Below are 81529 nucleotides of genomic sequence, written 5' to 3' on the forward strand. Positions count from 1 at the left end.
CCAGCTTCTACAGCGGCAGTCCCAATAACGATCCCACCAACAATACCAATCGTTTGCCCAACCTTTGTCGGTAACCTTGCCCCCGCTTCTCGTAAAAGCTCGATCGTAATTTCCATTAAGAGTGCTTCAATTAAGGGTGGAAATGGAACTTTTGCTCGTGATTCTGCCAGCGTTATTAATAAATCCTCTGGCAAGACCTCATAGTGAAATGAAATAACCGCTACATAAACAGCCGTAAACATTACCGTAACAAAGATAGCAATTACTCTAAGGAGGCGTAGGCTCGATCCAATTAACCAACGCTGATTATAATCATCTGGTGACTGGATAAATTCAAAGAAGTTACTTGGCGCACATATCGCAACTGGACTACCATCTAAAAGAACGGCCATTTTCCCTGCAACTAATTTGGAACGCACAACATCTGGTAGTTCTGTATTGTAATATTGTGGAAATAATGAATCAGGCACTTCATCAATGATTTGCGATAACATGTTCGTATCAAAGACCGAGTCGATTTCTACATCGATAATTCGCTGTTTCATTTCCGCGACCATTTCCATATCGACTAGACCCTCAATATAGAGTAAGTAGACATCAGTTTTTGATACTTCACCTACACGAAGCTTTATTACTTTTAGTTTAGAGCTTTTTATTCTTCTTCTAATGAGTGAAAGGTTTGTTTTTATATCCTCAACAAAGGCATCATGTGCACCGACAATAACTGTTTCTGTATCACTTTTTTCAACGCCTCGTTGTTCCGCTCCAAATACATTATAAAAATAAGCTTTACCATCGAAAAATATTGCTGCACATCCGGAGGTGATTTCATCTTTAATTTCTTTAATGGTAGAAGCTTCAGAGATGTCCTTCTTCTTTAACCATGCTGCGACATCTGTTTTTGCTAACAATGAAATCGGATTAAGTATATCCTTTTCTAGTTTTGTTCCATCGATGATTGTGCTTAAATAGAGGATTTTCACATGATCTTCACAGTAATTTTTTTCAATTAAATCTGCGCAGTCTTCATATATTTTTACAATGACATCCACCGAAGGCTTTTCATTTTCTGCGATCGAGGACATTTCTTGCTCTTCGTCTTGCTCGCTAGCAGATGTAGGCTCGTTTAGCGAAGCTAACTTATTTTTCTTCTGCCACTTTTTTTCATCCATCATGAAAATGTCCCCCATTTTGAGTAACTTATTGTTAAAGTTTGCAAGATCGAGGTAATTTATTCTGTTTTTACCATCCGAAGACCGATTTAACTTTATTGACATTCTTTTTTGAATTTAAAATCATATAAATGTTTTAATTATGAAAGAATTCGGAAGGGAGTCATTCATTGTGGTAGAAGCAAATATAATTAGCCCGTGGGAAGAGCATTCATTTTGGTTAGAAATATTAGAGGATCATGCTTATTTTGTCCGTGATCATTTATCACCAAGTGAACAAGATTATGTGGCAACAGCAAACCATTACATTCAAGCGTTTTGTTCATTACGAGAACAGTTAGCAATGCTAAGCAGAAACTTGTCGCCTGCTTCAAGAGAACTTGTTGAATTTTCTCAAGCAGCATGGCCGATTGTAACCGGTTATTTTCAATTTGAAGGTCTGATGCAAAATTTACGCGTGCAAAATAAGGTAAACTTAAATCTTTCACCAACTTATCTAAATGGTACATTAGGAGAAAATCAGGAGTATATTAGAATTTTAAACTATTATGTAAATGGTCAGGATTTTCCAGCGCTTCCACTCGTTGACCTTCTCGATTTATGGCTAGAAGATCAATTAGGTCACGCCGTCCTGCTAAGAAATGTTCTTGATCCGATCGAGCTTGCATTGACAAATCAAACTGAAATGTATATTAGTAGGTTTCAGGGTTTCATTATCCAAAATAAGCAAATGCGCTCATTACTAAGATTTTCGCCGCCTGGCATCCCTCGTCAACAGCGGCTGTCTCGGCAAATTGGGCAAACGACTATTGATATGTATAACTTTGTGCAAGAGGTAATTATGCTCTATATCGGTACTGAAATGTTTTCGAGGACGACACTTCGTTTCCTTGAACATCATCTTCCAGAAACCTGTTATTTCATCAAAAAATTAAGCTTTTACGCACCTGAATTAAAGAGTCAAGCGGCGCAATGTCCATTGACGAAGCCCTCGTTTTGTTAATCGAAAAATTGCCAGATACGTTCGCTTACCTAAGGAAATATCCTTAGGTAAGCTTTTTATTTATATCACCTTTTATGCCACTTTCACATACAAAATTCTTATGGCGGCAAAAACCATGTCTCCCCCATCTTCAATGAAAAGTCGCTTTCTTCCCCTTCTCTTCACGGTAAAACTCGAACGAATTTTAGAGGCTCGTTCAAGTGAATTCAGCAACAATGTTGGTAGAATAGAAACGTCGCAAAATTAAGAAAAAACTTTCAATTTCTGTAGCAAGTTTATTCTATTGACCTAGTGTTTTTAATACTTTAATCTATTAAAATACTAAACTTCTTCTAAGGTGATGACATGCTAGTAATTAAAAAAATAGCTTTTGTACTTTTAGGTTTATTTTTAACCGCTTTTGGTGTGACAATCTTGTCGCAAAGTATGTTAACGTTTGGTGGCACTGCTGGAATTGCGACAATGTTAAGTTATATAACGCCCCTTTCATGGGGAGGTTTGTTTTTCTTAGTGAACTTACCTTTTTTTATCATTTCGCTTCAGCAATTAGGGAAGTGGTTTACCTTATCTAGCTTTATGTCTATTATTGGGATTTCTATTATAAGAGACTCGTTAGATCTACTAGTTCCGAGTTTTCAAGTAAGTCCCTTTTCAGCTACCATTATCGCAGGTATTCTCATTGGCGTTGGTGTAACCTATGTACTTAATAACGATTCATCATTAGGTGGCATTCACATTCTTGCATTATATTTGGACAAGACATTCTCGATTAATCGAGGCTATGTTATTTTTCTATGTGACTCGATCATCATCTTACTTGCAGTCTTTATGGTTGGCTGGCAAAGTGCGCTATATTCAATTTTAAGTATTGTGATTGCTTCTTCGATCATTGGACGTTATAAAACATCACCACTTAAAAACACTGAACCTGTTGAGGAAACGGTAATGTTGAAAGATGCTGCAAATTCCTAATTTTTCGGATAAAGTATCAGCTCACCTCGAAGTACTATAAATAAATGAGGAAGTTTGGATACGATCTATTTTATAGTCGACGAGGTGACTGCTACTTTGTCCTTTGATAGTCTCTTTTTACCTTCGGGAGTGAACTTTGATATTACTCGATAATCCGTTTGGCAAATAAATAGTTTTTACCCCAATAACTGTTGTTTAGGACATTATAAGTAATATGAACACCTTTTGAAGATGAGGCATGAATCATGTGGCCCCCTTCGATATAAATACCTAAATGTCCGACCCTTCCGTCAGAATAAAGTGATGGCGATTGAAAAAACAGTAAATCCCCTTGCTTTAAAGATGATGTTGGAATTGACCTTCCTAAACCGGCTTGTTCCCTTGACGTTCTTGGAAGTTGAATCCCTTTTTGTCTGAATACAAATTGGGTGTACGATGAACAATCGAATAATCTCGGTGCTTCAGCCAAAGTTGCCCCAAATTTATATCCTGCTCCAATATACTGTTTAGCTATAGTAATGAGCTCTGCATTGGTGTTTCCTTGTTGAGGAACTCGTTCAACTGGCTTCTTTTCCTTGATCGGTTCCATTTCTTTCGTTTGTCCTCTAGGTGGAAGCTTTAAGACTTGACCAGGGAAAATAACTGTTGACGTTAACCCATTAGCTGCCATTAACTGCTGAACAGTTGTATGATGAGCTTCGGAAATTAACCAAAGGGTATCCCCGGATTGAACACGATATCTACTTGCCGGTTTTTCAACTTGAATTGAACCATTTTCTGGCTTGAAATAAACAAAAGAATTAAATAAGCTACTTGCTGCATCTAAAGACACAAAAGCTGTTTCGTTGACCCATCTCGGTGCGTCAATATTCATAAATTCATCTCCACGACGAGCTCTTGTTCCCCCCATTGTTAACCGTACGATTGTCGAACCATCAGTTACCTGATACGTTTTCGTATTCGTTTCAAAACGAATATCATTGTACCCTAATATTCTTGATAAATTAGTAAAAGGTATGTAATATTTTCCATTCATTTTTATTGGTTTAATACCATCTACCATTTTACCGTTTATCGCAATCCCGGCTTCTGGAACTGCTTCATAAAAGGCCGACACAGGTGCAGTTAGTAATAATACTAAGCAAATAGTTGCGATAAAAACGCGATATTTTTTTACCATTGATAACACTCTCCTTTTTAATTTCGGTTTACTCACCAGTCTGTGAGTTTGGTGGTAAATTTCTTTGATGAACTTGTTCCATCGTCTCTAGAAGCGTAACATTTGCCTGTTCAAGGAGCTGTTCTTCATTAGCACTTGCCTTTTGCTTTGCATCGGTTATTAAGCTTTGTGCATACAGTAGCTGTTGCTCGACTTGCAGGTAATGCTTCTCGTCAGCATGGATCAACCCTTGTTGCATTGCTAGTTTTGCTTGTTGTATTGCAATCATTGCTTGCTTTATTGGGATATTTGCCATCCAGTTCCCTCCTTCGGCCATTTGTTAGTTTTCGTTAATAAATGGAATACATACATAAAACATTCACGATTTACCGCTCAGAACGAAGAAAAAGGCTGTCCCTAAGCAAAGTATCAGTCGCCTCGTTGACTATAAATAGCAACTTACACAGCTATTTATAGTATCATGTTGAGGCGAGCTGACACTTATTAGGCAGCCTCTAAGCGTCTTTTTTATTGGTAATCATTTCTTAAGTTCTGAAAAGTAATGTATAATACTTATGAATAATTAACGGCTTCCAAGGAGGATTATTGTGGTTTATTTTCTTTATATCATCATTGTTATAGCATTTTTAGATACTTTTTCTCAACTACCGATTATTGCTCCGTTCGCCCAAAGTTTAGGGGCGTCTAGCTTGTTAATTGGCGTAATAGTTGGTATTTATTCTTTAACAAACATGGGCGGAAACATTCTTGCCGGGCAGTGGATCGACAAATTTGGCAGAAAGAAGATCCTTGTCATCGGGTTGCTATTTGTAAGTGTTTGTCTCCTTGGTTATACATTTGTGACTACCCCACTGCAATTACTTCTAATTCGCTTTATTCACGGAATTGGCGGTGGATTGCTCGTGCCTGCAGCCTTTGCTTTATTGGGAGACAAGTCACGCTCGACAAACCGTGGCAAAACTATGGCCTTTTCAGGGGCTTGTGTTGGTATTTCTGCAATTATTGGACCTGCATTCGGGGCATTGATGACTAATTTTTTTGGAATTGATTGGGTATTTTACTCGATTAGTGGTTTGTTTGCCTTAACAGCACTTATTATCACTTTTGTTTTAACAGAAAATTATACGATGAAACTAGAAGAAAACAAGTTCGATTTTTCCCAAATCGTTAAACTCCTGCGCTTACCTGCACTTATTAATGCTTATATTGGTGCATTTTCACTAATGTTAACATTAGGAATATTAGCATATATGCTTCCTTTAAAAATTGCGGCTGCAGGTCAAGGTGTTGCTTTTTCAGGGATGCTTTTAAGTACTTTTGGAATTGTTGCCATCATTTTCTTCTTATTACCGACGAACCAAATTTTTGATCAAGTTAAACGAGAAAAGACTGTAATTGCAGGTATGATTTTTGTGACAATAGCGCTAACCATTCTTAGTTTATTTGAGCTCATCGTTGTCCTATTTATTGCGATGTTTTTTTACGGGATTGGTTTTGCTTGCATTTTCCCTTCAGTCACTGCCTTAGTTATTGACCATTCCAATAAAAATGAACGAGGAAGGGCTTTCGGTTTATTTTACGCATTTTTTTCTTTAGGTGTTGTCGTAGGGTCATTCATAGTAGGCGCTTTAAATCTGGCGCCAAACCAAGGACTTCTACTTGGCGCCATCATCATGATCTCCCTAGCGATGCTTATTAAATCGCGAATTAAGATAATCGATACTTATCAATAAGAGCAAATACTTGCTTCATTATAACTGGACTATCATTTATAATTTGATGTCCCCCATCGGTGATAAGGGCTATTTGTGCAAACGGAAATTTTTTTCTTAAATAGGTTACATTGTATTTCCAGTCCACTGTTTCATCTAATGAACCTTGGATTATATATATATCTTGGGTAGAAGGTGGATACTCCTCTAGTTTTTTGTTCCATCTAATCATCGCTAAAACCCAAGAAATTGAAATGAAACGACACTGTAATGGATCATTTTTGACAAATGCCAAATAGTCAACGTCACCAGAGTTTTTCGCAAACTTCCGCGTAAGTTTCTGTTTAAAAATCGGCACTATTTTTGATGCCGTCAAAACATATCGCCAATTTGCAGGTCTTACTAAAGGCGCAAAATAAATGACTTTTTCAAAATGCTTTCGATATTGCAACAAATAATCAGTAAATATCGCTGCACCAGTACTATGAGCAATGACTGTACTTGGATAAAATTCACTCTTTTTACAGAATGCCAACACCTCTTTTAACGACCCGACATAGTCAGCAAAGTCTTGTATTTCTCCTCTATTGCCACTAGATAGCCCATGTCCTTCCAAGTCATAACTCACGATTCGATAATTTAATGATAGAAAGTGGTTAATGACATTTTTTAGCGAGCCAGAATGATCGAAATAACCATGAATAAGAAGCACAGTATTTTTGGCGTTCGCAGGTTCAAAGATTTGCACCATCGTTTTGCCATCTAACTTTAGTTGCTTGTGGACTGAAAGCTTGCATTGATCAATTCCATAGAATGAAAGATAGTCATTTGGGCAATTGAAATGATGTTCTTTTTGATTTTGGTCCATAGTAACCTCCTCTTAAACTTTTTCTCTAGTTCTATTTTAACTCAATATGCATAAAATGTTTAAAGCTACCGTTATTTTTTTTGCCTCTAAAAATCAATTAAATCATAACTACTATGTAAGGAGGTAATAGTTTAAATGAAAGTAGAAACCCTTAGTAAAAATGTCATCTTGTCTTCGATAGCAGCTAGCGTTGCCTTAACAGTCCCGATTTCAGTTGAAGCAACCGCTACTAAAATTGTTAATGATGATATCAGCTTAGATCCTAGTGAACGTTATAGTTTTGGAAACACAGGCTTTAAAGTTTTTACAATTCAACATAAGCTCTTAGACTACAATTTAGAAGTCACCGAAGAAGAAGCAGGAGTCTATGGTGTAAAAACACACGCAGCTATTCGTCAATTTCAAAAAATGAAGAAACTTAACGTTGATGGTGTAGCAGGCCCCGAGACTTTAGCAGCTCTATTTATTAATAAAAATATTGAAGAAGTTGAAGTTGAAGATTATATATTGTTAGAAATTCAAGAAGGTCAGCTATTTCAATTTGGCGACAAAGGAGATGCGGTAAAAGAAATTCAAAAAAAGTTAACGGATGTGGGCTACTATCATTTTGATAAGGATGGAGTTTACGGTTCGAAAACAAAAGAAGCTGTTTTAGCTTATCAAAAGGATAATGGTTTGATCATTGATGGAATTATCGGCGAGCAAACATATGAGCACTTAGCGGGCGTCTCACTTACGGTAAAGCATGAAGTGGAAGCTGATAATAATCTCAACAGTGCGGTTTTTGCCGCGAATGAAGATATATTAGAAGTGCCTTCACCTACCATTATGTCAGTTGTTAAAAAGGTCGAAAAAAATGATATTAACAATGTAGACTTATTACAAAATGGAGATCGCGGTCAAGCTGTAAAAGACCTCCAAAGTTTATTAAAAAATAAAGGCTATTTTAATCACTCTATCGATGGTGATTTTGGTCCAATTACTGAAGCTGCGGTCAGAAATTACCAAATTCAAAATCGTTTAACTGTCGACGGAATTGCAGGTCAAAAAACAATTGTACATTTAAGGACAGCAACAGCAGCTCCTGCGGTTTCTAGATCTGCTCCGCCTCCTACGACAACAACAAAAAAAGAAAATACTAAAGTAGTAACTGAAAAAAATAATGAAACGGTTCCTTCAAGCGACCTTATTACCTACGCGAAATCTTTCATTGGTACTCCGTACGTCTGGGGAGGAACAACCCCTAGCGGCTTTGATTGTAGTGGGTTCCTAATGTACGTCTATAAAAATCAAGGGATTAATATACCACGAACCGTTTCAGATATTTGGAGTGTTGGGAAATCAGTTGATAGTTTGCAAGTTGGAGATCTAGTGTTTTTTGAAACATATAAAAAAGGACCCTCACATGCTGGGATTTACTTAGGAAATCAACAATTTCTTCATGCTGGTTCATCGTCAGGAGTGACAATCAGCGACATGACCATTAATTATTGGAGTACACGATATTTAGGGGCAAAGCGAATAAATTAAGATATAGAAAATAAAGAATTTCACCATACATTATTTTGCGATTAAGTTCTAAATGTAGTTGCGTAGATATAGCTCGATTAAAGTAATGATGAAATTTAATTAATTATGAGAAATTTATCCATATTATCCATATTATCCATAGTAATAAATGAGGTTGTTCCATACGATAGCTTACAATTGTTTGGGTACGATATCTAGTATTGTTCTTACATACCTGAGATGATTGTTACTGAGCTTTGGAACGACCTCTTTTTGCTTTGCTACTTTAGAAGATCGAAACATCAATAAGCTTTTAATTGAAACACTACTCGTCCCATTCCTTTAGAAATGTTTGTAAGAATTGCTCTAAATACCGGTGCCTTTGGATTGCTAACTCTTTACCATACTCTGTGTTCATTAAATCTTTTAATTTTAGTAGTTTTTCATAGAAATGATTAATCGCTGTACTTTTCCCTTTGCGATATTCTTCTTTCGTCATATCTTCCCTAACTGGTATCGTAGGATCGTACATTAATTGCCCTTTAGCACCTGCATAAGCAAACGTGCGCCCAATTCCAATTGCTCCTATTGCATCCAATCTGTCTGCGTCTTGAACAACTCTCGCTTCTAATGTTTCTACAAGGAGATTATTTCCACCTTTAAATGACATCGATTTAATTATTGAAACGATATGTTGTCGATCTTCTTTGCCAACACCATTTTTTTCTAACCATTCGTTTATATCAGCTAACCCTTTCTCCTCATCGCCAAACAGTTTCTCATCTGCTAAATCATGAAGAAGCGCCGTTAACTCGCAAACGAAAATATTGGCACCTTCATTGGCTGCTATTTTCCTCGCTAACCCTCTTACCCTGTGGATATGCCACCAATCATGACCACTACTATCTTTTTCTAATAACGATCGAACATACTGTTCTGCCTCAATCAAAATCTTCAACTCTTGCATAAAAACACCTCATTTTTGAATTTTTATACTCGATTATCCATTTAATATGTTCTACAAAATGAAAACCCCTAACTGTTATAAGACAAAACAAAATCTGTACTACATTAACTCTTACCTAAACCCCTTTAATTATAAGTGTTCTTTAAAAAAATTTCAGGTGTATTAGTGAAAAAAATAAAATTAATGAATAAACTGTGACTTTCATCACACCATGATTATACCCTTTTATTCTATAATGACTAAAGGTGGGAGTATAGTCAATTTTTGAGGGGGATTATTAATCATGTCTATTTTACCAAAAAAGAATGGCCTAGGTTTCTTTGAAATACGCCTAGAATCTATTGGAGGTCTAGGGGCCAATTTAGCAGGGAAAATGTTAGCGGAAGCTGGAGTTTTAGGATTAGGCTTAAATGGCTCTAACTTTTCCTCTTATGGTTCTGAAAAAAAAGGATCTCCAGTAAAGGCCTTCGTTAGATTTTGTGATGCAGATGTTGAAATTCGTGATCACAGCCCAATTGAGCAACCTCATGTTATTGCGGTATTTCATGAAGCTCTTTATAAAACAGTAAATGTTGTAAGCGGATTACCTGCTGACGGCATCGTTTTAGTTAACAGTACAAGAGAGTTTGATAATGTAAGAGAAGATCTAAAACTTGATTATGGTACATTAGCGATTGTCGATGCGATGAAAATTGCTGTAGAAGAGAAAACAAAAGTAAATACAGCGATGCTAGGGGCAATGTACCGTATTTTAGAGTTTTTAGACCCAGAAGAAATGCGAAATGTCATCCGAAAAACATTTGAAAAGAAATACCCTCATTTAGTAGAACCAAACATTCGAACGTTCGATCGTGGCTACAACGAAGTGACGTTCAAAACATATGATTTACCTGAGAACGCCGAAGGGAAAGCATTTTCTAGACCAGAACCTCTATTAGGCTATTTAACACAGGAGCTTGGTGGGATTATTACTGTTCAAGCAAATAGTATTCTTAAGGATTTAAGCGGTTCTCGTCAAGGCTTCTTACCAGCATTTGAACAAGAAAAATGTATTAACTGTGCTGCCTGTGATACAGTTTGTCCTGATTATTGTTTCGTTTGGGAAGAAGGCGCTGATAAACGTGGTCGCATGCAAATGTTTCTAACAGGGATAGACTACCAATATTGCAAAGGCTGTCTTAAGTGTGTAGATGCTTGTCCTACAGATGCGTTAGCAGATATGTCAGAAAAAGTCGGTTATGCTGAAGCAAATCGCGTAGCGCAAAAATTTCCATACGTTGCAGGGGGGAGTTTCTAAATGTCTAAACTAGAAGATAAATTACAAGAACCAAATCATTTAAATTACGAACAAGCCACTACGTTTGAAAGCGGAAATGAAATGGCTGCGATGGCCGCTGCCCAAATTAATTATCATGTCATGGGTTACTTTCCGATTACTCCTTCAACAGAAGTAGCACAATACTTAGACTTAATGAAATCACAAGGTTTGCACGATATCGAATTAATCGCGGCAGATGGTGAGCATGGTTCAGCCGGAATATGCTTTGGTGCTTCTGCTACCGGTGCTCGCGTCTTTAACGCAACAAGTGCAAACGGCTTTCTATATATGATTGAACAAATGCCAGCTCAATCTGGTTTACGCTTCCCGATGGTTATGAATCTAGTAACCCGCGCAGTCAGTGGGCCACTTGATATTCGTGGCGACCATTCAGACCTTTATTATGCCTTAAACACAGGCTGGGTTATTTTAACTGCCCGTACTCCTCAAGCAGTCTATGATATGAACATTATTGCTTTAAAACTTGCAGAACATAAAGATGTTCGTCTCCCGGTTATCGTTGCTTATGACGGCTTCTTTACTTCACACCAAAAACGGAAAGTGAACTACTTTAAGGATCGTAAGGTTGTTCAGGATTTTGTTGGTGAAATGCCAAAAGACTACCCGGTTGCTTGTGTAAAAGATAAACCGGTAACTATTGGTGCTCATATGAATGGCGACGATCTTATTAACAACAATTTCCAACAATCAGAAGCAATTTACCGCGCTGGGCAAGTTTTTGAAGAGTTACAAAAGGAATATGCCGAAATTTCAGGACGTACGTATGAAACATTAGATTTATACTGTATGGAAGATGCTGAAGTTGCCCTATTCTTACTTAATTCTGCAGCTGAATCGGCAAAGGATGTTGTTGATAAGCTTCGCAAACAAGGAATTAAAGCTGGTGTCATTAGCCCGAATATTATTCGCCCATTCCCAGCAAAAGAAATCCGTGAGGCACTTAAAAATGTTAAATCTTTATTGGTAGGTGAACGTGCTGATTCTTACGGCGGAAATGGACCAAACTTAACGCACGAAGTAAAATCTGCACTTCAAGAAGATAAAGATAATCAGACGATCGTTCTTAGCCGTTGTTTTGGTGTTGGTGGGAAAGACTTTTATGCTGACGATGCTGAAAAGTTTTTTGAAATGGCCATTGCAGCAAAAGAACGTGGCTTTGCTGAAAGACCGTTTGACTATTATGGCCATGTGCCAGGAAACCCTGAAAATAAATTAAAGCCTGTGATTGAACCAATGTATGGCGATGCTTTTAACAGTGGTTTAATAACAGTTACTCAAGATGAAGAAACAAACAAACTAAAAGTGAAAATTCCGCCACTGCGCAACCTAACTGGCAAACCAAAGCGTTTTGCCTCTGGTCATGGCGCATGCCCTGGCTGTGGAATTTTCCCTGGCTTAGAATTATTCTTTAAAGGAATTGAAGGCGACGCAGTTATATTATTACAAACAGGCTGTGCCTATGTTGTTACAACTGGCTATCCACACAGTTCTCACAAGCAAACATTTATTCATAACCTTTTCCAAAGTGGTGCTGCTACACTTTCGGGTACACTAGAAGCGTTTTTTGAAATGAAACGCCGTGGTGAAGTGGATATTTCCGACGATTTCACCTTTGTAATGATTACCGGAGATGGCGGGATGGATATTGGAATGGGTTCTGCGATTGGGACTGCCTTACGTAACCACAAAATGATCGTCCTTGAGTATGATAATGAAGGATACATGAATACCGGCTCACAAATGTCCTACTCTACTCCATTAGGACATATGACAAGCACAACAACAATCGGGAAAACAAAACAAGGAAAAGCGTTTCACCATAAGGACACTGCGCAAATTATGGCTGCTACGAACATCCCTTACGTTTTCACTGGAACTGAAGCCTACCCACAAGACCTTATTAAAAAGGCTGCCAAAGCTCAATGGTATGCAAACAATGTCGGTATGGTTTACGGAAAGATTTTAATTGCTTGCCCACTTAACTGGAAATCTGAAGATCGCCAAGGTGAAAGTATCATCAAAGCTGCGGTTGATTCTTGTTTCTTCCCGCTTTATGAAATTGAACAAGGCGAAACAACGATTACGTACGATCCAGAAGCGAAAAACAAACGTGTAGAATTATCAGAATGGTTAAAGATGATGGGTAAAACAAAGCATATATTAAAAGAAGCAAATGCTCCGATGTTAAAAGAATTCGAAACAGAAGTTGAACGTCGTTGGAGAAAATTAAAGATTAAACACGAAACACCGTTTCTTTAGGATTACAAACGAATTAAAGCAGCCTTATTCCAATTGGAGTAAGGCTGTTCTTTTAGTTTTGGCACCCGCTCATAGTAACCGTTTACTACTTCCCCTTCACTAATTTAACGATCCGCTGTTGCATAGCCTTTGTATCATATTCTTCCTGAAGATGACAAATACGTTTTTTTGGAATTGCCTTATAATTTAACGTGACTGTTATCTCTTCTTTAAATGGAAAATCGGACAGTGAAACGGTATCCTTATTAAGCCATTTTGCCATTAATCTCTTTTGACTATTGTAAGAGAACGTCTGGGAAAACCCTTCTCTAAACCAGAAAAATTCATTTTCTTTGTCTACTCCAGGTTCATTCAGGCATAAATACAGCGAGAGATTATCGCAAAACTGTAACAAATTATAATGAAATAACAAACTTTCTTTGTTTATCTTCAACCTCCGCCTTAACTTCTCCTGACGAAGTCTTTCTTGAGTTATAAATTCTGCACCTCTTCCATTTGCATAACCTTCAAAAAAAGACGTGTAATGAAGACTACAAATTAACGCTGCATAATCATCTTCTTTCTCTACTCGGTTAATACAGTTCGTATACGCGGCCAGCTTTGGCTTTAATGGATAGTCTATAAATGAATATGGTAATAACGTTTCTTTATTTAATAATGGTTGTTGATCTAATTCAATCCAACCATTATCATGCTCAAATATCGCATAAGTGACGGACTTGCGGTTATCATGCCCGCTAAAATAATCGTCTCTCCATTGCTTTGCAAACTCCCCACAAACCCTAGCGTGCTCGTGTTGCTCAAATAACAGAATCTCGTTCTCTCTTTCAGTTACAACCAAAGCGTCCCCTCCTTCACCAGATCTCTTATCCTTATTATAGTATATATATTAATTTTCGGAATTATTTTACGATTCTTCCAGATAAAATGTTTCCCTTCCTACCTAATGATCTTTGCAACGACTTTACTTACCTCTATATTCACAGCACTAATATTTTTTTAAATATTGCGAACATTATTTCTCGTGATATATATCACTGCTGTAAAAAGTGTTTGAAAGTATGATGAAAACAGGTTTTGAAAACGGTTGACTATTAATTAGTTGCTACTGTTACACTAGACAAAAAATCAGACAGAAGTTTTTAGGAGGAATAATCATGTTTTGTTATCAATGTGAACAAACGCCAACTGGCGGCTGTAAAGTAATCGGGGTCTGTGGAAAGAATGAAGATATCGCTAGTTTGCAAGACACAATTATCTTTGGACTTAAAGGAGTAGCAGCTTACGCAACACATGCGAAGCAATTAGGCTATGTTGACCCTGAAGTTGACGCAATTACTCAAGAGGCCCTTTACTTAACACTTACAAACTCAAACTTTAATTTACAAGAGCATATCAATATGGCAATGAAAGTTGGAACAGCAACGGTAAAAGTGATGGATCTTTTAGACCGTGCTCACACAGAAAGATTAGGAATTCCTCAACCTGTGCGTGTTTCACAAAATAAAATCGAAGGCAAATGTATCGTTATTACAGGACATAACTTATTTGCATTAGAAGAACTGCTTAAGCAAACTGAAGGGAAAGGCATTAATATTTACACCCACTCAGAAATGCTACCAGCTCATGGTTACCCACATTTAAAAAAATATCCGCACTTAAAAGGCAACATCGGTAAAGCTTGGTTTGACCAAAGACGTTTATTTGAAAAATTCCCTGGAGCGATCCTTGCTACAACAAACTGTGTAATGCCAATTAAAGGTTCCTACGCTGATCGCTTTTTCTCTTATGAGCTAGCTGGATTAGAAGGTGTCACAAAAATTCAAGGTGAAGACTTCTCGCCACTTATTGAAAGAGCGCTAGAATTACCTGAAGCTAATATTCACTCCGATGAAACACTAGTTACTGGTTTCCACCATGAGACAGTGTTAGGGATTGCTCCTGAAATTATTGATGCAGTAAAAGCTGGGAAAATTAAGCACTTCTTCGTTATCGCTGGCTGTGATGCGCCTGGAAAAGGTGGCGAATACTACCGTGAATTAGCTACCTCACTACCACAAGATACTGTAATTCTGACAACATCATGTGGAAAATTTAGATTTAACGATGTCGACTATGGCACCGTTCCAGGAACAGATATTCCACGCTACATTGACTTAGGACAATGTAACAACTCAGGTTCTACTGTTAAAATCGCCGTAGCTTTGGCTGATGCATTTGGCTGTGAAGTAAATGATCTTCCAGTTAGTATCGTATTATCTTGGTTCGAGCAAAAAGCGGTTGCAATTTTACTTGGGCTATTTTCATTAGGGATTAAGGATATTCGTATCGGTCCAAAACCGCCAGAATTTATTAGTGAAGGTGTATTAAACGTTCTTCAAGACGCTTTCAACCTACAATTAATTGGGAATGCTCAAGAAGATATGGCTGATATGCTTCAATTAACTACTTCAAAATAATTTTACTATTAAAAGGTTTCCCTTTTGAATAAAAAAAGAAGAGGCTCTTCCAATAGCAAGTATCAGTCACCTCGTCTACTGTTAATAGTTTGTGTAAAAACCTACACTTCTAGATAGTAGCACATCGAGGTGCGCTGACACTTATGGGACAGCCTCTTCGTTTTTCTTTAGTTCCGCCGCTGGCTAATAAAGCTTAAGAAGCCGACAACAAACCCTAAAATTGCTCCACCAACAACTTCTTCCGGTTGGTGGCCAATACTTTCTTTCAATTGCTTAGTCTTATTATCATGAGAGCGATCATTGTTGTGCCCACTTAATTGGTCAATTCGTTTTTCCAATTCATTCACCCTAATAGCCGTGTCTCCAGCATGCTTACGAACCCCTTGAGCATCGTACATAACAATTAATCCAAATATGATCGATAAGGCGAAGTCTAAAGTACGAGAGCCTAACTTTAATCCGATATATGTAGCTAAAGAAGTAACACCTGCTGCGTGAGAACTAGGCATTCCTCCGGAGCCTATGACTTGTTTCCAGTCCCACACTCCTGTTTGCAGTCCTCTAATTGGAACTTTTAAAAATTGTGCTAAACCGATTGAAAGAAGCGCAGCTATAATACCTTTCATAAATCATCACCCACCTTTAACAACGTCATAGGTAGCTTTTGTCGATCCGACAAGTCTTATGCAAAAAGTCTTACTGATTTTCTGTCAAAAATAAACTCCCTACAAATTTGTAGAGAGTTACATTAATTAAATTATTTGAGACCTTCAGTTTCACATGTTTCACATTGATGGGTATAGCAATCATGCATTTCACTTACTTCTTGCCCACAACACGAACACTGTTTCGGTGGTAAATTACGAAAAAAATCAACTACTGATCCTAATGACATTGTTATTACCCCCTGTTATATTATCTTTTGTTGTATAACATAATTGTACTACAACAAAGATTGTATTACAACAGGAAGTTTAATCATTTTTCTGAAAAATAAAATAACAAAACCCAGGGTGCCCATATTGCATCATAAAATAAAAGAAAAGAGCTGTTTTCACAGCTCTCTCCTACTACGCTAACAACCGATCAATTGTTTCAACTAAGTTCACGATTTCTGGTTTACTTACTTGCGCATTGGCACCTACGCGCTCACCTTTATGAAATAAATCACCAGTAATTAATGAACTGAAAATGACCACCGGGATATCATTAAGAACCTTATGACCTTTTATCCGTTTCGTTAAATGGTGACCATCCATCTGCGGCATTTCAATGTCTGAAATAACCAAATGTGGTAATTGCGTAAATAACTCTTTATTATTTCCTAATTCCTCTAAGTAGTCCCATGCTTGACGTCCATCTTCAAAGAAATGCAAATTATTATATCCTGATGCTGATAACGTATCTTCTAACAATTTACGCAAAATTGGCGAGTCTTCAGCAATCACGATTTTTTTATCTGATCGTTGACGTGGTCCCATAGCCTTTATTTGTCCAACGTTCATCCCTGAATCAGGGCTGATATCAACAACGATTTTCTCGTAATCTAATAATAAAATCATATCATCTTCCATTTTAATAACGCCAATTGTTGTAGTCTCTAAGCCTTGCGAAAGCTTTGTAGGCTTTTCGATTTGCTCCCACGAAATCCGATGGATTCGAGAAACGCTATGAACATGGAAGGCAACTTTCATTTTATTTAATTCAGCAACGATTAATTTATCCTGCTCTGGATGTGCAGACGGTGGAAAACCAATAACTTGTCCCAAATTAACGACAGGTAAAACTTCATCACGAAGCCGAATAATTCCTTCCACACTCGGATGACTATTTGGCATCTTCGTCACAGGAAGTGGATTAATTATTTCTCGCACTTTCATAACGTTTATTCCAAAAACGCCTTCTCCAATCGAAAAAACGATAACTTCTATTTCATTCGTTCCACTTTCTAACAAGATCCCCTTGTGATCGTTAATCAACTTTGTTTTCCTCCTCCATTTAATAAACGATTGTTTATTAAAAAGGTTTAATATTTACTTTGAAATGCAGTCTATATCTATAGAATACCATTACTCAAGACAATATTCGACAAATATTTCTTATTTATATGAGTAAATTAAATAAATTCTCATCTTTATTTACTTCAATAAACTCTATCTCATGTTCAGACATTCGCAGGATAAGAGCATCGTAATCCTCTTTGCGTTTTAACTCAATCCCAACTAAGGCTGGACCATTATCTTTATTATTCTTTTTTGTATATTCGAAGCGAATAATATCATCATCAGGACCTAATACTTCATCTAAAAATTCTCTTAGCGCTCCAGCTCGCTGTGGAAAATTAATAATAAAGTGATGCTGGATTCCTTCATATATTAACGATCTTTCTTTAATTTCTTGCATCCGTCCAATATCATTATTACCACCGCTTATGACACAAACAATATTTTTACCCTTTATCTCATTTTGATAAAATTGCAAAGCTGATATTGGTAATGCTCCAGCCGGTTCCGCGACAATCGCATTTTCATTATAAAGTTCAAGGATCGTCGTACAGACTTTACCTTCAGGGACAATGACAATGTCATCAAGCAACTCACGACAAAGGATAAATGGTAGTTCACCTACTTTTTTGACAGCAGCGCCATCGACAAACTTATCGATCTTCTTTAAAGAAACAACTTCACCTTTTTCTAGTGATGCTTTCATCGCTGGGGCGCCTTGGGGCTCGACACCAATTAGTTTCGTTAATGGACTAACCGCTTTTATATACGTACCTACCCCTGATGTAAGCCCACCTCCGCCAATCGACATGAAGATAAAATCAATTGGCTCTTCTATATCTTCCATAATCTCTAAGCCAACCGTTCCTTGCCCTGCAATGATTCGCGGATCATCAAAAGGATGGATAAAGACGTTGTTATTTGCATGACAAAAATCCATTGCTTCAATAAAAGCATCATCAAACGTATCGCCACATAAAACGACTTCTACAAACTCACCACCAAAACGTTTTACTTGCGTTACTTTCTGTCTTGGTGTCGTTTTTGGCATAAAAATTTTCCCTAGTATTTTTAAGTGCTTACACGCGTAGGCAACACCTTGTGCATGATTGCCGGCACTTGCACAAACGACTCCAGCATCTCTTTCCTGCTTTGTTAAGCTCTGAATTAAAAAATACGCGCCACGAATTTTAAAGGAGCGCACCACTTGTAAATCTTCTCTTTTCACATAAACATTACAACTATAACGTTCAGATAAAACGGCGTTAAGTTGAAGTGGTGTGTGAATAACTATATCCTTTAAGCTATGATGTGCAATAACGATATCTTCAATCTTTATTTTCTTATCCATAATAACCCTTCCTATTTGAGAATAACATTGCCCCAATTTTCATATATTTGATTAAACCATTATAGCATGTTTTTTCTCGGAAATTAGATCAATTAAAAACAATTTTGAATAATCGTAAACTAAGAAACTAACAGATTTTTTTCTATTTTAGTTCATATGTTGCTATTGGGCAAAGTTAATTCTATAATATTAGTAATAATACTATTTACTTAGTTTCATTTTTAGGAGGAGACTTTTTATGAAAAAAACATTTGCACTTTTAACTACGTTCATTGCGTTTTTAACATTCTTTGCGTCAACGACTTTTGCCGCTAGTAGTGGTGGCGAAAAAGAGGCAGTAGCAGCTTCACCATATGAAGGTCCACTAATCTTATTAGCACTTATAACTCTTGCAATTATGATCTACTTACCGCTTACTGATAACAATTAAACATGCTAAAAAACCATTATTATTCGATAATAATGGTTTTTTAGTAGGATTGCACCTTTACAACTTTAACAAGTCAACCGAGCAAAAACAAAACTAAAATATGCTGCTTCTCTATTGGTTTTAGGCTTCAACCTTATGATCTAGTAACCATGCACTAATATATAAAACAACTACAACAAGGATGAGATCAACGATTGAAGTGCCAACGTACAAAATCACATCGTTAGCTATTTCCATGTCCAATGATGGTTCGCTGCCAAGGGAATCAAAATGAAAATAAAATGACTCCATCAATTCCGCTTCATGTAACACAACTCCCCATTCAGTTAAGCTCTTATAAATAAATGTTTGTTGAAATTTAAACCAAAGCCAACCACTTGCAAAACTGATTACTATCCCTAACAGCCAACCGAGTTTCCGTACTGATTTTGCCATCATATAAATAAATGTCGCAACAACTCCTGATTGCAGCGAAGCTATAAAAATTCCAATAAAAAATATCCACCAAAATTGTTCATATTGTTCAATTAACAAATACGGAATTGTAGGGTCCGAAAAAATCGTTGCACTATGCTTTAGTAAATAATAAATGATCAGAAACGTCGCTAGTAGCGATGCCAGTAATTGCGTCATTGCTGCAGCAAATTTTGCCGACAAAAGTTGCCAACCACTCGTAGGGATGTTTAACCAAAACACCGATGTTTTATGTTTCCACTCCTGCCTCAACGAGTCAAGCATGGCAAAAAACATGTAGAATAGATGAACAAGAATTAATGGGACTGTTAACGTTATAAAAAACGCACTGTAGCGATCAATTAGAAAGAAAAACAAAACAGCTACCATCATTAAAAAGACAATATTAAACAAGAATTTTGTTCTTGTTAATCGTAGTTCTTTGCAATATAACGCCAACCAACTCATTTTAACACCTCTCTCATCGCATCTAGTACACTCTGACCCTTCGTTTCTCTTAGCTCCTCTACTTTTTCTGATAAGAGAATCTCACCGTTTTGAACTAATAAAACGTGATCTAATAACGGCTCAATTTCAGCAACTTCATGCGTAGAAATAATTAACGTTTGTTCTTCCATCTCCACATACTTTGCAATCATCTTGATAATATCCTCTCTTACTAACGGGTCTAATCCTGAAAGAGGTTCATCCATTATTAAAAGTGGGACTTTTCTTGATAATGCAATTGCAATCTTTACTCTTGCACGATTGCCCTTGGACAATGTTCCTATTTTCTTTGTTAAATCTACATCCAATGTCGCTAAAATATCATATGCCTTTTCTTCATCAAAGTCTGGAAATACACTTGCCGAAAAGCGGATCGTTTCTTTTACCGTATAAAAATCATACAAAGAATCAACTTCTGCAAGAAATGCTACTTTCCGACCTATTAACCTTGTAACATTCTCACCACAAACAACAATTTCCCCACCTGTTTTCTTAACTAATCCAGCAATTAATTTTAGCAACGTTGACTTGCCACTACCGTTAGAACCAACTAATCCAATAATCCCTCCAGTAGCAATTTGAAAACTGACAGCTTTAAGTGCCGTTGTTAAACCATACCTCTTTGTTACATTGTGAAATGTGATTATTTGCTCCATTTTTTCACCTCTACCCGTTAGACTTGTTTAGTGCGGCTTTCACTTGCTCGATGATTTGCGCCTCAGTAAAGCCATTGTTTAGCATGTACTCAATAAATGTCGTTACATATTGTTCAGAGATTTCAGCACGCAACTCCTTAATTAACGCTTCATTCTCGGTAACAAAGGAGCCTTGACCACGCCTTGCCTCGACAATTCCCTTTCGTTCCATCTCAGCATACGTCCTTTGGACAGTATTTGGGTTAACGCCAACTTCAACCGCTGTTTCTCTAACAGACGGTAACTTTTGCCCTGGGCGAATTGACCCGTTAGAAATTTTTTGAAAAAAGTGATCCATCAGTTGCAAATAAATTGGCTTTGAATTATCAAAGGATACACTCATAAACTACCTCCTTTTCATAAAAGCTCTAGAGCCCTGATTAGCCCCGACAAGCAAATGTTCTGGCTGTAAAAAATGCGGTTTTTCATTTTTTTACAGACAGGTTATTTGACCTCGAGGGGCTGGGCTCTAGAGCTAGATAAATAAAAGCTCTAGAGCCCTGGTTAGCCCCGACTAGCAAATGTTCTGGCTGTAAAAAATTAAGCAGCTACATCACGTTTTTGGAAAATAACCCACGACAGAACATTAAAGATAATAAAATAAATTGCCAACATCATGATTGAAAATGGCATTGTCATACCTTCGACGAGCGGCGTCCCTTCTACATATTGAGTTAGATATGTGTTTGCAAACAAAATATATTTTACCCATTCATACTGACTTAGAATAAAAACAAGCTGACTTCCAGTGAACATCAAAAATAGTGCCAACCCAATCGCTAATGAACTACTTCTGAAAATGGTTGAGATCATAAACGCAAATGTCACCATCATTAACAGTTCAACACTACTCAAACTATAAAGCATGAATAAATGACTAAACATATTTCGTTCGACAACTTGCCCTGCTTCAAAAATTAAGTGTGGTTGTGTAAACGTCGAAACACCAAATAATAAAGCACCAATCCCCATTGCAAAAATAACTAATCCAACTAACATTGAGATCGCAAAGATAAATGTTGCTAAATACTTTGAGAGTAAAATTTTCGATCTAGAGGCCGGTCGAATGAGCAGTAGCTTGATCGTTCCCCATGTGAATTCTCCAGCAACAATACCAGCAGCAACAATAATCGTAAACATTGTAACGACGCTAATTAAATTGACTGTCGAGAGCATATAACCCCAAAAGCTTTTTGTTTCTACCGGGGGGATATCATGCTCTATACGATATTCATTCAAGACAATCTCCCGTTGATAATGGTCCAAAGCAGCAGAAGGCATGCCCCCCTCATCGATGATCATTTGATTTTGAACATTTTGAGCAATGACTGCTTCCTGCCAATTTTCATTTGTTGCATCCCCTAATAAAAATTTTGTAACAAGTCCTACAATTAATAATAAAGTTATCAATATTCCAAACATCACCCATGTTGCTGGTCGAAGGTAGATTTTCATGTTTTCATTTTGAATAAGTCTTAGTAAATTAAACAATTTGTTCCCCTCCAGTTACTTCTAAAAATTTATCTTCTAATGTTTTTGCGTTTTGATATATACCATATACGTTAATATTATTGGTAACTAAAGCCTTATTAACTAATGGAATCTCGTCTTTTTCTAAAGAAACCTCAATAAAATCAGCATTCACGCCAAATGTACGATTTTGAAATTGATCCTTTAACAGCTGTAATGCTCGCCCAATGTCATTAACTTGAAACCTAATCACTAGCTCCTGTTGTCCATTAATAAAATCATTAACTGTCTGAACGCCAATCAACTTCCCTTTTTGAATTATGCCGATGCGGTCGCACATCAATTCCATTTCAGCTAGTAAATGACTAGAAACAATTACTGCTAATCCTTCTTCTCTTGCTAACTTTCTTACATAATCACGAATTTCACGAATTCCAGCAGGATCTAGCCCATTCGTCGGCTCATCTAAAATTAATATCGATGGTGAATGAAGGAGAGCTTGCGCTAATCCTAATCGTTGTCTCATTCCTAAAGAATAAGTTTTGACTTTTTCATGAATGCGATCAGTCAAACCTACTAATTCGATGACCTCATTAATTCTTTCCTTAGATACTCCATTTACCATTCGGGCATAGTGAACTAGGTTTTGATAGCCTGTTAAAAATTTGTACATTTCAGGATTTTCAACGATGGCACCTATATCTGAAATTGCCTCTTCAAAATTTCTCGCTACATTTTTACCTTTAATTAATATTTCTCCTTCAGTTATCGAAATTAAGCCGACAATCATTCTAATTGTCGTCGTTTTCCCTGCACCATTTGGGCCAAGGAAACCAAATACTTCACCAGGATAAATTTCAAAGCTAAGATTGTCGATGATCTTCTTACCTTTTATCACTTTAGAGACATTTTTTATTGATACAACTGATGTTGCCATTTACAATCCCCTCCTAAAATACTAATTTAAATATTATTAACTTACTGTACTAATAAGATAATACAATAATACAGTTTGAGGTGTCAACTCAATATCAAACTTTTCTAAAATTAATTTCACTATCCCTTGTGATGGTAAAATTCACTCAACAAAATTCATTAATTTGCGCAAACGTTTTCCTAAATCTGTTTACTATATACTATTTCTTTGATAAAATTTATCTTGTTATAAAGTAAACGTTTGCACTATTTGGAGGTCATTTACATGAAGCTATTTAAATCTACAAGGTACTTTTTATTATGTTGTATTGTCTCGTTTACTTTGTTAAGCGGATGTACAACACCAGAACCCGAGCAACCTAAAGAAACGGTTGCTATTGAGTCACTCAATCATACTGACCTGATTTCGAGCTATCCTAATTCCGTTTTCTATGAAATTTTCGTTCGTGCTTTTTACGATTCGACAGGTGATGGAATTGGTGATATTAATGGTATGACTAGTAAACTTGATTACTTACAAGAGCTCGGCATTGAGGGAATTTGGCTTATGCCTATTCACCCTTCTCCGTCGTATCATGGCTACGATGTCACTGATTATTACGGTGTCCATCCTGAATATGGAACGATGGACGATTTTAAAACTTTCTTAGCCGCAGCACATGAACGCGATATTAAAGTCATTATTGATTTAGTTGTTAACCACTCAAGTATTGAGCATCCATTCTTTAAAGAGGCGATATCTTCTGAAGATAGTCAGTACCGCGACTGGTACATTTGGGCGGAGGAAGATACTAATTTAAGAGACCGCGGCGAATGGGGACAGCCATTTTGGCATGGGGAAGCACCTAACAATTATTTCAGCGTATTTTGGGGTGGCATGCCAGACTTTAATTTTTACAATCAAGAAGTTCGTCAAGAAATGATCAACATTGGTAAGTATTGGTTAGAAGAAGTTGGCGTCGATGGTTTTCGTTTAGATGCTGCAAAGCATATTTTCCCAAAAGACAAAGATCAAAATTTAGTATGGTGGAGAGAGTTCCGCCAAGCGATGGAAGAAGTGAAGCCAGATGTGTTTCTCGTTGGTGAAGTTTGGGATCTTCCGCAAGTTGCTGGCCCTTATCTAGAAGATGGTCTACACTCAACGTTTAACTTTGATTTGGCTGAAGATATTCTGAAAGCTGCCATGTCAGAGCGGGGCGGATCACTAGTGACAAAACTAGTTCGTACATTAGCAACCTTTGAAACATTCTCAGCCGATTTTGTTGATTCGACCTTTATTACAAACCATGACATTAACCGTGTGATGAGTGAATTGCGTCGTAACGAATCACAAGCTCGAATGGCCGCCTCGCTTTTACTAACTTTACCAGGTAGTCCATTCATCTACTATGGTGAAGAAATTGGGATGCAAGGTATGAAACCTGATGAGCATATTCGCGAACCGATGCTTTGGTATGAAGATGGTAACGGTGGACAAACAACATGGATTAAGCCGAAATATGATACTGGAAGCGATGCCCCTTCTGTTGAGAAACAACTTGAGGATCCAACTTCTTTATTAAATCACTATAAAACAATGATTTATTTACGTCGATCTCAACCTGCTCTATTATTTGGTAATATCACTGAATCACCAATTCAACAACAAGGTGTTCTTGCGTTCAAACGTATCTACAATGAAGAAGACCTTCATGTCGTTCATAACCTTTCAAAAAATGAAATTGAAATCACTCTCGACGATGAAGTTGGTGAAATCGTATTTGCTACAACAGAGGACTATACGAATAGTAATGGTGTCGTAACGTTACCACCATATACGACGATCATTTTTGGAAAAACGCTTAATTAAGTAGGCATTTATCATTAAAGCCTATCTACTCTTATTAAATCGAAAGAGAGCTTGACGTTGTGTCAGCTCTCTTTTATTTATGAAGATCCTTTTTGTTAGTTTAAAATTTCTATTCTTTCAATAATGACATCCTCTATTGGACGATTATTAGACTTTACTTCGACTTGTGCAATTGCATCAACAACATCCATTCCTTCAAAGACATGTCCAAAAACTGTGTGACCATAGTCTAAATAAGGAGTTCCACCATGTTGTTCATATAGTTCAACTGTTTCTTGCGGGAATTTAATTCCTAATTGTTGCTCCCTTTGTTCAATCATTCTTATATCAAAATCATCCGCTTGTACAATGAAAAATTGACTTCCATTAGTATTCGGACGTGCAGGGTTTGCCATCGATAAAGCACCACGGAAATGTCCGAGTGATGGTGTAAACTCGTCATCAAAAGGCTCTCCGTAAATACTTTCACCACCCATACCCGTTCCTTCTGGGTCCCCGGATTGAATCATAAAATTATTGATAACTCGATGAAAAAGTACACCGTCATAGTAACCATTTTCACTGTGAGTAATAAAATTCTCCACTGCTAATGGTGCATACTGAGGGAAAAGACGAATTGTAATGTCTCCCTTACTCGTCACCATTTTCACCAGCCGTTCCTCAGGTTGAACAGCTGTATGAAATTGCGGGTATTCAACTGGAGTAATTTCTTCTGTTGTTGGTACCGGCTCCTCAACTAAATCGGCTTCTTCAGTTGCTGGTGGTTCTTCATATCCAGTTCCTGTTTTCTCCTCTGTTGTGCCTTGTCCACATCCAGCGCTAAATAAAATAAGTAATAGAGTGACTAAACCGTAAATCCAAAAACGCATTATGTAATTCCTCCTTTTTATTTTCCTATTATAGACAGTTGTTGCAAAAATAACAATCATCATTTAAAATAAAAATACGAACATAGGTTCTTTTAAGGAAGGAGCTTTTATTGATGAATTGTTTATCCCAGCAAGAAGAACGTCTTTTCGAAGCATTCATTATTTTAACATTAGCTCGGAAAGTATTGCAAAACGACTTGATCGTTGTTGAAAAATCATTTTTCAAACTAAAAGAGCCATATTTACAATTAATCCATTCTGCGATTGGCACAATTAGCAAGGAATTGTTTGAAATAAAAAAACAGCTAAATAAACAACGAATGAAGATCGAATTTGGCCCAAACGATGGTACTTTCACAGAATTTTACTGCTATTACCGCGGCTATGTGAAAACTAGCCGGTTTTTAAATGCAAATTTAAAAAATAAAGTTCAACAAAGGCTGAGCCAGTTTTTTGTCGCAAATAGCAAGCTTTCTTAAGTCGGTTAATGTAGCACATTAGGTTCAGGTCTCGAAGTGCAAAGTTTACTAACTCGCTATTAAACAAATAGGCTCTCTCATAAGCGATAGTTAATCTCCGCCTCTCACTAGCTAGAACGGTTTATTCATCCGCTGATAGTGATGAGACGGTAATTACTATGCATTGAGACAGCCTCAATGTAATTATAAAAACTGTTTAATTTTCGGGAAGACGTTTATGGCATTATTGTAAAAAACATCTTCGACATACCGATCTGGAATAAATGTTTTAATAAATTCAATATATGGTTGAACTTGAACAAGTGGCCAATCTGTTCCAAATAATAATTTCTCATAGTGGTCGCAAAACGTGATTGCATGTCGTAAATGATCATAGAAGTGAGGTGTATTTGAAATCCGGTATACTTCTTTTCTATCACCAACAATAAGCCCCGATAAATCAGCAAACATATTTGAATTTTTATAAACAACCTCCGCTCCGTCTAAGACCCACGGATCGCCGAAATGAGCCATCATAAAGGTCACGTTACGATTTTGAACCGCTACTTCATCTAACGTTAGCGGGTGGGAGTATTTTAAAAGCCCGCGTTCTGAATAGGTATCACCACAATGAAACACAACAGGAACTTGATAGGCTGCTGCAAGCTCATAGACAGGTCCATAGATTTTATCATAGGCATAATAAGGATAATACCCTAAATAAATTTTTATGCCGACTACTCGCTCTTTCTTTAATCCACGCTCTAATGCTTGTAATTGCTCGGTATCTAACGAATGTGGGTTTATTCCGAGACAACAAACAATGTTCGTATGCTCATCCAAAAGCATATCTAAACCCATCGGTGTTGGTGACGCTGCATCAGGAAAGCCACCTACTTGCTGTTCGGTGACCCCCATCCCAATCCCTAAAACAACATTTGCATCACGGTACTCTTTTAAGAGCCCTTTATAAGAATAGTCAATTTGAGAACGCTCTTTCGCTGTATCTCGGAAACTTCCAATGTTGGAAAAGTGCATATGTGCATCAATGATTTTCAACAGTAACTTCCTTCCTTAAAAAATTAATGTTTTTAAACTATTAAGTGCTTTATCATCAATGATTGAGTGATGGAACACTAGAAACGACGGTTTTGAACGCCATGTCTTATCCGTTCTAAGATGAATTTTCTTCATCACTGATATGTCAGTGATCGTTTGATTCGTATAAAGCTCAATATCATCAAAATCTAACTGCGGAACAACTTGTAAATAGGAATGAACATCTTTTGCTTTAAACGCTATTTGGTTAACCCCCAGTAAATGAACTTCTTCATTTGAAGGTGAGAACAGTTGCTTTTCTCCATCTTTCGTTACCGTCAGGACTTTGCCATCTTTTACATTTAACGATAGCGAGTGGAACATTTGACGGTAGTGGAAGTATTGATTTGTATTTTGCTCAATATCAACAAAGTAACAAACGACAGGAGATTCCGGTAGTACCAAGAAATATTGATGATAGGCAAACCCTTTATACTCTTCATGTTTTTCAACATCAACAGAAACTTTAATTCCTTCCCAGCAATTGCCGTGTTGATCACTCAAGCTCACAAACTCAGCACTACGCTCTTCTTTTAACAATGAATCTGGTCGGAATTTTTCAAATGAAGTTCGAATACCGCCACTCCAAGGATTCCACCATGCTTTAGGAGCTAGTGTCGGATATGAGCTATCTAACCATTCATATTTGTCGTGTTTTAACGAAAATAATCCTGGGTAAAAATCGGGATCACAACATAGTTCAATAACTCCATTATTAACTATATATTGCAGATTTCCTTCAACTTCAGATACAGTTTTAGAAATCTCCTCATTACCCTTTGCAATTATTACTGTTTGTAAATTTAAATATAATCCATTAAGCTCACCAGTTGCCTCGACAACTTCAATGTTATGTTTCTCAACTGCGATATTTTCAAACGTACTCGACGAAATTTCTTCTTCATAGTTGATTGACTTCTCGAACGTGATTTCTGACTGTTTCATTGCGATCTTTACTGTCCCTGCTAGGAATGACTGCTTTTGATTAGCAACCTCGATATCTACAGCATCATTACTTGTGAACGGATTTCCTTGATTGCCAACTAGTTCAAGGTGATCATATGTTAGTTCGCTTTCCTCGTAACTAGTTTGCAGGGCAAACGCTCGCTGTTCCTCCCAAGTGGAAAAAGCTCCGAGATTAATATATTTCGACCTTGTTGAAACAGTTTTTCCTCGTTCAATACCATCGATACTATGCTCGAAATACAAACACCAATTAGCGAAGTATAGCTTCATATCCTCGTGCCAGCTTAAGCCGTAAGCATGATCACCTTTCGAAAAAAACCAATTTTCAGTTACTTCTCTACTATTCCAAAGACTAAATCTAGCAGCGTACTTTCCATCAAGTTCAATCACTCTTCCTTGATAAGAAAATACCGAATTATTAAACTCATAAATGACCTGATCATATATGGCCATATTCGTAAAGTCACAATCAGTAGCTCTGTTTTCGATTTCAAAATACTGCTCAACTAATCCATCCATATATAGCTTTACGATCGAATGAAGGTGTAAACCAGTAAAGTCACGAGATTGATAGCTTGCTTTCAACATCGTATAGCCGTGTTCTTTTTGAATGCTAACGTTTGGCTTTAGCTTTGAAAACTCTTCTGAAAAAGGCTTTCCTAACTTTGGATAAACTAACGTCACTTCCCCTTTGTTTTTCAGTCCCTTTTCACATAGTAGTGCGTTATCAAACTTACGTAACGCAACGTGATAACGCCCGCTATATAAATGCCAATAATCTTCACACTCACCTGTGACTGTAGAACCAATACCAGGAAAAGCAATGGCTATCTTTTTTTGAAAGGTTACCATTTCTCCATTTGCTAGTTTACAAGTAACCGTAATTTCTTCACCGTAAAACCCGAAGGAATGCAACACATATGGTATTTCAATTGTGCTTCTAGCTTTTGTGGCAATCGTAGCCGCGACCGTTTCAGTTTCCAAAGAAATAAACGGGGCTTTAGGTAGCTGAAATGAAAATCGGACCGCTTCTTCAAAGTTATTCTCTAACTCTATAAAAAAGCTCGCTCGCTTATTTAAGAAACATTGGTTTGCTGGTAACTTTGTGTTTATTTTCGCTGGAAATTTCGGCATAATTCCAAGCTTAAGTTCTGCAGTTTTACCGTTGATTGATACTTGGGCTTTAACAGTAGGATGTGTACGAAAATTGTTTTGTTCTTCTTCAATTTCATCGACATAAAACTCAGCAGTAATCTTTTGCTCTTTTGTAACTGTCAGTTGCTCAGATAGAGCGAAGGTAATATTTTTATCTGTCACACCAGTTAGTTCTATCGTTAGCGGTTTGTCTGTTTTATTTTTGAAATGATATGTAATCGGGTACGATCTACCAACAACGAAAGTAGCTTTTGGAAGTGTTGCATAAATGCAATATTCTTCAGTCTCAATCCATCTCATCCCACGACCAGTTTTTTCAAACTGAACGTTAACAAATTTCTCTTTGTGCTGCCAACTATACTCAAAGAAGTCAAAGCCATTTTCCTTTAATCCATCAGGTTTTACTTCGATTGTTCTTGATGAGGCTTCATACCAATCAACGCACTCAAAAAACTCGTTAAATACCTCAGTGTTTAATACCGTTGGCATGAAATTCATTAAATGAACAGTGTCATCACGCTCTTCCCAAAAGAAGCCACATTTTTTATAGAGCGGTACAGCCTTTGTATTACCAGCCCAAGTGTATAAATCTAGACGTGGCCATTGTAATTCAACTGCTCTTTGTAACGCTTTAAGAAGAAGGGCTTTCCCTACCTTTTTGCCATGATAATCATCTCGCACATTCAGTAATGGGATATACAATGCCCCTTCATCTTCGCGATACTCTGAAAGGCCGCAATAGCCGACAGCTTTTTCATCATCAAGGGCAATATACAAATGTTTGTTTGTAGAATTTTCTTCTTGAGTACGGACCTGTTCTTCTGTCATCACCGTCCGTTCTCCGCCCCAGCCTTCTTGGCTGTTATTCCACATTTCGGCAACCTTTCCCGCTAAACTCGGATCGTATTCAACTATTTTCATTTTCATTGCTGTTTTTTCTACCATAAAATTGTACTCCTTATTAGTTAGTCAAAAAATTTCCCCTTTACTTGGACAAACGCATTGTTTAATGCTCCCTGAATTGCTCTGCCGCGATCCTTCTTTCTTCTTTTAAATTCTTTAAAAATTTCCTCTCCTTCAAATCCCTCCTCCAAAATACTTCGTAAGATCATATCTGAAAAGTCATCTTCTTTTACAACGAGTAAACCGTCAAGAAGGACACTTAGGTTGTTATTAATCTTATTGATGCTTTTTACTGTACAGACAAAAGTTGCTGGTGCATTAGATTTCTTTGTAATTGTTGCTTCAACCATAAACTTCTCCTGTGTTTCAAGTAACTTGCGAAAATACGTCTCCTGCTTCTCTGTAACAACCGCTTCAATAAGCCAGTTTTTTTGAACTTCCTCTTTATTAATAATTAATCCAGCAACTAAGGGAATTTCATTTGGTTCAATATCATTATCTAATAACAGAACTAACGAACATAACTTAAACGTTTTCAAATTCAAACACCTCATCAAATAGTTTATTGTCTTTATCATACCATAAATGCCATTTTTTTCTTGAATTTTATGTAAAAAAAGAGCTAACTACTGTTAGTTAGCCCTCTCCATTACTGTCCTGCAATTGGTCCTGTATTATCGTCAAAAAATTCTCTGTTATTGTCTGTTTGTCCTCTCTGGATGCCATTATCCAACAAACGTATGCGATCAATCGCGTGACGATCAGTAATAACGAAAACATCTTTATCAGGGAATTTATTTTTCATAAATGTCATTATCTCATTTTGTAAAGTATCAGGATCTGTCGTATCACTATCTACAGCAACCAACAATTGATTTTGATAAGTAATAATTCGAAAATCACGAACCATATCCATTTGCAAAAGTTCTTGAGTCACTTGCTCTGTATAATTATCATCATCAACAGAAGATAACGGTCTTGTATCATCTGCTGTTTCAAGGCTTGAAATTCTCCGATTCATCTCAGGCGGTCGGCGATCAAGAATACCATTCATGCCTCTACCAGGCCGTTCATCTCTTGCTACAATGTTTGCAATCGGATTTTTGCGGTCGCGCTGCTGATTAAACAGACCAAATCCTTCTCCTCGCTGGTGATCATGGGCATGAAACCTACCCCCAGGATCATTCTCTAAGCCTGGATCAACTGCGCGATCATTGATAGCACATCCGTTTATATACAAAATAATCATTAATAGGCCAATACTTACAAAGATCCCTCTTTTCATATCGCCACTCCTCACTTTCTAAGCTAAACTAGAAAATAGCTGTTATGATTAGAGTGAGTCATTTCTGTTCTTTTTAAACATTCATTTTTAGAAAGAGTTGGTGAAGTCATTGGAAATAAACATGCTTAGTGCATTTGCGAAAAAACTAAAGAATAATTACAAAGTCACATCAAAAAAATGCAGCCTAATCGCTGTAAGTAATCGCTTAAAGAGGTATTGTTCGATTCAACAAATAAACAGTGAAATTCCACCTCTTGATTTGGCCAAGATGTATTTTTATTGGCTGACAACCGCATCGAAAAAAATAATAAAGGTTAACGAGACAAAAGACAGCTATGAGCTATCTTTTCGTTTCCTAAAGAAGAAACCACTCCTAATCCTAAAACTTGAGGATCAAGATGATAAGAAGGCGCAATATTTAGTTACAGGTGGCCTATTAGCTATACAGCAACAACATGGAACATTTACATTTTATCGTTATAAAGGGACTTCGGTCATTGCCCTAGAACACTTTCAACCAAAGTTACCTTGGTGGGTCTATCTAGTAACGCAAGCACCAATTCATGAGTTCGTTATGATAAGATTTTTAAAGAAATATCATCACTAAAAAAACAAGACATCGCTCATTTAAAGTAGCGATGTCTTATTTTGATCAATTATAGCTTAAACTTTGTAATTTCTTCTTGTAACGCTTGTGCTAACTGACTTAAGTTGTTCGCAGACGCTTGGATTTCTTCCATTGACGATAACTGCTGATCAGCACCTGCAGCAACTGATTGGAAGTGCTCCGCGGTTTCTGCAGAGACGATAGCCATTTCATCGACTGAGGCACTAACTTGCTCAGAACTTGCTGACATCTCTTGGGCAGTAGCTGACACTTCTTGAATTTGTGAAGAAACGTTTTGGATAGCGGTTAAAATCCTTTCAAAGGCATGTCCAGTTTCTTCAACGACTGAAATTCCTTCTGCTACTTCTTTTGTACCATTATCCATTGTTTTTTCAGCGACTAATGTATCAGCTTGAATTTCGTGAATAACTAAAGAGATCTTATCGGCAGATTGTCTAGATTCTTCTGCAAGCTTGCGAACTTCATCGGCAACAACAGCAAAGCCTTTACCATGTTCACCAGCTCGGGCAGCTTCGATCGCTGCATTTAACGCTAATAAATTAGTTTGATCCGCAATTGCTGTAATAACACCTAAAATACTTCCAATCTCGTTAGAACGTTCTCCTAACCTGCCGATAATTTGGCTCGCATCTTTTACAGCAATACTAATTGAATTCATTTGCTCGATGACTCGTTGCAATGCGATATTCCCTTCTTGTGCTTCTTGGGTCGCATCTAATGAGCTTTCGGAAACAAGTGATGACGACTCAGCAATTCGCTGAATTCCAACAGTCATCTCTTCCATTGCTCTAGCACTTTCTTGTGCTCCGTTTACAGTAACTGCGGCACCTTTTGCAACATCTTGAATGGTAGAAGCAATTTGATTTGTGGCAATTGTCGTTTGATCAGAGCTAGCTGTTAGCTCTTCAGACGCAGCCGCTACTTGATTAGATGTTTCTGTCGTTCTAGTCAAAAGATTTCGCAAGTTATTAGCCATTTCATTTGTCGATTTAATGAGGCGACCAAGCTCGTCATTTGATTTAACGACGATCTCTTTCCCTGTTAAATCACCTTTAGCTACCTGTTCCACTAATTGTACTACTGCTGTAATCGGCGCAACGATTCTCTTAGCCGTGATTAAGGCTACAACTAGGGCAATCACTATCCCAATAACAGTAGCCACAATGTTGAATAACACGATTGTATCACCGTGGTTGACCATTGCTCTACCTTGGTTAATCATATCTGCTTGCCCAGCTAAAGCTAACTCATGGTAACGTTCTGCTACTTCATTGGCTAGTGGATCGACTTGATGTTGAATACTAATAACCGCAGTTTCTCGACCATTAGCTTCAAACATCGGGAAAATTCTTCCCGTAATCAACCGATCCCAAAGTTGACTTTTTTCTACTAAATCTAGGGTATTGGCATCTTCATGGATGGCTAATAATTGTTCCTCTAACAGGACACTTTCTTCAGTCAACTGTAAGTAACTCTCTTTATATTCCTTTTTCCCGACTAATATGTAACCTCTAACCAATGCTAATCTTTCTGCCATATTAAAGGCTAAATCATTACTTAATGAAAATCTTTGCAGATCCTCTTGAACGATTCGTTCCACATTGTTGTTAATTCGATGAATGTTATAAAGACTATAGGCAGACATAATGATCAACAATAGAAGAATGACCATAAACCCGCTAATAATTTTCCCCCGTAAGCTATTCATTTCTCGACACCCTTTTCTTTTTTATGTTTTCACCTAGCAGTACTTTTTATATTTATATAATATACCATAAAAATTTTCGTTTGTTCACAAGTTTGTGAAAACTTTTAACATTAAAACAAAAAAGTAGTTACTAAAACTAGAGGTAACTACTTCCAAAATGATATTTATTTTGTTAGATTTGCAGCTGTTTCTTTACTGCCTTTGCGTAAATTAACTGGTAAACCAAAAGCGAGATCGCTCCAATTAATGCCACACACGCTAAAATTACATAAAGAAAGGCAACACTCTCCTGTTCGATAATTAATCCACCAATACTTGAACCAATCATTCCTGAGATTCCAAAGAAAAAGGAATAAAATAGAAGGTGACCTGTTGATTGCAACTGTTCAGGAATTAACTTTGTCACATAATCAAATGCACATAAATAAAAAATTCCAAACGATAAACCATGCATCACTTGTAGTGGTAAAACAAGTAACGGTTCTTGAATAACCCCCATAATAAACCACCGTACAGCAAATAAAATCCCGGAAAAAACAATAAATGTTAAAGCATGGAATTTACGAAACCAAATCGTTGCTGTCGCAAAAACAATTGCTTCTGAAACGACACCGATAAACCAAGCCCACCCTATAAACGATTCAGTCCCACCTTTTTCAAAAATATAAATCCCTAAAAAACTGTCATTTGTTCGGTGCGTGATCGTGATGAACATCATGATGAATAAAAAAAGCATAAATTTTTTATGCCGTAATAACTTTAAAGCCTCTTTTAAATTTATTGGCACTTTTGAAGCTTCTACATCTTTGACACCTATAGAAATTAGTAAGGTTATCGTCACAAAGAAAAGAAAGGGTATGTAAATGTATGTAACACCAATACTGTTTAATAGAAAGCCACTTAGAAGCGACATAACTGCAAACCCAAGAGAACCATACATACGAATCGAGCCGAAAGAAACAGATAGTCGATTCGCGGTTTTTTGAGTAAGACTATCTCCTAAGCCACCCACAGGCGACATGAAGGCAAAAAAGATAAAGACAGTGACGATCAGAATTGAATAATTAACGGTTTGAAACATCAGTATTGAACCAATGATCGCTCCGATTAAACAAGTCATAATCATTTTTTTTGATGTCTTATATTTATCACTCATGAAACCCCAAAAGGGTTGTGAAATCATAGCTGCTAGAGGTCCAACAGCTAATAAAAAGCCAATTTGGCCACTACTTATACCACTTTCCTGAAAATATACAGGTAAATAACTAATGATAATTGTCATGGCAGAATAATAAAAAAATAGTAATGCTTTTAAGTTTAAAGTAGAAGTCATGAGGTTTTACTCCGATCGGTTCGGTTTTATAGTTTGCTGGAAATAGAGACAGCAAAAGAAGACCCAGTAAAGCTGAGTCCATCTTTTTTAGAATAGTAATCCTTTTCTTTCAAAAAGGAACGCATATGGAATATCTAGAAATAAGTAAAGTTCTTCATTTATTGGATAAGAGAAAGTTCGAATAAACTCATTCGTTTCTATATCGCTGTATAAGTCAGATAAGACGCCTCGTTTTTCGTATTGCATTCGAACAATCGTCTCGAGGAAATACGGGCGCCAACTCCAATTCTTACCTAAGTACTCTTCTTGTTTCTGCCAATGACTACTATTGTTGTTTTTGACGTAGTTTGATGAACGTTGGAATCCAAACTGGTCACATATGTAGAGGCGGAAGCAGACATCTGTAAGATTAGTTGCCAAACCTTTAATTAACTCATCCAATGACGTTGTCTTATCTTTTTTGATTATTTGTTCAAGTCGATTGTGTAATTGTTCTGTAAAGTTATATTGATTACTTAAATGATTTCGTTCATGAGTAATGAACTGTTGAAACTCACTTTTAAGCTTTTCTTTGCAATGGCTTTTTGTAATAAACTGAGGAGCAGGTTTTGCTAAATAGAATCCTTGGTAATAACGACCGCCGTTACGCCACGCCGCATTTAATTTCGTTAGGTCACCAATGCCTTCAAACAATAACGTCGCACCCATTTTTCTCGCAAAGGTTGATAGCGAGTATAATACATCACGATGTGCTTGAGAAATTGAAGCACCTTTAATAAAGTTCAAATCAACTTTTAAAATATCTGGTTCAAGTTGCGCAATCCGATCTAAGTTGCTTCCACCCTTCCCAACATCATCAATGGCTACTCTAATACCAAAGCTTTTTATATACATAAGTAAATGTCCAAGCTGTGATAAATCACCAAGATAATCATGCTCCCTAATCTCTAAAACAGTTTTCTCTAATAAAAGTCCACGCGTTTCATATGACTTTATTCGATTCAGTAGCCGTTCTATATAGTCTTGGTTATTCATCAATATAGTAGAATTGCAATTAATAAATAAATTTACATTTTGCTTTGCTTGACAGTAATAATTAAAAGCCATGTCTTGAATATGCTCATCTATTTCTATCACATACTCATCAGGAATACTTTCATTGTTAAAGAAATCCCCTAAACTGATCACCTCGCCATCATCATTATGAATTCTACCAAGTACTTCATAACCGCTGACACTTTGCTCAGTTGCACTTAAAATCGGTTGAAAATATGGGACAACTTTATCTTTGTTCATTAAAATCTCTAATGCATCCATATCCTTCAACACCTATCTTTTCTTATAATAAAAAGCTATATCGAAAACATGTATTATTATACCATTTAAGGATATCGAATGAAAATTATTTAGTATTTTTCTTTCTATATAAAAAAGAAGAAGCTTAACGGTTGCTCCTTCTCTTGGATTTAGCTAAAAACCAATCTTCAGCTTTTGTTTTTTTCGGTCGGTCTGGTGAGGTTGGATCATAAAACCAGTTATTTTTTACGGTAAGATATACAAGGACAACTATGATGACAATGAAGAACCAATTCATTTAACTCCCTCCATATTTGTATTCTTTCCAAAACGACAATATTAAAGGGAGTTAAATAATTGCTAATTACCTTAGTTTTTACAAAAGCTTTTAAGGGAGAAACAGCACTTATTCGTTTGTTAGCTCAAATAGTATTTGATTCGTTTTTTCTCTTAGAATTGTTTGATTCGTTGCTTCTTCAAAAATCAATTCCAGTGAGTCGTTTACCTTTTTTGCCTCTTGTAAAAACTTTGTCCCTTGCTTCATCTCTTGTTTATAAGCAAGATGGAGTTCGTGAAACTCTTGATCGTACTTTTTATCTACAGACTGATCCATGCAAAGCTCAAACATGTCGATCACCTCATCATTAGGTCTTGACGGATCAATGACATGAGGAGCTGTTCCATCTAATATCGCTACACTTAAAGTCGGAATAATAATCATATCTAGACTGTTCGGGTCTAAGCCACAAGGAAAGTATTGGACAGCCAAACCAACATTTTCAGCATATTTTCCGATTTTTCTCATGACGGTGCTTTTTCCGCTGCCAGATCGCCCTTTAATAATGTACCTTTTTGAAAGATCACTCGTAATATTGTCAATAAAATTTATCGGACCATTTGGTGTTGCTGCTCCGAAGAATAACTGCTCAACAATCCTACTTTCAGGGGCTACAGAAACATTATGAAAAAGCTTTGCAGCTAATTGTGCAGTAACTTTATTTGCTTTATCAAAATCCATAGCAGCAATATATAATTCTTCTTTCTTTTCATGAATTTCTTTTCCTTTAGCAAACCTAGCATAAGCTTCTTCATGGTATTGCTCAATTTCAGTCTGCATCTTGATGATTGCATTTTTATTTATGACTAATTGTAAATGATCCAAAGCCTCATCAAGGTCGAAAACTTTTGCTACAAAGTTGCTGAATTTAGCTTCAATCCCATTTCTTTCAGAGCCAGCTATGATCGCGATGCCCTTTTTTGGAATAACAATCCCATCTAACTTTTTCTCGTCGGAAGGGTTGTGTAGCCAATAAATTTCTATACCTTGTTTCTCGAAATGATCACTTAACTGTTTAAAAATCCTCGTTTTTTCACTCTTCAAACTACCTTTAATTATATATACGTTGTTGATCGCATTGACAATATGATTAACTAGGGAGACATAGCCTTTACTCGTATTTCCATCTAAAAAATAATGTTTTACACTCATTTATAAACCTCCTGAACTGATTCCTTTGTACATTCTAATAGACAGTTACCTATTTTTTAATGTATGCGGAAAATTTCAAAGAGGTACCTTTTCCATCTAGAAAGCACAAAAAGTGTCAGCTATCAGCACTTACACACGCTGTGAACTGACACTCTCGTCTATTCTTGTTTTGTTAAATCATAAGGTGTTTCTTGGTACACATAATAATTTAGCCAATTAGAAAAAATTAAATTAGCATGCGCTCTCCAACGAAGCCTTGGTTCAGAACTTGGATCATTATTATAAAAATAGTTTAAGGGACAACAAATTTCTAATCCTTTATCAATGTCTCTTTGATACTCACTTTTTAAAGTTGTGGCATCATATTCAAAATGGCCGGTAATAAAGATTTGTTTGCCGTTTTTTGATGCGACAATATTTACGCCACTTTCAGGTGACTCTGACAAAATTTCAAGATCGCAAACGGTTTCAATATCCTCCCTGCGTACCTCTGTATATCGCGATTGCGGTACGACATATTCATCATCAAAACCTCTTAATAAGTTTACATTACGGTTAAAAATAATATGTGGGAAAACACCAAAGACTTTCTCTTTTAACATATATTTTGGAACACCATAGTGATGATAAAGACCTGCTTGAGCTCCCCAGCATATATGTAATGTAGATGTTACATTTTGAACAGACCAATCCATAATTTGTTGTAATTCTTCCCAATAAGTAACATCTTCAAAAGGGAGATGTTCAATAGGAGCTCCGGTGATGATCATTCCATCAAATTTTTTATCTTTTATATCTGCAAACGTTTGATAAAATGCCGTCAAATGTTGCTCTGATGTATTTTTTGATTGATGGGTATCCGGATGTATAAACGCAACTTCTACTTGTAAAGGTGTATTTCCTAAAAGACGAAGTAATTGAGTTTCTGTAACTTCTTTTACTGGCATAAGATTAAGAATAATAATTTTTAACGGGCGTATATCTTGACTAAACGCACGGCTTTCATCCATAACAAAAATATTTTCTTTCAACAAGATTTCTTTTGCGGGAAGGGCGTCAGGAATTTTAATTGGCATTTTTGTCACTCCTCGATCTACAATCCATTCTCAATGGATATTACTCATTTTTAAGGGCAATTAATAAAAGAAACCAAAAGAATGATTAGACCCTTTTAAGTATTTAAGTTATCATGTTTTTATAAAATTCGCAATTATTTCTTTAGTTAATTGAAGGAGTAAAGGAGAGAAACGATGAAGATACGTTTGGAAATTTTCTATAAACCGAAAAATGGAACAAATCAATATGAATTGACGACTGATTTTTTCCCTGTTCAAGAAGCGCTTTTTTTAAGTGAGGATCTTGAAAAAACGGGTCGTATCGCCAAAATTAATTTCATTGATCAAACAGATGCTAGTTGGCTTAAAAAACACTTACACAAGTATCTCGAAAGTCTTAAAGAAGAACCCCACAATATCCTGATTTATTTTGATGGCGGTTTTAACGAAGAAGAGCGACTATCTGGAGTCGGGGTTGCTATTTACTATGAGCAAAATGAAAAATACTTCCGTTTAAGAAAAAATGAACGACTTGAACAACTCTCATCTAACAACGAAGCTGAATTTGCGGCTTTATGGACTGCCATGAATGAATTAGAACGCCTTGGAGTTCACCATCTACCCGTCACAGTGAAAGGCGATTCTTTAGTCGTTATTAACCAAGCAAAAGGTGAATGGCCTTGTTATGAACCAGAACATATACGGTGGCTTGATAAAATTGAAGAGAAAATCAAAGCACTTGGCCTTGAAGTAAGCTTTGAAGCGATTAATCGTGCCGAAAACAAAGAAGCTGATCAACTCGCCTCCCAAGCACTTTTGGAAACATACATTGACGCAACAAGTGAGGTTAAAAAGTATTAGCTTTAAAGAGATTCCCCTCTAACCAATTTTTCGGGGTGTCTTAGAAACAAGTTCACCTGATTTTTACAGTTTATAGGAGTTCGTGTCTTCAAAACCTTAGTTACTGGACTGAGTTTTACAGTTATTAGGAATTCGTATCCTCGTTACTACCTTTTATGGACTAAATTTTACAGTTATTGGGAATTCGTGTCCTTGTTACTTCATTTTACGGACTGTGTTTTCCAGTTATTAGGAATTTTCGTCCTCATTACTACCTTTTACGGACTGCGTTTTCCAGTTATTAGGAATTTTCGTCCTCATTACTACCTTTTACGGACTGAATTTTACAGTTATTGGGAGTCCTGTCCTTGTTACTACCTTATATGGACTGAATTTAACAGTTATTAGGAGTTCGCGTCCTCGTTACTACCTTTTACGGACTGCATTTTACAGTTTCTAGGAGTTCGTGTCCTCGTTACTACCTTTTATGGACTGGATTTTCCACTTATTAGGAGTTCACGTCCTCGTTACTACCTTTTACGGACTGGATTTTCCACTTATTAGGAGTTCGCGTCCTCGTTACTACCTTTTACGGACTGGATTTTACAGTTATTAGGAATTCATGTCCTCGTTACTTCATTTTATGGACTGTGTTTTCCAGTTATTAGGAATTTTCGTCCTCGTTACTACCTTTTACGGACTGAATTTTACATTTTTTGGAGTTTCATGTCCTTTAATCGTTTTTGAGACGTACGAAATTAAACTCATTCTATCTTTATTGAACAAACTAGCCCAAAACGCACGAAATGAAGCGTTTTGGGCTGTATATTGTATAAAAATAAAAGCAACTAAAGCTAGCTCCTTGACTGAATTTTCGCCAGTAACTCAATCGCAAATTCGTTATCAATCCGCGTTTCTCCTAACGGTTGACGAACTCTTCCGTAATCTTCATGATGAAAGTCAGAGCCACCTGTTCTAAGAAGACTGATATCAAATTTTTGCTCAATTCGCTTGACTAGTTGCTCATAATGTTTTTGAACTGCATCTTCGTGATCACGATGGTACACTTCCACCCCATGAAGTAAACCAGTTGCTACCCATTCTTCGATTTTGTCATCTAAATCGTAATAGACTGGATGAGCAACAATTGCTACTCCTTTGGCAGCTTCAATCCACTTGAGTGCTTCTAATGGGGTCATTTCTCGCTCTTTTTTCACATAGCAAGGTTTTCCTTCGGCCAAATAAAGATGGAATGCTTCTGCAACATCTTTTACGATACCCATTTTTACGAGCACCTTCGCAACATGAGGTCTGCCAATACTTCCACCATCAGCCTCTTTTAGAATTTCTACTTCATCGATGTGAATATTTTGTTCGGCAAATTTTGTGACCATTTCTTCCATTCTTTTTTTTCTCATCTGTTGTTGTTCTTGGAGCATTTTTAAAAGGGCTGCATCAGTGACATCAATACCGTACCCTAAAATATGAACACTGACACCGGCTTCTTTTGTAGAAAATTCAATGCCAGAAATAACAGTTATCCCATGCTTTTCTCCTTCTTTGATCGCTTCTGCTACACCACCAACTGTATCATGATCAGTGATTGCAATGTATTCTAAGCCGACTTCCTTACATTTAGTCACCAATTCTAACGGGGAATAGCCTCCATCAGAGGCGGTTGTATGCATATGTAAATCCGCATTCTGCAATTAAATCACCCCTTTTTTAATAAGAGTAAAACTCTCAAATTATTTCCACCACTCATCATAAACTGTTACCGCACCTTGGCGTTTATGTTCTGTAGCAATGTATTTCTTTTCAATTTTCTCACTAATATCATTAGTAACTTGTTTTCCTTCTAGATAATCATCAATGTTTTCGTATGTAAATCCTAATGCGGCTTCATCGGGTAAGCCTGGTTTGTCGTCTTCTAAATCAGCAGTTGGAACTTTCAAATAAAGGTGTTCGGGACAACCTAAATGCTGCAGCAATTGCTTGCCTTGTCGTTTATTTAAGCCAAAAAGTGGAACGATATCACAAGCACCATCACCATGCTTCGTAAAAAATCCAGTAATCGCTTCTGCAGAATGATCAGTTCCAACAACAAGACAATGATAATATGCTCCGATGTCATACTGAACCTTCATTCGCTCCCTTGCTTTTGTATTACCTTTCATAAAATCGCTAAGCTCATTCCCAGTGGCGTTTGAAAATGCTTTTACGGAAGCATCAACAGCATCTTTAATATTAACTGTTAGCGTTTCTGTAGGCGAAATAAAAGCTAACGCATCTTGAGCATCTTGTTCATCTTGTTGTTCTCCATATGGAAGACGAACAGCAATAAACATATAAGGGTCACCTTCATTTGTCTCGTTTAATTCATTTATTGCTATTTGGCAAAGCCTGCCTGCTAAAGTAGAATCTTGTCCACCTGAAATTCCTAAAACATAGCCCTTTGTTTTCGTTTTCATTACGTATTGTTTTAGTAGTTGAACCCGTTGTTCAATCTCTGCTTTTACATCAATTGTAGGTTTTACCTTCAATGCTTCAATGATTTTGTTTTGCATGTCACCCATCATTTACCTCCAAAATTTTCACTTCTCAACCCTTAGTTTACCATTTATGAGTAACGAGCACATACATTTTGTTAGATTTCCTGCAGTAGAAAAGCTTCGACAAGATCGACGATAAAAAAATGGAAAACCATCAATGGTATAAAATCCACGCACCGTCGATCCCCTTCCTCTCTCGCTATATAACTCTAACGAATTTTAGAGGCTCGTACAAGGAAACCCACCGACATCTTCTAGAAAGTTGTTTTGATGTCATTATGAATTGGCGATAAAATTATATTTAGTTCTTAATCAAAAACAATCTCCACAGAAAAAGGCTAGGCATATAACCTAACCTTCTCATCACTAAATTTCTCCGTTTTCGCGTGCTATAATTTCATCTTCCATCTCAGCTTTAAAGCTCTCTATGCTTTGTTCACGCCTTACATTTTTTGCTTCAATCGCTTCTTTGTCAACTTCATTTAAATCTTCATTCTGCAGCGTCTTATGTGCTTCTTCTAAATTCTCAATGGTGTTATTTATCATTTGCTCCAAACGCTCCGCATTATTATAACGATTATCTGGTTTTGCCATGTATAAAGTCCCCTTGTCCTTAGTATTCGTAAGTGAGTGAATTTCATAATTACCCTAATCAAGCGATAAGCGAATGATTTTTACGCAATTACATAATGAATTATGAAATTCATTAAAGTACAGAGTTATTTTTTACTATAGCAAAAGTTTTATGCATATATCCTATTGTTTCTTTACTTTTTCATACGCTTCATGCAAACTTGGATACTTTCGCTTAATCGAAATAGGACGAAACGATTCTTTCGTTACACAGACATGTTCACTCGTTCCTGTTACACAAACTTTTCCTGCTTCGTTAACAATTTCATAACCATATGTAACCTTCACACTATTATAGTCTTCGACCCATGTTCGAACTTCAACAGTTTCACCATATTTCGCTGGATACTTATAAGAAAATTGAACATTAACAACTGGCGATAAAATACCTTCTTTTTCCAATTGAGCGTATTTAAAACCGATATCCTCAATAAATTTTGTCCGACCAATTTCACACCAGACCAGATAGTTAGCGTGATAAACGACACCCATTTGATCTGTTTCTGCGTAACGAACTTCAATTTTTGCATTGGAAATATGCATGTTAGTCCTCCTTATATTTTCTAAAGTCTTCTACAATTAATTGTGTAAGTTCAATCGTTGTAAGTTCATCGGACTCACTCATAATCCGATGAGAATGATGCTGGATTGCTAAATCTACAAGATCCTTCGCATAGCGCCCGTTTCCAGCGGGCTTTCGCTCTGCTAGTTTTGCTTGTAGATAATTATTGACGTCACTCGCCAGTGTATACCCATATTGCTTCGCATAAAGTTCTACGATTTCAACCAATTCACCTGTTTTATAATCCTCAAAATGGTACTGTTTCTTCATCCGTGAGGAAAGACCAGGGTTACTTTCAATTAATTTTGTGATCTCATTTGGATAACCTGCTAAAATGACAACAACATTATCATCGTGCTTCGTCATTTCATCTACTAATGTATCAATCGCCTCTTTGCCAAAATCGCCTTGGTTTCCTACTAACGAATAAGCTTCGTCAATAAAGAGTACACCACCTAAAGCCTCTCTAATCTTCTTCTTCGTCTTTAGTGCTGTTTGACCAGTATACCCGGCAACAAGATCACCTCTACCGGCAACAACAAGATGACCTCTTTTTAGAAGCCCAATCTCTTTTAAAATTTTGGCATATATTTTGGCAACCGTTGTTTTTCCAGTTCCAGGGTTACCAGTAAAAATGGAATGGAGTTGCAGTGGCACTGTTGGCAGTTTCTTTTCACGGCGAAGTTGTTGAACCTTTACAAACGAGATTAATGACTTCACCTCTTGTTTTATATCTTGTAAGCCAACAAGTGCATCTAATTGATCGATTCCACGAATTTCTTCCTCATGTTTTTGCTTAACTCGAACATCCTCTTTTTCTAAAATTGTAAAATCCGCATTGTTAAACGGTTCATTTAGGGCTACAAGCGACCCTTTTTGAAAAATCGCATCAAGAACGATGTTTTTAACAGTTCTAGCATTACCAAAAGTTATATCTACTTGTTCTCCTTCAATCCGCTTCTTCAGTTCGATAATCGCTTCTTCGGAGAAGGTAAAATCATTATCAATTGCAACTAATTCAGCAATTTCTACTAACTCATCAACTAGATAATCACGTAAATGAATATGATTAGGTTCTGGAAAACGACTGCGCAGTCCTGGGTTTGCCCACAAAAACTGTCGCATCTCTTCAGGATACCCGGCTAAAATAATAGCAAACTTGCCTGCATATTCACTGCTTGTCATTGCTGAAACAAGCGTATCAATCACTGTTTGACCATAATCATTGCCGCTACTGTCTTCTCTTTTCAAGCTATACGCCTCATCGATAAACAACACGCCACCGACCGCTTGTTTAATGATATTCATCGTATTCTCTTCGGTTTGCCCAACATAGCCACCTACTAAATGTGAGCGGTCGACCTCAATCACTTCTTCTCTAGGTAACATACCGAGCTCAAAATATATTTTCGCAAGCAATCTCGCTAACGTTGTTTTTCCTGTTCCGGGATTACCAGTTAAGATCATATTTAAGCTCAATTCGTCTTTTAAAAGGTAACCCTTTTCTTTTCGAACTTTCTGATACAACAAGTAATGGTAAAGCTTTTCAACTCTTTCCTTTACCTCCGTTAGGCCAACCATTTTTTGCAACTCTGTTAAAGCAGAGTTTTCCATAGACGCATCGACTATCTCACTATGTCCGGTAGTTTCCTGCCATTTTCTATGTAGTGTTTCGATTTCAGCGATTGATTTTTTCACTTCAGCAAGTTGCGCTTGCGAGTAATAAATGCCTTTCACTGAATCAGAGTAAGACTCGGTAGACTTTACGATTGTCCGTAATTCTTTCTTTAATTGCTGCAATAGTTCTGCGAGAATCTCAAATTTAATAATTTTCTCATCGTCATATAACCTTCTAGCTGCCTGAATAAGTGAATTAATAATTCCCTCAAAATAAGAAGCACGTTCAAAAAATTCATTGGCCAATTTCAAATAGTCATTGGCTAATTTTTTTTTCGCATTACCATGATCAGTTTCACGAATTTGTGGAAAATGACTAGGGAGTAACGGCGCATCTAGTAGCATAAAATAAATTTTAATATAGGTTTCATTAATTAGTGGATCTTTCGCATCTACTTCCATCGCTTTGTCTAACCAGCTGAGTGTGATTTGGTCAAGCCGAGCGACTCGCTTAAACCTAGCATAGGCAATCATCGAATACAACTTTGCTTTTAAAGTACTTGTTTTATTTGTTTGTTCCTGGATTTTATCGACGGCTTGTAACAATCGAAGCAATTGGCCTTCGTTAACTCTGTCAATATTTTCACTCCACTTTTCCACGGACTTTTCAATATCAAAAAAGCTGTATGTACTAATACTCATCTTAATCACCACCCTAGAAAAACTATCTTTCTTATAGTATCATTTTCACGATAAAATTTCTCAGCAAATGAAAAAAGGACAAGAATATTTATTTCTCGTCCTACTAGTGGCGAATACTCTTTAGATATGTTTCAATCTCTACTAAATATTGATCTAATTCTGACCCACTCATTTCAGTACTTTTTCCTTTTAAAGTCTTTGAAATTAGGTTCAATTCGTCCTTTAATCCTTCCACACGAAACCCTTGATCAATGTAATCTTTTACTCTTTTATAATACTCAATAATTTCACATGTTGTCATTTCTTCATAATTTAAATCCATAAAAAACACTCCTTCGAAATATCTCATTGCAACAAAAAAAGATTATAGTACTACTTATTCTATACGGTTAAAAAATGTGCTTCAAACCTTTTCGTTTTGCAAATTAATTCGTTTTTCGACGGAAATTAAATTATATTATTATAATGGAATTTTTTTAATTACAGAAAGAGACTGAGCTTGTCTTATTTTTGTATATAAACCCTACCCTTTTAACCAAATACCTCCTTAAACAAAAAAAGGAGAGCACTGTCGCTCTCAGTCAAAAGTTTGTCGAATTATTTAGGCTAATTTTCTAATTTCGTTCAGTTTCGCTTTTTTAACCGGACGTTTATACGTGCTCAACGTAACTCCACCTAATACAAAAACAGCTCCAATTAAATGCGGAATTGTAAGGGACTCCCCTAAAAATAAGCTTGCCATTATCACTGCCGAGATGGGCATAAAGTTGATAAATATTGATGCTTTCGCTGCTCCAATTTGTTGTATTCCGTAATAATACATAATAAAGGAGACAACCGTCACAAATACGCTCATATGACCAATCGAGAGCCATGCCGCGAATGTACTTGAGGCTAAATCAGTAACTGTTGTTTCCAACACGGCAAAGGGAAATAAAAACAGTGTTCCAAATGCGACCGCATACGTTGTTGAAACAATTGAACTGAACTTCCTCAATACAACCCTACCAATGACACTGTATAAAGCCCAACAAATGACAGCTCCAAGTAGGACGAGATCAATTGCCTCAAAATCCATCGTCAAGAATACTTCAAGATGTCCGTTCGTAATGATGAAAGAAACACCTAACAGCGCTAAAATGAGACCAAATATTTGGTTTCGTGAGATTTTTTCTTTTAAAAACAAACCTGATAACACTATAATCAAGATAGGATTAGAGGCAATAAACAGAGAGCTTTTAATAACTGGAGCATGTTTACTAGCAACAAAAAAGAAAATATTATAAAGCGCAATCCCCGTCAATCCAAGCATCGCAAATAAGAACCAATCTTTTTTTGAAGGCTTAGGAATATCTTTTTCTAAATACCACATCAATGGTAAAAGTAAAATCGCCGCACCAAAAAAACGAAGAAAAGCAACCGTTGCTGGTTCAAAGCTTTGGATCGCAATTTTCCCTGCAATAAAGGCACTTCCCCATGTACTAGTTGCTAAAGCTAACATTAAATAAATAAGCCAAATTTTTTTAGTTTTCACTCATAATCCCTCACTATTATTTTTCGTTACCCGAAATATAACTCATTTCGAACAAAAATTCCATCGTTTTTAAAAATAAAAAAGAGACGGATCACTCCGTCTAATGACAATAAGCACCTGAAACTACTAAATCCGTTAAATAACCTCCAATCTCCTCTCTATTCTGATCATAAAAAATAATTGGATGCAGTGTGTCCCACTGGTGCGTTGAGCTAGCTATGTTAAAGAACGATTGATTTTCAACAGCTACTTTCTTATATAGCTCTTCATACCTAATTTCTACATTATCTACTTGCTCGGGTGTTTGAATATAGCCGATGGTGACATAGGTAAAAGGCGTACCATTTGTTAACCAAGGTCCATCCGTAATTAAAAATGTCCGAATTTTATATTCGGCGTCTTGTAAAGACGTTCCCCCTATGATCAAACGGCTATCTATAATTCGCTCATACCCTGCTTCGCTTTTATAAAAAAGTTCGCTCATTAACTGCTCCTGATTAATCGCGTACAGAACGTAATGGATATTTACATTTTTTTCTCCTGTTTGCAGTAGCGTGAGTCTATCATTCTTTCCATATCCAGCTAATACAGCTTCTTCGAGCCTTTCAAAAACAATCCCATCGGTGACGATTGTTTCCTTAATAGCATTGTTCATTAAAATTAAATTGTAAAAACCTATCATAAAAACAATTAAGAAAAACGGATATATCAATCGCTTTGCCATGCTTGTCACCTTCTTAATTCCGAGTTAACCACTTAGTTTTATTGTATTAATATCATAACAAACATGTTATCATATGAAAAGAATAATTTACTGAAATTAAAAGCATTTTTAATTGGTTTTAAAACGTTCTATGGTAAAATCTATAGATGTAAAACAAGCCTTTTACTGTTGTTTGCAAAGAGTTGCGATAATTTCTATGAGCGCCAGTGTGACTATTAAAATCGATGGATTTGCCAAGTGCGGATTCTTGTTTATTTGTTAGGAGAGACATCATGAATAAACTGTTCTTATTTGTTTTTTACTTATTTATTGCCATTGTTATTTTTGTATTTCAAGATGAGTTATTGTTTTGGTTCCAACAAACAAAAGATAGCTCAGTCTTTTTTACGATGTTCATTGCAACTCTTTTCGCGCTATTTCCGATCATCCCATTTCCAATTATCGGCGGTATTATTGGAGCGATGTATGGGACATTTTTAGGCGGATTTGTAACGTGGGTTGCTTCAACAGCAGCATCAATCATTATGTTCCTTTTTATCCGTTTTGTGTTTCAAAACTGGGGATTAAGAATTATTCGTCGTTATAAACGATTAGAGATGATTACGGTTATGTTTGAACGTAATGCCTTTATTACGATACTGGTATCACGGTTAATTCCGTTCATTCCGTCGATTGTTGTAAACGCATATAGCGCTGTCAGTCGTGTATCTTTTGTTAGCTACACAATAGCCTCAAGCTTAGGGAAAATTCCCGCGATGCTTTTATTCGCTGTGTTGGGCCACTCCCTTGTATCGACTAACCGAGAAGTGTTTTTTGTTATTGCCTTGTATGCACTAATCATCTTATTAACGATTTATTTTTATACCCGTTGGAAAAAGTCATTACCTATAAATTAAACATGAAAAGGATGAACCACTCCGATATAGCAAATCGCTATTACCTTTGGTTCATCCTTTTATGTTTTAAAATACCAAATTTTTGATTTAATGAAAAAGCAGATCCTAATCATAACCGCCCCAATAAAAGCCCCTAACGTATTTAAAATGACATCATCAATATTTGAGACCCGGTACGTAAATAAATATTGACTACTTTCAATTAAAATAGAAAATAACATTCCCAAAAATGTTGTTCCCATTACTTTCGTTCTTAAACTTTTGAAAGCTATCGGAACTAAAAACCCAAATGGAATAAACAGTATAATATTGCCAACCAATATTTTAATTGGTGCAACAATTGTTGGACTATATACAGCAATTCGGTAGATACTTCGAAATGGGATAAAATTATAATTTCTCCCTCCAGGCCCGACAGGTCCTAATGAAGCACCGTAATTCCACATAAACAAAGTTACATAAATGACTGCTAACAAATAAACAAACAGACAAAGGATTAGTCCATCTTTAAGAATCATTCTTTTCTTTGGTTTACTAGGACGTTTAACAAAATGAAACTCAGGTTGGGGTTGAATTTGAAACACTCCTTTGATAAAAAATCTAGCGCCAAGTTACGTATAACTTAGGAATGAAACGTAAAAGCATTTTCGTACTCCCTTTCCATTATGAAACGGTGTCACCACTTTTGACAAGCATTATTTTCTCTCTTTATATAGACAAATTTCCCATTTAGGTAAAAGCTTACAGACTCCCTTTACTTGAGACGTACATACTAATAAAAGTAAAACTATTTTTTAGAGGAGTGACAAATGATGCATACAATGTGGAAAGGCTCGATAAGCTTTGGTTTAGTCCATATTCCAATAAAACTATATTCAGCAACCGAAAATAAAGACATAAAACTTAGAATGATTCATAAAGAATGCAATAGTCCAATTAAATATGAGCGCACCTGCCCTGTCTGTGAAAAGGAAGTTGAAAATGATGAAATCGTAAAGGGCTATGAGTATGAACCAGGCAAGTTTGTCCTATTAGATGCAGAAGATTTAGAAAAGATCGAGCAAGAACAGAACAAAAGTGTCGAAATAATCGACTTTGTAAAATTAGAAGAAATCGACCCAATTTATTTTAACCGCTCTTATTTCATTGGTCCAAACGATAATGGTCAAAAAGCGTACATGCTACTAAAACAAGCGATGGATCAATCTGGTAAAATCGGGATTGCCAAAATAACGATCCGTTCAAAACAAAATTTAGCCGTTGTCCGCGTTTATAAAAATACCCTTGTTCTTGAAACGATTTATTTCCCTGATGAAGTACGGAACATTGATCAAGTTCCTGGAGTACCCGATAATATCGAATTAAGTGAAAAAGAAATGGAAACCGCAATCCAACTAATTGAACAATTAACGACGACATTTGAACCTGAGAAATATACAGATGATTATCGTACCGCTTTGATGGACTTAATTCAAGCAAAAATTACCGGAAATGAAGTAAAAACATCAAAACAAACACCGCAAACAAATGTTGTTGATTTAATGGAAGCATTACAAGCAAGCATCGACCAAACAAAGCCGAAAAAACGAAAAACAACTAGGACAAAGAAAGCAACTGGTTAATGGTTAAGCTTTTAAAACCGATGCTTCCATCATTAGTTACCGAAATTCCAAGCGGCACCGATTGGGTTTATGAAGTTAAATACGATGGTTTTCGAGCGATCGTCTATCTTGAGGAAGAAAAAATAACGATTGTTAGTCGTAATCAAAATATTTTAAATGAACAATTCCCAGAAATTATTGAAGCCTTTAAGATGAGGGTACAAGACCTACCTCTCCCGATCATTCTTGACGGTGAGTTATGTGTCCTTGACTCTCCTATAAGGGCGAATTTTGAAAAAATCCAAAAGCGAGGTCGCTTGAAAAGTCTAGAAAAAATTGAACAAGCTAAAAAAGTAAGTCCCGTTACTTTTTTAGCTTTTGATTTACTTATGGAAAATGGGGACTACAAAACAAAAATGGCTCTTATCGAGCGAAAAAAACAGTTAAAAGCACTACTTGAACAATTCGGGAAACAATCCTTTGTAGATTATGTTGAACATCATGAACAACCGCACCGATTGTGGGGAGATGTTTTAAGTGAGAAAGGCGAGGGCTTAATTGCTAAGCAAAAACTAAGCTTATGGCAGGAAGGCCGCTCAAAACAATGGCAAAAAATTAAAAATATGGCGATCGCCTCTTTTTTTGTGTTAGCTTATGACGAAACAAATGCATTTTTTCATATCGGTTGCATATATCAAAATGAAATTAAATTAATTGGCAAAGTAGGCCAAGGCTTTACAAAAGAGGAAAAAGAAGCACTAATAGCGATTATCAAAAAAAATAGAGTTAAAACCGAGCAAGGACTAACGTATGTCAAGCCTAGTATTTGTATTGAGGTTGAGTTTCTAGAGCTAAGTAAAAATGAACTCCGGCATCCTAAATTTCGACGTTTTCGACTTGATAAGAAATGGGAGGATTGTACATGGGAAGCTATACCAAAGACAGAGCTGAGATAAGTGTAGAAGGGCAGAAAGTGACACTGACAAATATTGAAAAGCTAATTTGGCCAGAAAAAGAGCTTAGTAAATTTGATTATTTAAAGTTTTTAACCGTGGTAGCTCCCCATATGCTCCCGTTTTTAGAACATCGATTATTAACAGTCATACGCTTTCCAAACGGAGTTAATAAAGAATCATTTTACCAAAAAAATTGTCCAGATTATGCTCCCGACTATGTCGAAACAAAAGAAGCTGACGGAATCGACTATATCGTATGTTCAAAGCTACCCACCCTGTACTGGTTGGGAAATCAAGCTGCAATTGAATTTCATATTCCTTTTCAAACGGTTCATAGTAAAAACCCAAGTGAGATTGTTTTTGACTTAGACCCACCATCACAAAAGGAATTTCATCTAGCTATTGATGCTGCACTCATCTTAAAGGAAGTTTTTGATAATTTAAAACTGCATTCATTTATTAAAACTTCGGGTAATAAAGGATTGCAAATTTATTTACCATTAGATGAAACATACTCATATGCAGATACTCGAATTTTTACAAGCTTTATTGCAAGCTTTCTCGAAACAAAATATCCTAAATCATTTACAACTGAACGCTTAAAGAAAAATCGTAACAATCGGCTTTACATTGACTTTATACAGCACGCAGAAGGAAAGACAATTATCGCACCTTACTCGTTACGAGGAAACAAAGATGCGCTTATGGCGACACCGCTTCATTGGTCTGAAGTAACTGAAAATCTTCATCCGACTCAATTTCCAATGGAGGAAGGCATTAAGAGAATCAGAAATGGTATTCTTCCCTTTGCTGATTTCTTTGAAGCTAAAAAGAAACAACCATTTAATCAGGTTTTAGAAAACGTGAAAAAGGCTTACTCTAATTAAATAGAGTTAAGCCTTTTCTTTGTTCCTTTTTAAGGATCTTAAGTATATTAACCTTTTGGTGGAACATAATCAGGCTCCTCGTTCCCTTTTGTCCCCATCTTTTTTGCATTGTTTTTATCAGTTGCTCTTTGTTGCGTTCCATAATGATTTGGTCGAAATTTATCAAATGCATGTTTTGATTTAGCCATCATTCACTCCCCCTTCCATAACCTTAATATTTACAATATTAGTCTTGTGTATGTTATGAAGTTGTTGCGCTGATATGAAACATCTGGATACAAGAAAGGCGAAGAGCGGCTGCTGTGCTTCGACAAGCACTCTGTCAAAAAAAAGTTGGTAAAGCCCTTCGCTTTACCAACTTTCCTTTAATCGCTCAAAATGTTTCTTATCGAGACGTTCTTCTATTTTTTCCATAGCTTCTTCATCGCTTAAAAGTTCTTTTTTATTTTGATTTACTAAATCATCAAATGATAATTTTTTCATTTTTCGCATTTTACTGATCAGCCCCTCACAAGATGTTTTTACTACCAGTATGAACTAATGGGCTTTTATTTAAACATAATTATTTGAAAATTTCCTTTTTTATGTTCTCTTCGCGATGATTCATTTCACTAACATAGATTTGACCAGCTTCATCCATTGTCATAAGGAAACAGTCGGAATGATGACGAATGCCGTTTTTTTGTAGCTGTTCCTCTAACCATCCTTTTGTGCCAACTTTTTTCAAATTAGGTTCAACAATTTTTCCATCTTGAATGAGGACAGTCGGATAACCCTTAGGTGGCATTTGTTTTAACATGTCATTTGGAGTTAGTGATTGATATTGACTTTTCTTAATCACACTAATTTGACCGTTAGATTCCAAGACAGCATAGTCTACTTCATTTAAATCCGAAGCATCTTGTAAACGCATATCCATCAATAACGATTCTACCGTTATTTTGGCTTTCGTCAGTTCCTTATGTAAAATTTTCCCCTTTTCAATAATGATAATTGGCTCATCCTCAATCACACGCCGAAAGCGCGGTGTCTTTAACGCAATATAAGATAAAGCTAAATGTAATCCTGCAATGACAGCTGCAGCTGCTAGCGGACCACTGAGATCAATACTTCCATCGGCTAATGGTTCACCAACTACGTCACCAATAATGACAGCAAATAGAAAATCGATCGGATTAATAGCAACCATTGACCGTTGCCCTAATACTTTTATAATAATAAATACATATGTATAAACAATAAATGCTCTAATAACAAAGTTATAAATTTGTAAGTTATCGGCACCTGTCCAAAACTCAAACATTTTATATCAGTCCTTACTATAGAAAACTATGACTCATTGAGTCATAGTTCTTATTTTCATTACGGATTTTGATTAAATTGTGGTTCTTCCTGAAGGATCTGTTGATAACGACCTTCTAATTGCGTAACAATTCCTCGTTGTTGTTCAGCAAGTTGGCTATACAATTGTTTCATTTGTGGGTTTTCCGTTTCTAAGGAAAATTGCATTAAGCTTGCTTCCACACTTTGTGCTGAAGCAATCGATTGTTGCATTTGGGTTTGAATCGTCAAAAGTTCCACTCCTAGTCATTCTTCATTTTTTCTGCTTCTACTTCAGAAAAAGTAGCTAGCTCTGAGGCGTGATTACTTTTTCCCATCTTCTTTTTATTGTTATTACGCTGTGCGTTTGCATTGCCTTTTTTTTGTCTGCCCATGTCTTCCCCCCCTTTTGCAAGACTCCCCTTTAGTATTTCAATTCATTAATAAATTATTTACATGCATTTAAAGGCTATCAAGGGTAAATCATATGAACGAGAAACGTTAAGGAGGATAACGATGAGTGAAATGACTAATAAATCAATCGAATTTTTATTAAATGAACTAAATGACTGGGTAGGTTCCGAAATTACCATAGAAAAAAAAGAAAGGGATGATTTCGATATAAATAAACTCGATCTAAACGGGGTTGAAATTGTTCGACAAGTAGAAGATGAAGATGATTATGTCGATCCCTTTACCATTCAGTTACAAGGTAATGGTACCGTTTATCAAAAAGATGGGAAGTCAGCAAAACTACCATTGGATAGCTATGAGCTACCAATACACGAACTTCAATCTATTGAAGCCTCAAGCGAATTTCTAACAATAAAAACGGACCGGGCAACGTACGTTTTAAAAAAATAAAAAAGAGGCTGGACATATCAAAGTATCAGACCCGCAAGGCACCGAATATAGACGTATGAAAAATCTGTACGTCTATATTTAGTACGATCCGCGTGTTGTCAGACACTTTTGTCCAGCCTCTTTTGTTAGTAGAGTAAGGCTCTTATGCTTTTTCTTCAGCTAATTTTGCACGAAGTACCATTTGTAAAATACCACCATGACGATAGTAATCGATTTCTACTTCACTATCAAAACGAGCAACGACTTCGAATTTCTTTTCTTCGCCTGTTTCTTTGTTTAAAGCAACAACTGTTACTAAATCTCTTGGTTTAATTTCATTTGTAATTTGAACATTAAATACTTCTTTACCAGTTAAACCTAATGTCTCTGGGCTCTCTCCATCTTTAAATTGAAGTGGTAATACTCCCATTAACACTAAGTTGCTGCGGTGAATTCTTTCGAAGCTCTCAGCGATAACTGTTTTAATACCAAGAAGGTTTGTTCCTTTGGCTGCCCAGTCACGTGAACTACCCATTCCGTAGTCTTTTCCAGCAAGAACGATTAAACCGGTACCTTCTTCTTTATATTTCATACAAGCATCGTAAATCGCCATTACTTCGCCTGTTGGCCAGTAAGTCGTATATCCGCCTTCTGTACCAAGAGCAATTTGGTTTTTAATTCGAATGTTTGCAAATGTTCCTCTCATCATCACTTCATGGTTTCCACGTCGTGAACCATATGAGTTAAAGTCTGATGGGGCAATTCCTTTAGAAATTAAATATTTTCCAGCCGGTGTATCTTTGCCAATTGAACCAGCAGGAGATATGTGGTCAGTTGTGATTGAGTCACCGAACTTAGCAATAACATTTAATCCTGAAAGCTCCTTAACTTCTTCAGGCTCAGGAGACAAGTTTTCAAAGAATGGCGGGTTTTGAATATATGTTGAATCCGGATCAAAGCTATAAAGATTCTCTTCAGTGGTCTTAAGGTCGTTCCAACGTTGGTTTTCTTCAAAGACACGCTCGTATTCTTTCTTAAATAGCTCAGGCTTAACCGCTTGTGCCATTGCTGCTTTTACTTCTTCTGTTGTTGGCCAAATGTCCTTAAAGAAGACATCATTACCATCTTTGTCTTTACCAAACGAATCGTTTTGAAGGTCAAAGTTTACATTACCTGCTAATGCATAAGCAACTACTAGAGGTGGTGATGCTAGGTAGTTCGCTTTTACTAATGCATGAATTCTCCCTTCAAAGTTACGGTTTCCACTCAGGACTGAAGTAACTGTTAAGTCATTTTCAGCAATTGCTTTCTCAATTTCTTGAGGAAGCGGACCAGAGTTTCCGATACATGTTGTACAGCCATAACCAACTGTATTGAAGCCTAACTGATCAAGATAAGTAGTTAAGCCTGCTTCATTTAAGTAACCTGTAACAACTTTTGATCCAGGTGCTAAGCTTGTTTTTACATAAGCAGGAACTTTTAGTCCTTTTTCTACAGCTTTTTTCGCAAGTAAACCTGCACCAAGCATTACAAAAGGATTTGATGTATTCGTACAGCTAGTAATCGCTGCAATCATCACTGAACCTGTACCAAATGTTGATGTCTCTCCATTTGGATGCTTTACAGTGACTTCTTTTGCGATCTCTTCATCAGAAAGACCAAAACCACTGCTACCAACAGGAGCTTTTAACGCCTTATTCCACTCTGTCTTCATGGCTGACAATGGAATTAAGTCTTGAGGACGTTTTGGTCCTGAAAGATTAGGTTCGATATCTGATAAATTAATTTCGACTACATCAGTAAAAATTGGATCTTCACTATCAGGAGTATAGAATAAGCTGTTTGCTTTGCAATATGCTTCTACAATTGCAATTTGCTCTTCTGATCTACCTGAAAGACGTAGGTAATTAAGGGCTTCATCGTCAACTGGGAAGAAACCACATGTTGCACCATACTCAGGTGCCATATTAGAAACTGTTGCACGATCTGCTAAAGGCATTTCTGAAAGTCCTGGTCCGAAGAATTCAACGAATTTCCCAACAACCTTTTTCTCACGTAATACTTGAGTTACCTTTAATGCTAAATCAGTAGCAGTTGTGCCATTAGGAAGTGAACCTAATAATTTGACACCGATCACTTCTGGTACCGGGAAATATGAAGGTTGCTGAAGCATTCCTGCTTCCGCCTCAATTCCACCAACACCCCAGCCAAGAATACCAAGACCGTTAATCATTGTTGTATGAGAGTCTGTTCCGACTAAAGAATCTGGGAATGCTTCTAAGACACCATTTTTTTCAACAGTTTGAACAACACTCGCTAAATATTCTAAGTTAACTTGGTGAACAATTCCAGTTGCAGGAGGTACGGCACGATAATTATCGAATGATGTTTGCGCCCAGCTTAAGAACTTATAGCGCTCTTCATTTCTAGCAAATTCTAGATCCATGTTTTTGTCTAATGAATCACTTGACCCAAACTCATCTACCTGTACAGAGTGGTCGACAACAAGATCAACTGGAATAGCCGGGTTAATCTTATTTGGGTCTCCACCTAAGTCAGCCATCGCTTTACGAAGAGATGCTAAATCTACGACAGCTGGTACACCTGTAAAGTCTTGTAAAATTACACGAGAAGGCTTAAAAGGCACATCAATATCTTTAACTTCGTTTGTTCCCCATTTTGCTAAATTCTCCACATGCTCTTCTTTAATTACTGAACCATCAAATTGACGTAAAACAGATTCGAGTAGAATTTTGATAGAGTATGGTAGTTTGGTAACGTTACCAACACCAGCCTCTTCAATAGCTTGTAACTTGTAATAGTTATACTCTTTTCCATTTACTTGGAACGATGAACGTGCATTATAAAGATTTTTTTCCTTTGTCATATGTAAAACCCTCCTTCTACTTTATCTTATACCACATTTTCGCAATTCTCTAAATAGTTTATTCGAAAAAAGTTCAAAAAATCTTCTTTTTAAGTATAGCAAATTTTTATCAATTGTGGTTCGAATTAGACTTCACACATATTGGAATCTTACATCGAGACTTTATAAACATAATAAAACATTATTTTAGAAAAGATATATGATAGCGAAATGGAGGTGAAACTTATGGCCAAACGAAAAGCAAATCACGTACGCCCTGGTATGAATGATGCTAGCGCTCAAGGGATTGGAGCAGGTTTTAATTCCGAATTCTCAAACGAACCTCTAACTGAAGCCCAAAAACAAAACAACAAAAAAACAAAAAAACGTCAATAGAAACAATTAAAAAAAGCTGCCTCAAAGAAAAAGTATCAGTCACCTCGTCTACTAAATATAGATTGAACAATTTATATTTAGTAGCACAGCGAGGTGCACTGACACTTATGGGGACAACCAATCACTCTCTTTTAGTACTGACTTAAATTACCCTTCATTTCCTCTAGTTCAGACTCAAACTTTTGCAACTCAGTTCTTTGATGCTCTGAAGCATTACGAAGCGCCTTTTGAATAACTTGTTCTGCTTCCCTTATTTCGCGCTCGGCTTGTTTTAAATGATGACCAAAGTCTTCATCAGCTGGTTGTAAACTGCTTGTAGCTTCTTCTGCTTGAACAAATGCCTGCTGGGCTGCCTGAAATGCTTGCTGTTTGTTTTTAATATATGGCAAAACAAACTCCCCCTTTGTTTACTGTAGTGCATTGTTAGTTTTTATAAGTAGACCAAAATCTATTCACAGTAACGATGAATAGATTTTGGCAGCGGTTAAAATACTAAGAACGCTTGCATTACTTATGAGGAGGAATTACTATGACTGAAAAAAACACTTATAAAGATCAACGTAAAAATTCGCCAAAAGGTCATAATCCAGGGCAACCAGAACCTTTAAGTGGTTCAAAAAAGGTAAAAAAACATAATCATGTAGGTCAAACTGACGGTGAAAGCTAAAAATTAACGTCAATATTAGAGGCTCCTCCAATCGAAAAGTATTAGTTACCTTGTAACTACAAATAGATTTTTCACTTACATTTCTATTTGTAATATCACATAAAGGTAAGCTGGTACTTATGCGGAAGCCTCTTCTTATTTATTTTTAACTGTGACCAGAAATTGTGATGAAGGTTAAAACTCGTTGTCTGCTGTTTTTAATGTTCATCATTTCACTTCAATTTTTTCTAATGCAGCAACAATAATATCTATTTCTTCAGCAGTTATCGTCCGAAAATCTAAGATTACTTGGTCAGCTTTCATTCTTGAAATAATTGCAGGTTTGTTTAACCTCAACTTGTCAGCTAAGACAGTTGCAGATAGGTGAGCTGAAACAATTGCGACTGCTTTTGTGGCAATCTCCTCTGTCGGCATTGTCCCACCACCAATTTGTGATACCTCGTCAAGTAATTGGCATGAATAACTTGAACAATGCTCATTTAGCATGTTTATAAACTTTTCAGCTTTTTGCTCAACTTCTTGTTTCGAAGCTAAAATGTCTCTAACTGTAGGAATATCCTTCGTCGCTGTTTCGTTTTCGTACGCTTTTAATGTTCCTTCAAGAGCCGCTAATGTCATCTTGTCGACTCGCAGAACACGCGCCAATTGATGCTTTTTCAGTTTTTGAATGAGTTCCTTTTTCCCTGCAATAATTCCTACTTGGGGGCCACCTAACAGCTTGTCTCCACTAAAAGAAACAAGATCAACGCCCACTTCTAATACTTTTGAAACAACAGGCTCATTACCAATCCCGTGCTGTCTAAAATCATATAGAGCTCCACTTCCTAAATCCTCATAAAAAATGACGTCACCATGTTGTTTCGCCAACGCGACTAACTGCTCTGAATCAACCGAAGCCGTAAAACCGACAGTTTTAAAATTACTCGTATGGACTTTTAATACCATCGCAGTCTCTTCGTTAATTGCGTTTTCATAATCATACAAGTGTGTTTTGTTCGTCGTTCCTATTTCAACGAGTTTAGCCCCGCTCTCCTCCATGATTGATGACACTCGAAACGAGCCGCCAATTTCAACTAATTGGCCACGGGAGACAATAACCTCCTTATCCTTGGCTAATGCCCGTAAAATCAAATAAACTGCTGCGGCATTATTGTTTACAACCATCGCCGCTTCGGCACCTGTGATCCGTTGAATGACTTCATCGATAATGTCATGTCTCGAGCCGCGGTTTCCTTCCTCAATCCGATATTCCAAGTTTGAATAATTTTGGGCTGTTTGCACGACTAGTTCCATAGCGAGATTACTTAACTTCGCTCTGCCAAGGTTCGTATGGAGGATGGTTCCTGTTCCATTAATTACTCTTCTTAAATAGAACGGTTCATACGTTTCCAATTTATCATTTAATCGTTGAAAAACTAATACCGTAAATAGCTCTTTATTCGGAACTGTTGCTACTTTAAACTCCCCATTTAACAGCTCTTCTCGAAGTTGGTCGATCTCAAGCTGAACGAGATCCGTCATCTCATTTTCATTGATGTTATAGTTTTTACAGAAATCTACAAAACGTTGATCAGCTTTCAAGATATGTATCGCTGGTATCTCCCGTAGAAATTGCTTCATTGGACACTCCCCATTTATATAATCTTATAGTGAATAATTATACCTAAAATCGAATCAAAACACTAACTTCTCTAAAAAAACAAAAACAGAAATTTCCAGAAATATTTTTTTCACTTTTACACAAAATATCATTGAGGAACAGCGCAACTGTTTCTCCCATCTAAAATTGATTTATTGGGTAATAAAGATTTGCTTTTCTAACCTCAAGGGGTGATACGCTTTGCACAGCATAGCCTTTTACGCATTGTTCTAACCTAGAACATCGAAATGAGGTGTCTCCGAAAAAAACAGATCGATAAGACCCCAGAAGCGTTAATCAAGTAGATGGAAAAAGGTGATCGGTTAGCCCGATCACCTTTTTAATTTAATTGCTGATTAGAAGCGGTCCATTCGACACACTTTTAATGGTTAAGATTATTGCCTTTGCCAAACGATTCTCTTTCTTTTAGCTGCACTGCTCTCTCCCTATATTCTAAATAAAGACCAGATAAATAAAGAGTCAATCCAATTCCTAATCCGATTCCAAAACCTTTTGTAAGCTTATTCTTCATTTGTTTTCCTCCCCTAAATTAATTGCTTGTCTACTAATATTATACAAGAAAGAACGAGGGATAGGATACATTATTTTACAAATTTAACCTGTATTAAAAAAGCACTCATAATGAGTGCTTATAGCGCTTCCATCTTTTCAATAATTTCCTCAGTATCCGGAAATGATCCCGTTTCAAGCTTAGAGTAGACCTTCGTACCATTTATTATTACTTCAAAAGCTCCACCTGAACTAGCGACAAGCTCTAATTTTGTGATTTCAGATCGAAAATGATTGAACATTTCTTCTGCGAAACTCGCAGCTTTAGGGGCAAAGTTTCACTGCATACAAAATTGAACTTCAATTTGATAACTCATACATATAACCTCACTTTATTCGTTTTTCTCATTCTATGATAATATTTGTCAACAATCAAAGAAAATGCTTATAATACTCTATAGGAGGTGCAAACGAGAATGGAAAATTTAATTAAATTAACGACATTAACAAATAAAGGCGGTTGAGGTTGTAAAATTGGTCCAGAGGACCTTGCACAAGTTTTGTGCCAATTACCAAAGCGAAGCTATGATCCAAATGTTCTAGTTGGACATGAAACATCAGATGATGCGGGTGTTTATCAATTAACTGATGATATCGCGATTATTCAAACAGTCGATTTCTTCACGCCAATTGTTGATGACCCATATATGTTTGGACAAATTGCTGCGGCAAATTCTTTAAGTGATGTATATGCAATGGGGGGAACTCCAAAAACCGTTTTAAATATTGTCGGCTATCCGATCAAAAAATTGGGCCCAGATATTTTAGCGCAAATTCTATGTGGTGCTTCAGATAAAGTTCAAGAAGCAGGAGCCGTCGTTATTGGTGGACACTCCATTGATGACCAAGAACCAAAATTCGGGTTATCCGTTACTGGGATCATTCACCCTAACCGTGTCTTTAAAAATGTTGGTGCCAAAGCTGGAGACGTACTTATTCTAACAAAACCAATTGGAGTAGGAATTCAGACAACAGCAATTAAGCGAGACAAACTCCCTTTGGAACAACTACGTAAAGTCATGGAAACAATGGCCGCTTTAAATGATAAAGCAAGCTTCGCCCTCGAAAACCTTCATCCAAATTCAGTAACTGATATCACTGGGTTCGGTTTATTAGGACATGCATTTGAAATGGCCAAAGGTAGCGATGTTACGTTTAACCTACAGTACAACAAAGTTCCTATATTAGCTGGCACAATAGCCTTAGCAGAGGAAGGAATTGTTCCTGGTGGCTCAAAAGCAAATCATCGTTGGTTAGCTAATGATGTCGAGTATGATGAGGATTTAAAGGAATTTGAGCAATGGATACTATGCGACGCAATTACATCCGGCGGTCTTCTCGTTTCATTACCTGAAGATGAGGCACTTCGTTATGTAGATGACTTACATAACTTAGGCATTGCCGACGCTAGAGTTATTGGAAATGTAGTAGCTAAGCAGGAAAAGTCATTGTACATTAGTCGCTAAAAAGCTCGAGGAACAAGCTCACTTGTTCCTCATTTCTAATTGAAGGTGGATCCTATGAACTTAAAAAGAATTAAAACATTTATGATGGTACTTGATTACAAAAGCTTTTCAACAGTCGCTAACCTTTTGAACCTAAGTCAACCTGCTGTTAGTAAACAAATTAAAACTCTTGAATTGGAGTTAGGGATCAATTTGTTACATAGAGAAACAGTGGAACCCACCGAAGCCGGAAAAGTCGTGTATCAAAAAGGGAAGAAATTCCTTTACGACTGGGATGTTCTCGTCGAAGAATGCCGACGTCTTCAAGGCGAACTCACTGGTGTCCTGCGGATCGGTGCAAGCTCAGTTCCCGGAACGTATATTGTACCTGGGTTATTACGTAAATTTTTAAATGTACATCCAGGGGTTGATATTCAACTAACGATTCATGAGTCAGGAGAAATTCCTGTTCTATTAAAAGAAGGTTCGATTGATGTTGGCTTTGTTGGTAGTGATCCGATAGGTGCTGAGATGATAAGTCATATCGTTAAAAAAGACCATTTTATATTAATCGGCCCTAAAAATAGTGACGAGATCACCGATTTATCGACGATCAAAGATTTACCCTTTATTTTTCGTAGTGAAAAATCCGGGACTTGGCAAGGGGTTGAAAAGAGCCTTAAGCCATTTGGAATTTCAACACATGAGTTACGCTGTATTGCGAAAGTTAAATCAACCGAAGCTGTGATTAGTATGGTTGAGGCAGATCTTGGATATTCTGTAGTCTCAAGCATCGCAGCCACTCAAGCGATGAAGCAAAATCGCATAAAAGTAATAAAAAATCTACCTAATGAGCGGAACTTTTACTTAACCTATTTATCATCCAAAAGCATCCACCCGGCCATGGTCTCCTTAGTTGCTTTAACTAATGCCGACAATCCAGACTAAGGTCAAACAGCTAATAATTTGGACAGTGAAACCTAGTATTTGGTAACCACTGTCCTCTTTACTAGCTTTTGAAGACAGCGAATTCTAATATATGGTAAAATCTGTCCTCTTTACTAGCTTTTGCGGACAGCGAATCCTAATTTCTGGTAATTTCAGTCCTCTTTACTAGCTTTCGTGGACAGTAAATCCTAATTTCTGGTAAATCCAGTCCTCTTTACTAGCTTTCGTGGACAGTAAATCCTAATTTCTGGTAAATCCAGTCCTCTTTACTAGCTTTTGAGGACAGCAAACCCTAATTTCTGGTAAATCCAGTCCCCTTTACTAGCTTTTGAGGACAGCAAATCCTAATTTCTGGTAAATTTAGTCCTCTTTACTAGCTTTCGTGGACAGTAAATCCTAATTTCTGGTAAATCCAGTCCTTTTTACTAGCTTTTACGGACAGGAAATCCTAATTTCTGGTAAATCCAGTCCTCTTTACTAGCTTTTGTGGACAGTAAATTCTAATTTATGGTAATATCTGTCCTCTTTTCTAGCTTTCGAAGATAACTTATTCTAATATCTGGAAAACCTTGCCACTTCACTTTCATTTGAAAACACGAATCCTAATATCTGGTCCCCCCAAGTGAATAACAACCTATAAATCATCAATACGAAGTTTACTGGCTTCCTCTAGACTCTTACATTATGCTCCTCCATCGTTCTCGTACAGGCTGTTACATATTTTTGCTCTAGTTGGAGAAATTAAGCACGGCAAGAAAAAAGCTAATAAAAATAGAGGTGCTACTATGCAAAATGAAAATAATTCAGAGATTATGAACGAAGACTTTAAAATGGTTCAACAAAACGTAAATGAATTTCAAGATGGATTTAAGTTATCAAAATCGGGATTTGATGCAACTATGCCTGGGCATACGACAAACCATCCACAACACATGATTTTACGACAGGAGCCTAGAACCGTTCGATCTGAGGGATCAGGGATCAGCTTACCAGCTGATGTCCGTTTAGAGATGGGGCTGATGCTAGACGAACATTTATGTGCTTTAAATGTTGCGTTACATCAGTATACAAAGCATCATTGGTTAACAGAAGGCGCAGAATCGTTCATTAGTTTACATCATTTATTAGATGAACATATTGATGTTACACAAGATCACATCGATAAAGTTGGTGAGCGAGTAGCAAGATTAGGCGTAGTTCCAACGGCGCATCCTGTGACACAACATGAAATTTCTTATATCAAGCACGAAGTTGAAGGTCGCTATACAATGAGGGACTTTTTACGCAATGACCTAGAGCATGAATTAAAAATACAGCTAATGATGCGAAAAACAATTGAACGTGCCCACCAACTGAAGGATTTCGGGACTGTTCAAGTTTTAGAAGATGTGCTACTAAAGCGTGAAGATTTAGGCTACCACCTCTGGAGTGTGTTAGAGGATGACTCTTTAGTTAGAGGCATGAGCCACTTCTTTGACGGGAAAGATGATATCTCAAAAACGCGCCCAATTAATCCGAAAATCCAATAACAGTAAAAGAGGCTGCCCATTAGCAAAGTCTCAGTCACCTCGTTTACAATAGATCGCGCATGTACATACATACACTCTAACTATTGTATCATTCGAGATGCGCTGAAACTTAAGGGACAGCCTCTATTATTTAACTAATTGCTTGTACAAACTAAGATATCGAGCCATTTCATCCTTTAATGAATGTTTGTCAAAAACATATTTTTGACCGTTTATAGACATCTTTTTTCTTAAATGATCATTGCTAAATAAGCTTACGACCTGCTCATAAAACTCGTTTGGATGATCAAACAATAGCCCATTTTCACCATGGGTAATAACACTGCGATTTCCACCATTATTTCGCGCTATCACCGGTTTCTCTAAGAACATCGCCTCTAGTAATGCGGATGACTGCCCTTCTGATATTGAAGTGTTAATGACTAAATCACTTTGCCGATAAATATCCTTCATAACCCGAAGCGGGACTTCTTCTAGATAATTAATCCATGGGTAACTCTTTTCGACTTCGCGGACAGCTTCTACTACCGAACCCTCTAGAGGTGCACCTAATATCGTAAACGTTAAACCGCTCAATTGTCTTTTAAGTTCCACTAATGCCGGCAAGACAAACAAAACATCCTTTACCGCTCGTAAACCTGCCGGTAACAATATGTTTGGACCTACATCGTCAACGGTAAGGGGTAATGTTGAGTTCTCATCTGAAGCTTCATCAGGAAACCAGACGCTTTGTTCGATGATATGAACCTTATCAGTCATACTATATTCATCTGCTAGTTTTTGCTTTGCATCCTCACTAAACACGGTAATGGCAGCTGCCTTGTTTAATACGTAACCAATTTTCTCTTTGTATTCACTTTTAAAAATATCGATGTTTACATCTGTTCCCCCAGAAGTTATGATGTACGGTTTTTGAATATGATAATTATTTGCTTCTAACCACTCAGCAAACCTCCGAAAATGAAGGACATGAAGAAAATCACTTTGTTCGATTTTGTTTATTAGTTGCGAAAATGTCTGTTCATCATAAGCAACTACATTTGCCTTAATGTTCATCTGACCAAGCCCATCAACAATTCGCCTTGCTGTTGTCGCATTACCACGCCCTTGATGGTAATACGGTGTTAAAAATGCGAGAGAAATACCTGTTAGGTCTTCGGTTATTCTTGAAGCCATTTGTCATACTCCGGCTTTTTCCACTGGCGTTTCGTCTCAGCTCGAACAGTTAGTTTCAAACGGTCTAGTAGTTCCATAAATGGAACCAAATATTTTCTTGATAACTGCAACACTTCTTTTGCATCTTGAAGTTCAAATTCATCACTCGTTTTTTCTCTTAACTTTTTAATCGCTTCTTTTAAATGACCTGTCGAAACAAAATGTTTTTCATCAAGGGCGATCACTTTATTTGTACGGACTAAATAATGCTTTAAATCCTCTTGGAACTGTGGTGGTAATTGGGCTCGACCGACGACATACTCCCATGCCTCAACTTGCATTCCTTGTGTTTCTATTTCATTAACAACCTGTTCCATTCGTTTTGCCCATTTTTTTGGATAATGAGGAACAAATTTTGCTAAAGCGATAAATTGCCCACGTTTACTGATTTGTTCATCTTGTTCGCCTTTTTCGAGGGTAAACTCTAAAAGTTTAACAGGATAATTTTGTTTTAAAGAGTGCAGCACTTCCGCCTTACTCTTTCCTTCTCTTAACGAATTTTCTTCATGAAATTCTGCAAGGTCACGACTAATCAGCTCGACAATCTCTTCGTATACAGCCGTTAAAACAAACCCTTGGTCAGCTTGAATGACATCGTTTTTCTCTAGCAATTCTTTCATCGTAGTAGATACGACCTCTTCTGATAAATCGACTTGCTTTTGTATTTGACTAATCGTTAAAAACTTTTCGTCTTTTAATGTATCAATGATACGTTCTAATGGTGATCCCTCTTTTTTTCGTTCTAGTAAATCAATCGTCTGTTCACCAAACTTATATTTTTCACCGTTTGGATCAATTACAAAGCCACCACCAATGGTTTCTACCGGTGTCGGTCTTCGTAAAATAAACCGGTCTCCCCGTCTTGTAACAATTGGTTCATCTAAGCGTAATTGACATAAAATTATTTCTGGTTCATCGCCTACTACTTCATTCCGATCGAAGTATACAATTTTCCCATAAACTTCTGCAGTACCAAGATGAAGTTTGATATGACCACGTTGCTTGAGCGGATGGTCTAATCCTTTTAATGTGTGTAGCGAGACATCAATCGTTGAGGTTGTCAAGTATTGCTGTGTGGAAACGAGAACATCGCCCCGTTTCACGTCATCTTTAGAGACACCGCCAAGATTAATCGCCGTTCGCTGTCCAGCGTAGCCCTTTTCTTTCTTTTCATGATGAACTTGCAGCTGTCTTGCCCGAACTTTTATGCCTTGGGGTAAAATTTCAAGGATATCGCCTTCTTGAATCGCTCCTTCATAAATCGTCCCACGAACAACCGTTCCTTGCCCGTGAACGGTAAACACTTGGTCAATCGGGAGGCGAAAAGCACCTTTTGCATCACGACTTGGTACATCATTCAGCTTTTCTTCAATAAGATCTTTTAAATGATCAATGCCGGTTCCTGTAATGCTGTCGACAAATGCAAAAGAGGCACTCTCCAAGAACGTTCCTTCAACTTCCAGGGCAATATCTTCTTTAACAAGCTCTAGAAGCTCTTCATCAACCCGATCGATTTTCGTGACAACAATAATCCCTTTTTTAATTCCTAATAATGATAAAATATCTAAATGCTCTTTCGTTTGCGGCATCACACCTTCGTCAGCGCTAACAATTAGCATGACTAAGTCTATACCAGCAACACCAGCAATCATTTGCCTAATAAAACGCTCGTGCCCAGGTACATCTATAACAGATACTTGAATATCGCTTTTAAGCTTTAGTGGTGCAAACCCTAGCTCAATAGAAATATTCCGTTCTTTTTCTTCTTTTAGCCGATCAGTATCAATATTCGTTAACGCTTTTGTTAGCGTTGTTTTCCCATGATCTATATGCCCTGCCATTCCAATTGTATAAAAGCGGTCTCCCATATTGGCATACCAACCTTTCTATCACTTTTTCTATGTATGTATTTGAACGTATTCCTCCTCTACTTTACTCTTAATCGTTGATGTGTTGCAAGGAATACATTGATTTTTTAGATTTATCAATAAAAAAATTGAAAGAATTAAAAAAAGCACAGCACCCTATAAGCCTCGACCAAGTAAACGTTCTTTCAGAAAAAAATGCATTCGTTCTTAGCGATATGAAAGAAATTTTAACTGGGAGAGTTGTGAGTGCGTGCGCTAGATACCTAACAAAATTATCGTGACTATCTTGGAAATGATCAATCAATTATCGGGCTACCTTTTTTTACAATAAACTGGCGGATCCTTCTTCCGTCCATTTTATGAACAATAATTAGTAAGTGATGATATTCAATCTCTTCACCGACCGTTGGGATTTTTTCGATTTTTTCAACAATCCAGCCGCCTAATGAATGATATGAGCTTTCAGGAAGCGGAACATTCATTAACTCGCAAAAATCGTCTAAGGCAAAATCCGCGGAAAACTGAAACGTGTTTTCATCAAATTGATTCATAATACTAATTTTTTCATCATGCTCATCCCAAATCTCACCAACAATTTCCTCTAAAATATCTTCCATCGTAATCAACCCTTCGGTCCCACCAAATTCATCTATAACAATGGCCATATGGGTTTTGTTTTTCTGCAGTTCTGGGAGCAATGAAGAAATTTTTAAAGATTCAACAACAAACATTGGCTTTCTTAGTAAATCTTTAACTGAAAACGTTTTGTTCTGAACTAAATGAGACAAAAATTCTCTTTCTGATAAAATGCCAATAATATTATCGATATGCTCCTGGTATACAGGGACTCTTGAATAACGCTCCTGTAAAAACATTTCTAATATTTTTTCGTGCGCTTCATCTACTTCGACAGCTGCCATATCAATCCTTGGTGTTAAAATTTCACCAACAACAATATCGTCAAAATTAAGAGCACTATGAACAAGCTCACGCTCTTTTTTATCAATAATTCCTTCTTCTTCACTAATATTAATCATTACTTTTAGTTCCTCTTCCGTAACAGAAGGAATATGTTCTTTCGTCGTTATCATTTTTGAGATGGCTTTTTTTAAAGAAATAAAAATAATTGTCACAGGAGACAACAAGTTCATTAAGAAAACTAATATACCTGATATTTTTAAGGCGAAGGTCTCCGCATTTTCTTTCGCGTATGACTTCGGTAAAATTTCTCCAAAAATTAACACAAGCGTCGTCATGACCACTGTATTAATAACCATCCCAGTACCGGCACCATAAAGATCTGTTGCAAGCTTAGCCGAAATCGTAGCCGCACCAATATTAACGACATTATTTCCAACTAAGATTGTCGATAGGCCCTTATCAAAATGCTCTGTAATCATTAACGCATTTTTACTACCTTTACGGTTTTCATCAGCATAATTTTTCAAGCGAATTCGATTCACACTAGAAAAGGCAGTCTCCGCAGAAGAGAAAAACGCTGATAAAAATAAAAGGATAATTAGTAAAATGATTATAAAAACAGGGAAATTCTCCATACTCCATCACCACCCATGCTTATACCACTATTTTTCTATAGCTTTAACTTTCCCAATCAGAGGCTATTCATTTATGTTTTAAAAAACACTATTTTAGAAAAAGTTGGACTAATGTATGGATAAGCAAACAGCCGTTGGGAAAATTCGAGATGTGTGTTGCTGAAATTGTTCTTCTGAAATGCCTTGAAACTAAAGACTTCAATAAACAAATAAAGCCACTCAGTTACGAGTGACTTATCAAACATTTTGAGTGAGTATGGTAGGATTCGAACCTACGAAATAACCGTAATGGTTTGCTCTAACCACTGAGCTACATACTCAAAAATTTCAGTTAACCTACAAAATAGCTTCTACCATTCTTTATAGATTATACGTTTATATAATTTCCACAAAACTTTTGCTTGTAACTAGTCTCCCCAGCGTTTTGCTGAATTAAACTTGATTTTATACTAAAATAATTGTAATATAGACAAGTAGTAAATTTATAACTTTATTCAAATACGGGACTGGTTGTGTAACTGGTGTTTGCCGAGGTCTTCAAAACCTTAGGGAGGCGCGTGCCGTCTTCGGTGGGTTCGATTCCCACACAGTCCCGCCAATGCTTACATATCAGGGGTCAGCGAGTTTGTTTACTTGAAAACATAAACTACATAAAATCATTAATTAGTGAAATGGGTGCCCAAGAGGTGCCCATTTTTTTAATTATAATACCTTAGTAGTGCCGTCTTGAAGTGAATATATAGATCGGGGGTAGTGTGTACTTTCTGGTGCCCTAATCTCTCACTTCCCTCTTTCATAAATCCAGGTACAGGGATTTATGATGGATGATTGTCTATAAATATAGTTCAGAAGAATTATTAATAAATAATCATGCGTTTTTTTTGAAATTTTAAAAAACATTTTCACAGTTGGTAAATTATGCTAAAATTTTGATAAGCAAAAATCGAAGGATAAGCTAGTAAGATATCCATTGGAGGGAAAAAGTTGAACTGGTATAAACAATTTAAACACCCAAAAGTTTACATCTCACTATATAGTTCTATCATCATTTTACTCTTTTTTGTCTTATTTACTGGTTCAGCCATAATATTTAGCCTTTGTTTACTTATTGGTTTTTTTATCCTTTTAAATAATAAATACCTAGACTATCTTTCTCAAAAAGTTCGAGTACCTACTGAAAAACATATAATCAGGTTGTACCCTGAAGATAAAGGGGAACTCTTAATACCTGTTGAAAATAATGGGAAGTTACCTATTTTCTCGGGAGATTTTAGATTTGAACTCCATGATTCAGAAAAAGCGGTAAAAGTAGTCGACATGGCAGATAGTTATGATTCCTTCTATCATTATCGTATGTCTTTGTTACCTCAAAAAAGGAAGAAGCATAAGGTTCGATTAAAGGCACTAAAGCGTGGAATTGTCCAAGTTAGGTCAATAGAATTTACTATTTATGATCTTCTAAGTTTTGGTAGTGCTAAACTAAGTTATCTTGGCAATTATCGAGGGGAAGTTATTGTCTACCCTACAATAAAACCAGTGCTTGGCATTGAGAGAGTCATTCAGTCTGAAAATGGTGATCAACAAAAAAATTCGCTCCATGAAGACATTATGCAATCGATTGGAACTCGCGACTACATTTCAAGTGATCCCTTTAATAAAATCAATTGGAAGGCGACAGCAAAAAGTCAGCAATTACAAACAAAAGTTTTTGAAAAGACGACAGTTTCTAAGTGGACTATGGTTATCAATATGAAAGATGATCAAAGACTACGGATTGACAACTTAGAGCAAGTTCTTAGTAACGTCGCTTATTGCTGCCAATATGCTACTATAAACAACATTCAATATGAAATTTTTGTTAACATTAAAACTCCTGGTGCCGTTTGCCTACATTTACCTTTAGGAAGTGGGAAGGTACACTTAATGAAGGCACTCGAATTCTTGGCTAGAATTAGAAAAGATAGTTCTACTATTAAAAGTACTTATATGCTCAACACAGTTAGAAAAAGCGTTTCACCAGTGGTTTTACATTTTGGGGCTTTTAATATGGAAACGTACCGGCTTTATACAGATTGGAAAAGGAGAAAGAATATAGTCATCTATCAACTTCATATTGAAGGAGAAAATGGACATTTCGTGAGGATAGGTGGTGTGAAAAATGAAGTCATGGCAAATTGAGCTTTCCCGTCTTCTTCATATTAGCCTTGATTTACTTCTACTTTACATAGTAGTTCTACCTTACTTTCTTCTGTATAGTCAGGCACCACCGATTCTAACCTATTCAACTATGTTCATACTAGGAATGGTCATATATGAACCTGGAATAAGAAAATATAAAAACTCAAAATTAGGTCTTCTGTTAGTTCCAATCACTACTGCAATAGGTGTTGTTTTGTTCAACCTTGATTTAGTTATTTCACTACTCATTTCTATTGTTCTTTTTTGGCGATTAGTTTATCATCATAAGGAAATTAATATAGTGTATGAGAATATAAAAAAGTGGGGGAAAGAGTACAGATCCGACCAGAATACCATCGAACTAAACTTATTCTTTATAACATTTTTAGTAGGGATGATATTTTACCTTGTATTTTATTCATTAGAGGAAAGAGAAATCTTTTTGTATTTAGTTTTTCTTCAATTTTTTTTAGTTATGCTTTTAAAGATTTTGAATACCTCTTTAAATCAGGGGGGGAGTTCCCCTTATAAAATACAGCAATTAAAATGGAGATTTGGGAAAGTCGCTTTACTTTGGTTGGTAGCAACTTCTAGTTTCCTCCTTTTTAAGTATTTCTACTTCTTAGTATTTTTTATAATTAAGCTTATTATCTCCCTTATCTCATTATTAGGATACAGCTTGCTCTATTTACTTTCTCTCGTCAATTTAGCTCCTCCTCCTAAAGAAAGTACAGAAATTATACTAGCAGAAATTGGTAGGGGTCCTTTTGAAAAAATCGTCCTAGTAGCTCCTACCCAAAGCTCAACAACAACTTTGTTAATTATAGCGGCTACGGTCCTTATTGCTGTCGTGCTGTTTTTGATTTTTTGGATTACTGGTAAGTTTCAGCCTCGTCAAGAAGATAATGAAATGGAGGAATACGAATCGTTAGAAGCTGACCTTTTTGTAAAACAAAGGTGGTCATGGCAAGTAAATAAGCCAAAGCAGGAAGTAAGAAAATTATTCTATGGACTTGAACTAGCATTGGCAAAGAGGGGAAAAGGAAGAAAAAAACATGAGACTGTCGAAGACTGGTTACACGCCCTAAAAGCAGATAGTTATCTTAAAGAAATTATAGAAAATACGTATCATAAAGTACGATACGGTGAAGTTGAAGTCTCAAAAGCAGAAATAAGCCATTATCGTAAAGCTATAAAAGAGCTTAAGAAAATTAATACTAATTCAAAAAAGTTATAGTGAGTTAAACTTGGAGATGTTCCCTAAATAGTATCCTCACGCTCAATATATTTACTAGTTACGATAGCATCTCCTAATAGACTCCATCTAAAATTAATAGTATGAGCTATATGTTGTATTAATTGTTTCGCGACATCAAAATGATCTTCTCGAATCAAAGGTCTCACCATACTGCTATTCTAAACACTCCAGCATTTTCATTTCTTCGTTTTTTTCATTCTTACACATACATCCTCTACTCCACCAGATAAGTAAAACTATGAGTTAGGTATAACTCGTTGTTTGAGATAATCGATAATCTCCTCACTTGCTTCTTTACAGAATTTAAATTTATTAATCTAAAAATTCATAATAATATTATTTTTTAATAGTATATTGCACATTAGGATTTATCTGATAAGATAAATAACTAGGGTTACTTTATCAGATTAACGCGTTTTAGCGTTTTTGTGTGTCAGTTTAGTGGGTAGAGTGAACTCGTAAAGTTGAGAGGAGAACAATTATGGTAAAAAACACAATGACCCCTACTGAACCCCGGGAACAATGGGGTACTAAACTAGGGTTTATGTTAGCTGCTGCTGGTTCTGCAGTAGGTTTAGGAAATATTTGGAGGTTTCCATTTGTTGTAGGTGAAGGTGGTGGAGCCGCTTTCGTATTATTGTATTTACTATTCGTCCTTGGAATCGGGCTGCCGTTAATGATTGGTGAGATTAGTATTGGGCGTAAAGGTCGTGCCAACGCTATGGATAGCTACAAAATCATCTCTCCTAAATCAAAATGGTATGTAAATGGTTTACTTGGTGTAATCATTAACTTTATGATTTTAGCTTTTTATTCTGTTATTGCAGGCTGGGCATTTTATTATTTCCTTTTAGCTCTGACTGGGCAAATTATCTCTTATAACAAAGATTACGAAGCAGCATTTAGTCAATTTATTTCTCACCCTGTTTATCCAATTATCACACAAATTTTATTAATGACCGTTGTTGCACTTATTGTAGTTGGTGGAGTTAAAAGAGGAATTGAAAAATGGAATAACATTTTAATGCCTACCCTTTTCTTTTTACTAATTGTACTAGTTTTCCGAAGTTTAACCCTAGAAGGAGCACAGGAAGGCCTACAGTTTTTCTTATATCCTGACTTTTCTGTAATTAATTCAACCATTGTTCTTGCGGCTCTCGGACAAGCATTCTTTAGCTTAAGTTTAGCAACGGGATTATATGTTACCTATGGAAGCTATAATCATAGTCAAAGTAGCATCCCAAAAAATGCGGCTGGAGTTGTTTTCCTAGATGTATTCGTGGCAATAATGGCTGGTTTAATTATTTTCCCTGCTGTATTCCATTATGGAATTGACCCTGGTAGAGGTCCTGATTTAGCATTTATTACGTTCCCGATTATTTTTACAGATATGCCTTTTGGTTCTATCTTTGCAGTTTTCTTCTTTTTCTTTGTGTTCGTGGCTGCGTTAACTTCAGCAATTTCGTTACTAGAGGTGCCAGTTGCTTTTGTTAAAGAGAAGTTTGGAATTTCACGTAAAATAGCAACACCGATCACTGCTATGATCATCACTGTGTTAGGGATCTTCTGTAGTTTATCTTTTGGCCCATTATCCCATATTCAAATCTTTGATCGTACGATCTTTGTTATCTTTGATTATGTTGCAGCACAAGTCTTGCTACCAATCTCAGGTTTATTGTTAAGTATTTTCTTAGGTTGGATTTGGAAACCATTAGAAGTAAAAAAAGAAATTGAAAGAGAAAATAACTCTTTTCCGTTCTTCAAGATTTGGAGTTTCTTAATTAAGTACGTCATCCCAATTTTCATCTTTATTATTTTCTTAGACAAAATTGGAGTAATTTAATTAGCTTCAAAGCCCCCTTGTTGTTTACAAGAGGGCTTTTTTTCATTAACTGAACAATGATTACAGACAACAATTGTCATACTAAAGAGAATAAACTAAAAACTAAACAAAAATTGAATGTCGTCTAACGCTTGGGTATTATGGATATTAGAAAGTCGGAAATTATATGGAGGAGAAAGCATTAGCATCAAATTTTCAACAATAAAATATCGATCGATAGTTGCTAATAACCAACTTTAAAATCGTTAAAGAGGAAGGAAATGATTTTCAGATGTATCTAATTGGAGATAAGATTATTACGGATTTACAAGGCGAAAAAACGGATGCTGAAATAGTTGAAATCGAAAAGATCTATCGTGAAACTGATCGAGAAGGTAACTTTGTAGAAAATGGACTAATCATACTCGAAGGAGCAATCCCTTCAATTAAACTTCCTTTTGAATGTCATGAGGATGTATTAATCATCCACTATCCTGAAAGTAAAATCGAAGAAAATCAAGATGATAACAAAGTCATCTATCGCTGTAAAGACAAAGCGTATACGTTACAGATCAACGATTACCGCATTGTCGTCGGTGAAGAACAGTTGAACAAGTAAACTAATTACATATATAGAGAGGCTGGGACAGATGGTTTCAGATACCTTAGTTTTGTCCCAGCTTCTTTTTATTTTTAGTACAGTGAAAGGGTTTTCTCCTCTCATATATAACCTTACTCGCTCTATATTTATATCCTTCGACTCTATATAAATGGAACTCATTTCGACAAGCGCCAGCCACCTAATATTTTTTTCAGCATTCCTTTTGAAGGATAATCATTTTCAAATGATTGAATGAAAATATAGTTAGGATTATCACTGTAGACGTCAATACCAATAAAGTCTGTACACTCATCATCAGCAAACAGGAATTTGACATCGATAATCCGTTCATAACTAATCGACTGTTGTACTGGTTTATCTTCAATTTTAAAAGAATAATAGTCGTACCCTTGTTGATTTATTTTTTTGACAAAACGTCTCTGTTCATTCATCAATTTAGCGACTTTCTTTGCTGACTCACCATCAAGCTCTACCCCAACGATCGGAACTTCTTTGCCTAAGTCGATAATAATTTGCTCGTTTTCAGGCAGTATTTCTGAGTAAAACGCGAATTTATTTGGTTCAGTAAAATAAATATAAGCCGTTTCTGTCTCATCGTCATATGTAATTTGTTCAATGTTTATATTATTCATGATTTCACACCTTTTCTATAGGAATAGAACCGACTGGATACGGTCGGTCATTTCAATTTAGAAATTCTATAAACCTTCCATTTCATCATACAGCTGTTCTTTCAACTTTTCATCCAAAAAGTCCTCTAAATACGCAAGCTTTAAAAAAAATAAAAATAAACGCTAGATTTTAGATCCTAGCGTCATTAAAATATTATTGATTATCAACCTTAATTTTAAGTTAATTAAAACATCTCACTATTTTTACTGCATTATCCCTGTTAGAAAAGTAATGTAGAGTTCATAGCATTAAAGATGGATGATAGGAAGAAAATTGTCGGTGTAGTAACTGCATCGATGGATGTAAGTAAGTTAATGACAATGAATGAAGGGAGGTATTACCTATAACATGGTAATTACTTATCGCTACTAAATGGAATTGTTATGCTATGTTGTATTACAATCGAGTAGTATCACATGAAGATATTATCGATGGCGTGATCGCGAATTACCATCAAGGAAGGATGAAACGAAGATTTCCTTATTCAGAGCCTTTTTAATTGGCCTTTGTATCTTTGCTTTTACGGGAGCCACATCAATAAACTTAACAAGAATTTCTTTTGCCGTTTTCAGAGATAGACTGCTTTTCGGATTACGAAGGGGCTCTTGGACACCAACGATTTGTTTATGTTTTAAAGATATAAAATCCTCTTTCTCTGGGAGCATATGAAAATAATGAGGCTTGCTTTTTGTTTTTATTCCTACTTTTACCAAAACGACTGTATTTTGTTTTGCATTTCTAGATTGAGTGCTATACTCAAGCCAGATTTTTTGAGCATGTCCAATTTTAATCAGTTTTGTGAGCGCTTTGCTCTTTAGGTCATATAACTCCCGCTTGTCAGTAGCCGTTTTGACATGGCGGTTTACAGAGTAAATTGCCTGTGCTATTAACCCTATATCGTAGTTAGTTGTTTTTTCCACACGATCATCCTTTCCTTATGTGCTATATGATTAAATAATTATTCCTTTTAACTAAAGTTTAGAGTTACCCCATCATTAATTAATGGATTGATAACCTCTCTTTTCTATTATACCTATAATGTTAAATGATTGTAAGGGTGTCAATCTTCATTCTATACCCCTACAATCATTTAGAGTTGCCTAGTCCATGAACGAAAATTATGATCCTGCTTTCTCCATCTCTTCTATGTACGAGTTAAACTTTGCTTCGACTTGCTTCCACTCGTCCTCACTTTCAACTTCATCATAGAAGAGTGTTCCTTCTTCATCTTCTGTGTAGCTTAACGCAATGATTTCAGGTTCACATTCCTCATCGTCCAATTGTTCACAGATCGCTGCAAGTAGGTAGTGTTTCTCATTTAATTCACAACTGTATATGACCTCATACAATTGTTCGTTACCTTCTTCACCTAATAATAATTCTTCACCAATTTCAACTGCCACTTTCATTCCTCCTTTTCCAATTGTAGTATGTCCCAATAAGTATAACTAATATAGATCTTCTTACTATTATTTCAATGATCAGTAAATAAACCCTGTTCTCATTATACATTAGTAAACCGATAAGGTTAGAAATTAATTACATTGGTTTAAGTTAACAGAACTAATACATAATTTTTGAAGCATCTTCCACCAAAAAAGGAAAGTTTTGTCATAAGTAAAAGTTCACCTCGTTTAGGCACGATAATTAGTAATGCTTTTAAGTAAACACAATATCGCGCCTGAGGTGACTGTTACTTAACTTTTCAATTGAGTTAAATTTCTCATACATACTGATCAAATGAGGATTATAGCTAATCGATACCTAAGATCGTTATCTTTTAAATCTAAATCCTGATAAATAATAAGCATATTCATATAAGAGATTTATCGAATGCTGATTGTCTGCTTTTAAACTTGGATGTTTAAAAATACTTCGTCCAGGCTTAGAATTCGCTTCAAACATCCATACCTTCCCTTCTTTATCGACGCCGATATCAATTCCTAACTCACCCAGATTGCCATTTAGACTATCCTCAATAGCTGAAGCAATATTTATGACAGCTTTTTCGATTGCCTCTTTAATAATAGGAGCCTTTTCATCAAAAGTTGCTGCTAGGATTTCATCACAAGAGTATATTTTACCACCTAAACGTACATGGGTAGTTACACTCTTCTTACCGGCCACTTTTCCAGCTATTCCGGTGATCACCCATTGATTTTCAATATTTTTATTAATATTTATGCGAAAATCTAGCTTTCTACCTTTATATTCAATTAATCTTATTCCTTGTTGGGCTAAATAGCGTTTGCTTTTTTGAGGATATTTAATCTCTTCTAATACTTCTACTAAACTTTTGTGCATACTTACACTATTCTCGTTGTTTAAGATATACTGATCTCCATGTTTCGTAATACTATAAATACCACGACCTGCTAAGCCATTTTTCGGCTTTAAATAAGCGGTTTGATATTGTTGGATGAGGTAGGCAATATTAGAATACGTCGGTGTAAAGAAAGTTTTAGGTAAATATTGAGCAGCTCGATTGTTTTCGATTAATATCTGATGAATTGTCATTTTATCAAAGAAACATGGATTAAAAATTTTCGCTTTATGAGTTTCAAAATTAATATAGGCTTTTTGTATTTTTTTACTTGCCTCGTTTTTCCTACCTAAAACACGATTATAAATAACATCGGGGATAGGGATTTTTTGTTTATAATAATGATTTTTCCCCCTAAATGTTGCTACTATTTCATTTGAATTCCAATTAACATCATTTATAGTAAATAAACATGTGTAATTCGAAGTATTCTCTGGGGATGAAACCAACTTATTAAACATCTTCATAGCTGTTTTGTTTTTTGCTTGAGTGAACAGCGCAATTAGAGGACCAACTTTAATTTCTTTTCCGCAAATTTTCGCTTGTACTTGCTTAGGAAACGGAATAAGCAGATCTATTACGCTTTTTGTAGAAAGTAACATTTCAGTTTTATTTCCTTCTATAGGTTGGAGTAAAGTCTCAAATCGTCTATTTCCAAAAGCAATACGGTATAGCGTGTTCGGCTGCAAGTCCCATCTTTCCCAGAGAGTTTTCGTTACAAATACTTTGTTTTCATTACTCAGAGAAAAGTTAAGGTCGAGGGTTACAATATCAAGCATCTCTAACACTTCCTTATTTGTCATTTTCATTTGTTTCAAAACGTTCGTTACTTGTATGACAACCTAAAGCAATAAAGTAATACCTATCAATACATATTAGTAGAAAGCTTATCTTGCATAGTATTCAAATCATATTGAAGGGGCAGAGGCAAACCGGAAAAAAGATACTTTCGAAAATGGTTTTATACACCTGAATAATTAGTGTTTTTTTATTTAGTTACACTATATACCTATACCTCATCTTCCTAGCTGAATATGTTAGATATAAAGCAGTAAGGAGGCCCCTATGATATTAGAAAAAAAGAGCAAATATAGTAAATATAGTAAATATAATCTATTATTGCGTGATGATGAATTAGCTGATGCCATGCCTGAAACGAAAAGGTTTAATAAAACTACTTTCATGGAGATGCTCTCTAAGTATAAAACAATCATTGTCAAGCCAAGAGTTGGATCTAACGGTTATAAGGTTCTTAAAATAACGGAAAATAAAGCACAGTACGTTCTACACAATTCTAAAAAAGAGGAAATATTTAAGGATGTATCAATGCTTTATGGTCGCGTTAAGAAAATCACTAAATCTCGTAAATTTCTCGTGCAACAATATATTCCGCTAGCAAAAATCAACGATAGACCATTTGATATACGGGCAATTGTCCAACGAAAGATAGGCTTTGATTGGGCTGTTACTGGAATGTATGCGAAGGTAGCAAACAAAGGATTCTTCATCACAAATTTACGGACAAAATCAAAAGTAATAGAGGTTAACAAAGCGATACTCGATTCAAACATCGATTTCGAAGATGAAATCGATGTGGAAGATATTCATACAAAACTACACTCAATTGTGTTAAAAACAGCAGGTATTTTTGGTGAAGCATTTAATAACCAAACTATTTGGGGATTAGATCTAGGAATTGATCAAACTGGAAAAGTATGGATCATCGAAGCGAACTCAAGGCCTGGTTACAAGGGCTTTCGAATGTTAAAAAATAAAGCTAACTATCGAATGATTAAATCCATTAAAAAGCATAATAAGATGCATCGAGAAAAGATCTCTTCTCAAGAAGAGATCGAGTCTAAAAGTCAAAACGAAGAAACTTAAACTTTCCTAATGTACTGAACTTCAATCTGGTTGCTATTGAAAATATAGCAATTTTTCTCATGTGTATTGAGATGTCACTATGAGTTTTTTTGTTTTTTCCTCTTGCAAATTTGCGCCGAAGAAGTACTTTGAATCACTACGAGTAGACGGAGGCAAGCTGATGACCTTACTCACTTCATGAGTTACTTCATTGATTTCCTTCGTGCTTCTTTGCGTCGAGGAAATTTTCTACGGAGCTGCGCTAGTAGACGCAGAAATACCTTTAAAACACAAAAAACACATTCGCAATGAATGTGTTTTTTGTGCCTAGCAACGTCCTACTCTCACAGGGAAGCTACTGACCTCACTCACTTCATGAAATACTTCATTGGTTTCCTTCGTGCTGCTTTGCGCCGAGGAAGCCTACTTCGAAGCTTCACTATCAGACGCAGGCGCACACAACCTAATGCAACAACCCAATTTAATTTTATTACAAAACAAAAAACACATTCGCAATGAATGTGTTTTGGTATGCCTAGCAACGTCCTACTCTCACAGGGGGAAACCCCCAACTACCATCGGCGCAAAAGAGCTTAACGATCGTGTTCGGCATGGGAACGAGTGTGACCTCTTCGCTATCGCCACTAGACAAGCTACTGACCTCAATTACATCTTGAAATGCTTCATGATTTGCTTCATGCAGCTTTGCGACGAGGATACGACGCAAGGAGTACCGCAGGAGCACAACCACTAAATTGAGCAGTAAATATTAAATTCAAGGATCATTCCCTGAAAACTAGATAACACACATTTAAGACTTGAGTAAGAATTCGCTTCTTATTTATAGGATAAGTCCTCGACCGATTAGTATCTCTCAGCTCCACACGTCGCCGTGCTTCCACCCGAGACCTATCAACCTCATCATCTTTAAGGGGTCTTACTGGATTAACTCCAAGGGAAATCTCATCTTGAGGGGGGCTTCATGCTTAGATGCTTTCAGCACTTATCCCTTCCACACGTAGCTACCCAGCTATGCTCCTGGCGGAAC

Annotated in this window: 79 protein-coding genes, 1 tRNA gene and 2 rRNA genes; 28 read left to right on the top strand and 54 right to left on the bottom strand. The window is 36.4% G+C overall.

Annotated elements, in window-relative coordinates; translation table 11 throughout:
• On the bottom strand, nucleotides 1-1175 hold a 1175-nt coding region (locus tag ACK4M9_RS18535), incomplete at its 3' end, for a spore germination protein (RefSeq protein WP_409853853.1).
• A 169-nt stretch (nucleotides 1176-1344) separates the two neighbouring features.
• On the opposite strand from ACK4M9_RS18535, the gene ACK4M9_RS18540 reads away from it, so the two are divergent.
• Nucleotides 1345-2175, top strand: a complete 831-nt coding sequence (locus tag ACK4M9_RS18540) for a DUF2935 domain-containing protein (RefSeq protein ID WP_409853855.1) — start codon at nucleotides 1345-1347, stop codon at nucleotides 2173-2175.
• A 345-nt stretch (nucleotides 2176-2520) separates the two neighbouring features.
• Nucleotides 2521-3147, top strand: a complete 627-nt coding sequence (locus ACK4M9_RS18545) for a YitT family protein (RefSeq protein ID WP_409853858.1) — start codon at nucleotides 2521-2523, stop codon at nucleotides 3145-3147.
• A 142-nt stretch (nucleotides 3148-3289) separates the two neighbouring features.
• On the opposite strand, the gene ACK4M9_RS18550 is transcribed toward ACK4M9_RS18545, so the two are convergent.
• Nucleotides 3290-4327, bottom strand: a complete 1038-nt coding sequence (locus tag ACK4M9_RS18550; protein ID WP_409853861.1) for a C40 family peptidase — start codon at nucleotides 4325-4327, stop codon at nucleotides 3290-3292.
• A gap of 28 nt (nucleotides 4328-4355) precedes the next feature.
• Nucleotides 4356-4622 carry a hypothetical protein gene (locus ACK4M9_RS18555; RefSeq protein ID WP_409853864.1) on the bottom strand — a complete coding sequence of 89 codons (267 nt, stop codon included), beginning with the start codon at nucleotides 4620-4622 and terminating at the stop codon, nucleotides 4356-4358.
• A gap of 292 nt (nucleotides 4623-4914) precedes the next feature.
• Here ACK4M9_RS18555 and ACK4M9_RS18560 point away from each other — a divergent pair, with 292 nt between their 5' ends.
• The gene (locus ACK4M9_RS18560) at nucleotides 4915-6060 is read left to right on the top strand and encodes an MFS transporter (RefSeq protein WP_409853867.1); all 1146 of its coding nucleotides are present in this window, start codon (nucleotides 4915-4917) and stop codon (nucleotides 6058-6060) included.
• Here the strand turns inward: ACK4M9_RS18560 and ACK4M9_RS18565 are convergent.
• A complete protein-coding gene (locus tag ACK4M9_RS18565; RefSeq protein ID WP_409853869.1) occupies nucleotides 6035-6907 on the bottom strand; it encodes an alpha/beta hydrolase in 873 nt (290 codons plus the stop codon). The genes ACK4M9_RS18560 and ACK4M9_RS18565 overlap by 26 nt on opposite strands.
• A gap of 135 nt (nucleotides 6908-7042) precedes the next feature.
• On the opposite strand from ACK4M9_RS18565, the gene ACK4M9_RS18570 reads away from it, so the two are divergent.
• Entirely contained in the window at nucleotides 7043-8437 is a 1395-nt protein-coding gene (locus ACK4M9_RS18570) for a C40 family peptidase (RefSeq protein WP_409853872.1), read from the top strand.
• Between the two features lie 304 nt (nucleotides 8438-8741).
• On the opposite strand, the gene ACK4M9_RS18575 is transcribed toward ACK4M9_RS18570, so the two are convergent.
• On the bottom strand, nucleotides 8742-9383 hold the full coding sequence (locus ACK4M9_RS18575; RefSeq protein WP_409853874.1) for an HD domain-containing protein: 642 nt from the start codon (nucleotides 9381-9383) through the stop codon (nucleotides 8742-8744).
• A 283-nt stretch (nucleotides 9384-9666) separates the two neighbouring features.
• Here ACK4M9_RS18575 and ACK4M9_RS18580 point away from each other — a divergent pair, with 283 nt between their 5' ends.
• Nucleotides 9667-10680, top strand: coding sequence for a 2-oxoacid:ferredoxin oxidoreductase subunit gamma family protein (locus ACK4M9_RS18580; protein ID WP_409853877.1), 1014 nt, complete (start codon nucleotides 9667-9669; stop codon nucleotides 10678-10680).
• The gene (locus ACK4M9_RS18585; RefSeq protein WP_409853879.1) at nucleotides 10681-12981 is read left to right on the top strand and encodes a thiamine pyrophosphate-dependent enzyme; all 2301 of its coding nucleotides are present in this window, start codon (nucleotides 10681-10683) and stop codon (nucleotides 12979-12981) included.
• 85 nt (nucleotides 12982-13066) lie between these two features.
• On the opposite strand, the gene ACK4M9_RS18590 is transcribed toward ACK4M9_RS18585, so the two are convergent.
• Nucleotides 13067-13822, bottom strand: coding sequence for a DUF3891 family protein (locus tag ACK4M9_RS18590; RefSeq protein ID WP_409853881.1), 756 nt, complete (start codon nucleotides 13820-13822; stop codon nucleotides 13067-13069).
• A gap of 316 nt (nucleotides 13823-14138) precedes the next feature.
• On the opposite strand from ACK4M9_RS18590, the gene hcp reads away from it, so the two are divergent.
• Nucleotides 14139-15440, top strand: a complete 1302-nt coding sequence (gene hcp, locus ACK4M9_RS18595) for a hydroxylamine reductase (protein WP_409853884.1) — start codon at nucleotides 14139-14141, stop codon at nucleotides 15438-15440.
• Between the two features lie 167 nt (nucleotides 15441-15607).
• Here the strand turns inward: hcp and ACK4M9_RS18600 are convergent, their stop codons facing one another.
• From ACK4M9_RS18600 to ilvA, 4 genes are all read right to left on the bottom strand, one after another.
• Nucleotides 15608-16066 (bottom strand): divergent PAP2 family protein, encoded by a 459-nt coding sequence (locus ACK4M9_RS18600; RefSeq protein WP_409853887.1) that lies wholly within the window; start codon nucleotides 16064-16066, stop codon nucleotides 15608-15610.
• A 131-nt stretch (nucleotides 16067-16197) separates the two neighbouring features.
• The gene (gene yhfH / locus ACK4M9_RS18605; protein WP_409853889.1) at nucleotides 16198-16335 is read right to left on the bottom strand and encodes a protein YhfH; all 138 of its coding nucleotides are present in this window, start codon (nucleotides 16333-16335) and stop codon (nucleotides 16198-16200) included.
• Between the two features lie 175 nt (nucleotides 16336-16510).
• Nucleotides 16511-17416, bottom strand: coding sequence for a chemotaxis protein (locus ACK4M9_RS18610; RefSeq protein ID WP_409854052.1), 906 nt, complete (start codon nucleotides 17414-17416; stop codon nucleotides 16511-16513).
• Between the two features lie 127 nt (nucleotides 17417-17543).
• Nucleotides 17544-18794 (bottom strand): threonine ammonia-lyase IlvA, encoded by a 1251-nt coding sequence (gene ilvA, locus ACK4M9_RS18615; RefSeq protein WP_409853892.1) that lies wholly within the window; start codon nucleotides 18792-18794, stop codon nucleotides 17544-17546.
• Between the two features lie 238 nt (nucleotides 18795-19032).
• Here ilvA and ACK4M9_RS18620 point away from each other — a divergent pair, with 238 nt between their 5' ends.
• On the top strand, nucleotides 19033-19224 hold the full coding sequence (locus ACK4M9_RS18620) for a hypothetical protein (RefSeq protein WP_409853894.1): 192 nt from the start codon (nucleotides 19033-19035) through the stop codon (nucleotides 19222-19224).
• A 120-nt stretch (nucleotides 19225-19344) separates the two neighbouring features.
• Here ACK4M9_RS18620 and ACK4M9_RS18625 read toward each other — a convergent pair whose 3' ends face one another.
• From ACK4M9_RS18625 to ACK4M9_RS18645, 5 genes are all read right to left on the bottom strand, one after another.
• Entirely contained in the window at nucleotides 19345-20145 is an 801-nt protein-coding gene (locus ACK4M9_RS18625) for a hypothetical protein (protein ID WP_409853896.1), read from the bottom strand.
• Nucleotides 20142-20840 carry an ABC transporter ATP-binding protein gene (locus ACK4M9_RS18630; RefSeq protein ID WP_409853899.1) on the bottom strand — a complete coding sequence of 233 codons (699 nt, stop codon included), beginning with the start codon at nucleotides 20838-20840 and terminating at the stop codon, nucleotides 20142-20144. The genes ACK4M9_RS18625 and ACK4M9_RS18630 overlap by 4 nt, the downstream gene beginning before the upstream one ends.
• Before the next feature lie 10 nt (nucleotides 20841-20850).
• Nucleotides 20851-21222 (bottom strand): GntR family transcriptional regulator, encoded by a 372-nt coding sequence (locus ACK4M9_RS18635; protein ID WP_409853902.1) that lies wholly within the window; start codon nucleotides 21220-21222, stop codon nucleotides 20851-20853.
• Between the two features lie 197 nt (nucleotides 21223-21419).
• Nucleotides 21420-22370 carry an ABC transporter permease gene (locus tag ACK4M9_RS18640; RefSeq protein WP_409853904.1) on the bottom strand — a complete coding sequence of 317 codons (951 nt, stop codon included), beginning with the start codon at nucleotides 22368-22370 and terminating at the stop codon, nucleotides 21420-21422.
• Nucleotides 22363-23286: an ABC transporter ATP-binding protein gene (locus tag ACK4M9_RS18645; protein WP_409853905.1), complete on the bottom strand. Its 924-nt coding sequence runs from the start codon at nucleotides 23284-23286 to the stop codon at nucleotides 22363-22365. The genes ACK4M9_RS18640 and ACK4M9_RS18645 overlap by 8 nt, the downstream gene beginning before the upstream one ends.
• Before the next feature lie 264 nt (nucleotides 23287-23550).
• On the opposite strand from ACK4M9_RS18645, the gene ACK4M9_RS18650 reads away from it, so the two are divergent.
• Nucleotides 23551-25134 carry an alpha-amylase family glycosyl hydrolase gene (locus tag ACK4M9_RS18650; protein WP_409853908.1) on the top strand — a complete coding sequence of 528 codons (1584 nt, stop codon included), beginning with the start codon at nucleotides 23551-23553 and terminating at the stop codon, nucleotides 25132-25134.
• Between the two features lie 95 nt (nucleotides 25135-25229).
• On the opposite strand, the gene ACK4M9_RS18655 is transcribed toward ACK4M9_RS18650, so the two are convergent.
• Entirely contained in the window at nucleotides 25230-26003 is a 774-nt protein-coding gene (locus ACK4M9_RS18655; RefSeq protein ID WP_409853910.1) for a peptidylprolyl isomerase, read from the bottom strand.
• A 113-nt stretch (nucleotides 26004-26116) separates the two neighbouring features.
• On the opposite strand from ACK4M9_RS18655, the gene ACK4M9_RS18660 reads away from it, so the two are divergent.
• The gene (locus ACK4M9_RS18660) at nucleotides 26117-26482 is read left to right on the top strand and encodes a YhjD family protein (RefSeq protein WP_409853912.1); all 366 of its coding nucleotides are present in this window, start codon (nucleotides 26117-26119) and stop codon (nucleotides 26480-26482) included.
• A gap of 183 nt (nucleotides 26483-26665) precedes the next feature.
• On the opposite strand, the gene ACK4M9_RS18665 is transcribed toward ACK4M9_RS18660, so the two are convergent.
• The 4 genes from ACK4M9_RS18665 to ACK4M9_RS18680 form a co-directional block, all read right to left on the bottom strand.
• On the bottom strand, nucleotides 26666-27520 hold the full coding sequence (locus tag ACK4M9_RS18665) for an amidohydrolase family protein (RefSeq protein ID WP_409853914.1): 855 nt from the start codon (nucleotides 27518-27520) through the stop codon (nucleotides 26666-26668).
• A gap of 15 nt (nucleotides 27521-27535) precedes the next feature.
• Nucleotides 27536-30625, bottom strand: a complete 3090-nt coding sequence (locus ACK4M9_RS18670) for a GNAT family N-acetyltransferase (RefSeq protein WP_409853917.1) — start codon at nucleotides 30623-30625, stop codon at nucleotides 27536-27538.
• Nucleotides 30626-30645: 20 nt separating this feature from the next.
• Nucleotides 30646-31122: a YwpF family protein gene (locus tag ACK4M9_RS18675; protein ID WP_409853920.1), complete on the bottom strand. Its 477-nt coding sequence runs from the start codon at nucleotides 31120-31122 to the stop codon at nucleotides 30646-30648.
• Between the two features lie 110 nt (nucleotides 31123-31232).
• Nucleotides 31233-31868 (bottom strand): YhcN/YlaJ family sporulation lipoprotein, encoded by a 636-nt coding sequence (locus ACK4M9_RS18680; protein WP_409853922.1) that lies wholly within the window; start codon nucleotides 31866-31868, stop codon nucleotides 31233-31235.
• Between the two features lie 109 nt (nucleotides 31869-31977).
• Here ACK4M9_RS18680 and ACK4M9_RS18685 point away from each other — a divergent pair, with 109 nt between their 5' ends.
• The gene (locus ACK4M9_RS18685; RefSeq protein WP_409853925.1) at nucleotides 31978-32475 is read left to right on the top strand and encodes a hypothetical protein; all 498 of its coding nucleotides are present in this window, start codon (nucleotides 31978-31980) and stop codon (nucleotides 32473-32475) included.
• A gap of 49 nt (nucleotides 32476-32524) precedes the next feature.
• Here ACK4M9_RS18685 and ACK4M9_RS18690 read toward each other — a convergent pair whose 3' ends face one another.
• From ACK4M9_RS18690 to metA, 6 genes are all read right to left on the bottom strand, one after another.
• Nucleotides 32525-34204 carry a methyl-accepting chemotaxis protein gene (locus tag ACK4M9_RS18690; RefSeq protein ID WP_409853928.1) on the bottom strand — a complete coding sequence of 560 codons (1680 nt, stop codon included), beginning with the start codon at nucleotides 34202-34204 and terminating at the stop codon, nucleotides 32525-32527.
• Between the two features lie 172 nt (nucleotides 34205-34376).
• A complete protein-coding gene (locus ACK4M9_RS18695) occupies nucleotides 34377-35537 on the bottom strand; it encodes an MFS transporter (protein WP_409853931.1) in 1161 nt (386 codons plus the stop codon).
• An 87-nt stretch (nucleotides 35538-35624) separates the two neighbouring features.
• Entirely contained in the window at nucleotides 35625-36854 is a 1230-nt protein-coding gene (locus tag ACK4M9_RS18700; protein ID WP_409853934.1) for an EAL domain-containing protein, read from the bottom strand.
• A gap of 124 nt (nucleotides 36855-36978) precedes the next feature.
• The gene (locus ACK4M9_RS18705; protein ID WP_409853936.1) at nucleotides 36979-37131 is read right to left on the bottom strand and encodes a hypothetical protein; all 153 of its coding nucleotides are present in this window, start codon (nucleotides 37129-37131) and stop codon (nucleotides 36979-36981) included.
• Between the two features lie 108 nt (nucleotides 37132-37239).
• Nucleotides 37240-38322 carry a hypothetical protein gene (locus tag ACK4M9_RS18710; RefSeq protein ID WP_409853939.1) on the bottom strand — a complete coding sequence of 361 codons (1083 nt, stop codon included), beginning with the start codon at nucleotides 38320-38322 and terminating at the stop codon, nucleotides 37240-37242.
• A 158-nt stretch (nucleotides 38323-38480) separates the two neighbouring features.
• Nucleotides 38481-39398 carry a homoserine O-acetyltransferase MetA gene (metA, locus tag ACK4M9_RS18715; protein ID WP_409853942.1) on the bottom strand — a complete coding sequence of 306 codons (918 nt, stop codon included), beginning with the start codon at nucleotides 39396-39398 and terminating at the stop codon, nucleotides 38481-38483.
• A gap of 174 nt (nucleotides 39399-39572) precedes the next feature.
• Here metA and ACK4M9_RS18720 point away from each other — a divergent pair, with 174 nt between their 5' ends.
• Entirely contained in the window at nucleotides 39573-40238 is a 666-nt protein-coding gene (locus ACK4M9_RS18720; protein WP_409853945.1) for a reverse transcriptase-like protein, read from the top strand.
• An 833-nt stretch (nucleotides 40239-41071) separates the two neighbouring features.
• Here the strand turns inward: ACK4M9_RS18720 and ACK4M9_RS18725 are convergent.
• From ACK4M9_RS18725 to ACK4M9_RS18760, 8 genes are all read right to left on the bottom strand, one after another.
• A complete protein-coding gene (locus tag ACK4M9_RS18725) occupies nucleotides 41072-41926 on the bottom strand; it encodes a PHP domain-containing protein (protein ID WP_409853948.1) in 855 nt (284 codons plus the stop codon).
• Nucleotides 41927-41965: 39 nt separating this feature from the next.
• Nucleotides 41966-42793 (bottom strand): ammonia-dependent NAD(+) synthetase, encoded by an 828-nt coding sequence (gene nadE, locus ACK4M9_RS18730; RefSeq protein ID WP_409853951.1) that lies wholly within the window; start codon nucleotides 42791-42793, stop codon nucleotides 41966-41968.
• Between the two features lie 342 nt (nucleotides 42794-43135).
• Nucleotides 43136-43363 (bottom strand): small acid-soluble spore protein Tlp, encoded by a 228-nt coding sequence (gene tlp / locus ACK4M9_RS18735; RefSeq protein ID WP_409853954.1) that lies wholly within the window; start codon nucleotides 43361-43363, stop codon nucleotides 43136-43138.
• Between the two features lie 162 nt (nucleotides 43364-43525).
• Nucleotides 43526-43945 (bottom strand): acyl-CoA thioesterase, encoded by a 420-nt coding sequence (locus tag ACK4M9_RS18740; RefSeq protein WP_409853956.1) that lies wholly within the window; start codon nucleotides 43943-43945, stop codon nucleotides 43526-43528.
• Nucleotide 43946: 1 nt separating this feature from the next.
• Complete coding sequence (locus ACK4M9_RS18745) at nucleotides 43947-46283, bottom strand: AAA family ATPase (protein WP_409853959.1); 2337 nt, start codon at nucleotides 46281-46283, stop codon at nucleotides 43947-43949.
• A 103-nt stretch (nucleotides 46284-46386) separates the two neighbouring features.
• Nucleotides 46387-46605 carry a hypothetical protein gene (locus tag ACK4M9_RS18750; RefSeq protein WP_409853961.1) on the bottom strand — a complete coding sequence of 73 codons (219 nt, stop codon included), beginning with the start codon at nucleotides 46603-46605 and terminating at the stop codon, nucleotides 46387-46389.
• Nucleotides 46606-46884: 279 nt separating this feature from the next.
• Nucleotides 46885-47817: a DMT family transporter gene (locus ACK4M9_RS18755; protein WP_409853964.1), complete on the bottom strand. Its 933-nt coding sequence runs from the start codon at nucleotides 47815-47817 to the stop codon at nucleotides 46885-46887.
• Nucleotides 47818-47917: 100 nt separating this feature from the next.
• Entirely contained in the window at nucleotides 47918-48541 is a 624-nt protein-coding gene (locus ACK4M9_RS18760; protein ID WP_409853967.1) for a hypothetical protein, read from the bottom strand.
• A 272-nt stretch (nucleotides 48542-48813) separates the two neighbouring features.
• Between ACK4M9_RS18760 and ACK4M9_RS18765 the strand changes: the two genes are divergently transcribed.
• A complete protein-coding gene (locus ACK4M9_RS18765; RefSeq protein ID WP_409853969.1) occupies nucleotides 48814-49437 on the top strand; it encodes a TVP38/TMEM64 family protein in 624 nt (207 codons plus the stop codon).
• Between the two features lie 59 nt (nucleotides 49438-49496).
• Here the strand turns inward: ACK4M9_RS18765 and ACK4M9_RS18770 are convergent, their stop codons facing one another.
• On the bottom strand, nucleotides 49497-49955 hold the full coding sequence (locus tag ACK4M9_RS18770) for a VanZ family protein (RefSeq protein ID WP_409853972.1): 459 nt from the start codon (nucleotides 49953-49955) through the stop codon (nucleotides 49497-49499).
• A 294-nt stretch (nucleotides 49956-50249) separates the two neighbouring features.
• Between ACK4M9_RS18770 and ku the strand changes: the two genes are divergently transcribed.
• The 3 genes from ku to ligD (ACK4M9_RS18785) are packed head-to-tail and all read left to right on the top strand — an operon-like array spanning nucleotide 50250 to nucleotide 52881.
• Nucleotides 50250-51059 carry a non-homologous end joining protein Ku gene (gene ku, locus ACK4M9_RS18775; RefSeq protein WP_409854054.1) on the top strand — a complete coding sequence of 270 codons (810 nt, stop codon included), beginning with the start codon at nucleotides 50250-50252 and terminating at the stop codon, nucleotides 51057-51059.
• Nucleotides 51059-51994, top strand: coding sequence for a non-homologous end-joining DNA ligase (ligD, locus tag ACK4M9_RS18780; protein WP_409853975.1), 936 nt, complete (start codon nucleotides 51059-51061; stop codon nucleotides 51992-51994). Before ku ends, ligD (ACK4M9_RS18780) begins: the two co-directional genes overlap by 1 nt.
• Complete coding sequence (ligD, locus tag ACK4M9_RS18785; RefSeq protein ID WP_409853978.1) at nucleotides 51961-52881, top strand: non-homologous end-joining DNA ligase; 921 nt, start codon at nucleotides 51961-51963, stop codon at nucleotides 52879-52881. Before ligD (ACK4M9_RS18780) ends, ligD (ACK4M9_RS18785) begins: the two co-directional genes overlap by 34 nt.
• A gap of 47 nt (nucleotides 52882-52928) precedes the next feature.
• On the opposite strand, the gene sspN is transcribed toward ligD (ACK4M9_RS18785), so the two are convergent.
• The 5 genes from sspN to ACK4M9_RS18810 all read right to left on the bottom strand — a co-directional run bounded on the left by sspN (nucleotide 52929) and on the right by ACK4M9_RS18810 (nucleotide 54596).
• A complete protein-coding gene (sspN, locus tag ACK4M9_RS18790; protein WP_409853980.1) occupies nucleotides 52929-53072 on the bottom strand; it encodes a small acid-soluble spore protein N in 144 nt (47 codons plus the stop codon).
• A gap of 160 nt (nucleotides 53073-53232) precedes the next feature.
• Nucleotides 53233-53373, bottom strand: coding sequence for an FbpB family small basic protein (locus ACK4M9_RS18795; RefSeq protein ID WP_409853983.1), 141 nt, complete (start codon nucleotides 53371-53373; stop codon nucleotides 53233-53235).
• Between the two features lie 70 nt (nucleotides 53374-53443).
• On the bottom strand, nucleotides 53444-54184 hold the full coding sequence (locus tag ACK4M9_RS18800; protein WP_409853986.1) for a DUF421 domain-containing protein: 741 nt from the start codon (nucleotides 54182-54184) through the stop codon (nucleotides 53444-53446).
• A gap of 59 nt (nucleotides 54185-54243) precedes the next feature.
• Nucleotides 54244-54453, bottom strand: a complete 210-nt coding sequence (locus ACK4M9_RS18805; protein ID WP_409853989.1) for a DUF1657 domain-containing protein — start codon at nucleotides 54451-54453, stop codon at nucleotides 54244-54246.
• An 11-nt stretch (nucleotides 54454-54464) separates the two neighbouring features.
• On the bottom strand, nucleotides 54465-54596 hold the full coding sequence (locus ACK4M9_RS18810; RefSeq protein ID WP_409853991.1) for a hypothetical protein: 132 nt from the start codon (nucleotides 54594-54596) through the stop codon (nucleotides 54465-54467).
• A gap of 121 nt (nucleotides 54597-54717) precedes the next feature.
• Between ACK4M9_RS18810 and ymzB the strand changes: the two genes are divergently transcribed.
• The gene (ymzB, locus tag ACK4M9_RS18815) at nucleotides 54718-55065 is read left to right on the top strand and encodes a protein YmzB (RefSeq protein ID WP_409853993.1); all 348 of its coding nucleotides are present in this window, start codon (nucleotides 54718-54720) and stop codon (nucleotides 55063-55065) included.
• A gap of 142 nt (nucleotides 55066-55207) precedes the next feature.
• Here the strand turns inward: ymzB and acnA are convergent, their stop codons facing one another.
• Entirely contained in the window at nucleotides 55208-57931 is a 2724-nt protein-coding gene (gene acnA / locus ACK4M9_RS18820; RefSeq protein WP_409853996.1) for an aconitate hydratase AcnA, read from the bottom strand.
• A gap of 225 nt (nucleotides 57932-58156) precedes the next feature.
• Between acnA and sspO the strand changes: the two genes are divergently transcribed.
• Entirely contained in the window at nucleotides 58157-58306 is a 150-nt protein-coding gene (sspO, locus tag ACK4M9_RS18825) for a small acid-soluble spore protein SspO (protein WP_409853998.1), read from the top strand.
• Nucleotides 58307-58437: 131 nt separating this feature from the next.
• On the opposite strand, the gene ACK4M9_RS18830 is transcribed toward sspO, so the two are convergent.
• Complete coding sequence (locus ACK4M9_RS18830) at nucleotides 58438-58695, bottom strand: hypothetical protein (RefSeq protein WP_409854001.1); 258 nt, start codon at nucleotides 58693-58695, stop codon at nucleotides 58438-58440.
• A 140-nt stretch (nucleotides 58696-58835) separates the two neighbouring features.
• Here ACK4M9_RS18830 and ACK4M9_RS18835 point away from each other — a divergent pair, with 140 nt between their 5' ends.
• Entirely contained in the window at nucleotides 58836-58973 is a 138-nt protein-coding gene (locus ACK4M9_RS18835; RefSeq protein WP_409854004.1) for a small acid-soluble spore protein P, read from the top strand.
• 207 nt (nucleotides 58974-59180) lie between these two features.
• Here the strand turns inward: ACK4M9_RS18835 and selA are convergent, their stop codons facing one another.
• The 3 genes from selA to ACK4M9_RS18850 form a co-directional block, all read right to left on the bottom strand.
• On the bottom strand, nucleotides 59181-60593 hold the full coding sequence (gene selA / locus ACK4M9_RS18840; protein WP_409854007.1) for an L-seryl-tRNA(Sec) selenium transferase: 1413 nt from the start codon (nucleotides 60591-60593) through the stop codon (nucleotides 59181-59183).
• 401 nt (nucleotides 60594-60994) lie between these two features.
• The gene (locus ACK4M9_RS18845; protein WP_409854009.1) at nucleotides 60995-61144 is read right to left on the bottom strand and encodes a hypothetical protein; all 150 of its coding nucleotides are present in this window, start codon (nucleotides 61142-61144) and stop codon (nucleotides 60995-60997) included.
• A 118-nt stretch (nucleotides 61145-61262) separates the two neighbouring features.
• A complete protein-coding gene (locus ACK4M9_RS18850; protein WP_409854012.1) occupies nucleotides 61263-61499 on the bottom strand; it encodes an Rdx family protein in 237 nt (78 codons plus the stop codon).
• A 99-nt stretch (nucleotides 61500-61598) separates the two neighbouring features.
• Between ACK4M9_RS18850 and selD the strand changes: the two genes are divergently transcribed.
• From selD to ACK4M9_RS18865, 3 genes are all read left to right on the top strand, one after another.
• Nucleotides 61599-62648, top strand: a complete 1050-nt coding sequence (gene selD, locus ACK4M9_RS18855; protein ID WP_409854015.1) for a selenide, water dikinase SelD — start codon at nucleotides 61599-61601, stop codon at nucleotides 62646-62648.
• A gap of 54 nt (nucleotides 62649-62702) precedes the next feature.
• The gene (locus ACK4M9_RS18860; protein WP_409854018.1) at nucleotides 62703-63575 is read left to right on the top strand and encodes a selenium metabolism-associated LysR family transcriptional regulator; all 873 of its coding nucleotides are present in this window, start codon (nucleotides 62703-62705) and stop codon (nucleotides 63573-63575) included.
• 785 nt (nucleotides 63576-64360) lie between these two features.
• On the top strand, nucleotides 64361-65104 hold the full coding sequence (locus ACK4M9_RS18865; protein WP_409854020.1) for a Dps family protein: 744 nt from the start codon (nucleotides 64361-64363) through the stop codon (nucleotides 65102-65104).
• A gap of 126 nt (nucleotides 65105-65230) precedes the next feature.
• Here ACK4M9_RS18865 and ACK4M9_RS18870 read toward each other — a convergent pair whose 3' ends face one another.
• The 3 genes from ACK4M9_RS18870 to ACK4M9_RS18880 all read right to left on the bottom strand — a co-directional run bounded on the left by ACK4M9_RS18870 (nucleotide 65231) and on the right by ACK4M9_RS18880 (nucleotide 69743).
• Complete coding sequence (locus tag ACK4M9_RS18870) at nucleotides 65231-66280, bottom strand: glycosyltransferase (RefSeq protein WP_409854022.1); 1050 nt, start codon at nucleotides 66278-66280, stop codon at nucleotides 65231-65233.
• Nucleotides 66265-68187, bottom strand: a complete 1923-nt coding sequence (selB, locus tag ACK4M9_RS18875; RefSeq protein WP_409854024.1) for a selenocysteine-specific translation elongation factor — start codon at nucleotides 68185-68187, stop codon at nucleotides 66265-66267. The genes ACK4M9_RS18870 and selB overlap by 16 nt, the downstream gene beginning before the upstream one ends.
• Nucleotides 68188-68483: 296 nt before the next feature.
• Entirely contained in the window at nucleotides 68484-69743 is a 1260-nt protein-coding gene (locus ACK4M9_RS18880) for a hemolysin family protein (RefSeq protein WP_409854026.1), read from the bottom strand.
• 502 nt (nucleotides 69744-70245) lie between these two features.
• Between ACK4M9_RS18880 and ACK4M9_RS18885 the strand changes: the two genes are divergently transcribed.
• The 5 genes from ACK4M9_RS18885 (at nucleotide 70246) to ACK4M9_RS18905 (ending at nucleotide 75620) form a co-directional block, all read left to right on the top strand.
• Nucleotides 70246-70341, top strand: a tRNA-Sec gene (locus tag ACK4M9_RS18885).
• A 386-nt stretch (nucleotides 70342-70727) separates the two neighbouring features.
• Nucleotides 70728-71921: a DUF58 domain-containing protein gene (locus ACK4M9_RS18890; RefSeq protein WP_409854028.1), complete on the top strand. Its 1194-nt coding sequence runs from the start codon at nucleotides 70728-70730 to the stop codon at nucleotides 71919-71921.
• The gene (locus ACK4M9_RS18895; RefSeq protein ID WP_409854031.1) at nucleotides 71902-73158 is read left to right on the top strand and encodes a hypothetical protein; all 1257 of its coding nucleotides are present in this window, start codon (nucleotides 71902-71904) and stop codon (nucleotides 73156-73158) included. The genes ACK4M9_RS18890 and ACK4M9_RS18895 overlap by 20 nt, the downstream gene beginning before the upstream one ends.
• Nucleotides 73159-73660: 502 nt before the next feature.
• A complete protein-coding gene (locus tag ACK4M9_RS18900) occupies nucleotides 73661-75022 on the top strand; it encodes a sodium-dependent transporter (protein WP_409854034.1) in 1362 nt (453 codons plus the stop codon).
• A 271-nt stretch (nucleotides 75023-75293) separates the two neighbouring features.
• Nucleotides 75294-75620 (top strand): hypothetical protein, encoded by a 327-nt coding sequence (locus ACK4M9_RS18905; protein WP_409854037.1) that lies wholly within the window; start codon nucleotides 75294-75296, stop codon nucleotides 75618-75620.
• 158 nt (nucleotides 75621-75778) lie between these two features.
• Here the strand turns inward: ACK4M9_RS18905 and ACK4M9_RS18910 are convergent, their stop codons facing one another.
• The 4 genes from ACK4M9_RS18910 to ACK4M9_RS18925 all read right to left on the bottom strand — a co-directional run bounded on the left by ACK4M9_RS18910 (nucleotide 75779) and on the right by ACK4M9_RS18925 (nucleotide 79397).
• Nucleotides 75779-76255, bottom strand: coding sequence for a DUF2283 domain-containing protein (locus tag ACK4M9_RS18910; protein WP_409854039.1), 477 nt, complete (start codon nucleotides 76253-76255; stop codon nucleotides 75779-75781).
• 465 nt (nucleotides 76256-76720) lie between these two features.
• Entirely contained in the window at nucleotides 76721-77215 is a 495-nt protein-coding gene (locus tag ACK4M9_RS18915) for a YkyB family protein (protein WP_409854041.1), read from the bottom strand.
• Between the two features lie 198 nt (nucleotides 77216-77413).
• Entirely contained in the window at nucleotides 77414-77698 is a 285-nt protein-coding gene (locus tag ACK4M9_RS18920) for a DUF1292 domain-containing protein (protein ID WP_409854043.1), read from the bottom strand.
• A gap of 370 nt (nucleotides 77699-78068) precedes the next feature.
• The gene (locus ACK4M9_RS18925) at nucleotides 78069-79397 is read right to left on the bottom strand and encodes a YheC/YheD family endospore coat-associated protein (RefSeq protein ID WP_409854046.1); all 1329 of its coding nucleotides are present in this window, start codon (nucleotides 79395-79397) and stop codon (nucleotides 78069-78071) included.
• 286 nt (nucleotides 79398-79683) lie between these two features.
• Between ACK4M9_RS18925 and ACK4M9_RS18930 the strand changes: the two genes are divergently transcribed.
• Nucleotides 79684-80502 (top strand): YheC/YheD family protein, encoded by an 819-nt coding sequence (locus tag ACK4M9_RS18930; protein ID WP_409854049.1) that lies wholly within the window; start codon nucleotides 79684-79686, stop codon nucleotides 80500-80502.
• A gap of 512 nt (nucleotides 80503-81014) precedes the next feature.
• Here the strand turns inward: ACK4M9_RS18930 and rrf are convergent.
• Both rrf and ACK4M9_RS18940 read right to left on the bottom strand, forming a co-directional pair.
• Nucleotides 81015-81130, bottom strand: a 5S ribosomal RNA gene (rrf, locus tag ACK4M9_RS18935).
• A gap of 195 nt (nucleotides 81131-81325) precedes the next feature.
• Nucleotides 81326-81529: ribosomal RNA gene (locus ACK4M9_RS18940) — 23S ribosomal RNA — on the bottom strand; the annotation flags it as partial.

It is taken from the genome of Anaerobacillus sp., assembly GCF_046314235.1.
Lineage (GTDB): Bacteria > Bacillota > Bacilli > Bacillales > Anaerobacillaceae > Anaerobacillus.

Coding starts and splice junctions, on each gene's coding strand:
- ACK4M9_RS18930 (WP_409854049.1), top strand. CDS start 79,684: ATGATATTAGAAAAAAAGAGCAAATATAGTAAATATAGTAAATATAAT.
- ACK4M9_RS18655 (WP_409853910.1), bottom strand. CDS start 26,003: ATGCGTTTTTGGATTTACGGTTTAGTCACTCTATTACTTATTTTATTT.
- ilvA (WP_409853892.1), bottom strand. CDS start 18,794: ATGGATAAGAAAATAAAGATTGAAGATATCGTTATTGCACATCATAGC.
- tlp (WP_409853954.1), bottom strand. CDS start 43,363: ATGGCAAAACCAGATAATCGTTATAATAATGCGGAGCGTTTGGAGCAA.
- ACK4M9_RS18745 (WP_409853959.1), bottom strand. CDS start 46,283: ATGAGTATTAGTACATACAGCTTTTTTGATATTGAAAAGTCCGTGGAA.
- ACK4M9_RS18740 (WP_409853956.1), bottom strand. CDS start 43,945: ATGCATATTTCCAATGCAAAAATTGAAGTTCGTTACGCAGAAACAGAT.
- ACK4M9_RS18760 (WP_409853967.1), bottom strand. CDS start 48,541: ATGGCAAAGCGATTGATATATCCGTTTTTCTTAATTGTTTTTATGATA.
- ACK4M9_RS18765 (WP_409853969.1), top strand. CDS start 48,814: ATGAATAAACTGTTCTTATTTGTTTTTTACTTATTTATTGCCATTGTT.
- ACK4M9_RS18625 (WP_409853896.1), bottom strand. CDS start 20,145: ATGAGTTGGTTGGCGTTATATTGCAAAGAACTACGATTAACAAGAACA.
- ACK4M9_RS18865 (WP_409854020.1), top strand. CDS start 64,361: ATGCAAAATGAAAATAATTCAGAGATTATGAACGAAGACTTTAAAATG.
- ACK4M9_RS18630 (WP_409853899.1), bottom strand. CDS start 20,840: ATGGAGCAAATAATCACATTTCACAATGTAACAAAGAGGTATGGTTTA.
- ACK4M9_RS18800 (WP_409853986.1), bottom strand. CDS start 54,184: ATGTTTGAGTTTTGGACAGGTGCCGATAACTTACAAATTTATAACTTT.
- ACK4M9_RS18910 (WP_409854039.1), bottom strand. CDS start 76,255: ATGAATAATATAAACATTGAACAAATTACATATGACGATGAGACAGAA.
- ACK4M9_RS18710 (WP_409853939.1), bottom strand. CDS start 38,322: ATGAGTGTAAAACATTATTTTTTAGATGGAAATACGAGTAAAGGCTAT.
- ACK4M9_RS18720 (WP_409853945.1), top strand. CDS start 39,573: ATGAAGATACGTTTGGAAATTTTCTATAAACCGAAAAATGGAACAAAT.
- ACK4M9_RS18700 (WP_409853934.1), bottom strand. CDS start 36,854: ATGGATGCATTAGAGATTTTAATGAACAAAGATAAAGTTGTCCCATAT.
- metA (WP_409853942.1), bottom strand. CDS start 39,398: ATGCCAATTAAAATTCCTGACGCCCTTCCCGCAAAAGAAATCTTGTTG.
- ACK4M9_RS18620 (WP_409853894.1), top strand. CDS start 19,033: ATGAAAAAAACATTTGCACTTTTAACTACGTTCATTGCGTTTTTAACA.
- ACK4M9_RS18580 (WP_409853877.1), top strand. CDS start 9,667: ATGTCTATTTTACCAAAAAAGAATGGCCTAGGTTTCTTTGAAATACGC.
- ACK4M9_RS18635 (WP_409853902.1), bottom strand. CDS start 21,222: ATGAGTGTATCCTTTGATAATTCAAAGCCAATTTATTTGCAACTGATG.
- selB (WP_409854024.1), bottom strand. CDS start 68,187: ATGGGAGACCGCTTTTATACAATTGGAATGGCAGGGCATATAGATCAT.
- ACK4M9_RS18600 (WP_409853887.1), bottom strand. CDS start 16,066: ATGAAAGGTATTATAGCTGCGCTTCTTTCAATCGGTTTAGCACAATTT.
- ACK4M9_RS18690 (WP_409853928.1), bottom strand. CDS start 34,204: ATGAATAGCTTACGGGGGAAAATTATTAGCGGGTTTATGGTCATTCTT.
- ACK4M9_RS18795 (WP_409853983.1), bottom strand. CDS start 53,373: ATGCGAAAAATGAAAAAATTATCATTTGATGATTTAGTAAATCAAAAT.
- ACK4M9_RS18845 (WP_409854009.1), bottom strand. CDS start 61,144: ATGAAGAATAAGCTTACAAAAGGTTTTGGAATCGGATTAGGAATTGGA.
- ACK4M9_RS18550 (WP_409853861.1), bottom strand. CDS start 4,327: ATGGTAAAAAAATATCGCGTTTTTATCGCAACTATTTGCTTAGTATTA.
- ACK4M9_RS18880 (WP_409854026.1), bottom strand. CDS start 69,743: ATGGAGAATTTCCCTGTTTTTATAATCATTTTACTAATTATCCTTTTA.
- ACK4M9_RS18695 (WP_409853931.1), bottom strand. CDS start 35,537: ATGACTTCTACTTTAAACTTAAAAGCATTACTATTTTTTTATTATTCT.
- ACK4M9_RS18705 (WP_409853936.1), bottom strand. CDS start 37,131: ATGAATTGGTTCTTCATTGTCATCATAGTTGTCCTTGTATATCTTACC.
- ACK4M9_RS18555 (WP_409853864.1), bottom strand. CDS start 4,622: ATGGCAAATATCCCAATAAAGCAAGCAATGATTGCAATACAACAAGCA.
- ACK4M9_RS18565 (WP_409853869.1), bottom strand. CDS start 6,907: ATGGACCAAAATCAAAAAGAACATCATTTCAATTGCCCAAATGACTAT.
- sspN (WP_409853980.1), bottom strand. CDS start 53,072: ATGATGGCTAAATCAAAACATGCATTTGATAAATTTCGACCAAATCAT.
- ACK4M9_RS18585 (WP_409853879.1), top strand. CDS start 10,681: ATGTCTAAACTAGAAGATAAATTACAAGAACCAAATCATTTAAATTAC.
- ymzB (WP_409853993.1), top strand. CDS start 54,718: ATGAGTGAAATGACTAATAAATCAATCGAATTTTTATTAAATGAACTA.
- ACK4M9_RS18860 (WP_409854018.1), top strand. CDS start 62,703: ATGAACTTAAAAAGAATTAAAACATTTATGATGGTACTTGATTACAAA.
- ACK4M9_RS18750 (WP_409853961.1), bottom strand. CDS start 46,605: ATGGATTTAAATTATGAAGAAATGACAACATGTGAAATTATTGAGTAT.
- ACK4M9_RS18575 (WP_409853874.1), bottom strand. CDS start 9,383: ATGCAAGAGTTGAAGATTTTGATTGAGGCAGAACAGTATGTTCGATCG.
- sspO (WP_409853998.1), top strand. CDS start 58,157: ATGGCCAAACGAAAAGCAAATCACGTACGCCCTGGTATGAATGATGCT.
- ligD (WP_409853978.1), top strand. CDS start 51,961: ATGGGAAGCTATACCAAAGACAGAGCTGAGATAAGTGTAGAAGGGCAG.
- selA (WP_409854007.1), bottom strand. CDS start 60,593: ATGAAGCAATTTCTACGGGAGATACCAGCGATACATATCTTGAAAGCT.
- ACK4M9_RS18570 (WP_409853872.1), top strand. CDS start 7,043: ATGAAAGTAGAAACCCTTAGTAAAAATGTCATCTTGTCTTCGATAGCA.
- ACK4M9_RS18645 (WP_409853905.1), bottom strand. CDS start 23,286: ATGGCAACATCAGTTGTATCAATAAAAAATGTCTCTAAAGTGATAAAA.
- acnA (WP_409853996.1), bottom strand. CDS start 57,931: ATGACAAAGGAAAAAAATCTTTATAATGCACGTTCATCGTTCCAAGTA.
- ACK4M9_RS18835 (WP_409854004.1), top strand. CDS start 58,836: ATGACTGAAAAAAACACTTATAAAGATCAACGTAAAAATTCGCCAAAA.
- ACK4M9_RS18895 (WP_409854031.1), top strand. CDS start 71,902: ATGAAGTCATGGCAAATTGAGCTTTCCCGTCTTCTTCATATTAGCCTT.
- ku (WP_409854054.1), top strand. CDS start 50,250: ATGCATACAATGTGGAAAGGCTCGATAAGCTTTGGTTTAGTCCATATT.
- ligD (WP_409853975.1), top strand. CDS start 51,059: ATGGTTAAGCTTTTAAAACCGATGCTTCCATCATTAGTTACCGAAATT.
- ACK4M9_RS18900 (WP_409854034.1), top strand. CDS start 73,661: ATGGTAAAAAACACAATGACCCCTACTGAACCCCGGGAACAATGGGGT.
- ACK4M9_RS18650 (WP_409853908.1), top strand. CDS start 23,551: ATGAAGCTATTTAAATCTACAAGGTACTTTTTATTATGTTGTATTGTC.
- ACK4M9_RS18670 (WP_409853917.1), bottom strand. CDS start 30,625: ATGGTAGAAAAAACAGCAATGAAAATGAAAATAGTTGAATACGATCCG.
- yhfH (WP_409853889.1), bottom strand. CDS start 16,335: ATGTCATTAGGATCAGTAGTTGATTTTTTTCGTAATTTACCACCGAAA.
- ACK4M9_RS18545 (WP_409853858.1), top strand. CDS start 2,521: ATGCTAGTAATTAAAAAAATAGCTTTTGTACTTTTAGGTTTATTTTTA.
- ACK4M9_RS18905 (WP_409854037.1), top strand. CDS start 75,294: ATGTATCTAATTGGAGATAAGATTATTACGGATTTACAAGGCGAAAAA.
- ACK4M9_RS18680 (WP_409853922.1), bottom strand. CDS start 31,868: ATGAAAAGAGGGATCTTTGTAAGTATTGGCCTATTAATGATTATTTTG.
- ACK4M9_RS18770 (WP_409853972.1), bottom strand. CDS start 49,955: ATGATTCTTAAAGATGGACTAATCCTTTGTCTGTTTGTTTATTTGTTA.
- ACK4M9_RS18925 (WP_409854046.1), bottom strand. CDS start 79,397: ATGCTTGATATTGTAACCCTCGACCTTAACTTTTCTCTGAGTAATGAA.
- nadE (WP_409853951.1), bottom strand. CDS start 42,793: ATGGGTGACATGCAAAACAAAATCATTGAAGCATTGAAGGTAAAACCT.
- ACK4M9_RS18870 (WP_409854022.1), bottom strand. CDS start 66,280: ATGGCTTCAAGAATAACCGAAGACCTAACAGGTATTTCTCTCGCATTT.
- hcp (WP_409853884.1), top strand. CDS start 14,139: ATGTTTTGTTATCAATGTGAACAAACGCCAACTGGCGGCTGTAAAGTA.
- ACK4M9_RS18810 (WP_409853991.1), bottom strand. CDS start 54,596: ATGGGCAGACAAAAAAAAGGCAATGCAAACGCACAGCGTAATAACAAT.
- ACK4M9_RS18660 (WP_409853912.1), top strand. CDS start 26,117: ATGAATTGTTTATCCCAGCAAGAAGAACGTCTTTTCGAAGCATTCATT.